The following is a 100829-nucleotide window of genomic DNA, read 5'->3' as shown; positions in this document are numbered from 1 at the left end:
ATCTATAATCATTATATGGATTGCGTATATTTTTTCCTCTTGATGAGCTAATTTTTAATTTATAGCGCTTAAACTCTATATAATAAAACTATTTTATAATTAATAATAATAGTTCATCGAATGCGATAGCAATTCAATATAACATTTGATTTTAATTTCGGATGCTCCATGAAATCGAAATTTTATAAATTAAATTCGATAATCGTAAGTCAAATTTAAAGAGTTTAAATATTGGTTTTTTGAATCGAGCAGGAATAAAAAACTACTAAGATTTTGCTGTTAGTATCATTATTTAGGTCGCCTCTTATAAATTTATTTAAGTGCGCATAATGTATATTATGTTAAATATAATATATTATTACTAACTACTCTATATTCTTCTAATAATTCAAATTTTTATAGCCTATTACCAATAATTGTTTACTAAATCTTAATTCAATTTATATTTTCTATCTTATTCTATTTTGAATGGATAACAAAAATAAAATAGTCAATTTTTATTTTATATAAAAATATGATAATCTTATTCACTTAAATCTATTATGGTTCTATTTAGGATAATATGCACAGTATCTACAAAACATTGCGTTGCAATAGTTATTCCGTTCCATGCGAGTTATGCAGTATCGGTAGACTCTGTATTCCAATGTTGCTCAATAACACGTTAGAAAATGTTTTAGAACGAAAAAAGTTATATTTAAAAAATGAGATAGTTGTAAAATCTCAAACGCCATTAAAAAAATTTTATATTGTCCATTCAGGTGCACTTAAAACATTTGTGACAACACATGAAAATAGTGAACAAATTACTGGCTTTTTTTTACCGGGAGATATTGTTGGTTTAGATTCTATATCAACAAGAGTTTACAATAATAACATTCAAGCTTTAAGCAACACATTGATCTGTGAACTTTATTATGATGAATTGATAAAAGTCATCAATTCAAATAGTGATGTTAGAGATTTAATATTTAAACTCTTAAGTACTGATATTTATAATTATCAGAAATTGGTTCTTTGCTATTCTCAGAAAAAATCGGATGAACGTCTAGCTACTTTTATTTATTCTCTTTATCTTCGATATCAACAAAGAGGACATTCTTCATTAAATATAAAATTAGCTATGAGTCGTGCCGAAATTGCTAATTATTTAGGATTAACTATTGAAACTATTAGTCGTAATTTATCAAAATTACAAGAGCTAAATATTTTAACAGCTAAAGGTAAATATATATATATTAATAATTTAGAAGCCCTAGTAGATTTAGGAAATTAAATTTATTTGTGCTAAAATAATTACAAATTTATTGCAGGTTTTTTATATGATAACTTTAAAGAAAACAATTATAGCCACGTCTGTTGCACTTATGCCTTTTTGTTCTTTTGCGGCTCAGCAATTAACAGAAGAACAAGCTAATAGTTTGCAATCTTTTAAAAATATTACTATACGTGGTGCATTTTATACTGATAGCGATTACGTTATGGCTATGTCAAAAGCTGCTGATAATGAAGGTGCGGCTTCTTTCTATATTACTACTACCAATATCAGTCCATCTAATGATACTTTACGAATTGTTTATGCTAAATTATATAAATCAGACGCTCCTAAAGCTGTAGAACAAACGGAAAGTTTACGTAAGTTTGAAGGTGTTTATGAGTATCCAAAATCAAAAGCAATTCGTTTAGAACCATTTAATATTGTCCGTATTCGTGGTTATTTCCCAACAGATTATGATATTAATCAAGCAATTGCTAAAGAAGCATCAGCTCAAGGGGCTTATGGATTCTATATTGATTCACGTTCAGAAATAGGTAGTAATTTACAAATTGCAGCTTATATATTCAAAAAAGATGCACCAGAACGTAAATTACAACCAGAAGATGCTATTCCTTATGATTCTGAAGCAGGACAATTAGCTTTAGCTAAAGGTGGTGATGCTGCAATGCAGGTTGAAAAACCGGGTTATTATTCTCCTTCAGCGTTCAATGAAAAATATTATGCCGATAAGTTTAATAATAAAGTTATAGATAAAACGACTACCACTACAGCAACTGCTACTACAGCTAAAGTTGCAACATCATCAAATACTGAAACAACCACTCCTGTTGTTACAGAACCTCAAAGAGTAACTCGTTACACTGTAACATTACCTGATGGAAGAAAAATTCAAGAACTTAATGATGCTACAGCAGCCAAAATGGTTGCATTTGATACATTGAAATTTAGAGGTTATTATGTCACTGACCAAGAAATTTCTTATCAAGCAGGTAAACGCGCGATTGAAGCAGGCGCAAAATATTATCATATTGCTCGTGTAGCACATGATTCTAAAGGTCCAAATATTACGGTATTTATTGATCTTTATCGATAATCAAAAATGGGCGCCTAAGCGCCCTTCTTTTTACTATCATAACTTTTCAGATTATAGATTCTAAAATTATAACCCTTCCGATACAGTCCCTATTTGTTGTCTTATGCGTTTTGCTGAAATTGGATAAGGTGTTCCTAATTGTTGGGCAAAAAGGTTAACTCTTAGTTCTTCAATCATCCATTTAATGTTAGTCACTTTGCTTGATGATTTTTGATTTTCTGGCAAACTATTTAACCAAGTTTGATATTCATTCTTAACTTCTTCTATTATATTCATTGCTTGTCTATCTTTAGCCATATTCGAACCAAGCTTCTCCAAGCGTTTTTCAATCGCAGATAAATAGCGATAAACATCAGGAAGTTTGTCATAACCGGTTTGTGCAACAAATCCTTTATAGACTAATTCACTGACTTGCTGTTTTATATCTGATAAAGCAAAAGCAAGGGATAGATCTACTCGACCTTTTAATTTTTTATTAATATTAAAGTGTAACGTTAATATTGATTCTGCTTGTTTAGCAATATCAACAACAGTTTCATTGATATGGCTTTTAGTGTAAGTAAGAAGTTGTTGATATTGTTGTTTATTATCAATAGGTTGGTTGTTTTTTTCTATTAAATGATCAACTCCACAAGCAATGCAATCATCAATAAGATTAAGTACAGTGCCAAACGAATTAAAATATAAACCTAACTTAGATTTGTTTGGCAGCTTTTCATGTAAATATTTTATGGGTGATGGAATATTGAGGATTAATAATCGTCGAATACCTAACTTGCTTAATCGCTTTTGTTCTTCCAAAGAATCAACAAGTTTGATACTAACTGAATGTTGATTATCAATAATCGCTGGATAAGCTTTAATTGTGTAATTATTTTGTTTTTCTTCATAGATTGCAGGTAAAGAACCAAAATCCCAATCAGTAATGTTATTCTTCTCTATTTTAATCGATTTTTTCTGAGTTAAGGATGATAACGCTTGTTGAACTTCGGTTTTAAGCTGTTCTTGAAGCTTAACTAAATCTTTGCCGAAAGCTATTTCACGATTATGATCAACAATACTGAAATTCATCTTTAAGTAACTAGGTACTTGATCAAGTTGCCAATCCGTTAGCTCAATCCTAGTACCGGTCATTTTTCTAAATTCATTTTGCAATGTTTCAAGTAACGGCGATGCTGTTGAATTGACTCTACTCAAAAAAGCTTCAGCATAGTTAGGTGCAGGTACCAAACTTTTACGTAATGATTTAGGTAATGACTTGATTAATGAAATAATTAAATCATAGCGAAAACCAGGAACTTGCCAATCAAAACCACTATTTTTTATCTGATTAAGGATGTTTAGTGGAATAGTAATTGTGACGCCGTCACGCGCGTTACCAAGATCAAACTGATAACTCAAAGGTAACTTTAAGTTGTCTTGATACCAAAAATCTGGATAATCATTCACTTTCACCGGTTGTGCTGACTGTTTAATCAACATATTTTTTTCGACATTAAGAAATTCTGGATCAATTTTTTGTTTTGTTTTCCACCATGTATCAAAATGCTTTGCAGAAATGACTGATTTATCTATTCGTTTATCATAAAAATTATATAGGTCATCATCATCAATCAGAATATCTTGACGTCGAGACTTATGTTCAAGATCCTCAACTTCATTGATTAATTTTTGATTTTGCTTATAAAAACTGTGGTTAGTTTGCCAATCACCTTCCACTAACGCATGGCGAATAAATAAAGAACGACTTAATATTGGATCAATTTTACTGTAATTAACCGTGCGACTAGCAACAATAGGTAATCCATATAAAGTGACTTTTTCATTAGCAATGGTTGTTCCTTGTTTTTTAGACCATCTCGGTTCACTGTAACTGTATTTAACTAAATGTTTAGCTATTGGCTCGATCCATTCAGCTTCAATTTTGGCAGCCGTTCTGCCCCACAATCGACTGGTTTCAACCAATTCACTAGCTATACACCATTTTGGTTGATTTTTAAAAATCGCTGAATTAGGGAAAATTGCAAATTTGATATTACGAGCACCAATATATTCATGCTTTTCAATTTCTTTCATCCCAACATGCGATAATAAACCACTTAATAGTGCAATGTGTAATGAACGATAATCCGCTAATTTGCTATTAATCGGAAATGCTAGTTGTTTAATTGTTTGCCTAATTTGCGTATAAACATCTTGCCATTCACGAATACGCAGATAATTGAGGTATTCTTTTTGACATAAACGTCTAAATTGGTTACCCGATAATTCTGTTTGTTGGTTGGCAATATAATTCCATAAATTAATGAAAGAAATAAAGTCTGATTCTTTATCGGCAAACCGTCGATGTTTTTCATCAGAAGCTTGCTGTTTATCAAATGGACGCTCTCTAGGATCTTGTATTGATAGTGCTGCAGTAATAATCATCACTTCTTTTATACAACCTAATTGTCTTGCTTCAACTAACATTCTCGCTAATCGAGGATCTATAGGCAACTGAGATAAAATTCGACCTATATCCGTTAAGTGATAATGATGATGTTTAGTATAAATAGCTCCAAGTTCTTCTAATAACCGTATACCATCACGGATATACCTAGAATCAGGTGATTCCACAAACGGAAAAGCAGCAATATCACCTAATCCTAATGATGTCATTTGTAATATAACTGAAGCTAAATTTGTTCGTAATATTTCTGGTTCAGTAAATTCAGGTCTTGATAAAAAATCTTGCTCATCATAAAGCCGAATACAAATACCGTCCGATGTTCTACCACAACGCCCTTTTCTTTGATTTGCCGATGCTTGAGAAATTGGTTCAATTGGTAATCGTTGTACTTTAGTACGATAGCTATAACGACTAATTCTGGCTAAGCCGGGGTCAATAACATATTTAATGCCTGGAACAGTTAGCGACGTTTCAGCAACATTAGTTGCTAATACAATCCTTCGTCCATTATGTGATTGAAAAATGCGATTTTGTTCTGAAGCCGATAGTCTTGCGTACAGAGGTAGAATTTCAGTATGTTTCAATTCTAATTTTCTTAATGTATCGGCAAGATCACGTATTTCACGTTCTCCGGTTAGAAAAATGAGTATATCACCAGTACTTTCCAATGAAAGCTCATCGATAGCATTAATGATTGGTTGAAAATCATTGTTTTTATCACTTTCATAATCCTCACTAAAAATCACTGGCCTATACCTAACTTCAACCGGATAGGTTCTGCCTGATACTTCAATTATCGGAGCATGATTAAAATGATTAGAGAAACGTTCAACATCTATTGTTGCCGAAGTGATAATAACTTTTAAATCAGGGCGTTTAGGTAATAGTTGTTTTAAATATCCTAAAATAAAATCAATATTTAAACTACGTTCATGAGCTTCATCTATAATGATAGTATCATATTGCAGTAATAGCTTATCTTGTTGAATTTCTGCTAATAAAATGCCATCAGTCATCAATTTAACCAATGTACTATCACTAACATGATCTGAAAATCTAACTTTGTAGCCGACTAATTGCCCTATTTCCGTTTTCAATTCTTCAGCAATACGGTTGGCTACCGAACGAGCGGCTAATCTTCTAGGTTGAGTATGACCAATATAGCCTTTAACTCCTAGCCCTAATTCTAGACATATTTTGGGAATTTGTGTGGTTTTACCTGAGCCTGTTTCGCCAGCAATGATGACTACTTGATGATGTTTAATGGCTTCATAAATAGCCTGTTTTTTTTCAACTACCGGTAAATTACTAGGAAAATCAATATGATTAGGTAAAGATTGTAATCGAACATTATAATGTTCGACAGCTAAATTTATTGCTGATTCGATTTCAGCAATATTTTGTTTTTTATTAATGAGCTTTCTTATTTTCAGTTGATCTAAGAAAGTCATTGACGACAATTTGTTTAATTGTTGTTGAGATACCATAAGGCGTTAAGTATATTATTTACAATTATAATTATTATAAATTATAGCAAATATTCTTTATTTATAGGAGATTAAATGAAAAAATCACTATTACTATTATCAGTTTCGGTAATATTTAGCTTAAGTGGGTGTACTTCTTCTAATAGCATCAAAGAACAGGATCTTATGCATCATCATTATGTCCTGATGGAAAATAATGGTTTGAGTTTGCCTGTTTTCAAAAATGCTGATTTAGAATTTGGCGAAAATATGATTATGATTGGAAAAATGTGTAATGAATTTTCAGCTCAAACCAGACTTAAAAATAATATGATCAAAGGCCAGATAATCAATATGACCAACAATAAATGTCAGAATAAACAATTAGATTTACTCGATAATGTGATTAAAAAACTGATTATTGATGGGGCAAATATTCAATTAATTGACACTAAATTAGTGTTAAAAAATAACCAAGACACACTTATCTTTCAATTAAAGGATTATATGTAACTAAAAATCCCTTTCCTCAAAAAATTTATAAAATCTATTGTTATTATCCAATCTGTTATCTTTACTAATTGTATAAACTTAAAACAGATTTGATGATAAAAAAACTTTATTTAAAATAGAGTTAAGTCTATAATGAAGCCAGTTTTTTGAGGGTCTATATTTTAATGAAAATAGTCAATTTTTCAGATACTGAAATAAAATTAAGTAACTATTTTTCAGTTGCTCGATCCTTCTTATATCCCTTTCAATCCAATAAGAATATTTTGCATTTAGACATATACCCAGTTTATATGAAATTTAAACATTAACCTTAACAAGTAGTGATAATATTATGAAAAAGACAAAAATCGTTTGTACTATAGGACCAAAATCAGAATCAAAAGAGATGTTAACCAAATTATTAAATGCAGGCATGAATGTAATGCGTTTAAACTTCTCTCATGGTGATTATGAAGAACACGGTAATCGAATCAAAAATTTACGTGAAGTAATGCAAGAAACAGGCTTAAAAGCGGCAATTATGTTGGATACTAAAGGTCCAGAAATCCGTACTATTAAGTTAGAAGGTGGTAATGATGTATCACTTGTTGCTGGTCAAACTTTCACTTTTACTACTGATGAGACCGTTGTTGGTAATTCAGAACGTGTTGCGGTTACTTATAAAGGTTTTGCTCAAGATCTTAAACCAGGCAATCGTGTATTAGTTGATGATGGTTTAATCGCTATGGACGTTGTCGAAATTAACGGTAACGAAGTTGTTTGTAAAGTACTAAATAATGGTGATTTAGGTGAAAATAAAGGTATTAACTTACCAGGTGTTTCTATTAAATTACCTGCACTTGCTGAAAAAGATAAAAATGATTTAATTTTTGGTTGTGAGCAAGGCGTTGACTTTATTGCTGCTTCTTTTATTCGTAAACGTTCTGACGTTGAAGATATCCGAGCTCATCTTAAAGCTCACGGTGGTGAAGAAATCAAAATTATTTCTAAAATTGAAAACCAAGAAGGTTTAGATAATTTTGATGAAATTTTAGAAGCTTCTGATGGTATCATGGTTGCTCGTGGTGACTTAGGTGTGGAAATCGCTGTTGAAGAAGTTATTTTTGCTCAAAAAATGATGATCAAAAAATGTAATAAAGCTTCAAAACCAGTTATTACTGCAACACAAATGTTAGACTCAATGATTAAAAACCCTCGCCCTACTCGTGCTGAAGCAGGTGACGTTGCTAATGCAATCATTGATGGAACTGACGCAGTTATGTTATCAGGTGAAAGTGCTAAAGGTAAATATCCATTTGAAGCAGTAAATGTGATGGCTACTATCTGTAAACGTACTGATGGTACTATTCCAGCCAAACTTGAGTTAACAACCAAAGAAGAAACTTTACGTATTACTGCTGCAGTATGTTGTGGTGCAGTTGAAATTGCTGAACGTTTAAATGTTCCATTAATTGTTGTTGCTACTCGTAGTGGTAAATCTGCTCGTGAACTTCGTCATTATTTCCCGACAGCTCGTATTTTAGCGCTATCTTCAAGTCAAAAAACAGTTAATCAATTAGCATTATCTAAAGGTGTTGAACCAATTTTAATTGATGCGATTAATTCAACTGATGATTTCTACCGTTTAGGTAAAGAAATGGCTGTTAAAGTTTGTAACGCTAAACAAGGCGATACTATTGTTATGGTATCAGGTGCATTGGTTCCAAGTGGTACTACTAATACAACTTCGGTACACCGCATCTAATCATTTTAAATTTGTTTAAATGAATGATAAAAAGCTAGCGATATGCTAGCTTTTTTTTTAACTTCCGTTATGCTGTTAGATATTCAATTTGTGGAATGGACCAAATAAGACATGATTATAGAAAAAGTATATTTACCCAAAGAACTCAGTTGGTTATCCTTTAATCAACGTGTACTACAAGAGGCGGCTGACGAAAGTAATCCTCTTATAGAACGAATCCGTTTTTTAGGTATTTACTCCAGTAATCTAGATGAATTTTATAAAGTTCAATTTGCAAACTTAAAAAAATATGTTCTTATTGAGCAAGAACAATCTCAATCTACCTCCAATGCAAAACATTTATTAAGACAAGTTAACCAAAAAGTTATTCAACTTGAGTTACAATTTGATCAGCTCTATAACGAACTGTTATTAGAAATGGCCAGAAACCAGATTTTTCTAATAAATGAAAGGCAACTTACCAGTTATCAAGAAAATTGGATAAAAAATTACTATAAACAAAATCTAAGACAATATATCACCCCTATTCTTCTTGATAGTCATACCGAATTAATTCAATTTCTCAAAGATGATCATGCTTATTTAGCTGTTGAAATTATTTGTAAAGATAATATTAGTTATGCCTTATTGGAGCTGCCTACCGACAATGCTCCTCGTTTTGTATTACTACCATCGGAAGTCTCAACCAAAAACAAATCAATTATATTTTTAGATAATATTTTACGTTACTGTTTAGACGATATTTTTAAAGTCTTTTTTGATGCTGTTGAATTAAATGCTTATTCAATCAACATTAATCGTGATGCTGAATATGAATTAAATAGTGAACTCGATAGTTTACTAGAATTAATGTCACAAGGTTTGAAACAACGTTTAACCGCACAACCAGTACGCTTTACCTATCAAAAAGATATGCCTAAAGCATTATTTGAATTATTGATTAATAAATTAAGATTAACAGAACAAGATGCAATGCCAGGCGGACGTTATCCTAATTTTAAAGATTTAGCTAATTTTCCTGATTTAGGCGTTAAAAATTTACTTAATAAACGTTTACCTAGTCTTGCTTATAATCGATTTAAAAAATTTAGGAATGCTTTTGCGACAATTAAGGATCGAGATGTATTGCTCTACTATCCTTATTATTCATTTGGTCATGTACTTGAGATCATGCGTCAAGCCTCTTTCGATCCAGCTGTGACCCATATTCGCATGAATATTTATCGGGTTGCGAAAGATTCACGATTTATACACGCAGCAATTAATGCCGCCAATAATGGTAAAAAAGTTACAGTAGTGGTTGAACTTCAGGCTCGCTTTGATGAAGAAGCAAATATAAAATGGGCTAAAAGATTAATTCGTAGTGGTATTAAAGTTATCTATTCACAACCAAAACTCAAGATCCATGCTAAATTATTTTTAATTGATCGACGAGAAGAAGATAGAATTGTTCGCTATGCACATATTGGCTCAGGTAACTTTAATGAAAAAACAGCACGAGTATATACTGATTTTTCTCTATTAACTTCTGATCCAGCCATTACTGATGAAGTTATTAAAGTATTTAATTTCATTGAAAATCCATTTAAACCTGTTTCATTTAATCACTTACTGGTATCTCCACAAAATACTCGCCAACGTTTTTATGAGTTTATTGAACGTGAAATTAATAATGCCAAAGCAGGAAAACCTTCTGGTATTTATTTAAAATTAAATGCGATCACCGATAAAGAGATGATTGACCAACTTTATCGAGCTTCCTGTGCAGGTGTAAATATTAGAATGATTGTTAGGGGGACTTGTGTGTTAGTTCCTCAAATCCCTAATTTAAGTGAAAACATCTATGTAACTAGTATTGTCGATCAATATTTAGAGCACGCTCGCGTATATATTTTTGAAAACGATGGTAAAAAAGACACTTATATTTCATCAGCAGACTGGATGCCTCGTAACTTAGATAATCGAATTGAAGTTGGCGTTAAAATTTTTGATCCAGTATTAAAATCTACTATACATGATATCTTTAACTTGCAATGTAATGATAATGTCAAAGCAAGAATCATCGATAAAGATAATATGAATAATTATGTCCAACGAGGCAATAAGAAAAAAATAAGAGCACAACATGCCATTTATGACTATTTAAAGCACATGGAATCATCGATATAAGGGTTTTAACGTGAATAAATTTAATGAATATGCTGTAATCGATTTAGGCTCTAATAGTTTTCATATGATCATCTCTCGCAATATCGATGGAGCTAGACAAATCATATATAAACATAAAAAGAATGTTCATCTTGCTACTGGATTAAATGAATATAATGAATTAAGTCAATCAAGTATTAATCGCGGTATTGAATGTTTAGCTTTATTTGCTGAACGATTAAATGGATTTCCAGCCGAAAATGTAAGAATTGTCGCTACTTATACTTTACGAATTGCGATAAATAGACTTAAATTTTTAAACGAAGCAGCTAAAGTATTACCTTATCCTATTGAAATCATTTCTGGTCAAGAAGAAGCTAGACTTATTTATCTAGGTACAATGACTGCAGAGTCAACCAATGAAAATGATAGCAAATTCGTGGTTGATATTGGTGGTGGCTCTACTGAAATTGCTATTGGTAAAGGTAATGATTTAAAACCAATACTAGTAGCTAGCAGACCAATGGGGTGTGTCACTTATACTAAACAATTCTTTCCGCAAAAGAAAATCGATTACCATTCATTTCAACAAGCAAAACTAGCTGCAGAACAACAAATTGAAAATTTAATTAACTTAATAAAAAAACAGAATATTAGTGCTGCTTTCGGTACCTCCGGTACCATTAAAAGCATTTATAAAATTTTACTCGATATTGGAGTTAGTGACGGAATTATCACCCCTAAACGTTTGGATGATTTAATCAGTTACGTATTAGAATTTAATGATTTTCATGAAATTGATTTCCCATCTCTATCCGAGGAAAGAAAAAATGTTTTTGTTAGTGGGCTAGCCATCTTCAGTGGCGTCTTTAATGCATTAGGTTTAGAAGAATTACAATTTAGTCCAAGTGCTTTACGTGAAGGTGTTCTTTACGAACTTATAGATGGGCCGAACTATCGAGATATCAGACAAACAACAGCTGAATCGCTATCGCAACACTATAATATTGATGAGCGCCATGCTAAACAAATTGTAAAAACGGCAAAATACCTTTTTTCTCAATGGAAAGCACAATCATCCATGATCATACCCCAAAGTGTTGAATCCATATTATATTGGGCAGCGCAATTGCATGAAGTAGGTTTAAAAATTAACTTCTCTTCTATCCATAAACATTCTAGTTATATTTTAAAGAATAGTAATTTACCTGGATTTAATGAAGAACAACAATTATTGTTATCAACGTTGGTTCGATACCATCGTAAATCAATTAATATTGAAGAATTCCCTTACTTTAGCTTGTTTGAATTCAAACATATTATGGCAATATTACAAGTTTTAAGATTATCAATCCTGATTAATAACCAACGCAATACCGATCTAGATTTAAATGCTTTTCAGTTAATTTTATCCAAAGAAAAATCAACTAAAGTGACGTTAACCATTAATAAACAATTTGTTGAAAATAATCGTTTGATTTTGTTAGATTTAGAGCAAGAAAAAAAATATTGGAAAGCGGTTAATGATTGGAAGTTATCAATTGACATCTTCTAATTTGACTCATTATTCAAACAAATAATTAAAAAACCGCCATTACTTTGGCGGTTTCGGTTATCAAATATATTAACCTAATCCAATAATTTTCCACCATAATATACCGATGGTAAAGACAATAATTAGGTTTACAACACTACAAATAAATCCAACTTTCCACCAGGTTTTTACTGGTACAAAACCTTCGGCAAAAAGTAATGGGTTTCGTGCATTAGCAAATTGCGTAATTGATCCGAAATAGTTAGTACAAATTACCAAAGCAAATATAGCTATCATTTGTGGAACACCTAATGCAATTGCAACAGATAAAAACACTGGAAACAAAGCGGCAATATGCGCGTTACCACTTGCGAAGAAGTAATGTAAATAAACATAAGCAATGCATAAAATCACAATAACTAAAACCCAGCTACTATCACCTAAATGCCCTTTTACTGCATTTCCGATGGTATCACCTAGCCACTTAGTTACGCCAAGTTTATTTACTTGACCAGCCATCATCAATAGTGCGGCGAACCAAATTAAAGTATCCCATGCAGCTTTTTCACCTTTGATATCATCCCAGCTCAATACACCAGTTAAGATTAAAATTGTTAAACCGATAAATGCTGTCGTGGTTGAATCAATACCGACATTTTTACCAAAAATCCAAAGCGCTAATAATAAAATGACTGTAGAACCCATAATTATTTCTTTTAAGGTAATTGAACCCATTTTCTTAAGTTCTTCAGCAGCTAATTTTGGTGCTTCAGGTGTTTTTTTCAATTCTGGATTAGTTAAGAAATAAATAACTAAAGGAATCACAACAAATGACACTAAACAAGGAACAATTGCAGCAATAAACCATTGTCCCCAACCCAAAGTGATCCCAAGTGATGAAGTCACTAATTTTGCTGCTAATAAATTACCAGTAAAAGCTGTTAAAAACATTGCCGAAGTAATGTCGTTAACGTGACTTATGGTTAGCATTAAAAAAGTACCAATACGATTTCTTGATTCATCTTTAGGGTTTGAATTAAAGTTTATTGCTAAAGCTTCTGCTATAGGATAAATAACACCACCAGCTCGAGCTGTAGTGCTTGGAATAGCTGGTGCTAAAGCAATATCGGTTACCGATAGCCCATAAGCTAAGCCTAATGTGTTCTTTCCTAAAATTTTAACTAAAAAATAAGCAATACGTTTGCTCAAACCAGTTTTGATAAATCCTCTAGCAATCATAAATGCGATAACAATAAGCCAAATTAAACTACTATTTAATTCGCTTAAAGAAATTTTGATTGCATCTGTAGCTGTTTCAGCACCTGATGGTCTTAATACAGCAAAAACCGTAATGGCTAATAAACCAATAGCGCCAATAGGCATAATTTCGGCCACAATACAGGCAATGGTTGCAACAAATATAATACTGGTTTGCCAACCTTGTAAACTAATCCCCTCTGGAGGAGATATAAAAAACCACAATATTGCAGATATTCCCGCAATAATGAGAAGTGGGAGCCATTTTACTGGCGGTTTCTTTGCTATATTCATAGTATTTTCCTTTTAATTAAAAATTAATTTGATCAAATTCATAATAAAACTCTATAGATATTATAAACAATATCTTATTGAAAATATTTATTTTATTTGATATGTCTCATTAAGAAGTTGAAAAGCAAAATTGTCTGGGTTTACCAATTTTATTGTTTTGTTTTTCAATAAAAAAATACCAGACAGATTGCGATGTTTTTTTAAATACTCACATCCTTTAATTGAACCAAAACCATATAAAAGCGTTGAATAAATATCACCCTCAAGAGAGGTATCAGAAATCACCGTCACACTTTCTAATTCGTTATCTAAAGGATAACCGGTTTTAGAATCGAGAATGTGATGATAAAGATGATGATTTTGAATAAAGTAACGCTCATAAATTCCAGAAGTAACAATAGATTTATTTTTAACTTTAATTAAACCAACTAGTTCATTTTGAATTGAGGAAAAAGGTTTTTTAAGTCCAATATGCCAATAACCTTGGCTATCAATCGGCGATTCACCTACTGTTAATACATTACCACCCAAATTAATTATTGCTTGATGGATATCATTTTGTCGTAAAACTTCTTTAATAACATCAGCAATATAACCTTTAGCTATCGCACCTAGATCTATTTCCATTCCCTCTTTTTTCAAAAAGACCGAACATGATTTAGCATCCAGTTGAATATCATTAGGATCAATTAACGATCTTTTATTTATTATTTGATCAGTATTGGGGACCTGATGACCATTAAAACCTATCTTCCATAGTTTAACTAATGGACCAATAGCAACATTAAAACAACTGTTTGGCATTAAACTTATTTTACAAGCTTGCTCAATAAGTGAATAAACAGCATAGCTAATCCTTACCGGATGCTTTCCAGCAGCATTATTAATTAACATCACTTCGGATATTGGCCGATTAACAGTCAATCTATCTTCAAGCTGATTAATGGTTTTAAACACAAGTTGAACAACGAAATCATTCGGCTCAAAAAGCATTAATGATACCGTTGTTCCCATCATCGCTTGAGAATATTCATAACGTGAATTAACCATTTTAAATAAACTCAAGAAATATATGGCAATTTATTGATGGATATAATCTGTAGCTTGCCTTCCAGCCTGCATACCAAAAATGATGATATCCGCTACTGCGTTACCGCCTATACGATTAGCTCCATGTACCCCACCGACAACCTCACCTGCAGCAAATACACCTTGGATAATGTTTTTAGCAGTATCCAGTACTTGCGTATGAGTATTGATAGTCACACCACCCATGGTATGATGAACCCCCGGAGCAATCTTAATTGCATAGTAAGGGGCTTTATTTATTGGATGACGCATTCCCGTTGTTCTTCCATAATCTTCATCTTGTTTGGTATTAACAAATTGATTATAGCGTTCAATGGTGTTCGATAGCGTATTTGCATCAATTGAGAGTTTTTGTGCTAACTCATTGATCGAATCAGCTTGTACCACGAGATCGTGGGAAACATATTCTTCAACAGCCTTGTTTTCATCCCGAACTTGTTGGTCAAATAAAATATAAGAATAGTGTTCTGGTAATTTGATAATTTCGGCCGACACTTTGTCTCGAGTATCTAATTCATTAACAAAACGTTTGCCTATTTGTGATACCAAAATAGCACCACCGCCACGAATTGATTCAGAGATTAAATAAGAAGTCGTTTGTTCCACTGTTGGGTGAATTTGTATTTCTTTCATATCCACCGTGCCTGCACCTAATTTTTCCAAGATCATGATCCCCGAACCAGTAGCGCCTTTATGATTAGTTGTAACAAATCCTTTGAGGTCAGGACGGTATTTTTCAACCATTTCACGGTTAGCACTAAATCCGCCGGTTGCAATAATCACAGCTTTAGCCTTAATGGTTTGAATCGAACCATCTTCTTCGGTAACTTTAACGCCAACAACTTTATGATTTTCAGTAATAATTTCAGTCACATTGCTATCAAGCATGACTTCGATACCTCGACGATTGATATTTTTAACTAAACCACTAATTAAATAACCGCCAACTGCAGCGCCACTGGCTGGGCGATGCGTACGATCGACACTCATACCACCCGTTGTCGTGATCCCACTAAGTTCAATCCCATTATTGTCTAACCAATCGATGGCATCTGGGGCATTTTCAACGAAATATCGTAATAATTCAGGATTATTTTTATTTTTACCACCGGTCATGGTTTCATTATAAAATAGATCTTTACTATCCACGATTCCTTTGAGTTTTTGGAATTTTGTTTCAGCGGCATTCATACCTGCTGAAGCTTTATTAGTATTTCCACCAATAACCGACATCTTTTCAACCACAACTACACTTACACCAAGATCGTGAGCTTGAATAGCCGCAGCCAAACCTGCACCACCACTACCGACAACCACAACATCATAGGCTTTAGTATTAGGATCACCACCTTCAGCAATAATAGCTTCTTTGTTTGATTGAGCCATAGCCTTGGTTACGGCCTTTTTGAAAGCTTCACATTGTGATGTTGCCCCTGAAATGGCATCCACATGAGGACTGTTTGAATCAATGATGCGATGTTTGATTTCAGAAAAGTTATTTAAAACTTCACTGTCATAATTACTCGGGTTGACCAATTCCATATCTTTGATGAAATCTTTACCAAGTTCAACATTAATAACATAATCATAAGATTCATCATTGACAGTCTCTTGATAATTACCCGGTTTGAATTTTTTAACATTTAAATTTACATCTCGAATTAAGCTTTCAACCAATGAGAAATGCCATAAAGGTTCAGGAATATTAAGTTCTTCACGTTTATCACTGTTGATATAGAGTTCAAGTTGTTCGCCTTTTTTAATACGATCTGTCCAATCAGGATAAGCAATACAAGCTCGCCCAACTGCCACTAAATCAAAACCATTATCTAACGCTGCTTCTACATCTTTCTCATTTACCACATTACCAACACCAACAACCGGTATTTTAGCTAAGGTTTCTGAACGCATTGCCACATATTTATTAATTAATGGTGTCGGATCTTGGGTCTCAACGATTGATGGTCTTAAGATTGCCCCCATTGAAAAGTGGATGTAATCTAAGCCTTTTTCAGCTAACTTTTCAAGCAAATACATAGAATCGTCAAAACGAATACCAGGAACTTCTAACTCTTCTGGTGAAAAACGATAGCCGACAATAAATTCAGGATTTGCGTAACGTTTTACCATCTCATGAGTAATATCTAAGATTGCTAGTGGAAACAGTGCTCGGTTGTCGCGACTCCCTCCCCACTTATCATTTCGTTGGTTTGAATTAGGTGAATAAAATTGTTGGATGAGATAAGTGTTAGCGCCATGAATTTCGACCCCGTCAAATCCAGCTTGAATAGCACGACGAACCGCTTGTCCAAACTTATCTATCATCTGATCCACTTCTTCAGCGGTTAATTCTATAGGGGTGGCGGCACCAGGTCTTGGTGCCGCTATCGCACTTGGTCCTACAGGACTTTGGCCGCCAATGAGTTTAGGCTCAACCATTCGACCGCCGTGATAGACTTGAATTACAGCTTTTGAGCCCTTCTCTTTAATAGCTTGGGCTACCTTAGCCAAGCCTTCAATCTTATCGTCATTATCTAAACCAATAGCACCTGGAAAAGCTAATCCCTTATTATCAACAAAACCACATTCAACAATTATTGTGCCAATTTCGCCAGCTCTTGCTCGATAATATTCGATTAAGTCATGAGTAACCGAACCTTCATAAAATCCCGAACAAGTGGTCATTGGCGCCATCATAATGCGATTTTTAAGAGTAATACCATTGGGTAACAGTACTGGGTTAAAGATATTTTTGTTTTTCATATTTCAATACCTAATCATTAATATTTGAATGTTAACATGGATCATAGCATCCGAAATTCTTCTTCTCCACTTACATAAGTTTCATTAGTCGCTAAATATCATTTTTTCGACAAAAAATTCCTTATATTTATTAATAATTTATAAAGTAACTTACTAATACAGCAATCAATAATTGTCAAATTTTTATTACTTTGAATCGTTAGCCTACTACGGAGGGGGTATGCTAGTCTAAAAAAAAACACTGTAACTATTTCATTTACTTACAATTTTTTTGATACCAATCACTTGTACTTTATTTTTATTCAGCTAGAATGTTTATCAATTTTAGAAAAGAGAATTTGATTATGCTTGTGGTTCTAACAGAAAAGCCAATAACAAAAGTAAAATTAAATTGTCTTTTTATTTTGAATATAGATCCTCCTTTATGGAGGATTTTTTATATCTATAAATTTACCCGCTCAATTTTATATCAAATTATTAATCAATACCACATCAAGTACAGCCATAGACAGGAGACAGCATGAAACCATTGATCCCTTTTTATAATCCAACTATTAGTTATGAAGATAATTATGCCAATGGCCCTTTTGGACTTTTTGCCGACTTAGACAAGGCAGAACAAGTTTCCACTAAACCAAGCAAATTCTTAAATGTTGAAGTTAATCTTCCATTTGGTCAGCCTGCTGGGCCTCTATTAAATGCAAATTATATTAAAGCTGCTTTTGCGTATGGATTCGATTTATGCGTATATAAAACAGTTAGAACTAAATTACATAAATGCCATCCTTTACCTAATGTCTTATCCGTTCACCCTAAAGGTAAACTTACATGCAATTTAGACACCGTATTAGCTGATACCAATTATGGTCAACCTTTATCCATAACCAATTCATTTGGTGTTCCATCATTTGCTCCGGATATTTGGCAACCTGATATGGCAGATGCAGTCAAAGCAGCCGGTGCTGGGCAATGTGTTATTGGAAGCTTCCAAGGAACTCAAGGTAATGGAGCAATTGAGCAGGATTATGCACTAGCCGCTAAATTAGTCAGAGAAATCAATGCTCCAATTTTAGAAGCCAATTTAAGTTGCCCGAATGAAGGCGCAAGTAAACTACTTTGTTTTGATGTAGATAGAGTTGAACGCATTGTGAATGAAATCAAAAATGCGGTACCTGATCGCCCTCTTATCTTAAAATTAGCTTACTTCCCTGATGATGAAAGAATTGTTTCATTATTAACTCGAGTAGGTAAAATAATTGATGGTTTAAGTGCAATCAATACCCTATCAGCAAAACCTGTAGATGCCAATGGACATCCAGCATTGGGGGAAAACCGCAAAGAAGGTGGAATCTGTGGTGACGCAATTCGTTGGGCTGGTTTAGATATGGTTAGTCGACTTAATAAATATCGTAAACAAATGGATTTAAAATTTGCTATTATCGGTGTGGGTGGCGTGAGTAACAGTGAACATTATCACCAATTTATCAATAATGGGGCTGATGCTGTTATGAGTGCAACAGGCGCTATGTGGAATCCGTTATTGGCGATCGAAATCAAAAAAAGTCTTTAATATAATAGAGTAATTTTATTTATCATTTTTATGTTGTTACAGGGTAACTTTGTTGCCCTGTAATTTTTTATACCTTATTTCTTCCTTAAAAAATAATAAGAACCAAATATCAGATGAGCAAGAAAAACGATTAACAAAATAATCCTAACATGCAAAGAATCAAATAAAATAAATGGAATTAATAAAATGATAAATACCATGGTTAACATTTTTATTAATCCTGTTTTTGAAATCTTTTTTTCGATAATCATTTTCTGTACATAAGTTTGATAATAACGCGTTTGGGTAAAATAGTTATAAAGGCGATCAGAACTATTTAACCATAGATATGCAGTAAGCAAATAAAAAGGCACTGTAGGTAAAAGAGGAACAAAAATTCCCACCGTACCTAAAGCAAAAGAGATCCCACCAAGAAAAATAAATAGTGATTTTTTTAACATATCTAATCAATTAAAATAACTTCAAATTGTGCAAATAATTGTTGAAGATAACATAAATAGATTGAAAAGTTACAATTAAATATCAAATAAAAGAACAATGAGGCTCGAATCCCATTTTTAGAGAAATTAAATATAAGTTGATATAGTAAATTTAAATCGAAATATCACAACTAAGTTAGTTTCATGTCGTGATATCACCTATATTTAAAATTGGAACGAAAAAAGGATACAAAAATTAATTTATTGTAACAAAAGTTATTTTGTATTTTTTAACAAAAAAATAGCATTGAAGTATAGTTAAAATTAATTCAGAAATATTATAAGTTTTATATAGATTAGATGGCTTTATATAAGTGTTTTTGAATTATACTCAAATTGAGTAAAACTTTTAAGAATTGGCGGAACGGACGGGGCTCGAACCCGCGACCCCCTGCGTGACAGGCAGGTATTCTAACCAACTGAACTACCGCTCCGCTTTTTAGACTACTTTAATGCAGAAGATTAAAGTAGGCGTGATATTAAAGATTATTATTATTTTCGTCAATATAAATTTCAAAAATTATGTTCAATTGAATAGAAAACAATCATTAATGCACTTTCCAAAGCGCTCCGCCACTTTTTTTATTAATTTTTTCTAAAATTGAATCATGCGCAGATAATTCTGCTTCATTAGCTTTAATTACTGTTAGCGGTATTCCACTACGTTCAATTTTTTTCACGGCATTATTCGTCATTGATGAAGATAAATTATCGTCCGAACTAAATGCCAAAGTGGTTTGTCCTCCGGTCATTGCTAAATAAACTTCAGCAAGTATTTCAGCATCCAGTAAGGCTCCATGTAAGGTACGATGTGAATTATCAATTTGATAACGCTCGCATAATGCATCCAAATTATTACGTTTACCGGGGAAAAGACGGCGAGCCATAGCTAATGTATCGGTAACAATACAGTGATCAGCTGTTTTATAGTCTAACCCACAAAGACGAAACTCATAGTCCATAAAACCAACGTCAAACGAGGCATTATGAATAACTAATTCAGCACCATCTATAAATTTAATAAAATCATGCGCAATATTTTTAAAAATCGGTTTGTCTTTAACAAATTCATCACTGATACCATGAACTTTAAAGGCTTCTTCATCAATTAAACGTTCTGGATTGATGTAAACATGGAAATGATTTCCTGTTAATCGTCGATTTAATACCTCAACTGCACCAATCTCAATAATTTTATGACCTTCATAATGATTATTACCGTCTTGATTCATACCTGTAGTTTCTGTATCTAATACAATTTGGCGGGTTGAATGTGTTATCACAATATACTCTTCTTTATCTATAATTGGGAATTTAACAAATTAGTGGTATAGTCTAACACTAAAACGCTCTGATGTTGATACCTACACTGTTTTAGTCAATGATTGATACAACATTAATAATGGTTTATTAATATTTATATTAAACCAAAATTTCTTGAAAAATAATCACGATAAAAGTTTATAAATTAGGCCACATATGCAAAAAAGTATTGATATATTCACTGATGGATCTTGTTTGGGTAATCCAGGACCTGGTGGGTATGCAGCTATTTTAAAATACAAACAAAATGAAAAAATATTAGCTCAAGGTTATTTCAACACCACTAATAATCGTATGGAGTTACTTGCTGCCATTGTTGCGTTAGAATTACTGAAAGAACCCTGTCAAATTAAGCTTTATTCTGACAGCCAATATTTACGCAATGGTATTTCGAATTGGATTCATGGTTGGAAAAAAAACGGCTGGAGAACCGCTAAAAAACAACCCGTGAAAAACGTAGATTTATGGCAACGTTTAGATGAATTAGCCAAGCTACATACTATCGAATGGGTTTGGGTAAAAGGCCATGCTGGCCATATTGATAACGAACGTTGTGATGTTATCGCTAAAACACAAGCTGAATCACCTACCTTACATGATAATATTTTTGAAGCATCATTAACTGATTAATCCGATAAAATAAAGGTATAATAACAATGTATCAGCTACATATTATCCCTGCTCTAAAAGATAATTATATTTGGTTACTTGAAAATGCTAATAAACAGGTAGTTATTATAGATCCGGGTGAATCAGCACCAGTACTAAGTTTTCTAAAAAAATCTCACTTATCCCCCCTTGCAATTTTACTCACTCATCACCATATCGATCACACCGGTGGGGTAACTGAGCTAAAAGCAGCTTATCCCGATATTGAAACTTATGGGCCAAGTGAAATTAATTTGCAGATTAATCATCTCGAAAACATCAATGAATTATTGATTGGTGATTTTCGATATAAGGTTATTTCAGTACCGGGACATACATTGGGACATTTAGCTTATTATTGTCAGCCATATTTATTTTGTGGAGATACATTGTTTTCCGCTGGTTGTGGTAGAATTTTTGAAGGTGATTATAAGCAAATGCTAAGTTCGCTGAATAAATTAAAGCAGTTACCTGATGAGACCCTTATTTGTGCAGGACATGAATATACCTTAACTAATTTAGATTTTGCTCAAATGCTGGTTCCTGAGGATCAAGTAATCCATGAGAATCATGATTTTATTTGCAAAAAGAAAATAACTTTGCCTTCTATGTTAAACAAAGAAAAACAAATCAACTTATTTTTACGTTGTCAGGAAAAAAAATTACAAAATAAATTTAATTGTAACAATGAGTTAGATTTGTTTATTTTTTTTAGGAGCCAAAAGGACATTTTTTAGGTATAATACTCAACTTAAATTAATGTCCTAACTTATAATCTAATGAAAAAATTATTAATATTTACAGTGTTATGTGCTTTTTTAGTCGGGTGTCAGAATCATAGTTCACGATACACCGCTGGCTCAAAAAAATACAATGCTAAATCGATAGTTAATTCTAACGTTAAAAGTGGTGGTGTTAATTACGCTTCAGTTACGCAAAATCCTTGGCATTATATGCTAACCCAAATTAACGTTAATGTACCTAATAATAGCCGAGTTGTTGCCGAACGCGAACGTTTACTACGAAATCCACAAGGATTTGAAAATATTGCATTGCGATCTGAACCTTATGTATATTACATCATTAATCAATTACGAAAAAACAAATTACCTGTTGAACTCGCTTTAATTCCATTAATTGAAAGTGCTTACGATCCTTTAGCTACCTCTCCGGCACAAGCAGCTGGTTTATGGCAATTTGTACCTATTACTGCTAAAGAATATGGTTTAAAACGTAGTAGCAGTTTTGATGGTCGTCGAGATCTAATTGCATCAACTGGTTCAGCTATTTCTTTGTTACAAAACCTTAATAATCGATTTAATGGCGATTGGTTGTTAACATTAGCTGCATATAATGCTGGTGAAGGTCGAATTCAAAGAGCTATTGATAAAAATAAAGCTAAAGGTTTGTCAACTGATTATTGGTCGTTAGATTTACCTAATGAAACAATGCATTATGTACCCAAAATATTAGCCATTATTGATATTGTTAAAAACAATAAACGTTATGGTATTAAATTACCTGACTGTAACTATGAAAATTCCTTAGTCAGAATTGATATGTCTCAGAATGTTTCATTGGCAAAAATAGCTCAATATACTGGATTATCATTAAATGATTTAATGACATACAATGCAGGTTATGTACAACAAACAGTAAATGGTCCTTTTCATTTATTGGTACCTTATTCTCATGCAGATAAATTATTTAAAAAGTTAAAAACTGAAAATTTAGCTGTTAATCAAGTAACTGAAATTTTAGAAGATGTACCACATAACAATATGCCGTTTGAAATTAAATCAACGTCAATTCAGTACAATACAGTAAATACTAAAGATACTAATTCTATCTTTATGAATAGTAACAAAAAAATTACTTACCAAGTTAAAGCTGGAGATAATCTTTATTCCATCGCAAGAAATTACCGAGTGAAAATAACAGATCTTTTGCAATGGAATAATTTAAAAAATGGACGTGTGAAAGAAGGAGATGTTTTAACAATTAATTTAGTCAATTCTAATTCATTTTAAAATTGACAAATAAAGGATTATGATCCGATGCGGCTGTATTTATTATTTTAGCCGCATCAAGTTTCAACCCGCGATAAAAAACAAAATCTAATGGTCTTCCTAAAAAAGTCTTTCTAATATCTAAAGCAAAATTAACAGGTTTAAGATTTATCGAACGCGTCAAATTATAAAGTAAATTCAACCTTTTTCGGCTCCAAGCATTAAAATCTCCCGCTAAAATGACAGGGCCATCGTGAAGCTTAATATAATTTAATAACATATGCATCTGTTGACGATAAATTTTTAAACCAATACTAAAATTAATAGCATGGATATTGGCAACTAACAGCTTCTGCATTGAATTTTTAATTGGATAGACAGTAATTAAAGCTGACTTTGGTACACGAATAAAAGGCTCTTTTTCTCTAAATGATAGAATCTGTGTTGGCGCCGAATCAGTAATAGTCATAACCCCTGCAAAAACATCATTAAAACAATAAGCAGGAACATGATCGGCAATTTTGTTATGCCGAGCAATAAAATTTAATAATTGGGACGTGGTTTGAGATTCTTGTAATAATATCAACTTAGTTTGATCTGCATATTGCTCAAGGATATTAATACAATCTGCCCTTTTTTGTTTAAAAATATTCCAAACCAAAACCGAAAAAGACTGTTGGTCGATTAACGGTTCATTATGCATAACTTTATGGTTTGGTAATATTAATTCAACATCACTTTTTCCTTGATATCGTAATGTATAATCGCGATGTTTAAACATTTTAGCTGTTCATTTTTTCTTTTAGATATTCATCAAATGACATAGTATCATTTTGTTCTATTTTCTTTTGTTTTTCAATTGATAACATTCGTTGTTGATTAAAATCATCTTCAGTTAGAACTGATAAAGGTTCTGAACTTAGTTGTTTTTTATATTGAGTAGCTAAAGCTAAACCAAATTTAGCTGTTCCCAAATCACTAATAGCGGCTAAAGTTCTCGCCGATAATGTCAATTCCGGTTGATCAAACATAAGATCAAGCCGTTCACAAACTTTTCGATATTGTTGTTTGTCGTCTTGATGATCAAGTACATCGGCGACTCGAAGTAAATCTTTGAAAAGTTCATGCCCTACTTTAGCTAACGGTTGTCGATAGCTATCACAGCCTAATCCAATTTCTAATCCTGGTTTACGGCCTTCAATAATCACTCTATTCCAATTTAATTTTGCACATTCTAGCTCTGCACTACTCATTTCAGGAGCAGGCGCTAAAGCACACCAAATTAAAAATAGGTCGATAAATCGAATTTGTTCCTCGGTAATACCAATTGGTGAAAATGGATTAACATCAAGTGCTCGAACTTCTATATATTCTATGCCACCACGTAGTAAAGCATCAGATGGTGATTCCCCAGATCTTGGAACTCGTTTCGGTCGAATTGGTGCATAAAATTCATTCTCAATTTGTAATACATTATCATTCAATTGTCGATAATGGCCATCAACCTTAATGCCTAATTTGCCAAAATCGGCTGATTTTGTCTTGGTAGCCCGCTTTAAACCTTCAACATAAGTATCTAGATGATTAAAGGTGATCCCTAATTGTTTCTGGGCATTATTAGTATAACCAATATCACTCAATCGTAATGATGTGGCATAAGGTAAATAGCAGTTACCATTAGTTTGTTCGATGAAAGCTTTTGCTTTTTCTGGATCTTGAATAAATGACGAGCACATTGATGGCGATGCACCAAATAGATAAGGGATAACCCAACCAAAACGGTAGTAATTGCGAATTAGAGTGAAATAACCTTCCGAAATAACAGCCTTACCCTCTTCACTGTTTTTAACACCATCTCTTGCTTGCCAAAATGCCATGGGTAATGAAAAGTTATAATGAACCCCTGAAATAGTTTGCATCATGGCACCATAACGATTTTTTAAACCTTCACGATAAACCGTTTTAAAACGTCCTTCATTAGATTTTCCATATTGAGCTAAGATAATGTCATCTTCTTTGGCAACAAAACAAGGCATGCTCAGTGGCCACATTAACTCATCACCAATATTTACACTGGCATAACGGTGTAAATCTCGTAAAAAAGTTAACATATAATCGATATTGGTATTAACTGGAGTAATAAACTCTAATAAAGATTCTGCAAAGTCAGTCGTGATCCATGGATGAGTTAATGCAGCACCAATTTTTTCAGGAAACGGTGTTTTTGACAGCGAACCATCAGGTAAAATCCGTAATGTCTCACGTTCAAGGCCTCTCTGAATGCCTTGTAAAATAGTATAATGTTTTTCTAACCAACTGAGAGCTTTCGAAACATCAGGAACCATAATATTAACTATCCTAAATTCAGTTTATGTTGGTTTAATTTTAACATAGTTTACTGCTTTAGATAGGCAGTTTTCTTGATTGAGTGAAGCTATTTTAAGAATATGAATCCTCAATCGAAAATAAAAAAACTATTATTTAAAACATTCAAGCAAAAAGTGGAGTGATGAAAAAAGCCATTACTGAGTTAATAAGTAATGGCAATAATATAGATAATGCTTAGATAATGATATTAATTAGTAGATTGTTGTTTTTGCTTAGCGACATAATCTTCATCTACTGGTATTACCGTTTTATTTTGTGGATCGATAATATAGGTTTTACCAAAACCAACAACTAATCTACCCTCTTTTGGGGTTAATTTAAATAAATTAAAATCATTCATTTCAGCTAACATATAAACCATTTTGCTCACTTTTTTAGCTAGCAGATCGACAACAGAATCAAATTGTTCAGATCCTCTTTCAACAATAGTTGCCGAAGCATGGAAAGACAATCTTCTACGAGCATAAATATTCTTAGTATTAGATTCATCATCAATAATTAAAAAAGATATGTTTGAATTGGCTTTGATATTTTTACTATGTGGTGCTAAGTCTGAAATTAAAATGTAATAGTCATTACCGTCAAAGAAATAAGGTGAATAGCTAGTATCAACCACTCTTTTTTCGGTGATTGTTGAAAGTATGATAGTTTGCATTGTTTCGTGTAAATCATCTATTGTTTTTTGTACAATATCATTTTTGGACTCAGCCATAAATTACCCCTTGATTTGTTTTAATATTTAGTTAAATAATCTGTTTTTAAAAATCATGATAAATTTAATTGATAACACTTATTAAAGTAATTTGATATATCACTATGAGAAATTATAATAAAACTACTTGTAGGTAAGTTAGTCTGTAACAATTTTAGCAATTGTTTTTCGGCTACTTTATCTAATGCATTGGTGGTTTCATCCATAAAAATCCAATCCGGTTTATGCATTAAAATTCTCGCAACTACTAAACGTTGTTTTTCTCCACCAGAAAGTGTATTTAAATTATCATTAAGTAAATATTTATCGATATCTTCAGAAGAAAAACCCACATCAAACAGTAATTGTTTAATAACAGTAAGATCTTTCTCAAACAATGGTTCTGGATAACTTACTGCATGAGCCAATCCTCCCATAGGAAAGTAAGCATTTTGTGATAAAAAAAGTTTCTTAAATTTAGGAACCTTGACCACTCCATCATAATATGGATAAAGACCAGAGATTATTTTAAAAAGTGTTGATTTACCTATATCTGATGCGCCAGATAAAACAACTGATTCCCCTTTGTTAATATGGAGATCGGGTAATTTTAGTAAAATCTTTCCATCAGGTTTCTTTATAATTAAATTTTCCAACGATAAACGTTCATTTCCATTTTCAGCTTGATTAAGTTGTTTAAACTGATAAGAGACTTGTTCAGACTGTTGAATAAATTGGCCCAAACGATAACTACATGCTATCAGTTCGGCCAGTTTGTTATAATTGAAAATAAACCAAGATAAATTAGTTACTACATTACTAAATGATTTACTAATTTGCATCAATGATCCCAAACTAACTTTACCGATTAAATAGATTGGTAGAGAAAAAAGGTCGGAATACTTAATACGGTTAAATAGTAAGGGCGAGTAAAACAACCTAAAATAAATTGCCGTTTAATCAGCTTATACCAATTTTTTACAATACTATTAAAATGTTGATCAAATTGTTGTTGTTCAACCTTTTCTCCCTCTAATAATGCAACAGACTCTTTCGCTTCTCTAAATCGAGTTAAAACAAAACGGTAATTTGCTTCTAAATGTTGTTGCTGAATGAGTAAATTTTTTAATGGGTTTCCTAAAATTATTAGAAATTTATAACCGCACTTATGGCAAATGTTCTTCCTTGCGCTGTTTGTAACTCGACAGGATTCGTTACTTTTACATTAGTTTGCGGATTTTTATAATAACTACTAAACATAGGACATTTAAAATAACGATGATTGAAGATATTTAATACTGAAACTCTCCACCATTAACTCTAACTACATATGATCTGCCTTTAAGTAAATCACTAGGATCTAATGTTTTAAATGCCACAACACCACCAACTGAATCGGCTCCCCATAAAACTGATCCTGGTCCACGAATAACTTCCACGGTTTTGATATTTGATAAATCAATAAAATTTCTGTTTCCGTCTTGTATACTTTCAATAATCCTTGAGCCATCTACTTGTAACTGAACACGGTTACCCGACATGCCACGTATTCTAATTCCACCGAGATTCCCAAAAGGATCGGTACCAGAAGTTTGTCGATTTACCGATATACCTGGCATATATCTAACTAAATCTTCCATTGTTGACATTTGATGATCATCTATATTTTTCTTAGTCACAACATCAACCGTTTCAGGGATAGCCAATTTAGCTTTCTTTTGTCTGCTCGCCGTAACCGTAATTGTTTCTATATCATCATTGTCAGCAAATACAGGGAAAGGTATTGAAGCCGCCAACATCATTAGAAATATCTTATTTATTTTCATTTTTCACCACAAAATTAGATTAATGAACTGCTTTAACCAATGCCCCAATATTTGATAATTATCATTTTTGGCTCATTAATCTAGCAAAAATTATAAACATGATCAATGTTAATAATAATTATTAACATTTGCGAATGATTATCATTTAATGTTTTTTGCTGTAATTATAAAAATTGAATAGAATCAGGATAAGAAATCTTTATATGATGAAAATAAAAGGTAAGAACAAAAGAATTCACAAAATTGGTTAGGCTAGATTTATTAATATTCATTATAAAAACTAGCCTATCTTAGTAATGATTTATCTGATTTTTTCTAACAAAACTAACACTTCCATATGAGATGTATGAGGGAACATATCAAACAATTGTACTTTGGTCATTTGGTAATGAGTCAACAATTGTAGATCTTGTGCTAATGATGACAAATTACAACTTGAATATAAAATATAATTAGGTTGTATATTTTCCAGATATTCGACCAGTACTCTACCTGCCCCTCGTCTTGGTGGATTAAGTAAAACTAAATCAGGCGTCTGCTTTTGATGGGTTGCATATTTAGTAGCATCTAATGATTCAAAATTAAGTTTGTCATAACCTAGCTGTTTAGCAGATTTTGATGCGCATTCAATAGCTTCAGAACTAATTTCAATTCCTGTTAATTGAATATTATCGTTATTGGCATGACGAACACAATGCAAACCAAATCCTCCCACACCACAAAAGAGATCCCATATAGAATTTACATCTAAATTTGCCACCCAATCACTAGCCGTTTTATATAATTTTTCAGCAATATAGCTATTTGTTTGAAAGAAGCTTTTTGATTTTATATAAAGTGGTATGTGATTTAACCTAAATTCTAAAAAAGGATTATCCGTTAAAATTAACTCTTCGTTACCCTCTAATATGGCGGCATGATTAGGTTGAATATTAATTGATACGACTTGTAGATTATTTATCTTATCGATTAAATTGTGCAAACTATTGCTTATCTTCTCGACAAATTTATGTGATTTTAATACAAACCGTAGCATAAAGTGGCTTTTATCATCGATAACACTTTCGGTAATAATGACAAATTTTAACTCCCCTTTCCGCTTATTAATATTATAAGGAACCAATCCCTGTTTACGGATATAGGTACGAACCATTTTTAGGATACTTTGCATATTAACGCTATAAAGCGGACAATCACACAGATCAATGATCTGATTATCATTTTGTATACCTAATATGGGTTTTTCAACCGTGCCTAGCACCGCCATTTTAGCTTTATTGCGAAAACCTTGCTCAGGGCTAGCAAATGGATCTTTAACTTCTTTAGGATTAAACTTTGCTAAAGTTTCAATTAATTGGTTTTGCTTTTCATTTAGTTGAGATTTATATGGTTGATTTATTTTATGACAAGACAAACATTTATTTTCTTGATAATAACTACATTGCATTTTATGAAAACCTTTTTTTATAATGCATTATTATATAATTAAATGGTTTTAAGCTGTATTAGTTTTCTTTTTTTATGTCCAAAAACCCCTTTCCTCAAAATTTTTTAACAAAAATCTAAAATTTAATCATTATACTTGATTTATCAATAGCTATGATTTGACGAAATAGCGGTATATGATAGGATATTGCCATACAAATTATAGGAACCCATTAATGTCTATTAAGTTAAAAACCCCCGCTGAAATCGAAAAAATGCGTATTGCTGGTAAATTAGCCGCAGAAGTTTTAGAAATGATTGAACCTTATGTAAAACCAGGTATTAGCACTGGTGAACTGGATCAGATCTGTTATGAACACATTGTTAATGTGCAAAAAGCTATTCCTGCCAACATTGGTTATCATGGTTTTCAGCATACCAGCTGCATTTCAATTAACGATGTAGTATGTCATGGTATTCCAAGTTTTGATAAAAAGTTAAAAGATGGTGATATTCTTAATATTGATGTGACCGTAATTAAAGATGGTTTTCATGGTGATACCTCAAAAATGTACATTGCAGGAAAACCAACTGTTGCCGGAGAAAAACTATGTCAAGTCACACAAGAGAGTTTATACGAAGCCATTAAAATCATTAAACCGGGGATCAGATTAAAAGAAATCGGTAAAGCAATTCAAAAATATGTTGATAAATTTGGCTTTTCTTCTGTTCGTGAATATTGCGGTCATGGTATAGGTGAAGTATATCATGATGAGCCACAAGTTTTACATTATGATGCTGATGATGGTGGTGTGATCCTGAAATCAGGTATGACTTTTACTATTGAACCGATGGTAAATACTGGAGATTGGCGTACTCGTACCATGAAAGATGGTTGGACAGTTAAAACCAAAGATCATGGATTGTCAGCCCAATATGAACACACGATCTTAGTTACAGATAATGGTGTGGAAGTTCTAACCCTTCGTAGTAATGAAAACTTTCCTCGCGTTATCGAACACTAAATAAAAAAGATTCAACAATGCTCTATTGTTGAATCTCTTCATTTTATATAACTTAATCTAACTATCTAGAATTCAATTTTCCGCGATTTTTTTATTCATTAACTTTACTGCGAAATATATTTCTAGGTTGTGATATTCGTCCCTAATATCCAGTTAATCATAAAAAAGCGTCCAAAATCCTTCAAGCTTTGGTTTTAGCAATTTTAATATAATAGCGTATAAAGCTTACGGCGATAGCTACTAGCAAGTGCGTTATTGGTTCCTAAAGCTGCTAATAGATCTAGTAAAGTTTTCTTCACCTGCCCTTCACCAGCATTCAGATCTTTTGTTAAAGGTTTAAACAACAGTTCTAATGCTTCTTCGTGCCGACCAACTTGCATTAGTTGCGATGAAAGTTGAATCATTAACTCAACATTATCTGGCTGTTTAGCTAATTCAGCTTGTAATTGCTGTAATTCAGGTGAATTTGCAGCTTGTTCGAGTAACTCAATTTCGGCTTGTAAACCGTGGTAAGCTGAATCCTGATCTTGTAATGGAATAGTTTCCAAAACATCCTTAGCTTCTGCTAGTTGTTTTTGTTCAATTTGGCTTTTCGCTAACATTAACGCAATATCTGATCTTGGTTTACCTAAATGATCTTTAAGTACAGTCCAAGCTTGTTTTAATAAAGGTAATGCTTGCGCATATTGGCCTTCATTAAAAAATTGTTGCGCTTCAATAAGTTTCAATTCATCTTCATTAGGTAAAATTTTATCTAAAAAGGTTTTGATGGTTTCTTCATTTTGTGGGCCTTGAAAACCATCAACAGGTTGACCATTTTGAAACATATAAACGGTTGGAATTGCTCTAAGCCCAAACTGTGCTGCTAACATTTGTTGTTCATCACAATTTACGCTAGCAAGAATGAATTGTCCTTGATGTTGTGTTGCTAATTTGGTTAACGTATCTGTCATTTCTTGATAGTTAGGACTTCTTGGTGACCAAAAATAGAATAACACAGGACTACTAGTTGATTTTTCAATAATTTCTTGAATATTCTGTTCATTAACATCAAAAATAAATTGATTTGACATAATCTATCCTATAAATAAGTTTAACTGATTATTTATTTTGTAAAATTTTATCCATTAATCTATCTGGAAGCAAACGTTTAGCTATTGCCGCCAATTTAGTTACTTTTGTTACCCTGTAACGTATTTTCGGTTTGTTATGCTCTAATGCGTGGTACAGATATGGCAATACCGCTTCAGGGGCTAATGTAAAGCGCTTAGCAATAGGTGGATTTTTTACTATTTTTTCTTTTTCGGTCTGATTTACATTATTTGAAAAATAGGTTTTTAATGGACCAGGTTCGATTAAACAAACTTTAATATTGGTGTTAGCTAACTCTAAACGGAGTACATCAGACCATGCTTCTAATGCATATTTGCTGGCAGAATATGCTCCTCTACCCGGTGTTGCGACTATGCCAACAATTGAGCTAGTTTGAATTATTCTACCTTCATTTTGTTCAATCATTGCCGGTAATAATAATTGGGTTAATTGATGAACACCAAAAAAGTTAGTAGAAAACTGTGATTCTAATTGTGATCGACTGATGGTGTTTAAACGGCCATAGACGCCAAATCCAGCATTATTAAATAATGCATATAATTTACCCTCACACAAGGTTAATACTTGTTGTGCTGCTTGATTAATTGAATCGGCATCGTCTAAGTCTAATAAAACGGTTTCAAAACCTTGCTCAATTAATTTTTGTTGGTCTGCTATTTTCCGGCATGATGCAATGACACGATAACCTCGTTTTTTCAGAGCGATAGCTGAAATCAATCCTATACCGCTTGAACACCCCGTTATAAAAATCGTACGCAAATTTTATCTCCGTTATATTCATTTATTGTCAAGTTAACTTACAGCAATTATGATAGCACATTTAAAATAAATATACGGCCAATAAGCCAAGAGGACCATATGAAAATTGCTATTATCGCTGCTATGGAAGAAGAAGTAGCCATACTAAAGAGTAAAATTACCGATTATCAATTAGAGCGTCATTTAGGATGTGATTTTCATATTGGTAAAATAGCAAATTGTGAAATTGTATTATTACAATCAGGCATAGGTAAAGTTGCTGCAGCCTCAGGAACAACATTATTATTAAATAATTATCAAGTTGATGCAGTCATTAATACCGGTTCAGCGGGTGGGCTGTCAACGGAACTGAATATCGGTGATATTATTGTATCAAAAGATGTATTTTATCATGATGTTGATTTAACCGCCTTTGGATATAAACCTGGTCAAATGTCCGGTTGCCCTGTTTCATTTGCTGCTGATGTTAATTATCAATCATTAGCTAAACAATGTATAAAGAAACATGGGGTCAATGCTGTTGATGGCTCAATTGGCAGTGGTGATGCCTTTATCAATGGTAAAAGCAATTTAGAACGGATCAAGCAAACTTTTCCTGATGCAATCGCCGTTGAAATGGAAGCTGCCGCTATTGGCCATGTTTGTTGGTTATTTAAAGTACCTTTTGTGGTGGTGAGAGCAATTTCTGATAATGGAGATAATGAATCGGCAGTTGATTTTCAATCATTTTTAAAACTTGCTGCAGCCCAATCATCAAAAATTGTTGAATCGATGCTAAGTGAACTAGCTTAATATAGAGATTGGTGTCAATGTAATTTGACACCATTTAACTAAAATTTTGTCATTCTTCCATTATGATTTAATCAATTAGGCAGGTCATATTGTTCAAATAATGGTTTTCGCCATCCTGACAGAATTTCTGGAATTTCACCTTTCCTATCATTTTGCCATTTTACATACTGATTGATTAATCGTCTTGAAAGTATTAATTCGCTATTAAGTCCTGTTTGTAATGCTATTTTTTCAGCGATTTGTTTCAATAAATCAGCAATATTTTTATAATTTGGATAACTATTAATACGTTGAATTGCCGGAATAATAGGTATAGGTTGAAGCAATATATCCAAAATTGTTTGACCATATGAACGGATATCTTTACCTCTCATACCCAATTTATCAAGTTCTGCTAATGAGGTTGGTTGATAACGCGCAATTTTCCATAAAATCTCTTCGTGCACCACAAAATTCAACGCTATGTCGTGATTTTTAGCAAATTGATAGCGCCAGCAAGCAAGTTTAGCTAATTGCCCTAAACTATCACCTTTCAATTGCCAGCTATTTTTAATATTTAAGTAAGCCTTTTGTGGATCAAATGTTTCACATTTACGCGCAATTGCATTTCGACATTCTTGATAAGCAGCCGCTAAATAATCAATCGATGTAAGCTGAGATTTTAAATTATCCATTAATGGAAACAGATATAAAACATCATTAATAGCATAATCACACTGTTTTTCAGTCAAAGGACGTTTTAACCAATCAGTCCGTGTTTCACTTTTATCTAACTCAACGCCAAGATATTTATTGACTAAACTTGCATAACCACTACTGATGGGGTTATCCAAAAAAGAAGCTAAAATTTGGCTATCTATTACTGGAGAAGGAACACAATTAAATGCATGAAGAAATACTTCAATATCTTCGCTACAGGAGTGAAAATATTTTTCAATATTAGGATTGGTTAAAATCGCTAAGAATTCCTGCCAATCGTTAATATTAAGTGGATCAATTAGCGCAGCATGTTGGCCATCAAAAACCTGTAAAAGTCCTAAATGAGGATAAAATGTCCTAGTTCGTACAAATTCAGTATCCAATGCTATAGCACTACTATTCTTGATCTTTTGACAATAATTGGATAATTCATCATTACTAATAATAAATTGATAATTCAAAATACGCTTCCTATTTAAGATAATCTATTGAATGGTAGTTTTGTTGACAAAAGATACATCGATTACAACAATTTCAGAGCGAGTCATTAATCGAATTGGTGGGCCACCAAATCCGTAACCGCTATTGACTATACTGGTGAAATGATGATCAGCATCGTGATAAATACCATTGGCATTTTTGTACATCATCGCCACCAATATATTGATAGGAAAGATTTGACCACCATGAGTATGCCCAGATAACATCAAATCTACTTGTTGTTCAGCAACATCTTTAATATCTAGTGGTTGGTGATCTAACAAAATTATTGGTCTATCCGTATCAGAAAACATGATTAAATCGGATAGTGAGGCACGCTTAACATCGTACTTATATGATGAAAAGTCATCACGCCCTATCAACGTGATGCCAACCTCATCAAGATAAACAATATCATCTTTCAATACTTTTAAATTCGCTCGTTTAAATGCATTAATAATATCTTCTTCGCGATTATTATTATCATGGGTACCTAAATATTCATGATTGCCAAAAATAATATAATTACCGTATTTGGACTTTAATTGCTGGAACTGTTCAATAAATCCATTTTCAACGAAAGGTTTTAATCGTTTATCTAATGTATCACCAGTTATTACGATAAAATCAGGCTTTAAGCTATTTACCTTGTCAATCATGTTTTGAATCATTCTTGCAGAGGTATGTTCATTAATATGAATGTCAGAAAGTTGCACAATTCTTAGATGATCAACATTGGCTGATTTATTAATCACAACCTGATAATCTACTATTTTAGGATTTATCGCCATTTCATGGCCAAAACAAAATAAAGCTACAACTGCAATAATAAAACTGATTTTATGCCAAAGATTGGGCTTAATTTGCTTTTTGCTAACCCGATAAACAATTTCAAAAATGAGTGTTATAAAAACGCTACAGATCATCAAACCTGCAATCGTTAACAGGAACAAATGTAATTCCGAGGTTAAAATACCATTTAATACTCTAGCAAGGATTAACGATGCACCGGCTAAACCAATAATCAGCCAATAAATAATTCGACCATAAACGGTTAAGTGAAGGTTAAACCAAAACTGCCAGCGTTTTCCTAATAAAAAAGTGACCGAAATACTGATAATAATCGTTGCGAAAATGGCTGTAAAATCAACAAAAGTCATAATTACTCGAACAATCGAACGCGAAAAATGGTATGATAACAGAATTAGATTCTATAGTACCAATAACTTTTATGGATACCAAAAAAGACCAGCTATTTGCAACTCCGATCAATAAATTAGGTGATTGGACTTTTGACGAAAAAGTTGCCGAAGTTTTCCCAGATATGGTGCAGCGTTCGGTACCCGGCTATTCTAATATAATATCAATGATTGGTATGCTAGCTGACCGATTTGTACAACCTAATTCTATGATTTATGATTTAGGCTGCTCGTTAGGCGCTGCCACGCTCGCTATTCGTCGTAATATCAAACACGAAAATTGTCACATTATCGCTATTGATAACTCATTACCTATGGTAGAACGATGTAAAAAGCATATTGATGCCTATAAATCAAATACACCTGTCGATGTAATTTGTGAAGATATTTGTAATATAAATATGCAAAATGCATCAATGGTAGTTCTTAATTTTACCTTGCAATTTTTAACCCCAGAAAATCGACAACAGGTTTTAAGTAATATTTATCAAGCTTTGCGACCAAATGGCATATTAGTTTTATCGGAAAAGTTTAGTTTTAGTGATGAGACTGTCGACGAATTATTATTTAATATGCATCATGATTTCAAAAGAGCCAATGGTTATAGTGAACTAGAAATAAGCCAAAAACGTAATATGCTAGAAAATGTTATGCTTACAGACACAGTTGCGACCCATAAACAACGTTTGATAACAGCAGGATTTGAGCATGTTGATACTTGGTTTCAATGTTTTAATTTTGGCTCGATTATTGCTATCAAATAACCTCTAGATTTAATTTAATTATAAAGGAAAACAGAATGATTGATTTTGGTGATTTTTACCAAATTATCGCAAAAAATAAGCTTAAAAATTGGCTTGAAGTTTTACCAGCGCAATTGGCTAATTGGCAAAAACAAAATTTAGATAACCGTTTTAGTCAATGGATAAATAGTATAAAACACTTGCCTGCAATTACCCCTTTTCAAGTTGATCTATTACATAGCGTAACCGCAAAAACAGAGCAACCATTATCTTCTGGCGAACAGCAACGTATCACACAATTATTAAAAACTATGATGCCATGGCGTAAAGGCCCTTTTCATCTTTATGGTATTGATATTGATACTGAATGGCGTTCCGACTGGAAATGGCAAAGATTGATTAATCATATCGATAATTTAGAAGGTAAAACAGTTCTCGATGTTGGCTGCAATAGCGGTTATCATTTATGGCGTATGATTGGTGCAGGAGCTAAACTTGCTGTTGGTATTGACCCTATGGCGCTTTATCTATGCCAATTTGAAGCAATAAGAAAACTATTGGGCAATGACCAGCGAGCTCACTTACTTCCATTAGGCATTGAAGAATTACCAAAATTAAACGCATTTGATACGGTTTTTTCAATGGGAGTGTTATATCATCGTCGCTCACCGCTTGATCATCTTTATCAATTGAAAGATCAATTAGTTGATGGTGGCGAATTAGTACTAGAAACACTGGTTATTGAGGGAACCGAACATCAAGCATTAATGCCTGGTGAACGTTATGCTCAAATGCGAAATGTCTATTTTATTCCATCAGTACCAACCATGATAAATTGGTTACATAAATGTGGTTTTAAAGATATAAAAATGGTTGATATATCCAAAACCAGATTGGATGAACAACGCAAAACAGAATGGATGGAATCCGATTCATTAGCGGAATTTTTAGATCCTAACGATTTATCCAAAACAGTAGAAGGTTATCCTGCGCCAATGCGAGCAGTATTTGTTGCAAGAAAATAATTTTTTAATCTCGTTTGGATTAAAAGTAACGGTTATTTTTCTCGGCTTTTAAAATAGATAAACACAATAAAAAAAACGGGCTTTTGCCCGTTTAATCTATCAATATCTTTTATATAAATAAGTTCGATTAATATTAATCATTTTTTATGATCATCTGGACAGGATAATGATCGGAATATTTATCCGTAAAATCATCTTTTATTACTTGAACATCAATGACATTATTTTTAAGTGGTGGTGAAACATAGATATAATCATAGCGTAATGGAACTGATGCTTGATCATAAAATACTTTAGTTGGTGCAGTTGCCACAAATTCTTTATGTTTAATTTTTAATGCATCAATAAAACCAGCATCCAGAAGATTTTGTTGTACAGTATAACTTAGTTTACCATCAACCAGATTTTCTAAAATTGGTCTTTTCTTTTGCTTTTCTTTAATATCCTCTAAAAGGGTACTTTTATCATAGTCAGATTTATCTGCTGGCGAAAATGAGTTCAAATCTCCGGCAATTATCCATTTCCCTTTAGGATCACGACTATATTTGATTGAATCGATAATTAAATTAATCTCATCAATTCGTTTAGCAGTCCAAAATGGATTCATATGTGTAACGACAAAATGATAATTTCCGATATCTGCATAGAGTGCCCCATGCCACAAATTATCAACGACTTTATTAACATTAACTATTGGATATTTAGAGGTAATAGCTACAGGGAAAAAAGCAGCATCTTCTGGTGATTCTTTTAAAAGTACCGCATATTTATGTCCATAACTGGCTGCAAATTTTTCAAGTTTTTCACGAGTAAAAAAATTCATCTCTTGCCAAGCAATAATATCGGCATCTTGTGCTTTGGCCCAATCAATATATTTTTGTTTCCCTTCACTCTCATCTAACTTCATACCATTATAAACATTATAACTAATAATTTTTAGTTGTTTGGCATCATCAAGTGAGGCAAAAGCGCTAGAGGTACTAAGGATAATCCCACTAATCAATGCGACAATTTTCAACTTAGTTTTATTCATAAGATATTCCTTTCTATTATTAATATCAGATTAATACTATATCGATTTAAACTTAACCAAAAGTTTTTTTGTAATTTATGTGAGTTATATCAATAAAATCATTTACAAATTGTGCCAATTAACAACTTTCAATACTGAAAATATTTATCTAAAAAATTCTTTACTTACCAAGAAAAAAGCACCTAATTGTTCAATTAGGTGCATCATATAATATATTATCAATCAATAATGAAATAATCATTCAATAATAATAAGATTTAATTCATCACTATCCTCTAATGCCGATTCAATTTCTCTAGTAGCATACATATATGTGTGTTCTGGATCTATATCTCCAACACATCTTCTCATGATATCGTGTTTTGTTCTGAAAGTTTTATCGGATTTTATTTGATTATATAATTTAGTCAAATCATCTCCTTTTAAGGTGAAAAGGTTATTCCAATCAGCTAAATGTTGTTTTACAAATTCTCGCCCCTCATCACATTTAATTTTATCTAAATTAATATTGGGAACAATATATTTAGTTAAATCAGCATATTTCTTTGGTTGGTTTGGAAATTGTATTGTCTTAAGATCTTCCTCAGATTCAGCTAGATAATCAATAAAATCAGCCTCACGAAACAATTTATCCTTTTTAGTAATACCTTTACTTCTTATTTCATCTGGTAATTTATCATCTATGCCATAATCCCATGTATCCTCATATCTATCGTCATTTCTTTCAATAAATACATCATTAATAATTTTAATTGGAAGTTCTATCTCATGAGGTTCACCATTGATAGTCACTTGGAACGTTTTAAGATATTCTTTAATTCTACTTTCGTAATTTTCTTGGCTATTCGTATAATATGTTCGATACATATAATAATTGGATTGAGTTGGATTGATAAATCCAGTGTTATTAAATGTTGAGGGCTTAGCTAAAAAGTTTAATGATTGGCCATTATAAGTCAACTGATGTTTACCATATTCAAATTCATATTTAACGCTTGATTTGGCGGGAATAGCTAACTCATTACCATCAATTGCTACTTTTATTTCCTTGTCTGTTGGATTATCAATCAGACGTTTTACAGATTTCCCTGTAGTGCTTGATTCAAAGCAACCAACCGAAGAAAGGCTACATAACAAAAGCAGAGAATATTTAAATATTTTCATAACATCCATTTATTTAGTTTATATTACAAGAATACAAATCTTAACATAAAAAAAGTGATGTTGTTAAAAGAAAAATTAAAAGGCACTATATCTAATTGTAAGATTTAGTGCCTTTGATTGTTATAATTTGATCTTTAAAAAAAGAAATTTTCAAATTTTATTTTATTATAAAAAAGTACATATCACGTCCATTAGTTAAAGCATCGTCTAAAGGCCTAATGGCTTTGGAATAAGTTTGTTCAGGATCTTTATCTTCAGGACAAAGTTTTTTAGAATCAAGTAAGGCATACATACCATCATATCCTCCTAATCCTTCATATTTACTTGCAAAGTCACTACCCGTTAAAGTGAAAAGTTGTTGCCATTTATCTAATGTGTCAAGCAAATATTTTTTACCTTCATCACATCTTATGCTTTCTAAATCAAGTTTCGGAAATACATACTGATTAATTTCAGATAGTTTTTTAGGTTTATTAAGAAAACTAATTTCATCTTCGTATCCATCATCTTTCAAAAACTTCAAATATTCGCTTTCACGATACATTTTAATTTTACGAGATTGATAAGATTGATTTTTATTAATATTTTCAGTAATTTCGTCGGGAATGTTTTCATCAATAAAGTAATCCCATCTATTATCTCGGTCCTCAATAAAGAAATCATTGACCACTTTTATAGGTAGCTCTACTTCTACTTGCTGACCGTTTAAATTAACTTCAATTTTGTTAAGTGTTTTCTCATACAATTTGTCATAAGTTTCATCACTGGTATTGTCAGTAGCATAAATAAAAGTATGTAGAATATAATTACTTTGGGTTGGATTAATAAAACCATGACCATTAAATTTTACAGGTTTCACAACAATCTCAAATGACTCATTATTATAAGCTATATTATGCTTACCATATTCAAAAGTATGGTTAATTCTAGTGTTAGCAGGAATGGCAATTTCTTTACCATCAATGACTAATTTAATTTCATTATTAGTAGGATTATCAATTGGACGAACTTCTGAAGTTGGACCATTAAAACAGCTACAGAGTGTTATACTACAAGCTAATATAAGAGAATACTTTAAACTTTTCATCACATTCATTTATTCAATTTTATTAAAAGAGTGTAAATTTTAACATAAAAAAATAAATCTGGTTAACACAAAAAGTAAAATTCAATAAACTTAATTATACGATTTAATTACTTTTACTTTTTAAAATTTGATCTTTTAAAATTTTTTAGAATCAAGTAAGGCATGCATGCTATCATATCCCTTAATCTTTCATAATTAATTGTAAAATCAATACCAGTTAAAGTGAAAAGTTGTTATCATTTATCTAATGTTTCTAGCAAATCCTTTTGGCCTTCATCACATCTTATGCCTTCTAAATCAGGTTTCGGAAATACATCTTGATTAATTTCAGATAATTTTTTAGTTCTATTAGGAGCATAACTAATTTTATCTTCTATTCACTCATCTTTTGAATACTTCAAATATTCACTTTCACTATAACTATTTGATAAAATTCATTTGAACCAATGTTTTCAGTAATATCTTTTGAACTTTTTTACCAATAGCTTGATTCCATTTGTGATCTTTAGCTTCAATAAATAAATCATTATTGACTTTTACTGGAAGTTCACTTTCCGTTTGCTCATCATTTAAGATAACTTAAACTTTATTAAATGTTTCCTTACATTCAACAACTTTTATATAATTGTTACATCAAAGTAGGGCATCTTAACACAAAAAATTTGAGAATTAATTATTAAAATTCAATACTATTTATGAAAAATACACTAACCAAATGGAGTCATTGATTTTATGACAACATAAAAAAAAATTTATTTTAATTATTTGTAAATATACAATGTTATACACAACAAAATAAACTATCCTAATTTGTTACTAAGATAGTTTATAAATGATTGTTTTATTATTGTTGTGGCCAAATAAAGCGACCTTTCGCATCAGGATCTTCACTAATGAATTTTTTAAGCACATCTGATTGGTAAAGTTGTTTCACCTCTTGAGCCCATTTGCTGTTCAAATTTTCTTTTTTTACTACGACCATTAATTCTAGATTAGGTGTTAACTTCTCTTGCACTAAAACATTATCCGCCGGAACTTTACTTAACCATGCTACGCCACCTGGCATTATCGCATAATCAACTTCTCCAAGAGTTCTAGGAATTAATTCTGATAATATGGATTTAAATTTCAAATTATATTTATTGTCAGCAATGTCATTTAAATCTAATGTCCCTGATTTACTTTCAGGTTTTAACGTAATCCAATTTAAACTTTGCAAGAATAATAATGATCTTGCCTTATTTGAAGGATCATTTGGAATGACAATTGTTTGGTCATTAGCTATTTCATCAATGGAATGATGTCGTTGAGAAAAAAGCGCAGCAGAAATAGAAGGAATATGAACTAAAGAAACAAGATCACTTTTAGTTTCTTTATTATATACATCAAGATAAGCTTGATGTTGTGCAGCATTAAGATCAATACTTCCTTCGACTAAAGCAGTATTTGAGTCTCTAAGAGAGCTGAAATTTACCAATTTAACTTTATAACCCTTTTGTTCTAAAGCTGGCTTAACAACTTTTTCCATCATGATATTATGCATACTAGGAGGTAAACCAACTACGATCTCTTTTTTGTCTTGCTGACTTTCTTTGGCTGATTCTGACTTATTGTCACAACCAATTAAAGCAAACCCCAACAACATAATCAGGTAAATATATTTTTTCATTATCACTCCCTATCAAGACAAATTAGTCTATCAAGTAAATAAACTAATTTTAATATTAAGTTATAACATTATAAATGTTGTTAAAATATTGGGATAATATTAAAAAATTATATCTATATTCTAATTGGAAATATCAGATTTATTTCCTCAACCACCCTTTTACCACACCAGCACCTGCATCAATTAAAATATTCATTCCTTGTTTTTGAACTAAAATGTATTGATATGCACGGCATTTAGTTTTTTTTGATAAGCATTTCGCTGGATTCTTTCACATTCTGCAATATCAATATTTGCCAGTAAATCAAAATTAACATTCAAATAACCATCACTAATTGCTGTAACTAAAATATTTCCTAGTTCTTTTCTTTGAAAATTCGTTATTCATAGTTAGTAACCTTTAATTTTTAGCAAATATATAGTCGACGTCATACAAAAAACAACGAATTCTAGCTCTAATACCTATCTTTTTCTCTAATTAATAAATCAACTTGATGTAGATATACCTTCATGACCTCTTGATTACGAAAAACTTTTTTTCTTAATTTGTCTTCAAAATAGATCGGTCTTCCATAACCGATATCACTTGTTAAATAAGTGATGTGTATATTATCATCTTTGGGTTTCAACAATTTGGGGGGTAACTGTTTTAAACAAATTGAAAATTCAGAAAAAGCTTCATTTTCAATCTTATGGTTTTCTGAAGTATAAATTGTAATACTTGGTATTTAATTCTATCCATTATCAACTTAACTGAATTTATTAACCTAACCAGATAAGTACTATCATCTTTTAACGCGTAGCAATATTATTAAAAGATTATATATTTTATGCTAATGGATAATTTCGATATCCTCATCGAAATCGTTAATAGACAAATTAGTTTAGGGTAAGATTTCTATTTATAAATAGGCATAGGACCGGATGTTAATAATTTTAGTTTGGCATTAAACATTATTTTTTATACTAAAGTATCTCGTTAATGAAAATGGTCGCTTCACCAATAATGTTGGAAATAAATACCTTAGCGATCTTTTCGGTTTATCAAATAACTCTAATGTCCAACCACCTTCGATCAGAAAATCAAAAGAAAGCTTATTTTCTGAAAGAATCACTAAATCACTAAAAAAATCTGTATAATACATTTGATATATTTTCGCTTTATCAATTATTCGATTTTGTTGTAAATCAAATAAATAAATAGCTAAAATTTCTTCAAATGGACAATCAAAAGTAACAAATAACAAAATATAATTGTCATCCACTAATAGAGCAGCCTCTAAGCAAGTTCCATCAACATGCACCTTACTTTCATGGCCATCAATGATGATTGTATTGTTATAAATTTGTATATTGGTTAATTTTTTAATCATAACGTATTCACATTTATTAGCTTCTAACTAATGTTAGCTCACCATTTATACAAAATAAAGCTGATAATAAAGCTAAATATATATTTAATCTTTCAATTTAGTAATAATAAAAATGAAATAATTTGCTTTATATTATTTTTATGTATGCATCATTATAATTAACTAATTCATTATACTGATATTAATAAGGATTATTTCTGATTTAGTAACGTGCAACATATCTCAACTTTAAGTTTTATTTGCACAAGTATTTAATAATCTGTTTTGTATAGTTCATTAACACATAATTTTTAAAAAGGTAAATAAAATTGGCTAAAGGAAATACTTCACTGTTAAAAAGACAATTAGATATTACCGAAATAGTTAGAAAGCAAGGTGAAGTTAAAGTTGATGAATTATCTGAATTATTAATGTATCTGATGTAATTATACGACAAGATTTAAATTATTTAGAACAACAAGGTTATCTTAAACGATCCTTTGGTGGGGCCATATATTTACAACCTAAAGATAGTTTTGATAAATCTCATCAAAAATCAAACTATGAAGCCAAAAACTTTTTCTCTGATATTAGTTTTATTATGCGATGTTTATCATTCATAAATGATGGAGATACGGTATGTCTGTTAAATGGTAAAATAACCAGAAAACTCATACCAAATTTATATAATAAAAAAATCTCACTTTGATCGTAAATGATTTAAGCTTCGCTATGTTATCAAAAGATTATATTCAGGGTGAAATCGTGTTAATTGGTGCAGTATTTAATCAAAAATATGCTAATTCTGATAAAAATGATGTGCAAACTCAATTCGAAACAGACAAATCAATCTATCTAAACCTAATTAAAACGATTCAATCGTCAAATCTTAGCTTATCAAACTTAAAAAATGATAAGTAAAATTACTTTCATTTTTAAAGATAAATAATGTTATGATTAATTTGTAAAAATGAAAGATAAAAAATAAGGATGTTTACATGGAAACAAACATGACGCAATTTGATATTAAAATTCATCTTCCCAGAATGCAGCAAATTGTATTTACCGATCTTAATCAACAACTACATGACATATTAAATATTTATCAATACTGTATAGATAACAATGCCCATTGGTACCCAGATCGAAGTACAGCCAAAGGTAAGCCCAAAGCTTTAATTTATAGTCCTGAAGGATTTACCGAATATGGATTAAAAAAACTATCGCGAGCTTGTAAACAAATCGAAACAAGAGACAGTGTTTTATTTTTTTTTGCCGATAGTCAAAAATTATCTAATTGTAATCTGATGTCCTATTCCGGATACAAAGCTATCGAAGGTTTTCAGGCGGGTGAATCTTCCGTTAGTTTCTATTTTAATTTACCTGAAAGTAAACAAATTATTGATAAAATGGCATCGTTTATAACTGGATTAGCGCAAAAATTTAGCCATAACTTTATTACAATGAATAGTAGAGAAATTCCTAGTTCAATTTATATTTTTCCTCCACGCATAAACTTATCTTTAATGGCTTACATACCTAGTCCACTACAACATAAGGATTATCCAGAAGTTTATCAATTAATACCAATTATAAAAGAGAATACCCATGTTGGTACTGTCATTGTTTTATTCGATCATTTTCCTAATAGACAAAATATTAATGATATTAAAACTATGTATAGTGTGGAATTGAAATTGCGAGAAGCAGATCTTTTACCAATGAAACACGATTTATAATCTATGACATTAATATAAAAATTTGAGAATTAAAATGGTTAAAATTATAAACAATAAATCTACTTTGTTAGATGCAACTAAAATTCTAGTTAATACTGCGGCAATTATTGCTGTAATAAAATATGATCCTGATCTCAACCCTTCACGCAGTGATATTGAAGCGAGGAAAGCGATCGAAGACGGACAGAAAACAATTAATAGCAACTCAAGATTAACGGTAGAACAAAAAGCTAAAATAACTCAAGACTTTGCTGAAAAATTAGCCGAAGAAATACTTTTAAACAGAACAATTTATCATGTTGATGAAAATAGTTATATCAATGAATTAATTACCAATATGCAACGTGAACATATTTCATTACCTAATGAAAAATCAGCGCAATTATTTCAGCGATTATTGGCTGCTTATCATTATTTAGTCGATTTAAAATTTACTGAAATTAAAATCATTGAAACTTATTTATACGCCTATGCTTCTGATCCAACTTTTAAAGATAACCCTATTATTAAAGCGTGGATTGAAAAAACGGATCAATCAGCCCAACAACAATTTCAAGATATGATTTATGTAGCTCGTAAATTCAATTTTATTAAAAATTATCTTAACCAATAATAAAATATATAAAACAAAGCCCTTCTTTATAAGGGCTTTTATGAGTCTTGAATAAAAAACAATTAATCAATATCGCAAAAAACGATATCTTAATTATCAGAATCGATAAGAAAAACTGGCTTTAAAGTTACGTGCCATACCATAAGTATTTTCACCAAGATAGAGTCTGTAATCCTTGTTAAATAAATTATCTACAGATAGTTTAACTTCTGCTTTTGGTAAAAAGGTTGGTTGCCAACTAGCAAATAAGTTATGTAATGAATACCCTGATGAAGGTCCTAATGAATAAGCACCAAGATCAGGTAAACCATCATGATTTCTATCTTCATGCCCGGTTCGATCCTGTTTTCTGACAAATTGAGCATTCCATCCGGCTCTTATATTCCATTCTGGTATTTTAAATCCGGCAGTTAACGTGGCTGTACGAGGAGCAATAGTCGCTACATAGGTTTTGTTATGCATCCAAGGTGCTTGAGGTGCGGTATCTCGTTCCCCTTTCTGTATAGAATATGTCGCACTTGAAAACCAATATTTACTATCATAATATGCTTCAAGTTCAAAGCCTTTCACAATTAATTTACCCGGAAGATTTCGATAATTAGATTGGCCTAAAGGACATGAATTATTGGGCCCACAAATCGATCCATTAAAGCCACGAGTAACAAATATTTCATTAGTGACACGTTGCCTAAATAGCGTACTACGAACCTGTATTTTATCGTTTTCCAATATTAAATTATTAAAATCTAAAATATTACCAATTCGAATTGATAAATCGCGTTCTTTATCTAAATTACGGCGTCGCAGTAATCTTACCACTTCCGCCATTTTTAGGCGTAAATTGCACTTCATAAGTTTGATCTATGGTTGGCGCTTGCCATGCGTAACTGATGTCACCAAAAAAGCCAATATTATTGGTTGCTTGCCAATAAGTACCAAATCGTGGCGTCCAACCACTATATGTCACCGGAGAATAATCATGTCCAAAACGTGGATCAGGATCATTATAAGCGGAGGCATAATTTTTTGTGCCATGATTTCTTACATAATCATATCGTAGGCTAGGCGTTAAAACAAAATTGCTAACAGAAATTTCATCTTGTACATAAAAACTGTAAGTTTGCTGTTTACCAGATGGCATATATGCTGGTTGAAAATAACCCTGATGATAGTTTGGTTTTTTTTCATAACCCTTATAATACATTAATGTATTACGATCATGTAAATGAGCTTGTGAGCCAATTTTTAATGCATTCTTCACATCACCAATATTAATTAAACTTACATTTTCCAATTCAATCGTTTTATCGGTATAACTGACCCAACTTTCATTACCCATGGTTCCTAACGAAGAAACCGGATTATATTTAGCTGGACGCTTATCATGTTGTTTAGTTTTAGAGTATGTAGTATGTAGTGTTAAATCAATGAGCGGATTATAAATTGGTTGGTAATTCCATTTAAATTGGGCTGAATCATCTGTTTGGTATCTTTTTACCAATTTCCTTAACCATGCAGCTTTATAACCATATTTTTTTATCTGTGCTGCTGTAGGAGGAGTCATTTTTTCGACATATTTTGCCGCCCACGGTTGCCAAGAATCACGTTTAGAGTGAATACCAGATAACGTAAAAGTGTGCTCTTCATTAGGTCTAATATTCAACTTACTCATGTAGCTATCCATATCATCCTCAGAAAAAACAAACCTTGATCCATCTGGCCGTTTAAAATTACCGCTATTTCGTTTGGTATAGTATACTAAACCATCAAAAAAATTATTCTTAGTACGACCATAGACAGGCCTGTTTCCATATTTTGATGATTATTGGAATGAAAACTATATTTAAGCAATCCTCCCACATATTTATCTGGATCAAGTAAATCAATGGCATCTTTAGTTTCCATTTTAACCACACCACCAAATCCACCATTGCCAAATTTGACATCATGTGGACCTTTATTAACTTCAACTTGTTTCAATAATTCTGGTTCCACAAAAACCGAACCTTGTTGATATTTTTGGAAACCTTTTTGAGCACCGTCAACAATTATTTTGACATCTTCAACTTTACCAAATCCCCAAATATTTAATGTTTGTCCTCCCGGCCTTACCGAACCAGCAGAACTTACACCAGGTAAGGTATTAAGTAATTCGGCGACATTATCTGCTTGCTTTTGTTCAATTAAACCAGAAGAAAGTGTAGAACGACCAGCAATCACACTATTGATTTTTTTTAATTCATCTTGCGATGACGAACGAGCAATAACTGTCATGACATCATCAATATCTTCATTAACTGTTTTGCTTTTATTATTTTTTTGTTGTTCTGTTATATTGTTAGACAATTTATTCTCTTCAGGCTGTGGTGCAGCTTGAAGAGAAAAACTCATAAAGAGCATTATGGTACTCACCTTCTTATAATTCATATTTCATTCCTTCATAAAATGCATTTTTAAATTAAATTAACCACACAAATAATAATGATAATGATTATCATTACCATGTGAGAGAGATGGCAAGTATATTGGGTTTAACAAAAAATAAACAGCAAAATATAAAATTTATTTAATTTCCAATATTATTTTTAATAAAAAAAGCCATCATGATAGATGGCTTTATTTTTCGTTAAATAAAAGGAACGATTAATATCGATTAACTGATCCAAATAATTTCATTCGTTCTGTTATTTTTTCTGCTACCGGACTTAATCCATGATTAATCACTTTACGAGGGTCATTAATGTCATGATCTTTTTGTTCAGCAAATAATTTTCCAACAGCAACACACCACGTATACATATTTTCGGTATTAACATTAATTTTTGCTGTCCCTAAAGAAATCGCATGTAACATATCTTCATCACAAATTCCTGTTCCACCATGAAGCACTAATGGTATTTTTATTAAATTAGAAATATGCTGCATTTCATTAAATCCTAATTTAGCTTTTCCTTTATATAGACCGTGAGTAGAACCCAATGCTGCAGCTAAACAATCAACATTAGTTTCTTTTACCATGGTTAAACATTGATGTGGATCTGCATAAATTACTTGAGAATTAACTATTCCATCTTCACTTCCTGCAATAGTCCCTAATTCAGCTTCTACCGAAACTCCTCTTTTGTGCGCGTAATCTACTATACGTTTGGTAATTTCGAGATTTTCTTCAAATGGTAAATGCGAACCATCAAACATTACTGAACTGAATCCTGCATTAATTGCGGCAAAACAAGATTCATAACTTTGACCATGATCCAAATGTAAAGCAATAGGTACATCAATATCTAAATAATCCATTGCATTTTTGACAATAGCATGGATAGTATTAAAGCCCAACATATGCTTTATTGTACCGCCTGATACACCAAGAATTGCTGGCGATCGATTCTCTTTTGCTGTTTTTAAAACTGTAGCAACCCATTCCAAATTATTGATATTAAATTGTCCTACAGCATAATGTTCATGATAAGCATTATTTAACATATCTTTCATTGAAACTAACATAATCTACCTCTTAATCCTTTATTTATTAATTAGTTATTTAAAATATTCAGTCAAATTTCTTTCAAATCTACGTTGCGCTTTATTGACTTCAGATAAATTAGGCATTGCTTTACGAACACCTTTACGTTCAATCGAAATTGCTGCGGTTAAACTTGCAAATGAAATAATCTCTTCAATGTTCCAACCATAACTTACCCCATAGGAAAATGCCCCATGAAATATGTCTCCAGCACCTGTCGTATCAATTGATTGACAAAGAAAGCTTGGGCTAACTTTAACTTTTTTATCTTCCATATAAGCACATCCCTTTTCGCCTAATGTTATAAAAGCCGAACCTCTAGCTATTGATGTTAGTTTTTTCAATGCACTTTCTAATGACTTTTTATTTGTAAATTCATCTAAATGGGCATAAGCAAGTGCAAAATTTTCACTTGCAACTAGATAATCCGTATATTTGGCTAAATAGAGATTACTATCTCGTAACGATCCAGCATCCATGACAACTTTGACATTAGGTAATTGTTTAATGACATATTCACTTAATTCTGGTTCATGACCATCGATGAGAATAACTAAATCACGCTTATTTTCTTGTAAATATCGAATAAACTGATTCAATTTATTTTTTTCGGTAGTCGTTATTGATGGTGGAGTATTTAATTTTCGCGTAATAATAGTTCGCGAGCCATTTTCTTTATTGACGGTAATAGCAGCAAGTGGCGTAATCATCTCATCTGAAAAAATAATTTGGTCAGTTTTCACGCCAATTTGTTTAAATTCAGAGACAATTTTGTTACCGTATATATCATCATGCAAATGTCCTAAGTGGTAAATATCTTCTCCCCATAGCCCCAATAAATAAGCCGCATTTGCACAAGGGCCACCACCGCTTTCAATAAAATCATAAGCAAATGATTTACTGTTCTCTTTTGGATAACTAGTTGTAAAATAGAACTGATCATAACAAGCTAGTCCAATTGTCAGTATTGCCATAATTAATCCTTAATTATTCATTTAACTATAAAAATTGTTTTTACTAAGATTCATTAATTGCAAATAATGAGTAACTCATGGTTGAGAATAAAATTACTCGACCATGAAGTCGCAAATTATGATTGGTCTATATTTCTTGAATCACCAACAACTTTGATAGATTTAAAGAAGAATGGCACACAAAGAACAATGATTAAAATTAAACAGATAAAATAGATAGCAGTTTGACCGAAAATATTAAATAGTTTACCAATGATGATCCCCCAAACTGCAAAATCAAAATCAGCAAAAGTTGAGTTTTGGAAACCTAAATCGCCTAATGTAGGTAATAATAATGCTGGCAAGAACGCTAATAATATTCCACCAATAAAAGATGCGATAATACAACCTCGTTTGCCACCTAATTTATCCGCAAATACACCTGAGGTACCGCCACAGAAGAAATGAGGCACCATACCTGGAATAATTAATGCCATCCCCATTCCACCTAAAATAAACATACCAATTAATCCACCGATAAATGAACAAATAAAACCAACGACAACAGCGGTAGGACTAAAGGTAAAAAATACAGCACAATCGACTGCCGGTATTGAATTAGGAATAAGTTTTTGACTTATACCTTGGAAGGCTGGAACAAGATCACCTAGAATTAATCTAACACCGTTATAAACAATAGCCACACCAACCGCAAATTGTAAACCACTCAGAATGGAAAAGATGATTGGGCTTTGTTCGGTAATAGTAGCCATATATTCACTTCCGGCAACTAAGCTACAAAAAATATATATGATTACCATTACGATACCAGTTGTTACAGTTGTATCTCGTAAAAACCCCCATTTTTCAGATATTTCGGTATCGGCAAAGGAATTATTTTTATCCCCGACTCTTTTAGCAATAAACGCAGATAAATAATAACCAATCGAACCAAAATGCCCCATGGCAATCCCGCCATCATCTGTAACTTGCTTTGTGTAATTTTGACCAATTGCAGGTGAAATCGCTGACCATGAACCTAATAAAAAACCACCAATAATAATGAGTTCCCAACCATCAAATTTAGCCGCGCGTAGAACAGCTGAAAATAAACAGGCAAGAAAGAATGAATGGTGACCAGTTAAAAATATATATTTATATTTAGTAAACCGAGCAATAATTAAATTTATAATAAAGCCCAGCAACAAAATACTCATGGTTTCAACACCTAAAACTTTTTGTGCTACCGATACTATTGCTTCATTATTAGGAATAACACCACGAATACCAAATCCAGCTTCAATAATGCTACCCAATGGATTTAAGTTGCTAATAATTACACCAGCACCAGCACTTAACATTAAGTAACCTAAAATTGGTTTTAAAGTTCCTGTCAAAAGTTTATTTAATGGAGAACGCAAACAAACTAATCCTACAAAAGCAATAATTCCCATTAAAAAAGCTGGTTGACTAAAAATCTCCGTTAAAAATGAAAGTAACAATTGCATAAGAATATCTCCTTTGAAAAAACATCAAATTTCAGCTAATTGCTGTAATTTTTCACTAATGTCTTCCTCAATTTGCTTTTTATTGACATAACTACGAATAATGACAACTTTTGATTGATCAGAAAATTGTTTAGCTAAATCTTTAATGGTCACATATAGATCTGCTTTTTCACCTTCGGCATTAGCAAAATCTATTGACGCCACATCAGCCTTGATATTCAAAGTAGCACAGATATTCTTTACGTGATTAGCCGCCATTAATGAACTACCAATACCATTTCCACATACTGTCCGAATTTTTAACATTGCTAATCTCCTTTTTTCGATTTTTGCCTAACATTGAGTTTTTACTAAAAAACTAAAATATAAATTTCTTACAAATTTCTTATTTATTAAGCTATTTGCTGATTTTTATATTAAATAATGAAAATTTACCGATTCGTGATACATATCACACTGTTTGATACGGCGAGTGATTCAAGTCACAAAATAATAATAAAATCGAAGCTAAAATAAGTTACTGAAAGGACAATATAAAAAATTAACATCATGATTATTTTGAATAAAATAAAAATTCATTTAAACTAATAGAAAAGTGATAATTTGAATTATTCAATGTTAAAACGCTTATTTTTGTGATCTAGTTCAAAAAAGACACCATCAAAAGCACAAAAAAACAGCGATTTTTATATAAAATACAAATAGCTGGATCGTAAATAGAAATGACAAATAAATTTTTACTTAATATTTAAAGTTAAAAAAATTAAAAAGAACGAAAAAAGCGCCATTAAGGCGCTTATAAGTTATCGAATCAATCATTAAAACATCGTATTATTATTTTCTGCCTGCTCTGGTACATTTTGGATCACATCCCAATGTTCCACTATTTTTCCATCTTTAACTCGGAATATATCAACTACCGCTTTACCAAGATCATCATTATTGATTTTAGAATGGACATGTAACCATACAATATCGCCTTCTACTGATGAACGAATTATAGTAGCACTTGACTGCGGATTTTGCTTAAAGAAGCCTTCGAAATACGTAATCGCAGGTGTTCTACCATTAGCGACATAGGGATTATGTTGTTTATAATCTTCAGCCAACGTTTTAGTTGCCTCAGCCACTTGATGCTTATTAAAGAAGTTATTATAAAAATTGATAACCAGTGTACGATTTTCTTCCTCTTGAACGAGATTTCTTTGCTTTAGATCTTTTGCAACGGCAATACCAGTAAAACTCAACAAACAAATACCAATAACAAAGCTTTTTTTAATTATATTCATACCAACTCCAATTTCTATTTTAATTTAGATAAACTCTATCTATAATGCGTTATTAGTCTATAATGTAGACTGCTTGAATGGTAACAATAAAAACCAAATAAAACAATAAGTAACATAAACATGACTAGGTCAGCTCAATGTGACTTAATCTGTTTAGGGAAACTAGATAACGAAAATTATGACAATGACTAAAACGACAAGAAGTGAACTATTTGAATTTGACCATCCATGTCCTATTCGTGATGTTCTCGATAGAATTGGCGATCAATGGAGTCTGTTAATTCTAAAATCATTAGAACATAATGCTATGCGATTCAATTCTTTACATAGAGAAATTGGCGATATATCACGACAAATGCTGTCACGGACATTAAAAAGACTAGAAAAAGATGGTTATATCACTCGAACCGTTTATGCACAAGTCCCAGCTCGTGTAGAGTACGCTCTAGCTGAACTTGGTATATCATTTCTTAAACCAATGAATACATTAATACAGTGGGCCGATGAAAATCATCAAGCGATTTGTCGAGCGAGAAAACGACAAAATTAGTAATTATTTGAACAGTTATTTTTGAAAGGATAAAAAAGCTAACCAAATATATTGGTTAGCTAATGATTTAATTACTGACAAACAAAGTTTTCAGGATTATTAGTATCCCCTTTACCTTGATAAATCGTTTTTTGTGGATATTGGCATAAAGGACGTTGTAGAGTGACCTGACCATTTTCAATTTTTTGGGCAATTAATCTGTTTGGCGCTTGTTTTTTCTCAACCCAATTAACGAGCGACTCAAAACCATTAATTTTATCTGGGCCATCGCCTCCATTACAATGGTCAACACCAGGAGCGAGGTAGAATTTTGCAAAATCATCTACTGAATCTTTACCGCCCATAATCTTCAATACATTATTATAATATTGAATTGTTCCTTTTGGTGCGATCAGGCGATCATTCAAGCCATGCCAAATAATCATTTTACCACCCAATTTTTTAAATTGACTCAAATCGGCATTATCAGTTCCCATTATTGGACGGAATAACTCTACTGATTCATTAAAATAGTTATCAAAACCGCTGTAACCTAAGGTTTTCCAGTCAAAATTAGGATCTTGTTTAATCCAATACTTTAAATAATCTTCTGGAATAGGAAAAGGTCCTTTATTACTAGCTAAAACATCAAGTGGTGCAGTCGGTTCAATGCTAAACCATAAAGATTTGCCATTTTGATCTGTTGGTCCTTGCCAAATTTTTCTTAATGTGCGAACTTCGTCCTTATCAAGTCCTGTTTTATATAGTAATTCATCACTGATATCTACTGCTGCAGGATCACTAACTAAACCATCTTTAATACCATCTTTTTCATCAGCCAGTTCAATAATCGCTTTTCTAACTTTTTCCAGTTTATCACTATCGATCGGTTTACCTAGCTCTTGTTGCATAACAATTTGAGGCCATATTTCTGCTGGTATAAATTTATCCCAATGGATCGCTGGTGCTGCAATATACAAACCATCATAATCCGCCGGATACCTTTGTGCTTCCATTAGCCCTTGTCTTCCACCCGTTGAACAACCATTCCAATATGCATAATTAGCAGCTTGACCATAATATGACACTATGACTTGTTTGGTTTTTACTGTCATCTCGTGTACACTGCGATAAGCAAAATCAGTTACCGAATCGGCCTGTAATTTGCCATCTTTAAAGACAAATTTACCTTCAACTAAATTACCGGTATGTCCAGTATCTGTAGCAGCTGCAACATAACCATTTTTAGCAGCTACGGCTAATTTATCAAATGGTATAAATCCTGCATATCCACCGCCACCTATTGCTTGTAATCGTTGATTCCAATTAGTCGGCAACCAAACTTCGACATTAATAGCCGGTTCAATGGATAATTCGACACGACAAATCTGCGGTAAATCGACAATTTCTTTAGCTTTAGCGCCTCTTAAAGTATCAGCTAATTTAGAACTTGGTGAAAAACGATCGGCAATTAATTCGCTACTTACTACTTTAGCATTCTCTAATTTCAAATTTGACAATGCGTGACAACGCTCTTCGACATTAGCTTTCGCGGAAGTCGCATAAGCAGAAGATGCTAAACAACTTAACACCGATAAAAACAATAAACTGTATTTCATCATATCCTCATTCCTATCCTCAAAAAATATAATTTATAAAACTAGTTATCATTAATATTAGTCATTAGCCGTATAAATAACAACATTAATCATGATTATTTTTATCAGTGAATATCACTTATCGATAGTAATTTAATACCTAAGATTATTTATAGAGATTAACTTAAATTAAAACAATAATTAAACAAAATTATCCGCCGTTATAGAACCGACGGATTTATTTTTTCAGTCTTTTCTCTGCTGAAACTTTTCACCGTAAAAGACCAATTGGCTGTTGCCTCTCAATATAGAATAGTGAAATTGTTGACGGATATTTTTTTGCTGCTGGGTTTGTTCAGCTGCATATTCAGCTAATTTATGTGCCAATAACAATTTAGCTAACCGTTTATTTGCATGTTGACTACGTTCGGTTTGTACTTTAACACTAATTCCTGTTGCTAAATGTGTCGCTCGTACCGCTGATTCAGTTTTATTAACATGTTGACCACCTGCTCCAGATGATTTCGTAGTGGTAAATTCAATGGTATTGTCATTTAACTCCATAGGGTTTGCTAAACAAGTTACTCCAAAAAACCAATTTTTTCGCTTATGGTTTGGGCGATAAGGACTTTGACAGATCCATTGTATTGTACCTAACCAACGTTGAATTAATTGGTCACATTCAACACCTTCGATCGATAGTAATACTGATCGAAAAGTATTGGGTTTATCACCCAATACGCTTTCGATAATTTCAGTGGTTAGTGACTGTTGTTCAGCCTCTTTTAAAAATTGCGTTACCGCTTTAGCAACTGCTAAAGTACACTCATCGGGCCCTCTAGCAGAAGAAAAAAACAACAAAGCCATCAGTGACCTCCCTGTGTTTTATAGTTCAATATTGGTGTCAATTGTGCAATGACAGTAACAATATTAGCTTGCTGCATTGATTCAATTACACTATCAATTGATTTATAAGCTTGCGGCGCTTCTTCAAAAATAAGGCTACTATCTTCACAAATAACACGACTACCTAGTTTAGTCCGTTTGAGTTCTTGCATTGAATAGCGATTATCCAACTTACCTTTACAGTTAGCTCGACGCCATTTACGCCCAGCACCATGTGCTAATGACATAAGTAGATCATCTCGTTGAATCGGTTTGACAAGATAGCTGTAATCACCTCGTGAACCAGGCACAATCACCAGTTCATCCATTGCCGACGATGCACCTTTTCGATGTAACCAATAGCTCTGTTTATCTATAGTGACTTTTTGTAAAAAATTGTGACAAACATTAAGTACTTCATGGCCTTGAGTATTCAAATTGGTCATTAATCTTTCCGCCACAACTTGACGATTTAATCTTGCAAAAGCAACTGCATTATCATGTTTTTCAATATAATTTAATGCATCATCACTATCATCTGCTAAGCCTTGATAACCAAAGCGTGATAATTGATTTTGCAAAATAGCATGTCCTAAACCTCTTGAGCCACTATGCACTAATAAAAACAGTTTTTTGGCATTAAGTTGGTATTGATTAAATAATGTTGCATCAAAAATCTTACTGACTTTTTGAATTTCAGCAAAATGATTACCGCCACCAATAGTACCTAAATTATATTTGTGACGAGTATCAGGCAAATCAATATTCCCTATTTGCTTTTCTAACTTATCAATACTCAATTTGGCAAGGTTAATGTCAGTTTGCCAAAATCCCATGCCACAGCCGATATCGCTACCAATTAATGCCGGATAAATTATTTCACGACTTAAATATGCTGCGCCTATTGGATAGCCTTTGCCTGGATGAAGATCGGGCATCCCCATTACTTTAACCATATTAGGTAAATTAGCTGTTGTCAGTAATTGTTGTATTGCTAAACCTTCGATCCAGGTATTTTTAGATGCTATTAACCACGTTTTATCTGATAGCACCTGTATAGAATTGTCCATATATCAATCCATTTAAATAAATATTATTGTTATTTTTTTCAATACTGTTTAAAGACAAATTTTTAAATGAACCCATCAAATAAAACGCATACGCAACTTAACATTAATCGTTAAGAAATGTTTAATTTTATCCAGTGACAATACGATCACTCTCAATACGATTTATCAATAATTGGTTTTACTTGAACGATATCAAGTTATCTTTAAACAATGGGTATAAATTAATTGGCAGGCAAAGATCAGCTAAGTGAATTGAAGTAAGAATAGAAAAAGTTACTTAATTATTGGCGGATCAACCTGCAAAGGTTTGTTAAACAAATCATAATAAAAATCTCCTTTGCTACTTATAATAGCGCGCTATGCTAATTAAATTTTAGTCAGTTGTAAAGTAACAAATTATCTTTTTTTAATAATCTATTTTTATTTTTTTACACTCGTTTTTATTGAATTAAGTATTTTATACTGTATATTTATACATATAATTATTTTTAATACGAATAATCCGGCACTATTCGTTTTTATTAATTTTTCGGAGTCTTTTCTTGAATAAATATTGTGTTGTCCTTGGGCAAGCTAATAGTTCGCTCACTGCTTATTTACCTTTAGTTGATACACCAGTAAGAGCTGGATTTCCATCTCCTGCTGATGATTATTTAGAAACAAAACTAGATCTAACAAGTCATTTAGTGAAGCATCCTAGTGCAACTTACTATATTAAAGCGATTGGTGACTCAATGATTGATTATGGCATTTATAGTGGTGATCTCCTTGTTGTCGACCGATCTTTACAACCGAAAATAGATGATATTGTTGTTGCTGCTGTGGATGGTGAATTAACCTGTAAATGTTTAAGTTTTATTAATGGCGAACATCATTTATTGTCTGGCAATAAACTTTACCCTCCAATTTCATTAGTTGGCAAAGACGTACATATTTGGGGAGTGGTAATACATACCATTCATTCCCTACGTAAACGGGGACACTCATGATTGGCTTAATTGATTGTAATAATTTTTACGCATCTTGTGAACGGGTATTTAATCCCAAATTAGAAGGAAAACCAATTGGTATTCTTTCAAATAATGATGGTTGTGTAATAGCTCGCTCTAATGAACTCAAACCGTTAGTCGCGATGGGCATGCCTGCCTATCAAATCCCCTCCCATATTCAAAAAAAAATTACCTTACTAAGCTCTAATTATGAACTTTATGGTGATATGAGTCAGCGAGTATTTGATACCGTTCGCCATTATACTGCGGATATCGAGCTCTATTCGATCGATGAGGCTTTCATTCATCTAAACGGGTTTAGCCATGTTTTAAGTCATTGTCAAAATTTAAAAGCAATAGTAAAACGAGATACGGGTATCCCTGTCAGTATCGGGATTGCTACAACTCGCACGCTAGCAAAATTAGCTAATCATATCGCCAAAAAACACCCTATTCATCAAGGTGTTTATTGTTTTCCGACGGATCAGGAAGAAAAAATAACTATCTTAAAGCAATTCTCAGTTGCAGATATATGGGGCGTTGGTTGGCGAATTACGCAAAGATTAAAAGAACTAGGTATTCATACCGCTTGGGATTTACATCAAGCAAATTTAAAACAAATTAGACTGTCATTTTCTGTTGTCCTTGAGCGTACCATACTTGAGTTACGTGGTATGAATTGTATTGAATTAGATGATCTGCATACAGCTAAAAAAAATATTATGACATCACGTAGTTTTGGTCATTTAACCAATGATCTATTTGATATACAAGAAGCAATTCGTGTGCATGCAAGCCGTGGCGCAGAAAAATTGAGAAAGCAAAAATCAGTTGCTAATGCCGTACTGGTATTTTTAAAAACTAATCGATTTCGACCTGAATTAGTGCAATATAATCCGTCAATTGTGGTGCCATTATTATCGGCGACCGATGATTCAAGACTTATTATTCATGCAGCCCAAAAAGGATTACAATCCATTTATAAACCAGGTTTTTTATTTATGAAATCAGGTGTGATGTTACTTGATTTAAAAACTAAAGATAATTATTGCCAATCGGATTTATTTACAGCTGAAACATCAGCAACTGAAAAACACAAAAGTGAACAATTAATGAAAACCATGGATTACATTAATCAGAAAATGGGAAAAAACACTATTCATTTAGGCGGTATCAGACAAACTGCAGCATGGCAAATCAAGCGAGAGCGACTTAGCCAACGATATACGACTCGTTGGGACGAGTTACCTTTTGTAAAATAGATAACGGATTAACCGCTAAGATAATAATTTAATCAATTGATTGAATTGAATTACCTTGTTCATTGCGAACATGCACATCAATATCCCATTTTTTTCTATATCTATCATCCTTCGATTTTTCACAAGAAATAGAAATAACATATCGAAAAGGAATTTTACCGCCATGAACTTCAGCTTTCTTCCAACCAGCTTTTAATGGTACAAGACAACGAGGTAAATAATCTTTTCCATTTACTTCGACATTATGTAAATTAGTATGATGCGCTTTATTATAAGCGGTAATAAATTCAGTTGCCTTGTTATTGATATCTAAAAATTCTTCCTTCACATTATAGACGGGAATAGCTTCAGTTGTGTTATTATCAACATTATCTGAAGACTCGGCCATTGCAAAAGGAATAGTAATAACAGTTAAAATTGCAATAATATATTTTTGTAAATGAATCTTTTTCATAAAAAACTTTAATAATCTAAATTGTTAAGTACAAATAAAGTTAATTTTTGCACATTATTATTAATAAAATTAAGAGCCCATATTAACAATTGAACTACGAAAACGTTTAAGCGCAATAAGGAAAAATACACTACCAATTCCTAATAACCACGCATACGAGGTCCAAACCACACTTAAACCAGCCCCTCGATATAAAATTGCCTGCCCTAATTCGACAAAATGAGTTGTTGGTGCAAATAACATAATATTTTGCACCACTTCCGGCATACTTTCTCTTGGCGTACTACCACCTGAAAGCATCTGTAACGGTAGAAGAATCAAAATAAATAGCATCGCAAATTGTGCGGTTGATTTAGCCACCGTCGCCATAAAGATACCTAGTGACGTTGTCACGAATAAATGCAAAGCAGCACCAATTAAAAATAAGGTAATCGAGCCCTCAATTGGTACATTTAACCAACCATGGACAACGACTAACAGTGCCCCCCAAGTCGAAACTAATACCACCAGCCCCATAGACCAAACTTTAGAAATCATGATTTGAAATGGTGTCACAGGCATTGACAACAAGTGATCGATAGTACCATGCTCGCGCTCTTTCATTAACGCCGCACCAGTTAAAATAATCGACAATGTGGTAACAATATTAATAATCTCCATGACAGAACCAAACCAAGAACGGGTTAAATTAGGATTAAAGGCCGCATGAACCTCAATGTTAACCGGCAAACTGGTTGGTTTATCAATTTGATTAAAGTATTTAGTTATTTCGCTGGTGACAATTTGCGTAATATAACCATTACCTACAAAAGCCTGTCCCATTCGGGTTGCATCAATATTAAGTTGAATTTCTGGACTTTGGTTATTTAACACATCACGTTGAAAATTAGGTGGTATATTTAATGCAAAAGTATAACTATCGGTATCCATTCCACGATCAACTTCATCCATTGAATTTAATTTAACTGGCTTATTAAACATTGGTGGATAAAGCGCTGCGATAATTTGCCTAGATAACGGTGAATCATCTTCATCAACCACAGCAATTGAAGCATGATGAAGCGAGTCTGAAGTTGCGGTAGCTGCGGTATAAATATCCAGTGTAAAGCAATAGGCGATTAACAGTAACATGATTGGATCACGAATCAATCCCCATAACTCTTTAATACCTAAGCGATAAATATTAATAAAACTTTGCATAATATCTATCCTTCTTGTTTCTTGAGGAGGAATATACTTGCACCAAGTATAATAGGAATAGTAATCAGTAAGGTAAATATCGAGTTATGTAAATCAAAAAATCCTAATGCCTTATTGAAAACACCCCGAGCAATAATAAGCATATGGGTAGTTGGATAGACTTCACCAATATATCGCCCACTCCCTTCTAGTGATGCTACTGGATTGAGTAACCCCGAAAATTGTATCGCCGGTAACATAGTACCAACACAGGTTAAAAATATAACTGCAATTTGACTACGTGTGACAGTTGAGGCAAGTAAACCAAAACCAGTAGCAATAATACAATAAGCTAATCCAGCTAAACATAAAGTTAGCAAACTGCCTTTTATCGGTACGCCAAATATAGTAACCGCCATAAGCAACAATAATAAGAAACTAAGCATCGAAATAACAATATAAGGAACTTGTTTACCTAATAAAAACTCAGTTCGAGTAACAGGCGTTACATATAAGTTAATTATTGATCCCATCTCTTTTTCACGCACTACGGATAATGCCGCTAACATTGACGGAATCATTAAGAGTAAAATAGGAATGACCGCAGGCACCATCGCTTGCAAACTTTTAATATCCGGATTATAACGATAACGGGTCTCAATATTTGCCAATGAGCTAGATTCGGTGCCGGTAGTGGTTTTTATTTTGTCACTTAACCACGCAAGGTGCATACCTTGTACATATCCTTTAATCGTGTCGGCACGTAACGGCATGGCTCCATCAATCCAGATACCGATATTAACTGGATCACCGCGTTGAATATCACGGCCAAAATTAGGTGGAATTTCAATCGCCAACGCTATCTCATTACTTCTCATTCTATGGTCCATATCATCATAATCAATGATTGGAGGTTTCTCAATAAAATAACGCTTAGAGCCAGATAAATTAGTAATATAGTTTTGACTGGTAATCGTTTGATCACGATCTAATACTGCAAAATTTAAGTCCTCAACATCCATCGTGATACCATAGCCCATCACCAACATTAATATCGCTGAACCTAACAGTGCCAATAAAGCGCGCAATGGATCACGAGATAACTCAAGTGTTTCACGCCACAAACAACCAATCAAACGAGTTAAACTGAATCCTTGTAAATGATGCGCATTGACTTTAACTTGCTCATTATCATTAGTTACGGCTTTAGGCATTTCGCTAGCTTTTTCATCATTGTTTGTATCATCAGCACCAGCATCAACTAAATATCGAATAAAGGCCTCTTCAAGGGTTTTCGCATTTTTGGAATGAATGATATTATCTGGCGTATCGCTGGCTAAAACCTTCCCAGCATGCATTAATGAGATCCGATCACAACGAGCCGCTTCATTCATAAAGTGGGTAGTGATAAATACGGTGACTTTATCTTTTCGAGAAAGTTCAATAATTAAACGCCAAAAGTCATCACGAGCAATCGGATCAACGCCAGAAGTAGGTTCATCAAGAATAAGTATTTCAGGGTTGTGAACCACAGCGACCGATAAAGAAAGTCTTTGCTTAACGCCTAACGGTAGACTATCTGGTAAACTTTTTAATTCATTTTCCAGACCAAAACGCTTAACCAACTCCTCGACTCGTGCTGGTATTTTACTTTCTTCAATACCAAATAGACGAGCATGTAAAACGAGGTTTTGTTCAACCGTCAACTCACTATAAAGTGAGAACGCCTGCGACATATAACCTAAATGGCGTCTTACATTAATATCACTGGCATCAACCGGTTTCCCAAATAACCACGCTTCACCTGACGAAATTGGTAATAGACCAGTTAACATCTTCATGGTGGTTGATTTACCGCAACCATTTGATCCTAAAAAACCAAAAATCTCACCTTGTTTTATGGAAAAATTAACATGATCAACCGCAATAAAATCGCCAAATTGCTTAGTTAATCCTTTTGCTTCGATTGCTACTTTTAAATCTTGATTTAAATCTAATGGTGGAATTTCAACGGCCTGATAACCTTCTCTAGCATCTTCAGGCATTAATTGAATAAAAGCATCATCTAAATTATCTTTTGCTGTTTTGGCTAACAACGCTTGTGGTGTACCTGTTTCGAGGATCTTACCGCCATACATTGCCACTAACCAATCAAAGTTTTGTGCCTCATCCATATACGCGGTAGCAACAATGACACTCATTTGTGGACGTTGCTCACGGATTTTATTAATGAGTTGCCAAAATTGTGCACGAGAAAGTGGATCGACACCGGTTGTTGGTTCATCAAGAATCAGTAAATCGGGGTCATGAATTAAAGCCGAACATAAACTTACCTTTTGTTTCATCCCACCAGAAAGACGACCTGCAGGCCGAGATAAGAAAGGATATAAGCCGGTACTTTTGGTTAACTCATCGATACGTCGCCGTCTTTCGGCTGCATCATTACCAAATAAACGGGCAAAAAATTGTAAATTTTCTTCGACTGACAGTGTTGGATAAAGATTTTTGCCTAATCCTTGTGGCATATAAGCAATACGGGTACATACGTTTTGACGATGAATTTTATCTTTCATATCCCCATCTAAAACGTAAACTAATCCTTCTTGGATGACATGCGCGCCAGCTATCAAAGACAATAGACTCGATTTACCCACTCCATCGGGACCAATCAATCCCACCATGCATCTTGGTGGGATGGCAATACTGACATCATTCAATGCACAAGTTTTTTTATAATGTAATGTTACATTACTGACATTGACAACTGCATCTTCAGTAGTTTTACCTTCAGCAAGTAACGTCAAATCCTTTTTATCCGATTCTGACATATGCTATCTCCAATTATTTTGTTTGGCATTTAGCAACATCAGATAAACCAGCAGGCCACTCCGTATTAGGATCAAGTCTAACCCATGCAGCACCAGGAAGACCGGTTTTAACATGTGTAATATAACATCTTAACAATTCTGGGCTTAATTGTGCTTTAACTCTAAACATCAATTTTTGACGTTCATCTTTGGTTTCAACAGTTTTAGGCGTAAATTGTGCAACGCTAGATACAAATGAAATTTTGGCTGAAATAGCTTTACCAGGTAAGGCATCCAACACTAATCTTACTTCATCACCAATTCCTACTTTTCCAGCAATCATTTCTGGTAAAAAGAAAGTCAAATAAACATCAGACAGATTGACTAGATTTAATACTTTTCCGCCTGAAGGTAAAACTTCACCAGGTTGGGCAATACGATACTGAATACGTCCATCAACTGGAGCAGTTAAGGTACTGTCATCAATATCCGCTTGTATTTGATTGATATTGGCTTGTGCAACTTTAATTGCTGATTGAGCACTTTCTACACCAGCTTGAGCAGCTTCAATAGCTGCATCAGCGGCAGAAACTTGTGATTTAGCCGAATCTAACGCGGCTTTAGCACTATTAACTTTAGCTGTATCATCATCAAATTGTTGAACTGAAATAGCTCCTTTTTTATAAAGCGCTGCGGTACGTTCTAAATGTTTGTTTGCATTATCTAAGTCACTTTCTTTTTGAGTAACACCAGCTAAAGCAGCAACTTTATCACTCATTTTTAAGGCCACTTGTGCTTTTGATGTTGATTCATTACTCATTGCTTGTCGATACTGAGCTTGGGCTTCATTTAGTTGCGCTTGTAAAGTATCAGTTTGCATAATGACTAGCGGTTGGCCAGCAGTGACAAAATCACCTTCATCAACATTAATTTTCTCAATTCTACCAGCTAATTTAGTAGAGATGTTAATTTCAGTCGCTTCAATACGCCCATTACCACTAGTAAAATCTGAACCATAGCCATCAGGTTTAAACTGTTGCCACAAGATAAATCCGATAACAACAACCACAACTGCAATAATAATCCATTTTTTGTTTATTTGTTTCATGAATAACACCCATTCTAAAGTGACAAACTTATAATAAATTTAACTAAAAATTTAACTGTTATAAGCGATTTATTTTCAATACGATGATTATCATAACAAATGTCTTTTATAAATAACATCAACTCTCAAAACAAACGCAATAAAAGCTAAAAAAGGTCATTTATAATTTTAAATATAGATCACAATAAATGTAGATGATGATTTATCAAGACAAGCAAAAAAGGAATATCTGATTTATTTAATTGAAAATATTTTAATGTATTATTTATTTAGTCAATGGAATGAAGTTAATAAAAAACTAAACTCCAAATCAATATAAAATTAATTTGGAGTTATCTTATAAATGTTAAACGATTATCTTGAGAAAGATCATAAATCTGGTCTAAACCGTTTTAATTCTTTCAATGGAATATCACCTTGAACTGTACATTGAATCATGACTTTGCCACTAAACCTATCATATTCAAGAAACAATAAATTTTCAGCAGTGCCTCTTACTGGAGAGTCATTGGTTAATACATGTTTATTGTCAGACCAAACACCATTTTTATAAAATAACGCATTGGCAACATCAAGCGTACCATCAGCCGATATTTGCCAATCAACCCATGGTAACGCACTTTTAATCTCTTCAAAGGTATTATCGGTGTTAAACCCCCAATAATAGTACTTTAGATGCTCATCGTTAATATATTGGGACTGATCAAAACTTTCAATTTTTAAACCATTAAAGATAATCGGTGGATCAAATGTAAGTCTATTTTTTTGGGGATGATTAATAGATTTAGTGGCAAATTTGCTATAGCCATTTGGTAAATTGACGATTGGAAAATAATTACGATATTTTTTTTGATTTAAATCCGAAAAAAAAGTCTTATCACATTGGGTAAAGCTTTTTAATAAATGACTAAAATCATCATCAAATGATGGATTTTGTGCATTTGCGAAAAATGGTATGAGTAAACCAATAAACCATAATGATTTAATCTTCACTGTCTATTTCCTTATTAGTGATTGATAATAAATTTTTACTTTGAGTAGCTTTAAAATAAGTTATTATAACAATAATGACAAATAATATTTAGTCTATCTTTAACTATAATAGTAGCGAAATATTCAATGATAAAACAATTAGTTGCTAATCAATAACCGTTTAACAGAATAGCAACAAACTATTGCTAGCAGTGCTGTAAGGAAATATAGTAATTAAATATATTTCTTTACAGCGGACTTATTTAATAAAGGTGATTTTATGGCTCTTCCTTCTTTTTTGACAATTTATAATGAATTAATATCCACGCCAACTATCAGTAATGTAACCAATGAAAAATTAGATTATTCTAATAAACCACTAATTGACAAATTAGCCCAATGGTTTGCTGATTTAGGCTTTACAATTGACATTCAACCTGTACCAAATACTCGTAATAAATTTAATATGTTAGCCACCTATTCCAATAGTGACAATAAAACTCAAGGTGGTCTATTATTAAGTGGTCATAGTGATACTGTGCCATTTGATGATGGGCAATGGACAAAAGACCCATTTAAGTTAACTGAAGAAAATAATAAGCTTTATGGGCTAGGCACTGCAGATATGAAAGGATTTTTTGCATTTATATTAGATGCATTGCGTGATATCGATCTTAAAACATTAACCAAACCAATTTATGTATTGGCTACCGCGGACGAAGAGACATCAATGGCTGGCGCTTCATTTTTTGCCCAACAAACGCAACTACAACCAGACTGCACAATTATCGGCGAACCTACATCATTAATTCCTATTCGTGCTCATAAAGGATTTATATCTAATTCAATTAGAGTTATTGGTAAGTCAGGCCATTCAAGTGATCCAGACAAAGGTATTAATGCTATCGAAATCATGCATTTAGTGATTGAAAGATTACTTATTTTGAAACAAAAATTCAAAGAACAATATCACAATGATGGCTTTAGCGTACCTTATCCAACCATGAATCTTGGCGTTATTCATGGCGGTGATGCAGCTAATCGTATCTGTGGCTGTTGTGAATTGATTATTGATATTCGGGTATTACCAGATAACGATATTGACTCACTTTATAATGCCCTTTGTGAAGCATTACAACCCGTTATGGACCAATATCCTAATCGAGTTTCCATCGAATATGAGGTATCACCAATACCGGGCTATGAATGTAAAAAAGATCATCCAGCATTAAATCATATCGAAAAACTGGTTGGTCACACCGCGCAAACTGTTAACTACAGTACTGAAGCGCCATATTTAAATCAAATCGCCCCAACCATTGTATTAGGGCCAGGCTCAATTGAGCAAGCTCATCAACCAGATGAATTTATTTCAATGGATTTCTTAAAACCGACCAAATTAACCATTGAAAATTTAATTAATGATTTTTGTTTATAAATCAATATATTCGCCGGTAAAGCCGGCGAATCAGTTTAAGGCTATTAGAGTATAATAGTTCATTATTTTTATATTAAGATGGTATAGACTCCTCAATATTTTTTACAAAAACTTACTTTTTCATCCTACATTTATCACTTAATAAAATTTATTTATAAAGTTATCTAACCACTACAATCATCAATAAAATTTTTCTGTAAATAGTGAAACTAAATGATATTAATAAATCATTTTCATCTTAAGACGGTATACACTTCTCAATATTTTTTACAAAAACTAGCTTCTAATTTAATCCAAGCTATCATCTTTATGTATATTTCCCCATTGGCAAAGCATATCTAATACAGGCACTAGTGTTTTACCCCGCTCTAATAGTCCATATTCAACTTTTGGTGGAATTTGAGGGTATTCTTTTCTAAAAATTAATTTATCTCTCTCCATTTCTTTTAAAGTATTACTCAATGTTTTAAAGGAAATTTCTTTAATGCTACGTTTTAGTTCATTAAAGCGCATAGATGGTTGATTTTCATTTAACCAATAAAGAATAATAATCTTATATTTTCCTCTGATCATCGAGAGCGTGTAATTAAATCCACTATTCTCGAAATTATCTTCTGCACAATGATGCTTTTCCATATTTACACTCTCCTTAAAGATAGTACATAACAACAATTACCGTACTTCAAAAATAATTGTATCAATATTACTATGACAAGATGATTTATCACAACAAAAAGGAATATTGAGAATGAAACGAACTTTAGTGATTGTAGCCCATCCAAATTTATCATCATCAAGTGTTAATCGATGCTGGCTTAATAAATTAAATCAATACTATGAACAACTAACCATACATGATATATATTCATGCTATCCAACCCAACAAATAGACGTTAAATTTGAACAAAATTTAATTGAAAACCATCAGAATTTAGTCATTCAGTTCCCAATATATTGGTTTAATTGTCCACCACTGTTAAAACAATGGTTTGACGACGTTTTTACTTATGGTTGGGCTTTCGGTTCTTTAGGCGATAAATTAAATAACAAAAAAGTGGCTTTAGCGGTTTCAGCTGGTATTAAGAAAGCAGATTATTCCTGCACAGGACAATATCAATATACGCTTGAGGAAATATTAAAACCTTTCGAATTAACAATGAATTACGTTCATGCTGATTATCAGTCTATGTTTGCACTTTATGGCGCAAACAATGAACCAGACTACCCAGATAAAATTACTTTGAATGAGGTAAATAAAAGTGCAGATGATTATGTTAATTGGATGAAAAAATTAGGAATATTAATCTAAATGACATAATTATTATCAAAATCACAAATAAAATAATTTTATTAAGGCCGTTCAATAACCAAATCAGTCCTAAGGAATTAAGTTCAGATAAGTAAAAATAAGATGGTATAGACTTCTCAATATTTTTTACAAATATGGTCATCTCGATATAGTAAAAATATATAAGAAAGGTCATGTTTTAATTATTGTTATAGTTATAGTTATAGTTTTAATTTTGATTAGTTTGATTAGTAATAGCCGACAATGTCGGCGTAATTGATTAAACTTGAAAAGAGGCAAAATCAGTGGCAATTTCAGTATTAGCGAAGACGCTCCTTGCTTCATTAACCAGTTTTTGATTATCTTGTATACTATATCTAGGGCTAATATGCGTTATGATTAGCCTTTTAGCCTTAGCTTGCTTAGCAATGTTGGCGGCGTGTATTGTCGTTGAGTGCCCTCGTTCAATGGCTTTTGCCTCAAAAGCTTGCTCTTGAGTGGCCTCATGCACTAATAAATCAACGTTTTCAGCTAAATCAATGGATGCTTGACAAGGAATGGTATCACCCAATATAGCTACTTTTTTGCCTCGTTTAATATCGCCTTGATAATCCTTACCATTAATCGTTCTACCATCTTCTAAAGTAACAGTTAACCCTTCTTTTAAAACAGCGTAGTGTACACCAGGATTAATATTATCTTGCTGCAATTTGTCAATATCTAAGCTTGGAGGTAAATCCTTTTCAACAATACGATAACCAAAACAAGGGACTCGATGTTGTAATAATTTGGCTTCGACGCGAAATTTATTATCTTCAAATACTAAGCTATCTTGTTCAAGTTCAATAATATTTAAAGGGTAAGTAAGCCATGAAGAACTAATTTCAATCACTGTTTGAATAAATTGTTTAATACCTTTAGGTCCAACTAACGTTAATGCCGATTGCTTTTGCATTAATGAACGAGTGGTTAACACACCAGGTAAACCAAATAGATGATCACCATGCAAATGAGTCAAAAATACCATCTCCAATTTAGCTAAACTAAAATTGGCCTTTTGCATTTGCATCTGCGTTGCTTCACCACTATCAAACAGCCATAATCGCCCTCGTTCTTGTCGAAGATCAAGCATAACACTACTTACATTACGTTCTGCGGTTGGTGAACCGGCACTTGTCCCTAAAAAAGTTAATTTCATATCAAGATCAAATTGTCATTTAAAATTTTATTATATACTGAGAATAACTATTGATAATTTTATTTTGCTATAAGAAATAGAAAAATTATTATAATAGTAACTATAATAATTAATTCATTTATAACAGAACGTTAAAACCAAAATGGTTATATCACACAAATCAGTACAATAATTTAAATAAAGATTTAATCTTGTACTTTATTTAAGATAAAGATCTAGCTGTTTTGCTCGTTGAAAATTTAGTTCAGCAAGGCAAGAAAATTTCATCATATCTAGCGCATTATCAATTGCTCCACCACCTAACGAACGTGCAAAATCACACTGCAGAGTGCGATATTTAATAAATTCTTGGTTAGATTTTTCCAATCTAGTTTTAGCAATTACGATGTATTCTTTATCTTCCCACCAATTATCAAGTTTATTGAAAAATTTCTTTTGCGATTTATCTAACTCAGCTTGACTAATATAAAAAATTTTTTCTAAACATTCAGTCAGGGCTGCTTCTGAAGGCTCGCGACCACAGTAGATGCGCAATTCGTACTGATTTAAATCAGCATATTTTGAATTAGCAAAAACCACTAGTGGCATAAAAATAATAAATATAGTCATTAATTTCATTATTTTCATAAAATTTTAAAATCCTTTTGATCACTTAAAATAAATCTAACCAATTGATTTATAATATATATTATACGTTTTCACGTTCAATGGTCTGTTCGCCCCAAAAGAGCTTATTAGCTTTAGTTTTAGCGAAAGCGCGTTGTAACACTTCATCGCTACCTTCTTCCCAAATTTGTTCTGCTAATTTTTCATCATCATTAGCTAGTTCAAAAATAGCCTCGGCAATTTCAATAGAAGTTTCACGGATATTTGCCCAAGATCGAATATCATGTATTTCTTTTTTGGTACTATTCATATTTATTCTCCTTATTTGCTAAGATTACAGGTAAAATAAACCCAATTCGCACAAAACACAATAGGTAACACTTTTTATGCTAACTATTATCTCTCCAGCCAAAACCCTTGACTATCAAAGTCCATTAATCACTACAACCCATACCCTACCTGACTGTTTAGAGGCAACAAAACAACTTATTACTGTTTGTAAAAAGCTAACTAGCGATGATTTAGCTAAATTAATGTCTATCAGCCCCAAACTTGCGGCAGTTAATTATGAAAGATTCCAGAATTGGCATCCTGATTTTAATTTACAAAATGCCAGACAAGCGATCCTAGCGTTTAAAGGCGATGTATATGAAGGTCTACATGTTGAAGATTTTACTCCTAGTGACCTGCAATTTGCGCAATCGCATTTACGTATTCTATCTGGATTATATGGTTTATTAAAACCACTTGATTTAATTCAACCTTACCGTTTAGAAATGGGTATCCGGTTAAAAAATGGTAACAATACTAATCTTTATCAATTTTGGGGAGAAAGCTTAACCGATAAACTCAATGAAGAGTTAGCAAAATCACCTCAACCAACCTTAATTAATTTAGCCTCTAATGAATATTTTAAAGCGATACAAGTTAAACACCTAAATAGCAAAATTATTCAACCGATATTTTTAGATAAAACCAAAGATGATTATAAAGTGATCAGCTTTTACGCCAAAAAAGCACGCGGATTAATGAGCCGATTTATTATAAAAAATAACATTAATAATTGTAATGATATTAAAAGTTTTAATTTAGATGGTTACCAATTTGATTCTCATCGCTCAACTGAATTAGAATGGTACTTCACCAGAAAACATGCATAGAAAGATATATTAAGATGGAATTTCTAATCACATTATGGCAGCAGTTTTTAACCACCTTACCTTTATTTATGCTAATTTTGTTAGGTTATATTGCTGTGAAAATGGGCCGTTGGCAAAAAACGGTAACAGATAGTGTAACTAAATTCACTTTCTATATTGCTTTCCCAATTATGCTCTTTCAAATTATGAGCCACTTTTCTGAACATTCAGAAATCGATATTAATCTTTTATTAGTATTTTTTGGTGGCTCATTTATTGTTTTTGCATTGAGTTGCTTTATTGCGGTTAAATTTTTTAAACTTAATGGTTCTGAAAGTACCATGTTTGCTATGGGTGGAATTTACACAAATACGGTATTTGTTGGTATTCCAATTATCAATATGTTATTGGGTGAAAAAGCGATTCCCATAGTCGCCATTATCGTAATATTTAATGCTTTAATTTTATGGACTTTAGCAACAGTATCCATTGAATTTGTGCAAATGGGTAAACTCTCAAGCAAAGGTTTTATTAAAGCCTTTAAAAATGTATCCAAAAATCCAATCATCATCGGCATATTTGTCGGTATAACCGTTAATTACATCGGTATACCTTTACCTATATTTATCGAAAAATCAACCAAAATGGTTAGTGACATGACCGCTCCGCTATCATTAATCGTATTAGGTATGGGACTGGCTGAATATAAAATTCGTAATGATCTACATATCACTATAGCAATCTGTATTATCAAATTGTTTATGTTACCAATTGTCACCTATATACTAGGTAAATTGTTAGGATTACCTGTTTTAGAGCTACAAGTTATCGTATTATTAAGTTCAGTATCAATAGCCATAAATTGCTATATGATGGCAAGGCAGTTTGAGGTTTTACAAGGTCCTATTGCTTCTAGCTTATTGATATCAACGGCGTTGTCATCGATAACAACACCGTTAATTCTATCAATAATGTTACAGTTACCTTTTGCCTAAGATAGGCTTATTTCACAGCAAAATTTTTGAACTTATGGTGTAAAATCAAAGCAAAAACAATAATCGCACTACCAACAGTGAATCGACCCCAATCTATTGATTGGTGCCAAATAACAACATTTACTAAAATACCAGCCGGAATAACCAAATTATTCATAATGGCCAATGTTCCAGAATCGACTTTAGTCGCACCTAAATTCCATAAGAAATAACATAATCCCGAAGCCACAATACCTAACCAAATAATAATCCCCCACTGTAATTGAGTGGTAGGCAGTTTGTCAGCATTACCAAATAATAACCAACCAATAGTTGCTACAACTATTGCCCCAAAATAGACCCAGGCAAAAGCTTGATGTTGCGGTAATGGATAGAGTTCCATAATACGTTTATAACCGACTTGTCCTAAAGCAAAGACGATATTGGCACCCTGAATTAATAAAAAGCCAATGATAAAATCACGACTGATGTGGTCATAACGGATAATTGCCGCACCAATTACCGCTATAATGGCCGTTAATAAATAATTAAGTCTTAATCGATGCCCTTGTAGTAAATCATAAATAATAGTGACATAAATTGGTGTTGAAATGGTAAATAATAAAACCTCTGGCACCGAAATACATTGGAATGAGTTGTAATAAAAGAAGTACATAATTCCTAATTGGCATGCACCTACTCCCATCAAAAGCAACATCTGCTTTACAGAAACATTTTTGAAACGTAAAAAAGGAATAAAGGTAATAAAAGCCAGCAAAACGCGCATGACTACCGCAAACCAAGTATCAACTTGACCACTTAAATAAACTGCAATAAAACTAAATGAAAACGACCAAACAATAGTGACAAAAATAAGGTAATACATAGCAACTTTGTACCGAAAATAAAAAGTCAGGCATGGTAACAATTCATATATCGGTTGTAAACCTTTTGATGTAATAATTGATTACAACCATTACAATAATTATTTCTTACTCCAACTATTCATTGATTGTTCTTTCAATATAGATATATTTATTTTCATCCGTTATTGGAATATCGTCAGGATTCCACATATAACTTCTAGCAATTTTAAATAAAAACTTATTATTTTTTCTATAAATTGAAATAAAATATTTTGGATTGATATAAATTTCATCAAAATTTTCAGCGCTATAGATATTCAATTTTGGTAACTCTTCATTATCTGTAGCATTATCTAGTAATAATTTTTTAGCTTGGTCAAACGAATAGATACCAGCTCTGCCATAATCAAGGTAGAAATGATTAACCAATTTAGTTTTATCAAAGATTAAAACATAGTAACCAACTGTACCTCGCTCAGACTCACCCTCAATAAGAAACACGTTAAATAAATTATTTGCAGAACTTTTGTACAAATATCCATTGAATGAAGTATTGTCAATGAAACTATCAAGTGGTAAAGAAAAATCAAATTTTTTATTTGATTTTAAAAAAAGTAAATTACAATTAAATTCTTCTATATCTTCGAACCAATCACATTTAATTCGATTATCATCAAATACCCACAACTCTCCCTCTGTTGATTGTATCGGAATTTCCTGATCGTAATACTGCCAAGACGTTAAATCTTTGAAATTTGTTGCTTCACAACAACTAATCCAGCCAAGATTAAAAAACATCATCGTTAACCAAAAATATTTCATATATTGTCCCTATTATTCGAAATCCTTTTTATTCATATTGATATCCTACAAGGCTTGATTTATAAGCGATAACGAAACAAGCCTTTTATTACAATTCCGCAAATTCTACAATTAAAACGTATTAATGATACTATTATTCTAATTGAAACAACAAGATAGGCTTTAATTATAATTTACCAATGTTTGAGTTTTGATTAGAAAATGGTCGTAGTATTTTTACTTTTATCGATACCTTGCTCATTTACTTTGACAAATATATTTACCAAATTAAATAATAATCGAACAATGATTACTTCGACGCCGAAATACAACTGCCAGCATCAAATGATATGATATGAATTACTCTATAAAACATAAAGTTAATCGCATGTTTTTCTATTAAATTTGGGTTAAGTATTAACAATACTTATCACTTAATTTTTAAACATTTTCACTAATAAAATCGAAAATATTAATTGTTATGATGATTTCTAAGTTATAGATGTATATTTGGAATATTTTTAATATTCTTTGCGTTGGATATGCAGCTATTATTATCTCTCACTTTCACTGCTTAAAACTAACATAATATTTTCTAAACCACTTTTTCTCATTAAAGTTTTTATATATTGCTTTTAACAAAATTTTTGTTTGTTAAAAAATAACAAACATGAAAATCATTAGTAAATTCATAGATATAAAACTGAATTATTCAAAAAGTGTTAAATATGCCATAATATAAAGAAATTTATTTTAATGGTGTTATATGTATTTTTGTTATATATAACTGCCTCCTTTTGTCAATTCGAGAGTAATTATCAGTGTTAACAACAAGCAATATCACAATGCAATTCGGCAGTAAGCCACTATTTGAAAATATTTCCGTCAAATTTGGTAATGGTAATCGTTATGGATTAATTGGTGCCAATGGGAGTGGTAAATCCACCTTTATGAAAATTATTGGTGGCGATTTAGTGCCAACTTCAGGCAATGTATCGCTTGATCCTCATGAAAGATTGGGTAAATTACGCCAAGATCAATTTGCTTTTGAGGAGTTTACTGTTCTCGATACCGTAATTATGGGACATACAGAATTATGGCAAATCAAGCAAGAACGTGATCGCATTTACTCTTTAGCAGAAATGAGTGAGGAAGACGGTTTTAAAGTCGCTGATTTAGAGACCCAATATGCCGAAATGGATGGTTATAGTGCAGAGGCGAGAGCTGGTGAATTATTGCTTGGAGTTGGTATTCCTATCGAACAACATTATGGTCTAATGAGTGAAATTGCTCCAGGTTGGAAACTACGGGTATTATTAGCCCAAGCGCTATTTTCAAATCCTGATATTTTATTACTCGACGAACCAACCAATAACTTAGATATTGATACTATCCGTTGGTTGGAAGATACCTTAAATGAACGTGAAAGCACGATGATCATCATATCCCATGATCGCCATTTTCTTAACATGGTCTGTACCCATATGGCCGATATGGATTATGGTGAACTTCGTATTTACCCTGGCAATTATGATGATTATATGACTGCCGCTACTCAAGCAAGAGAACGTTTATTAGCTGATAATGCGAAAAAGAAAGCACAAATAAGTGAATTACAATCCTTCGTCAGTCGCTTTAGTGCTAATGCAGCTAAATCAAAACAAGCAACATCTCGAGCTAGACAAATTGAAAAAATAAAACTGGAAGAAGTCAAGGCATCTAGCCGACAAAACCCATTTATTCGCTTTGAGCAAGATAAAAAACTATTTCGTAATGCACTAGTGGTAGAAAACCTCACTAAAGGTTTCGACAATGGTCCTTTATTTAAAAATCTTAATCTCATGGTCGAAGTTGGCGAAAAAGTAGCAATTTTAGGGACTAACGGTATCGGTAAAACTACCCTACTCAAAACCTTGATGAATGAATTAACACCAGAACAAGGTGATATTAAATGGTCAGAAAATGCCAATATTGGTTATTATGCGCAAGATCATGAATATGAGTTTGAACAAGACTTAACTGTATTTGAATGGATGAGTCAATGGAAACAACCTAATGATGATGAACAAGCGGTACGAAGTATTTTAGGTCGATTATTGTTCTCCCAAGATGATATTAAAAAGCAAGTTAAAGTTCTATCTGGTGGTGAAAAAGGCCGTATGCTGTTTGGTAAATTGATGATGCAACGACCAAATATCATTGTCATGGATGAACCGACTAATCACCTTGATATGGAATCGATCGAATCATTAAATATGGCATTAGAGCTTTATCAAGGAACGTTATTTTTTGTATCGCATGACCGCGAATTTGTCAGCTCACTGGCTAGCCGTATTATTGAAATCACGCCAGAAAAAGTGATTGATTATACAGGTAATTATGAAGATTACTTGCGAAGTCAAGGTATCGAATAAAGCTGCATAAAAATCAATAAAAATAGCCACATAAGTGGCTATTTTTTTATTGGCTGGTTATATAAAGAATTAAAAATCTAATTCATCCCACCAAATATCGATTAAAGCGCTGGTTTTAACATTTTTTAAACCATGACTCTCAAGCCATTTAGTGACATTGTCACGATCTTCTTCAGTACAGTTACCTAATTTCTGGGTACAAATAATCCCCTTCCAAGTCAAATAACCACTTCCTTCGTAAGCCAAACCATTAGCTTGTATTGCTTCAACGATAAATTGATCGACAACGTTATCGATGGTTTCTTCATTAGTACCTTCGTCAAATGACCAGCTTACAGTAAAACCTAACTCTTTAAATTCTTCAATATGTAATTTTTTTCTTAAACGACGACTGCGATTAACCTTAGCCATAATAATATCCTTCTGCTTTAAATAATTTAGTTAGTTTTAGAATGTGTATGATGGTTTGATTGCTTCATACTATTCTGATGATTTTTAGAAGTTCGAGACTTATCAGCACTTCTTCTTTTTGTTGGAGCTCGTTTTGTTGGCACTTTTTTGACTGGCTCCGCTTTAATTCTAGGATCGACTTCAAATCCTTGAGTAAAAATTTCTGGAATCGGTTTTCTAAGCAATTTCTCAATTGATTTTAATTGAGGAAGTTCATCAATACAAACTAGCGATATAGCTTGACCTTGATTTTGCGCTCGCCCAGTTCGGCCAATTCGATGAACATAATCTTCTGCTACTTGTGGCAGCTCATAATTAATAACATAAGGTAATAACTCAATATCTAATCCTCTGGCGGCAATATCTGTAGCGACTAATGCTCGTATTTGTCCCGACTTAAAATCAGCTAACGCTTTCGTTCTGGCGCCCTGACTCTTATTACCATGAATTGCTGAAGCTTTAATGCCATCTTTGGTTAACTGTTCCGCTAGATGATTAGCACCATACTTGGTTCGAGTAAAAATTAACACCTGTTGCCATTGATTTTTGCCAATTAAATAAGAGAGTAATTCACGCTTACGACGCTTATCTACCCGATGCACATATTGCGTAATTTGCTCAGATGCACTATTGGTTTTTGCCACAGCAATCGATTCAGGCGAATTTAAGATGGTATTCGCTAATCCTTTTATCTCGTCAGAAAAGGTGGCGGAAAAAAGTAAATTTTGGCGTTTTTTCGGTAATTTAGCGATCACACGACGGATATCATGGATAAAGCCCATATCTAACATACGATCAGCCTCATCCAGAACCAAAATTTTTACAGGCGAAAGATCGACAGCATTTTGCTGCACTAAATCTAATAATCGTCCTGGTGTGGCAATTAAAATATCCACCCCACCGCGAAGTTTCATCATTTGTGGATTGATACTAACACCACCAAATACCACTAGTGAACGAATAGATAAATAACGGCTATAATCACGAATATTTTCACCAATTTGCGCTGCTAGCTCACGTGTTGGTGCTAAAATTAATGCATATAAAGGACGTTTACCTTTTCTCGGTTCAGATTTAGTTAAATTTCTTAATTGCATTTGATGCAATTTTTGTAAAATGGGTAAACCAAAACCTGCGGTTTTACCGGTACCGGTTTGGGCACTAGCCATTAAATCTTTACCTGACAGTATTACGGGAATAGCTTGTTGTTGGATGGGAGTGGGATCGGTATAGTGTTGTTCTTCAATAGCTTTTAATATCTTGGCATCTAAGCCAAGAGAGTCAAATGACATGTAATGATTCCTAAATAATCGAAAAAAATAAATAATCAGCAACATTATAAAGCAATTTAATAATAATTGTCTGATTATTTTATCTTTTCATTGCTAGTTATTTAATATATGTTACCATTTTAGGGAATAACCTTATAAAGTATAGAGTTATTCATCATTTAACATTTGTTCTTAATTTATCATATATTTTTTAAGCAAACCGTCATGATGATATTGATTATCATTATCATTTATTGTATTGTTGCAAACCCAAAACATAATTATTTCATGGAATAGGTATGTCTTTTAACTTCCCTCATTTAAAAAAATTATTTATCTTCTTAATGTTAAGTTGCTTTAGTTTTAATTGTTTAGCCAAAGACGATATTACTTTCGCAAACTTTCGTGATATTCGTGATTTAAATCCACATTTATATTCAGGTGAAATGTGGGCGCAAAATATGTTGTATGAATCATTAGTTCACTATAATGAAGATGGAACTTTTTCTCCATGGTTGGCAGAAAGCTGGACTATTACTAACGAAGGTAAAACTTACACATTCAAATTAAGAAAAGACGTCACATTCAGTGATGGAGCAAAATTTGATGCACACAGTGCCAAACTGAATTGGGATGCCGTATTATCCAACAAAGTTCGCCATACTTGGTTAGAAATGGTGCGTTTAATCACCGAGGTCAAAGCAGTAGATGATTATACTCTTGAGGTTAATCTTTCTGAGCCTTACTACCCTTTCATGATTGAAATTGCCGTCACTCGCCCTATGCGATTTATTTCCCCAAATTCTATGATTGATGGTGAAACTAAAAATGGCGTGAAATCTTATATTGGTACCGGCCCATATGTTTTAGGTGATCATAAGAAAGATCAGTATGCAGTGTTTAATGCCAATCCAACTTATTGGGGTACTAAGCCATTACTGAAAAAAGTGACTATGAAAGTAATCGCAGATAATCAAAGTCGACTAATGGCTCTTGAAAAAGGTGAAATAGATCTGATTTATGGTAAAAATATGGTTGATGCGGATTCATTTGAGCGTTTTTCTAGCATGGATAAGTTTCAAACCTTAATGTCGAAACCAGTTTCCAGTCGAATTGTTTTAATGAACACTACGAGAAATCAATTGAGTGATGTTAATGTCCGCCAAGCTATCGAACATATTATCAGTAAGAAAGATATCTCAGAAGGTATTTTTAATAATAGCGAAGCACCAGCGGATACGTTAATGGCAACCAATATTCCTTATGCCAACATTGGTTTAAAACCTTATGTATACGATACAAAATTAGCTGAAACACTACTTGATAAAGCTGGTTGGCTAAAAGTTAAAGGTGAAGATTATCGCCAAAAAGATGGTAAACCGTTTGAGATCACTCTTTATTATGATAGTAATACTGCCTCTCAAAAAACCATTGCACAATATATGCAAGACGAATTTGAGCAAGTGGGATTAAAGCTTAATATCCATGGTGAAGAAGAGCAAGGTTATCGTGATCGCCAAAAAGCGGGTGATTTTGATATGGTATTCGATATTTCATGGGGAACACCATATGATCCGCAATCATTTTTATCGGGGATGAAATTACCGGTATATGGTGATTATATGGCGCAACAAGGCTTGAAAGAAAAACCACAAATTGATGCGAGTATTAGTAAAGCATTAATTTCAACTGATGAAAAAGAGCGGCAAGATCTATTCCGTTATGTACTAGAAACACTGCACAATCAGGCCGTTTATATCCCATTAACTTATGAACGTAATCGTGCTATTGCAGTTAAATCATTAAAAGGAATTGAATTCGCTCCTTCTCAATTTGATATTCCATTTGAGAAAATGCATTTTTAATAAACTAATATTATTGACGAATAATGTTAAATTATATTATTAAACGTTTAACCATGATGATACCGATATTATTCGGTATCTCTTTTATCGCTTTTTTTCTTATAAATTTAGCCCCTTCCGATCCTGCTGAAGTTGCATTACGTTTAAACGAAATTATGCCAACACCAGATGCTATTGAAAGTATGCGTCAAGAATTGGGGTTAAATAAGCCTTTTTTAGAACGCTATTTTATTTGGCTGTATGATGTTTTACATCTCGATTTTGGTCGTTCATTTATTCATCGAGATAGACTAGTTTGGGATGAGATGATCCGCAGTTTAATTCCGACATTAATTTTAGCGATGTCGGCATTTGCATTTACACTTATCATCAGTTTAATTTTAGGTGTTTTATGTGCCATATTTGCCAATTCAGCATTCGATCATATTGTTCGTATCATTATCTTTCTCGGTACTGCAATGCCTAGTTATTGGTTAGGTTTACTATTTATTTGGCTGTTTGCCAATTATTTAGATTTACTGCCTACAAACGGTTACGGAACATGGCAAAATCTCATTTTACCCACCTTAACCTTATCGTTTGTCTATATCTCAACTTATATTCGTTTTATCCGTAATAATATGTTGGAAAATAAGCATAATTATTCAGTATTTTATGCTCGTAGCCGTGGTTTAAAAGAAAGAACGATAATTGTTAAACATGTGTTAGTTAATTCTCTGCATACTACTATCACGGCTTTAGGCATGACTATTCCACAATTAATAGCTGGATCTTTTGTCGTCGAATATATCTTTTCGTGGCCGGGACTTGGTCGTTTATGTATAGCAGCTATCATGAACCGTGATTATCCAGTCATTCAAGCTTATATTCTTATCATGGCTATTCTATTTGTAGTTTGTAATTTTATTGTTGATATCATTCATCAATGGTTAGATCCACGATTACGAGATAATGGTGGTGCCGTATGAATATAACTAAAAAACTAATTAACAATAAAACAGCTTTAATCTGTTTAATCATCATCACCACAATCGTTATATTAGGTATTTTAGCACCTTATATTGCACCGTATGATCCCAATAAAGTTCGTATTGTGCGTAAATATGCTGCCATGTCTAGTCAACATTGGCTTGGTTGTGATCATCTTGGTCGCGATATTTTATCGCGTTTGCTTTATGGTATCCGATCTACCCTGTTTTTATCCTTACTTACCATGATCATTACTATCGTGGTTGGTAGTCTGATCGGCCTTATCTCAGGTTATCAACGAGGCAAACTTGATGAATGCATTATGCGCCTTTGTGACATTATGCTGTCGTTTCCTAGTCAAGTAATGATTTTAGCGATTGTTGGTGTGTTAGGCGTAGGTATTGAAAACGTCATTATCGCCAATATTGTGGTTAAATGGGCATGGTATAGCCGTATGATTCGTAGTTCAGTCATAAAATATAGCCGAAAAAATTATATCCTTTTTTCACGGGCTATTGGCGCACCACATTCGTTTATTATTTGCCGTCATTTATTACCTAATGTTATGTCTGAGCTGGTAATATTAGCAACCTTAGATACCGGTTGGGTAATTTTAAATATCTCAGCACTATCCTTTATTGGATTAGGTGTTCAAGCACCTACTGCCGAGTGGGGGTTAATGTTAAGTGAAGCGAAAAATGTCATGACCCAACATCCGAAGCAGATGGTCTTTCCTGGTATTGCAATTTTAATTGTCGTTGCCGCATTTAATATGTTAGGTGATTGTTTAAGAGATATTTTAGATCCTAAGGACCAAAAGCATGAGTAGCTCGCTATTAGAAGTGAATAAACTTACGGTTACCCTCGACAATGGTAACAAGCTATTAGATGATGTCTCATTTACAATTAATCGTCATTCATGTTTAGGTATCGTTGGTGAAAGTGGCAGTGGCAAAAGTTTAACATGTAAAGCCATTATCGGATTGTTAGAGCCCTATTTTAATGTGTCAGGTCAAATATTATTTAAGCCACAACAAGCTAAACTAACCTTAGCTAATAATGGTGATCTATTACAACAGAATAAACAAACCTTAAAGCAGATACGTGGTAATGTAATTTCGATAATATTACAACATCCTATGAGTGCCTTCGATCCGCTATATTGTATTGGCAAGCAAGTAGTTGAAACACTGCAAGCACATCAAGATATTAACAAAAAGCAAGCCATGACAAAAGCGTTAGAAATGATTGAAAATATTGGCCTTAATAATCCACAAGAGATCTATAAAAAATATCCTCATCAATTAAGTGGTGGCATGTTACAGAGAATAATGATTGGTTTGGCATTAATGCTTGAACCAGAACTCATCATTGCTGATGAACCCACTACAGCACTAGATTCAATTAGCCAATTTCATATTTTAAAAATGTTTACCGAGATAAAACAGAACTTGAAAACAACCGTGATTTTTATCTCTCATGATTTAGGTGTGATTCATCATATTGCTGATGATATTATTGTGATGAATAAAGGGAAGATTGTGGAATCAGGTAGTCGTGAACAAATTTTTTACCATCCTCAACATGACTATACTCGTTACTTGATAGATACACGCAAACAGTTATTAAATAAGTTCAATGCTATCATTGGTTTCAATAATCCAAATTTGATCACGGAGACAACTTAATGCCACCGTTATTACAAGTTGAAAATATAAAAAAGTCTTTTTTACAGCCGAATCAGAATCTGTTTAGCCGAAAAAAGAATACCGTTATCAATGGCGTTTCATTCGAGTTAAAACAAGGTGAATGTCTTGGCATTATTGGTGAAAGTGGTAGTGGTAAAAGCACATTAGGTAAACTGATTTTAGGTTTAGAAAAACCTGATAGTGGTAATATCTATTTTAATGGCCAAGATATAGCTAAACGGGCGTGGAAAAAGTCAGCTATGCGTAAAGATATCAGTGCGGTATTTCAAGATTATAATGCTTCAGTCAATCCGTATTTCACTGCCGCCCAAATCATTGCTGAACCGATTGACATCTACGAAAAACTAGCCAAAGATGACCGTAAGCTGCGTATTAACGCTTTATTAGAACAAGTCGGTTTAGACAGCTCTTTTTATAATCGTTTTGCTCACCAAATGAGTGGTGGTCAATTACAGCGTGTTTGCATTGCCAGAGCAATTGCCTGCTCTCCGCAATTTATCTTATTTGATGAAGCTGTGAGTTCATTAGATATCTCAGTACAAACCCAAATATTGTCACTACTTGCCGATTTACAAAAGCAACTAAATCTTACCAGTATTTTTATCACCCATGACCTAACCACCATTACTTATCTTTGTAACAAAGTGGCATTTTTTTATAAAGGTGAGATCATTGAATATATTGATAGTATAGACAAACTTAATCAAGTCAAAAACCCTTACTCTATCCAACTTCTCGAATCAGTTTTAGGTTTCTAAAAAATGGCAAACTCATCAACATCAAATCAACAATATCAGTTTAGCGATTATCTTAAATTGGTGGTCCCCTTTGTACTGTCAACTATTACCACCCCCTTGCTTGGCGTAGTTGATACCGCTTTAGTTGGTCATTTACCTAATCCAGCTTTTATTGCTGGCATTGCCATTGGAACAGTAATATTCAATACCATTTACTGGTTATTTGGCTTTTTAAGAGTCAGTACCACCGGTTTCGCAGCTCAAGCCTTGGATAACGCATTGTTACTAAAATCTTCGCTTATTCGCCCCCTATTTATTGCGATTTTTTTAGGTTTGGTATTTATTATTTTTCAAAAACTCATTTTTTCTGCTTCAATGCAGATCATTAATCCTAATCAAGAAGTTCAACACTATGCTGATAGCTATTTTTCCGTGTTAATTTGGGGGGCACCTTTTGTGCTTATCAATTATGTGTTAGTTGGTTGGTTAATGGGTATCTCTAAAGTGAAAGCAGTATTATTTCTACAAGTTTTCATCAATGTACTTAATATTATAATGGCGATGCTTTTTGTCTGGTGGTTTCATTTGGACATCAAAGGAGTCGCATTCGCAACGTTAATCGCCCAAATAAGTTGTTCTTTAATCGGGATTTGGTTTATCTATCGATATCTACCGAAAACCTATCAAAAAACCGACTTAAAAGCTATTTTGTCATGGCAATCATTAAAAGGGGTCATTTTAGTCAATACCAATCTAATGATAAGGACTATCTGTTTATTAATCGTCACAAATCATTTTATTTCGATTGGCTCAACATTTGATACCGAAGTATTGGCCGCTAATGCCGTCTTATTCCAGATCCATTATATGATGGCATATCTGTTTGATGGTTTTGCTAATGCATCAAGTGTATTTAGTGGCCGCGCGAAGGGCAATAAAAATATGGGTCTCTATAACCAAACTCTACGTTGGTCATTGCAAGCCTGTTTTATTTGCCCAATTATAATAATTGCTATTTGGTTAGCGTTTGACACCTCAATTATCAAGCTACTTACTAATCAAACGGAAATTATAAATCTTTCTCTGCAATATCAATCATGGTTAATTATATTCCCTATCGTTGCCGCGGGAGGATTGATCTATTATGGTGTTTTTTCTGGTATTACTTACACTTCATCAATCCGTGATTCAATGTTATTAGCGTTATTGCTTTGGTTGATAGCACAATATTTTGCAGTGCCAGTTTGGGGAAATCATGGATTATGGCTGGCTTACAGTTTATTTAGTTTTGGACGAACAATATTTTTAATTATTTGGATTAAAAAATCGCGCAGCTATATTACTGCTTAATGGCGAATTATCGCAGATTTTTAATCAGATAATCGTCCTAGTATCAAGTATTTTAGTGAAAATTTGAAACTATCTTTTTCGATTAAACAGGCGTAAAATTTGCCTTCATTGTTCTAATTACAGTCAATATTGTGCCTAGTTATTCTGCTATCAAAAAAAGAATTCAACTTTATCATAAAATACGTAGTTTTCAGGATAAAGCCCCTCTAATCGTACTAATAATTGCCGGCGTTATCGGCACAATCACTGGTATTGTTGGCGTATTATTTCAATATGCGGTGAATTGGGTAATCTCACTGCGTAAAACATTATTATTTAATCTGGTCGACAATCTAGTAATTAATTATCTATTAATCTTTGCTATCACAGGGACAATGGGCGGGTTAGCTTACTACTTGGTCAAACGTTTTGCACCAGAATCTGGCGGTTCAGGTATACCAGAAATTGAAGGTGCATTACTTGATTTACGTCCAGTACGTTGGCGATCTGTCCTACCAGTTAAATTTATTGGTGGCATCGGTGCTTTGGGCTCTGGTATGGTGTTAGGTCGTGAAGGCCCTACTGTTCAACTTGGTGGTAATATTGGTGCAATGGTCTCCGATCTGCTTAAAGTTAAAAATAAAGCTTATCGACATACTTTTTTAGCAACCGGAGCCGCCGCTGGCATTACTGCAGCTTTTAACGCGCCATTAGCTGGAATACTGTTTATTATAGAAGAGATGCGCCCACAATTTCGCTATAATTTGACCTCAATAAAAGCTATTTTTGTTGGCGTGATTATGGCCAGCATTATGTATCAATTTTTATATAATCAGGAATCAGTCTTTCAGATCGGCCACTTTAATGCTGTTCCTATTGAATCTTTATGGCTCTATCTCTTGTTAGGGACTTTTTTTGGTGTTATTGGTGTTTTATCAAATAAGTGCATATTGACCTTACAAGAGCGATTCAAACAATTTTATCAATTTAATCAATACTACTTTGTTATCACTGGATTTTGTTTGGCAGGGTTATTTGGAGTTATAAGCTTCATCCTACCTGAAATAACCGGTAGCGGTTTTGATTTTATTCCTAATGCAGTTGCAGGTAATTATACAATTAATAGTTTGATAATGATTTTATGTTTGCGCTTTGTCACTACCGTTTTATGCTTTAGTTCCGGCGCTCCAGGGGGCATTTTTGCCCCAACTTTAGCCCTAGGGACAACTGTTGGGATCGCTTTTGGGGTGATTGCGCAACAAATTTACCCAAATTATCATATTGAACTTGGTGCTTGCGCTATCATTGGTATGGGAGGATTATTTGCGGCAACCGTACGAGCACCACTCACAGGGATTGTCTTAGTAATGGAAATGTCAGATAACTATCAGCTTATTTTACCGATGATTATTACTTGCTTAGGTGCAACACTCATCGCGCAAGCGCTGGGTGGAATGCCATTATATACATCTATTTTGGAAAAAATATTATTAAGAAACAAACTTCAATTAGATAACGCTACTCAACTAACAGCAAGTAATTCTTGATAAATTATAACCTAAGCAAACTAGCAGTTTTGGATGGAAAAAATAAGAAGAAAATTTTAATTAAGTCGTTAACTTAGTAATGAATCAAAATTAATACCTCAATGTTTCGATTCATTACTAAAATTCACCTAATAGCGAATAATCTAATATTTACCTAATCTAACTCACAGATTTCTTTGATTGATAAAGTGGTAGGAATATTACGATCATCAGAAAATTGAAAACGGAAAATAAAACGAATGTCATAAGTTTTTAAGACATTTACGACATCAGGTTTATCACAAAATTGACTATTAAGCCCTAATCTAACATTCTCCATAAAATCATTCAAAGGAGTATTTTGGCTATCTGAAGGCATTTTATATTCGAAAACCACATTATTAATGTTCGCGGTAATATTGGTAACTTCATAACCAGCCTCTACTTGAATAGGAAATTTACCTTTTTCTCCTAACAATGAGCGTTTTGCACTATCTGCTAATGCTTTAGTCACAGTTACCGCATTGTTTTTATCTGTATTTTTAGGTGCAGCATTGGCAGTTGAAAATACTAAAAGACCTGAAATTAACACTGCTAATTTAACAACTTTTTTCATTATTTATTCCTTTACTAATACTTATAAATTTATCTATTAATTATAATTAAAAAATAAAAAATCAATATATTAAAATTAGTTAACCTAACTGCAATTTTTAATAATCTAATATCATCGTCTTAACAATAATCTAATAGATATCTTACACAAAAATTTTCATAAAAAAAGAGTTATGAATCATTTATCGTAAAATTTAAGACTGATTTAAATGCTATTAATCTTAATTGAAAACCATTAAGCTAAATTAATTTCTTTGTAATTTTAATAAAAAATATTCTTATATTAGTATAAAGGTAACAAAAAAGGTAACACTAAGTGTTACCTTTCAAAGTTACAACATAGAACGAGTGCTACTTTTTAGTATGATGAGGATCTTTTACTGAATCACCTTGACCACTCACCACATACCAACCATTCTTACTATGTGGTTTTTTATTATGATCAGGACAAGGGGGTAACGATTTTTTACTTTGGTTTGAATATACATAGCCACAATCAGCACATTTATAAGTGCCAGCTGAAACATCACTACCGTATGCAGCAAATTTTTGTACCATTATAAGCTCCTCCAGTAAAATGTTATAAATAATAAGCCGATTTGCTTATTACAGTTATATATAAACGCTGATTGAAACAAAAATCAAGTCGAGATTGAATAAATCTCTCAATATCTTCGCTAAAAAAGCTTTAAAATATAAAAAAATTTAGATTTTTAAGTTTAAATACTCGATAAAATAAGCAACGTAATTCTGTCTTATCTCAAATTGATAATAATGGCATATTAAAAGAAATTAAAAAATAACAAATGAGAAAAGGTACTCAATCATTTTAAAATAACTGACAAATACCTAATAAAATTCAACTAATTTTTTTAAAAGACTTTTTTAAAATATTCTTTTTTACTGATAAGAGCTATTGGATTGTTTAACAAGAAAAAAATAATATAAACATCTTAATATTTTAATCAAAACTAAAATAATGTAACCGAAAAAACAACCGAGTGCAGGAATGAACATCGCAATGATGAATCCTATATCATCATAACCATTACTAACATGCTCAAAATAAAAATATAAAATACCCAACCAGCAAAAAGAAAAAACTAATCCACAAAATAATCCTAAGAAAGAAGTTAATACATGAGTCTGAGGGATAATAAATAATTTTATTAATTGTATTAGGAAGAAAACAATTTCAGAGATTATTATTATACAAAATAGTATAAAACGGATATGTGGAGCTGCATGACTAATATAAAATTCGCTTCTTAATGAAAAAATATTAAAAGTAACTATAAATGTCAAATAAGTAACCCCAAAAAGACAAATCCATAATTTATCTTTAGATAAATATTTAATAATTTTTGGCATAATTAATCCCTATAAACTTAAGTTAACTTCACTGTTAGCCTAAAAAATCTCATCCAAATAAATATGGTTACACTCAGATAAAATTAATATTTAACTGTTTAATAATCAGTTATTCATTCTACTTTTGATGGCTAAATAATTTTCTCATGCAATATCAAAAAAATAACAGTTAATCAAAAAATTTTATTTAGATCTTTCAAGAAATAAAACACAATATAAAAAATATAACATTCTGATAAGTATTAAAACAATATAACTCATAAAACAGCCAATCGCAGGCAAAAACGCCCAACCAAGAAATCCAAAACCATTCCATCCCCAACTATGAAATCGGACGAAACAAATATATAAAATAAATAGCCAAATAAAAGAAAATGCTAGCCCTAAAATTAATCCTAAATAAGAGGTTAACAAATGTGTACTATTAGCAACAAATAGTTTTATCAACATTGAAAGAAAGAAAATAATTTTAACTACAACCGCTATAGCAAATAAAATATCAACAGTTGGCTTACCTATTTTCCTAATAAACGAATGAGGATTTTCTAAAACAACATAATAAGTTATGTCCATACTAAAGTAGAATATGAAAAAGAGACCGATCAATACAGAATCTTTAAATAAATATTTCATAATGCTTAACACCTCTAATCCTTGAAAATATCATTAAACTTCCCTATTAATCCGTTGGAAAATTATTTAATAATTTTTTTTTGAGGGGTTTAGATTAGTTTAATATTATTAAAAATGCAATTTAGATATGGTGAAATTGATATCTATATTTCAAAATTAATAGTGATAAAATACTTGATAGATTTTACGACTTAACTTGAACCAGTGACCAATCGATTATGAGTTTTTTGGAGTGGGGTTTTAAATCAATAACTTAGTTATTAATCAATTAGTTAACTATACATATAAAAACATATTAAGCACTATAAAATCATATTCGATCGCCAATTTACCGCCATTTTTTGTTTATTAATAGTAGTGAATTCTTATAACTATTTGATAGGATAACTAACAATACAGGTTGCATCATTTCCCATATACATTTTGTTGCCTTTAAGAGATATAAATGGGAAGTTAGCGTATTTAATATTTTGTAAAGATAAATCCATGATAATATGAGAATCATTAAAAGTTAGTTTTGTAGCTTGAGCTGGATATATTCCTTTATTCTTTTCGGTTAATAAAAATGCGATAGGAAAAAATGATAGAATACTGATTACGCAAAAGTTACCATCATCATAAAAACCTATTATTTTACCACTAAAATGCATTTTATTAGGATAAAACCAGTAATAAATATCATGAGTATCATTTAGCGCATTATCGTTTCCTAAGACAAAATCTTGTAAAGGAGAAAAATAAGGTGAGTTAACTGGTTCTCTTATACAATCATTGACTGTTGTTGCGGATAATATATGTCCAATCATTGCACGACAAAAACGTATAGGGTCGAATCGGACAGAGACCGAATTATTAATCGAAGGAAAACCAGAGAAGTGTTTTTTTATTTTTGTATTTAATTCTTTAATGACAGAAGATACCTCCTGATCATTCTTGCCAATTATTTCATTATTACACTTTGCACATATCGTTCTAAATCTGCTACCATTATGCGACTGAACTCCTTTTAATTTTATGTTATCAGCACCTATAATTTCAAAAATATGTTTTTGTTCTATTTTTGATACGGTTATAGCACCTTTGGGAGGAACATGATCCATAGTGAGTTCGCCATATGAACCACAAATTAAACAATATCCTTTTTTATTCTTACATGCCTTATTCGCTCTGAAATGCCTTTGCTATAATTTCCCATATAAACTCATTTATCTAATTTAGATTCAATCACAAACTTAGTTAATGAAAGCATTCTCTCATATTTAGCTACAGTATCATAAAAAAATAAACTAAAAATAATAAGCCCAATATAAGCATAAGAAAAAATTGATACCCAATAATTTATCCCAAACGCATCTATTGTATTGGGTAATACACCTATAGTAGCTATAAGTCCAGGTAATATACCTAGCTTATCTATTGGTCCAATAAATAGGTTTATCCTTTTTTTAAAATATTCATATTCACTATTTAACTCTAAACATCCAAATTTTAATTCTGATACATCAAGTAATATTAGTTGTTTTAAATATTTTTTATCTGAACAATAAACTGATTTTACATTTAAATTGATAGCTCTATTAAAGGGTAGACGGAATAATTTTTTTTCTTGTTTTATACTTTTATATGTAATTGAGGCATAGTATCCTATCAATAAATAGGTAAAAATTAATGATATACATGCCCATAAATAATTTTTTGAGAAAATAAAAAAAACAAGAGAAAAAGAATATATAGCAACCACAAAAATTAACCACCAATGTCTAATTATCCATTCTTTGGACATAAATTTAATTTTTGATTTCTTTTTCTTTCTAACACCATCAATTTCAATTTTTTTAATTATATTTAAATATTTCATCTTATTTTTTCCCATCATTTAAAGGATTCAATCTTACTGCATCTTCAAAGTGATCGGGGGCAAAGTGGGCGTAGCGCATAGTCATTTTGATGTCGGTGTGGCCTAAGATTTTTTGTAGAACTAATATGTTGCCACCATTCATCATAAAGTGGCTGGCAAAGGTGTGGCGTAATACATGGGTTAGTTGGCGCTCAGGTAGTTCGATGCCAGTTCTATCTAATGCAGATCGAAAAGCCGAGTAACAACCAGTAAAAAGCTGGCCATGTTTATTGGGAATTTGTTTAAATAGTTCCTCACTGATAGGTATGGTGCGGTTCCGTTTACCTTTAGTATTGATGTAGGTGATTTTTCCATCCTTGACTTGTGCGCTTTTTAAGCTTTCAGCTTCGCTCCATCTAGCGCCAGTTGCTAAACAAATTTTAACAATAATGGTTAAATCGGACGCACTACTTTGCTGACAAGAGTTGAGTAAAGCTTGAATTTGTTCTTTGGATAAATAAGCCATCTCTTGTTCATCCGTTTTAAATGAACGAACCAGTTCCAAAGGATTTTTATGTTGCCACTCCCCTAACCGAATTAATTCGTTAAACATCGCCTTAAAATAGGTTAGTTCAAGGTTCATTGTCCTAGGAGCAACAGTTTTAATGCGATCGGTTCGATATATCTCTCCATCAATTCGTTTTTGGCGATAGTTGGTAAATTGTTTTGCAGTAAAGTTTGTTGCTAAAGGGTTATCCATACATTCACTGGCAAATAGCATTGCTTTCAAACGCGTTTGGCCATCTTTTAAGGTTTGACCATGCAACGCGTACCAGCTTTGGATCAATTCCGATAAACGGCGTTTATCTATTTTTTCATTGATCCATGGTTTTTGGTTAGTTTGTTCTTCAAGATAATTTTCATATGCCAGTGCCTCTCCTTTGGTGGCAAAGTTTTTTCGTATTCGACGGCCACCAGGGAGATATTTTTCAAATAACCATTTTCCATTAGGTTGTTTTCTTACTGACATACCTGCAATTAATCCTATACTATCCTAAATCAACTGTGCTTTTAATTCGCTAAACTCTTGTTCGGTAATGGCGCCTTTATCTTTTAGGCTGGCTAATCGCTCAAGTTTGACTAAAGTTTCATCTGAAATCACTGTCTCTTTAGATTGTTCAGCGGGGTTAAATTGCCCTTCACCAGTTGCTAACCATTGTAATGATGCGCCTGTTTCATCCATACATTTAACAACCAGATCGGAAGGAAAGAGATCGCGTCGATAACGGATTGATAAACTCGCTGCAGAGGTACCTAAATAGTTGCTGTATTCTACTTTGGATTTAAACCCATAAGCCTCAATGATTCTGTCCAATACTTTGGCACCGCCAGAATTAAAATTAATACTCATTTCAAATTAAGCCTAAGTTAATTAAAAAATAAAAATATGATTGACATTAAGCTTAGCTTAATGTTAAATTATATTTAACTTAAATTTACATATAAATACACATAATTACACATAAGCATATTTATGTTAGGAATAATGCACCATGATGACAACAATTTCAATCACTATTTCTGCTCCTTATGTCACTGTTGATGAATTTGCTCGAGTTTCGGGTATGAATCCACGTACCGTAAAAAAGTATGTGCACGAAGGATTGCTGCCAACAAGAAAGAAAAAAATCACCGGTAAGCATGACCGTTCGACAACACTAATTAATATGACCGCCCTGACGCTTGAAGGTGCTAAGGCGTTTAATCCTGAAATAAATTTAAAGGAGCAATAATATGAGTCAGGCTATCTATTTAAGTCAAAAATCGACGACGCAACCTTTAGTCATTTTTATTCAAACGAATAAACATAATCCAAATGGTTGGATCGAAAAAAGTAATGGTAAAACTGTTAAATTATGGCCAATTAAACATCGTTAAACCGAACTTAAATCAGTTAATAACACCGTTGCCTTTTTCGCAAGAAATGGCTCTTTTTTGATTCAAACTCAGTCATAGAAGGAAGATCGATGAATAATATCGAACGAGCTCATCAACTTGAACATATAAGAAATTTATATCAATTGATACATGGACATCGCAGCTTAGTTCGCAGCAATTTTAATCGGTTAAAGCCTGGACAAAAAAGACTGTTATTAGCAGCAGCAGGCATAACGCCATTAAAGACAAGATTGCCATATTCAGAACGTAATCTGAACTTTGATCAGCTCAATGATAATGAAATAGATAATTTAGAGATAGGACTTCGTCGGTTGCAAGCAATCGTTGATGTTTTTGCCCACTGTGAAGCACAAGATTTTACCAAACAATAATGAATAACAAGATGAGGAAAAGCATATGAACTCAAGCAGCATTACCCAATTGAAATTACAAGATATATCGGGACAAATTAAACAAGAAACCGAACAACGACTTTGTGATCTATATATTAATCGCTTAATGGAAATAGGTGGTCATATTTTAGATCAGGATTTAACCGCTAGTGAAGTAAATGAACTGCTTAATCAAGAAGCTGAAAAACTCCGCCATCAAAGCTATGAGACGAATGCCTAATGCGAGATATTGTAGACCAAGCAAATGATTTGGCTCAACTTGAACTGGATAATCTATTGGCTAATCGGCAAACCTTTGCCGGTGAATCAGCAAAAGATTGTCTGGAATGTGGTGAGCCAATCCCAGAAAAACGCCGACAATTGTTAAAAGGTTGTCAACTTTGTGTCGATTGTCAAAGTCTAAAAGAGCTATTTGCCAAACGATAATTGCTACCGAGAATTTATGATCAGCCAACCATTCTCCTTGCCCGTTATTCCTGCTAAAAATAAACATTCTTTATTATTAGCTATGCGTGATTACTATGAAAATATAGGGCAATATTCACCTAATAAAAAAATAGTAAGAACGCCAATAGCCCAGTTTGATTGTGGCAAAAAAATGCCACAATCTATCAGCTATAATGAAATCAAATTGTGGCAAGTTGACCAAGAAGATCATCCCTTCCGTGCACAATATTTTGCTGATTTACCTGATTTTTTAGCTGGCTATTTTGCAGATAAATATATTAATCTTTTTCAAGTTGAAGGACGAAAAGCCGCCAATAGTTTTTTACGGCAAACTTTGGGTGGTAATATTCAATCACGGTTATCACAAGTCAAAGCTCGTTATCAAGCAGCTAACCCTAGTGCCTTAGCGATTAATTTTGCTGATGAATTTGCTCAATTATCGACTTTAGGCACTAAAAAGTTAGTCAATTTAAGTGTTGAAATCGCCAATTATCTCAATAAACACATCCAAACCTGCCTTGCGGATCAGGACTTTTGCTTGACCGCTAATCATATTGAAAGCGATAGTTTGGAGCAGAAACTTTATCGTAGCGTTTTAAAAGAACTAAACGGTATTAACATTCCCCCACCCTATTTGAACGATTTTAACCATAATAAATTAACCAACGAAAATTGCATTAAGGCATTGGCTAAAATAACCAATCATGAATGGTGGCAGCGTAAATTAAAAACGCGTCGAGATTTCGAACATGAACATTTAGCCATTGCAGTCGGTCAAGTACAAAAAAAGGCATCGCCTTATGCGAGTCGTAGCTGTCAAATGGAATGGCAAGAGCAAAAACGTCGCAATCAAAAATATTTGGAGAAAATGGCGATAGAAAATCCAGAAACGGGTGAACAAATACCATTGGATTTACAAGTTTATAAATCAATAGCTAACCCCGCAATAAGGCGTGTAGAGCTTATGACTCGTATGCGTGGCTTTGAAGATTTAGCTGATCAGCTAGGTTATCAAGGCGCTTTTATTACCTTGACTGCACCAGCAAAATATCACAGTGCGCATGCCAAAGGCGGTTTTGTTGAAAACTGGCAAGGCAATACTCCACGAGAAACACAAGCCTATTTATGCAAAGTTTGGTCACGAATTCGAGCTAAATTAAATCGGGAAAATATTCAATTTTTTGGTTTTCGAGTTGCTGAACCTCACCATGACGGTACCCCTCACTGGCATATTTTAGTCTTTATGCGCCCAGGAGATATCCAAAAAGCTTTTTATAGCATGTGGATATATGCCATGGATGAAGATGGTGATGAAAAAGGAGCCGCCATCAATCGCTTTGAATTTAAAGATATTGATAAGAAAAAAGGGTCAGCAACTGGCTACATTGCCAAATATATTGCCAAAAATATTGATGGATATGCACTCGAAAACGAAATTGATACACAAACAGGTGAAAAATTAAAACAGTCATCTAAAGCCATCACGGCTTGGGCTAGTCGCTGGAAGATTCGTCAATTTCAACAATTGGGTGGCGCCCCAGTCAGTGTATGGCGAGAACTACGGCGTTTGAAAAGTAAAAAAGTAACCGATGCTATTATCGATCCGGTGTTAGCTTCAGCCGATATTGGTGATTGGGCGGCTTATACCGCTCATCAAGGTGGCCCCTTAGTCAAACGTAAAGATATTAAAGTCCGCCTTGCTTATGAGGACAAAATTAATCAATATGAAGAGATCATCAAAAAAATAAAAGGAGTTTATGCGCCAATCCATGGACTGGCATCTTTTATATGTACTAGATTAATTAAATGGAAGTTAGTAGCTAAAAGTAACCACAATATCGTAAAAACTAGAGATGTATCATTATTGCGGGCGGAACGCACGCCTTGGAGTTCTGTCAATAACTGTACTCCCATTGATAATTCTGAACAGCAACGACAAATCATTAAACAACAACTGAAAATTATCGGTTTACCGGATAATGATATAAATGTGAATCGTCTCTATTTAAGGCAAAGTATCAAACTCAATACTCATCAGCATCTTATATTATCTGACACGTTAAATGGGCTTAATTTAATAATTACTGACCACTGTATAGAAACGAAAAAAAGGCCTCCTAAAGAATCATATCATGATTACTTTAAACTGTAGAAAAAAAGCCATAAGTTTTGGTTTTAACTAGGTGAAAAGCATAAAAATTAAGCAAAAAAATAAAAAATATCAATGCACTAAATATTAGTGTCTAGTTGGCTCAAAGTTTTTAAAAAATATACTTGATCGAAAAGTTAATTATTATATACTGTACATAAATACAGTGTTGAAGGGTAAATAAAAATGAACGAGTTGGAAAAAATAAAAACAATTGAACGCGCCGAATTACTTTCACGAATCATTACTGAATATATTCATTTACGTGAAAATGATAAAGACATAATACTTTTTTGGTTTCGAGATTTACTCGAACCACTAAAAGAACAACTGGCTGCTAAGCAAACTGATAATTCAAATAATTCATAAACACGTTAGGATAGTTGAAAATAGTTCATACCCACTTAACAACCATCATCAACTATCCTTCTTTTCTGCCATTTCATTTCATAGTAATTTCAAAAATTTTGAGGAACGGGGTTTTTAAAGCCTTACCGTTCCAGTTAATTTCATATTTACTAATAATTATCTTCAAAATCATGTTTATTTCTATTCATTAATATCTTGATAGCAAAGTTTTCAATTAATCTATTAAACCTGTCAAATACCTATTTATTTTAGCCAAAATAAAGGATTTTAATTGTCAAATTATCTATTACAAACCTCCATTAAAACAAACATGCAACTCATTAATTAATAACAATTTTTAATGATAACTTTTCAATCAATTTGTCCTTATAAATTAGGTTGAAATTACAAAAAACTGTATAATTAAACAGTGTTAAGTGGCCACTTATTTTGTCTCATATACTTATCAAGATTGAAAAAGACATATAAAAAAGATAATCAATTTACTATTTTTATAATATAGGTCTGAAAACTTACTTAGCGGCCATTTAAATATTGAGAGTCAATAATGCTGATTAACGATCCTGAAAATTTAGGTTGGCAGGTGGTTATTTATTTGTTCATCATCAGTTCGTTTGCATCATTAGCAAGTTACTTTTATAAACCATTAAACAGTAACAAATTAGCTATTAATACATAAATTGCTCAAATAGTTATTTCGATTTTTGTGGCAATCTTAATCTTTTTAACTATTGGTTATATTGATTTGTCATTTGTACTTGCTGAAATTATTGCTTACCTAGCAGATTGCTCAGGAACAACCTTAATTAAAACTCTGGAAGAAAGATTCATAATATAGATCAAAGGAGATGAAAAGTCATGAGATTAACAGAACACTTCAAATTAGAAGAATTTACTCGCTCAACAACCGCTACTCGGCTAAACATCGATAATCATGTGCCAGATGAATTAATGGCCAATATTCAGCTAACAGCAAACAAATTAGAATTAGTTAGGAAGGCTTTGGCGCATCCAATAATCATCACATCAGGATATCGCTGCCCTACTCTAAATAGTCAAGTTGGAGGCTCTCAAACTAGCGCTCATACCAAAGGTTTAGCCGTTGATTTCCACTGTGCCTATGGCAATCCCAAACAAATTTGCCAACGTTTAATCACGGTTGGCGTCGAATTTGACAAAATCATTCAAGAATATAATCAATGGGTTCACATTGAATTTAGTCATATAAACCAACGCAGACGTGTTATTACTGCGGTAAAACAAAACGGCAAAACAATTTATTTACCAGGATTAGTATGAACAAAACCAACTTCACTATTGCTTTCACATTTCTATTACTCATTTTTATCATTACTGATTTACTGCATGCAAAACAATTGGCAAAAAATGAAGTCAGTCAATTGACACAAAAGTTAGGCCAGTTACAACAAACAATTATCAGGAATAATCAGATTATCGCTGATAACGAAAAAAATAAACAATCTTTGGAACAGCAATCGCTACAAAATCAGGAGCAGATCAATGGTCAACTCAAAGAGAATTATTGCGCTAACCAGCTGGTGCCTATGCCCATTTCTGGTAGCTTGTACAACCGAGCGAAAAATCTTCGTCAATCAACCAATACCAGCGAATCTACTCATTAGTTGTCAGCCAAATTTACCCCCGCAACCAATGACCTTTGGTGATAGCTTAAAATACAATGAACATTTATTGCATGTCATCGAAAAATGCAATGTTGATAAACAAGCGATCTGGGAGATTACTAACAGTAATAGTCACTGATTTTTACTTAACAGATCGCCCCTCTCTTTTGGTATTGTATTTCAATTTGTCACAATTTTAGTTAATTGCTTAAAAATCAGTTAACAACGACCATAATATCAATAACTATTTATAACGAGTGACCCTCACACCTCGGCGGTGCAATGGTTTTAAGCGATTCGACACCTTTGTTTTCCGCCGAGCCCTATTTATTGAAACACCATCAATGTTGCTGTTAAAAATAAATCCAAATTAACTATGGAGTAATTAAAGAATGATTGTTTATACCATGCAAAATGAAAGTATTGATGCATTAGCTTATCGAGTTTTTGGTAAAACAGCCGGAATTGTCGAAATAATTTATCAAAACAACCCAAAACTTTGTGAATTACCAGCAATATTACCTATGGGTATTGAAGTAAACGTGCCTGAATCGGTACCTGAAAAAAATTCTAATTCTATTAATTTATGGGACTAATTTAATGACAGAGCCCACCAGTCTAACTTTTACCGCAGTTATTAGCGCTTTTTCACTATCAATGATTTATCCTAACATTGAAAATGGCATTATTTTAGGCGCACTTTGTGGTTCGATTTTACTTGTGATTAGTGAACAATATATTTCTGTTTTGCGCCGCATCGTCCTATTTTTTATCTCATTTGCTATGGGATTACTGTTAGCAGAAATGACGCTGTATTTACTCATCCCTATTTTTCCAGCCAATATTCAAACAAAAATGCCACTAGGTTTAGGTGCATTAGTTGCATCGGCTATTAGTGTCAAATTGTTATTATGGTTAATTAAAAAATTCGATGATCCAACAGATTTATTCAATAACTTTAGAGGCAAAAAATCATGATAATGACGCTCAATGCTATTTTTTGTTTAATGATTGCGGTGAGATTATTTACCTTCGATCGCAACAATTGTCGCTACAAAGTTAAATACAGTTGGTTAGCATGGTTGATGATAGTTTCAAGTGCTGCTGTTTGCTTATTTTCATTTTTCAATCTACCACATCGCGCTTACCTAGCCCAAGTTGTAATGAACATCACATTATTACTCTGTTTATTAAAAAGCAAAGGCAACATAGCTATCTTTTGTCGTTCAGTAAAATCAACTAACAACAGTAATTCACAATGATAGCAACAAAATAAATGATGTTAGTTGAAAATCAGCATTTAAGCATACGAATAACTAAGTTTAATATTCAGGACAATACATTTGGATCGAGGATTGATAATTAACAGTTATTTTATTTCAACCTCAACTCTATTTTATTGCATTGGAAATCACTGTTTTACTGCCATCAAGATTATTTATAAAGATTAAAAGGATCCATATGAAAAAAATTAACCAATTAAAACACTATTTGTTTGAGAAGAATCTGTTAAATTCTAATTTAACGGCGGAAAATCAATTTATCATCAAAGATGGCATTGTTGAGCCTTTCTCAGTGGACAATTCTGGATTTCAATACCATTTCACGTTAACGATAAATCTAATAGGTTATTGCTACCCTTTTAATGATTTAACCGCCAACATAGTCAGTTGGATGCAGGACAATCAACCAGATGCATTGATTAGCGCTCAGAACCGCCAACAAGCAATTAAGTTTCATGTTAACAATATCACTGACAACCAATGTGATTTAACCATTGAATTAAGATTATCGGAACGAATCAAACCAACACAAAAACAAGAAAAAACAGAATTTGACTCATTAACCGACCGAATAATATTACAGGAACCATTAGAAAAGTATGGCTATTAATAGCTGTTACTTTGTATAGCCAATAAAATACTAATACTAACATTAATCTTTTAAAATATATTAGCTAAAAGCTGATTTTAGGGGCTTAAAAAGCCCCTTTCCTCAAAAATTTTTATTATAAAAGTCTAATTTACTTCCATTAATATATAATGTGCATAAACAAAAATCACTTTTCAAACCTATCGTTATTGTGTATCTTGCGTATTAAAGATAAATGCCATAATACATATTCTTTACATCAAAGATGATAAAAACAATACCGCTTTATCTTTATTTACTAATAACAATAATTGACCAAACTATATAAATAATAATTATTAATTAATTTTATAAAT

99 protein-coding genes, 1 tRNA gene and 1 pseudogene are annotated in these 100829 nt (G+C 32.6%); 46 read left to right on the top strand and 55 right to left on the bottom strand.

Translation table 11 applies throughout. The features are described 5' to 3' along the window. Positions 1-646 precede the first annotated feature (646 nt). Entirely contained in the window at positions 647-1276 is a 630-nt protein-coding gene (locus tag B6C99_RS05700) for a helix-turn-helix domain-containing protein (protein WP_158092442.1), read from the top strand. 46 nt (positions 1277-1322) lie between these two features. Next, positions 1323-2372 (top strand): YdgH/BhsA/McbA-like domain containing protein, encoded by a 1050-nt coding sequence (locus B6C99_RS05695; RefSeq protein ID WP_086358950.1) that lies wholly within the window; start codon positions 1323-1325, stop codon positions 2370-2372. Positions 2373-2438: 66 nt separating this feature from the next. On the opposite strand, the gene hrpA is transcribed toward B6C99_RS05695, so the two are convergent. Then, positions 2439-6308, bottom strand: a complete 3870-nt coding sequence (gene hrpA, locus B6C99_RS05690; RefSeq protein WP_086358949.1) for an ATP-dependent RNA helicase HrpA — start codon at positions 6306-6308, stop codon at positions 2439-2441. A 75-nt stretch (positions 6309-6383) separates the two neighbouring features. Between hrpA and B6C99_RS05685 the strand changes: the two genes are divergently transcribed. From B6C99_RS05685 to B6C99_RS05670, 4 genes are all read left to right on the top strand, one after another. Continuing rightward, on the top strand, positions 6384-6800 hold the full coding sequence (locus B6C99_RS05685) for an META domain-containing protein (RefSeq protein ID WP_086358948.1): 417 nt from the start codon (positions 6384-6386) through the stop codon (positions 6798-6800). 331 nt (positions 6801-7131) lie between these two features. Continuing rightward, positions 7132-8544 carry a pyruvate kinase PykF gene (gene pykF / locus B6C99_RS05680; RefSeq protein ID WP_086358947.1) on the top strand — a complete coding sequence of 471 codons (1413 nt, stop codon included), beginning with the start codon at positions 7132-7134 and terminating at the stop codon, positions 8542-8544. A 111-nt stretch (positions 8545-8655) separates the two neighbouring features. Continuing rightward, on the top strand, positions 8656-10713 hold the full coding sequence (gene ppk1 / locus B6C99_RS05675) for a polyphosphate kinase 1 (protein WP_086358946.1): 2058 nt from the start codon (positions 8656-8658) through the stop codon (positions 10711-10713). Between the two features lie 10 nt (positions 10714-10723). Then, the gene (locus B6C99_RS05670; RefSeq protein ID WP_216819390.1) at positions 10724-12247 is read left to right on the top strand and encodes an exopolyphosphatase; all 1524 of its coding nucleotides are present in this window, start codon (positions 10724-10726) and stop codon (positions 12245-12247) included. A 69-nt stretch (positions 12248-12316) separates the two neighbouring features. Here the strand turns inward: B6C99_RS05670 and B6C99_RS05665 are convergent, their stop codons facing one another. From B6C99_RS05665 to B6C99_RS05655, 3 genes are all read right to left on the bottom strand, one after another. Continuing rightward, positions 12317-13777 (bottom strand): DASS family sodium-coupled anion symporter, encoded by a 1461-nt coding sequence (locus B6C99_RS05665; RefSeq protein ID WP_086358945.1) that lies wholly within the window; start codon positions 13775-13777, stop codon positions 12317-12319. 87 nt (positions 13778-13864) lie between these two features. Further along, a complete protein-coding gene (locus B6C99_RS05660) occupies positions 13865-14827 on the bottom strand; it encodes an FAD:protein FMN transferase (RefSeq protein ID WP_086358944.1) in 963 nt (320 codons plus the stop codon). Between the two features lie 30 nt (positions 14828-14857). After that, the gene (locus B6C99_RS05655) at positions 14858-17629 is read right to left on the bottom strand and encodes a flavocytochrome c (protein WP_086358943.1); all 2772 of its coding nucleotides are present in this window, start codon (positions 17627-17629) and stop codon (positions 14858-14860) included. 520 nt (positions 17630-18149) lie between these two features. Between B6C99_RS05655 and B6C99_RS05650 the strand changes: the two genes are divergently transcribed. Beyond that, complete coding sequence (locus B6C99_RS05650) at positions 18150-19199, top strand: dihydroorotate oxidase (RefSeq protein ID WP_086358942.1); 1050 nt, start codon at positions 18150-18152, stop codon at positions 19197-19199. Between the two features lie 74 nt (positions 19200-19273). On the opposite strand, the gene B6C99_RS05645 is transcribed toward B6C99_RS05650, so the two are convergent. The 3 genes from B6C99_RS05645 to dnaQ all read right to left on the bottom strand — a co-directional run bounded on the left by B6C99_RS05645 (position 19274) and on the right by dnaQ (position 20961). Then, positions 19274-19639: a YbaN family protein gene (locus B6C99_RS05645; protein ID WP_086358941.1), complete on the bottom strand. Its 366-nt coding sequence runs from the start codon at positions 19637-19639 to the stop codon at positions 19274-19276. Positions 19640-20035: 396 nt separating this feature from the next. Further along, positions 20036-20112 (bottom strand) — tRNA-Asp (locus tag B6C99_RS05640). 114 nt (positions 20113-20226) lie between these two features. Next, positions 20227-20961, bottom strand: a complete 735-nt coding sequence (gene dnaQ, locus B6C99_RS05635; RefSeq protein WP_086358940.1) for a DNA polymerase III subunit epsilon — start codon at positions 20959-20961, stop codon at positions 20227-20229. Between the two features lie 196 nt (positions 20962-21157). On the opposite strand from dnaQ, the gene rnhA reads away from it, so the two are divergent. Genes rnhA through B6C99_RS05620 form a run of 3 tightly spaced genes read left to right on the top strand, consistent with a single transcriptional unit; the run spans position 21158 to position 23679 of the window. After that, positions 21158-21631, top strand: a complete 474-nt coding sequence (gene rnhA, locus B6C99_RS05630; RefSeq protein WP_086358939.1) for a ribonuclease HI — start codon at positions 21158-21160, stop codon at positions 21629-21631. A 26-nt stretch (positions 21632-21657) separates the two neighbouring features. Further along, complete coding sequence (gene gloB / locus B6C99_RS05625; protein ID WP_086358938.1) at positions 21658-22386, top strand: hydroxyacylglutathione hydrolase; 729 nt, start codon at positions 21658-21660, stop codon at positions 22384-22386. Positions 22387-22428: 42 nt separating this feature from the next. Then, positions 22429-23679, top strand: coding sequence for a transglycosylase SLT domain-containing protein (locus B6C99_RS05620; protein ID WP_086358937.1), 1251 nt, complete (start codon positions 22429-22431; stop codon positions 23677-23679). Here the strand turns inward: B6C99_RS05620 and B6C99_RS05615 are convergent. From B6C99_RS05615 to rlmC, 7 genes are all read right to left on the bottom strand, one after another. Further along, on the bottom strand, positions 23666-24439 hold the full coding sequence (locus tag B6C99_RS05615; RefSeq protein ID WP_086358936.1) for an endonuclease/exonuclease/phosphatase family protein: 774 nt from the start codon (positions 24437-24439) through the stop codon (positions 23666-23668). The genes B6C99_RS05620 and B6C99_RS05615 overlap by 14 nt on opposite strands. 1 nt (position 24440) lies before the next feature. Next, positions 24441-26003, bottom strand: coding sequence for a glutamate--cysteine ligase (gene gshA / locus B6C99_RS05610; protein WP_086358935.1), 1563 nt, complete (start codon positions 26001-26003; stop codon positions 24441-24443). Positions 26004-26233: 230 nt separating this feature from the next. Further along, positions 26234-26758 carry a HugZ family protein gene (locus tag B6C99_RS05605; protein ID WP_086358933.1) on the bottom strand — a complete coding sequence of 175 codons (525 nt, stop codon included), beginning with the start codon at positions 26756-26758 and terminating at the stop codon, positions 26234-26236. A 53-nt stretch (positions 26759-26811) separates the two neighbouring features. Next, positions 26812-27579 carry an ATP-binding cassette domain-containing protein gene (locus B6C99_RS05600; RefSeq protein WP_086358932.1) on the bottom strand — a complete coding sequence of 256 codons (768 nt, stop codon included), beginning with the start codon at positions 27577-27579 and terminating at the stop codon, positions 26812-26814. Positions 27580-27605: 26 nt separating this feature from the next. Then, positions 27606-27881 (bottom strand): hypothetical protein, encoded by a 276-nt coding sequence (locus tag B6C99_RS13655; protein ID WP_371265824.1) that lies wholly within the window; start codon positions 27879-27881, stop codon positions 27606-27608. A 148-nt stretch (positions 27882-28029) separates the two neighbouring features. Continuing rightward, positions 28030-28563 (bottom strand): TonB-dependent siderophore receptor, encoded by a 534-nt coding sequence (locus tag B6C99_RS05590; protein WP_086358931.1) that lies wholly within the window; start codon positions 28561-28563, stop codon positions 28030-28032. Between the two features lie 301 nt (positions 28564-28864). Continuing rightward, on the bottom strand, positions 28865-30010 hold the full coding sequence (rlmC, locus tag B6C99_RS05585) for a 23S rRNA (uracil(747)-C(5))-methyltransferase RlmC (RefSeq protein WP_086358930.1): 1146 nt from the start codon (positions 30008-30010) through the stop codon (positions 28865-28867). Positions 30011-30224: 214 nt separating this feature from the next. On the opposite strand from rlmC, the gene map reads away from it, so the two are divergent. Beyond that, on the top strand, positions 30225-31013 hold the full coding sequence (gene map, locus B6C99_RS05580; RefSeq protein WP_086358929.1) for a type I methionyl aminopeptidase: 789 nt from the start codon (positions 30225-30227) through the stop codon (positions 31011-31013). Between the two features lie 203 nt (positions 31014-31216). On the opposite strand, the gene B6C99_RS05575 is transcribed toward map, so the two are convergent. Continuing rightward, positions 31217-32086 carry a co-chaperone YbbN gene (locus B6C99_RS05575; RefSeq protein ID WP_086358928.1) on the bottom strand — a complete coding sequence of 290 codons (870 nt, stop codon included), beginning with the start codon at positions 32084-32086 and terminating at the stop codon, positions 31217-31219. A gap of 28 nt (positions 32087-32114) precedes the next feature. Continuing rightward, entirely contained in the window at positions 32115-32885 is a 771-nt protein-coding gene (locus B6C99_RS05570; RefSeq protein WP_065578732.1) for an SDR family oxidoreductase, read from the bottom strand. 99 nt (positions 32886-32984) lie between these two features. Here B6C99_RS05570 and B6C99_RS05565 point away from each other — a divergent pair, with 99 nt between their 5' ends. Next, on the top strand, positions 32985-33677 hold the full coding sequence (locus tag B6C99_RS05565) for a 5'-methylthioadenosine/adenosylhomocysteine nucleosidase (protein WP_065578731.1): 693 nt from the start codon (positions 32985-32987) through the stop codon (positions 33675-33677). 71 nt (positions 33678-33748) lie between these two features. Here the strand turns inward: B6C99_RS05565 and rnd are convergent, their stop codons facing one another. Together rnd and B6C99_RS05555 are read right to left on the bottom strand one after the other, a co-directional pair. Next, positions 33749-34837, bottom strand: a complete 1089-nt coding sequence (rnd, locus tag B6C99_RS05560) for a ribonuclease D (protein ID WP_086358927.1) — start codon at positions 34835-34837, stop codon at positions 33749-33751. A gap of 24 nt (positions 34838-34861) precedes the next feature. Next, positions 34862-36016 carry a metallophosphoesterase gene (locus B6C99_RS05555; RefSeq protein WP_086358926.1) on the bottom strand — a complete coding sequence of 385 codons (1155 nt, stop codon included), beginning with the start codon at positions 36014-36016 and terminating at the stop codon, positions 34862-34864. Positions 36017-36102: 86 nt separating this feature from the next. Between B6C99_RS05555 and cmoA the strand changes: the two are divergent. Together cmoA and cmoB are read left to right on the top strand one after the other, a co-directional pair. Then, positions 36103-36819, top strand: a pseudogene (cmoA, locus tag B6C99_RS05550) (carboxy-S-adenosyl-L-methionine synthase CmoA); the annotation flags it as partial. 35 nt (positions 36820-36854) lie between these two features. Continuing rightward, positions 36855-37823 (top strand): tRNA 5-methoxyuridine(34)/uridine 5-oxyacetic acid(34) synthase CmoB, encoded by a 969-nt coding sequence (gene cmoB / locus B6C99_RS05545; protein ID WP_086358924.1) that lies wholly within the window; start codon positions 36855-36857, stop codon positions 37821-37823. Positions 37824-37956: 133 nt separating this feature from the next. Here cmoB and B6C99_RS05540 read toward each other — a convergent pair whose 3' ends face one another. From B6C99_RS05540 to B6C99_RS05515, 5 genes are all read right to left on the bottom strand, one after another. Next, positions 37957-38856 (bottom strand): endonuclease/exonuclease/phosphatase family protein, encoded by a 900-nt coding sequence (locus tag B6C99_RS05540; protein ID WP_086358923.1) that lies wholly within the window; start codon positions 38854-38856, stop codon positions 37957-37959. A gap of 237 nt (positions 38857-39093) precedes the next feature. Beyond that, positions 39094-40020, bottom strand: a complete 927-nt coding sequence (locus B6C99_RS05535; RefSeq protein ID WP_086358922.1) for a hypothetical protein — start codon at positions 40018-40020, stop codon at positions 39094-39096. A gap of 157 nt (positions 40021-40177) precedes the next feature. Continuing rightward, on the bottom strand, positions 40178-41107 hold the full coding sequence (locus tag B6C99_RS05530; protein ID WP_086358921.1) for a hypothetical protein: 930 nt from the start codon (positions 41105-41107) through the stop codon (positions 40178-40180). An 844-nt stretch (positions 41108-41951) separates the two neighbouring features. Continuing rightward, positions 41952-42776: a MetQ/NlpA family ABC transporter substrate-binding protein gene (locus B6C99_RS05525; protein WP_086358920.1), complete on the bottom strand. Its 825-nt coding sequence runs from the start codon at positions 42774-42776 to the stop codon at positions 41952-41954. Positions 42777-43723: 947 nt separating this feature from the next. Next, positions 43724-44149, bottom strand: a complete 426-nt coding sequence (locus B6C99_RS05515) for a hypothetical protein (protein WP_086358919.1) — start codon at positions 44147-44149, stop codon at positions 43724-43726. Between the two features lie 403 nt (positions 44150-44552). Here B6C99_RS05515 and B6C99_RS13650 point away from each other — a divergent pair, with 403 nt between their 5' ends. From B6C99_RS13650 to B6C99_RS05495, 4 genes are all read left to right on the top strand, one after another. After that, the gene (locus tag B6C99_RS13650) at positions 44553-44837 is read left to right on the top strand and encodes a DeoR family transcriptional regulator (RefSeq protein ID WP_086358953.1); all 285 of its coding nucleotides are present in this window, start codon (positions 44553-44555) and stop codon (positions 44835-44837) included. Between the two features lie 23 nt (positions 44838-44860). After that, complete coding sequence (locus tag B6C99_RS05505; protein ID WP_086358918.1) at positions 44861-45049, top strand: hypothetical protein; 189 nt, start codon at positions 44861-44863, stop codon at positions 45047-45049. A gap of 77 nt (positions 45050-45126) precedes the next feature. After that, positions 45127-45867 (top strand): Imm52 family immunity protein, encoded by a 741-nt coding sequence (locus tag B6C99_RS05500; RefSeq protein ID WP_086358917.1) that lies wholly within the window; start codon positions 45127-45129, stop codon positions 45865-45867. A gap of 34 nt (positions 45868-45901) precedes the next feature. Then, entirely contained in the window at positions 45902-46480 is a 579-nt protein-coding gene (locus tag B6C99_RS05495) for a hypothetical protein (RefSeq protein ID WP_086358916.1), read from the top strand. Positions 46481-46576: 96 nt separating this feature from the next. Here the strand turns inward: B6C99_RS05495 and B6C99_RS05490 are convergent, their stop codons facing one another. The 8 genes from B6C99_RS05490 to B6C99_RS05455 form a co-directional block, all read right to left on the bottom strand. Then, positions 46577-47332 carry a TonB-dependent receptor domain-containing protein gene (locus B6C99_RS05490; protein ID WP_086358915.1) on the bottom strand — a complete coding sequence of 252 codons (756 nt, stop codon included), beginning with the start codon at positions 47330-47332 and terminating at the stop codon, positions 46577-46579. Continuing rightward, the gene (locus B6C99_RS05485) at positions 47274-48152 is read right to left on the bottom strand and encodes a TonB-dependent receptor domain-containing protein (RefSeq protein WP_158092441.1); all 879 of its coding nucleotides are present in this window, start codon (positions 48150-48152) and stop codon (positions 47274-47276) included. Before B6C99_RS05485 ends, B6C99_RS05490 begins: the two co-directional genes overlap by 59 nt. An 86-nt stretch (positions 48153-48238) precedes the next feature. Next, positions 48239-48907, bottom strand: a complete 669-nt coding sequence (locus B6C99_RS05480; protein ID WP_086358913.1) for a TonB-dependent receptor plug domain-containing protein — start codon at positions 48905-48907, stop codon at positions 48239-48241. A 216-nt stretch (positions 48908-49123) separates the two neighbouring features. After that, positions 49124-49984 (bottom strand): class II fructose-1,6-bisphosphate aldolase, encoded by an 861-nt coding sequence (fba, locus tag B6C99_RS05475; RefSeq protein ID WP_086358912.1) that lies wholly within the window; start codon positions 49982-49984, stop codon positions 49124-49126. Positions 49985-50017: 33 nt separating this feature from the next. Further along, on the bottom strand, positions 50018-50977 hold the full coding sequence (locus tag B6C99_RS05470) for a carbohydrate kinase family protein (protein WP_086358911.1): 960 nt from the start codon (positions 50975-50977) through the stop codon (positions 50018-50020). A 116-nt stretch (positions 50978-51093) separates the two neighbouring features. Next, positions 51094-52464: a PTS ascorbate transporter subunit IIC gene (locus B6C99_RS05465; protein ID WP_086358910.1), complete on the bottom strand. Its 1371-nt coding sequence runs from the start codon at positions 52462-52464 to the stop codon at positions 51094-51096. 24 nt (positions 52465-52488) lie between these two features. After that, complete coding sequence (locus B6C99_RS05460) at positions 52489-52770, bottom strand: PTS sugar transporter subunit IIB (protein ID WP_086358909.1); 282 nt, start codon at positions 52768-52770, stop codon at positions 52489-52491. A 512-nt stretch (positions 52771-53282) separates the two neighbouring features. Further along, positions 53283-53753: an ester cyclase gene (locus B6C99_RS05455; RefSeq protein WP_086358908.1), complete on the bottom strand. Its 471-nt coding sequence runs from the start codon at positions 53751-53753 to the stop codon at positions 53283-53285. Between the two features lie 184 nt (positions 53754-53937). On the opposite strand from B6C99_RS05455, the gene B6C99_RS05450 reads away from it, so the two are divergent. Beyond that, positions 53938-54303 (top strand): helix-turn-helix domain-containing protein, encoded by a 366-nt coding sequence (locus B6C99_RS05450; protein ID WP_086358907.1) that lies wholly within the window; start codon positions 53938-53940, stop codon positions 54301-54303. Between the two features lie 71 nt (positions 54304-54374). On the opposite strand, the gene B6C99_RS05445 is transcribed toward B6C99_RS05450, so the two are convergent. From B6C99_RS05445 to B6C99_RS05435, 3 genes are all read right to left on the bottom strand, one after another. After that, positions 54375-55904 carry a tannase/feruloyl esterase family alpha/beta hydrolase gene (locus tag B6C99_RS05445; RefSeq protein WP_086358906.1) on the bottom strand — a complete coding sequence of 510 codons (1530 nt, stop codon included), beginning with the start codon at positions 55902-55904 and terminating at the stop codon, positions 54375-54377. A 222-nt stretch (positions 55905-56126) separates the two neighbouring features. After that, a complete protein-coding gene (prfH, locus tag B6C99_RS05440) occupies positions 56127-56747 on the bottom strand; it encodes a peptide chain release factor H (protein ID WP_086358905.1) in 621 nt (206 codons plus the stop codon). After that, positions 56747-57835, bottom strand: coding sequence for an RNA ligase RtcB family protein (locus B6C99_RS05435; RefSeq protein WP_086358904.1), 1089 nt, complete (start codon positions 57833-57835; stop codon positions 56747-56749). Before B6C99_RS05435 ends, prfH begins: the two co-directional genes overlap by 1 nt. A 542-nt stretch (positions 57836-58377) precedes the next feature. Here B6C99_RS05435 and B6C99_RS05430 point away from each other — a divergent pair. Both B6C99_RS05430 and B6C99_RS05425 read left to right on the top strand, forming a co-directional pair. Next, on the top strand, positions 58378-58824 hold the full coding sequence (locus B6C99_RS05430; RefSeq protein WP_173795332.1) for a LexA family transcriptional regulator: 447 nt from the start codon (positions 58378-58380) through the stop codon (positions 58822-58824). Then, entirely contained in the window at positions 58821-60086 is a 1266-nt protein-coding gene (locus tag B6C99_RS05425) for a Y-family DNA polymerase (RefSeq protein WP_086358902.1), read from the top strand. Before B6C99_RS05430 ends, B6C99_RS05425 begins: the two co-directional genes overlap by 4 nt. 28 nt (positions 60087-60114) lie before the next feature. Here the strand turns inward: B6C99_RS05425 and B6C99_RS05420 are convergent, their stop codons facing one another. From B6C99_RS05420 to B6C99_RS05400, 5 genes are all read right to left on the bottom strand, one after another. Next, entirely contained in the window at positions 60115-60540 is a 426-nt protein-coding gene (locus B6C99_RS05420) for a hypothetical protein (RefSeq protein ID WP_086358901.1), read from the bottom strand. A 69-nt stretch (positions 60541-60609) separates the two neighbouring features. Further along, positions 60610-61740, bottom strand: coding sequence for an ABC transporter permease (locus B6C99_RS05415; RefSeq protein WP_065651165.1), 1131 nt, complete (start codon positions 61738-61740; stop codon positions 60610-60612). Between the two features lie 5 nt (positions 61741-61745). Beyond that, complete coding sequence (rbbA, locus tag B6C99_RS05410) at positions 61746-64547, bottom strand: ribosome-associated ATPase/putative transporter RbbA (protein WP_086358900.1); 2802 nt, start codon at positions 64545-64547, stop codon at positions 61746-61748. A gap of 13 nt (positions 64548-64560) precedes the next feature. Next, entirely contained in the window at positions 64561-65634 is a 1074-nt protein-coding gene (locus tag B6C99_RS05405) for an HlyD family secretion protein (RefSeq protein WP_086358899.1), read from the bottom strand. Between the two features lie 369 nt (positions 65635-66003). After that, a complete protein-coding gene (locus B6C99_RS05400; protein ID WP_086358898.1) occupies positions 66004-66627 on the bottom strand; it encodes a hypothetical protein in 624 nt (207 codons plus the stop codon). Positions 66628-66886: 259 nt separating this feature from the next. Here B6C99_RS05400 and argE point away from each other — a divergent pair, with 259 nt between their 5' ends. Further along, a complete protein-coding gene (gene argE / locus B6C99_RS05395; protein WP_086358897.1) occupies positions 66887-68044 on the top strand; it encodes an acetylornithine deacetylase in 1158 nt (385 codons plus the stop codon). Positions 68045-68332: 288 nt separating this feature from the next. Here argE and B6C99_RS05390 read toward each other — a convergent pair whose 3' ends face one another. Continuing rightward, positions 68333-68680 (bottom strand): helix-turn-helix domain-containing protein, encoded by a 348-nt coding sequence (locus tag B6C99_RS05390; protein ID WP_086358896.1) that lies wholly within the window; start codon positions 68678-68680, stop codon positions 68333-68335. Positions 68681-68792: 112 nt separating this feature from the next. Here B6C99_RS05390 and B6C99_RS05385 point away from each other — a divergent pair, with 112 nt between their 5' ends. Continuing rightward, the gene (locus B6C99_RS05385; protein ID WP_086358895.1) at positions 68793-69353 is read left to right on the top strand and encodes an NAD(P)H-dependent oxidoreductase; all 561 of its coding nucleotides are present in this window, start codon (positions 68793-68795) and stop codon (positions 69351-69353) included. Between the two features lie 259 nt (positions 69354-69612). On the opposite strand, the gene rnz is transcribed toward B6C99_RS05385, so the two are convergent. From rnz to B6C99_RS05370, 3 genes are all read right to left on the bottom strand, one after another. Next, positions 69613-70530, bottom strand: coding sequence for a ribonuclease Z (rnz, locus tag B6C99_RS05380; RefSeq protein WP_086358894.1), 918 nt, complete (start codon positions 70528-70530; stop codon positions 69613-69615). Between the two features lie 198 nt (positions 70531-70728). Beyond that, complete coding sequence (locus B6C99_RS05375; RefSeq protein WP_086358893.1) at positions 70729-71157, bottom strand: lysozyme inhibitor LprI family protein; 429 nt, start codon at positions 71155-71157, stop codon at positions 70729-70731. 61 nt (positions 71158-71218) lie between these two features. Continuing rightward, positions 71219-71446 carry a YccJ family protein gene (locus B6C99_RS05370; RefSeq protein WP_086358892.1) on the bottom strand — a complete coding sequence of 76 codons (228 nt, stop codon included), beginning with the start codon at positions 71444-71446 and terminating at the stop codon, positions 71219-71221. A 76-nt stretch (positions 71447-71522) separates the two neighbouring features. Here B6C99_RS05370 and yaaA point away from each other — a divergent pair, with 76 nt between their 5' ends. Together yaaA and B6C99_RS05360 are read left to right on the top strand one after the other, a co-directional pair. Further along, on the top strand, positions 71523-72296 hold the full coding sequence (gene yaaA / locus B6C99_RS05365; RefSeq protein WP_086358891.1) for a peroxide stress protein YaaA: 774 nt from the start codon (positions 71523-71525) through the stop codon (positions 72294-72296). Positions 72297-72310: 14 nt separating this feature from the next. Further along, positions 72311-73270, top strand: coding sequence for an AEC family transporter (locus B6C99_RS05360; protein WP_158092440.1), 960 nt, complete (start codon positions 72311-72313; stop codon positions 73268-73270). Positions 73271-73277: 7 nt separating this feature from the next. Here B6C99_RS05360 and B6C99_RS05355 read toward each other — a convergent pair whose 3' ends face one another. After that, positions 73278-74135 (bottom strand): carboxylate/amino acid/amine transporter, encoded by an 858-nt coding sequence (locus B6C99_RS05355; RefSeq protein WP_086358889.1) that lies wholly within the window; start codon positions 74133-74135, stop codon positions 73278-73280. A 115-nt stretch (positions 74136-74250) separates the two neighbouring features. Further along, on the bottom strand, positions 74251-74937 hold the full coding sequence (locus B6C99_RS05350) for a hypothetical protein (RefSeq protein ID WP_086358888.1): 687 nt from the start codon (positions 74935-74937) through the stop codon (positions 74251-74253). Positions 74938-75737: 800 nt separating this feature from the next. Between B6C99_RS05350 and B6C99_RS05345 the strand changes: the two genes are divergently transcribed. Further along, positions 75738-77330, top strand: coding sequence for an ABC-F family ATPase (locus B6C99_RS05345; RefSeq protein ID WP_065651174.1), 1593 nt, complete (start codon positions 75738-75740; stop codon positions 77328-77330). A 69-nt stretch (positions 77331-77399) separates the two neighbouring features. Here the strand turns inward: B6C99_RS05345 and B6C99_RS05340 are convergent, their stop codons facing one another. After that, positions 77400-77741 carry a YggL family protein gene (locus tag B6C99_RS05340; protein WP_065651175.1) on the bottom strand — a complete coding sequence of 114 codons (342 nt, stop codon included), beginning with the start codon at positions 77739-77741 and terminating at the stop codon, positions 77400-77402. Between the two features lie 26 nt (positions 77742-77767). After that, the gene (gene rhlE, locus B6C99_RS05335) at positions 77768-79072 is read right to left on the bottom strand and encodes an ATP-dependent RNA helicase RhlE (protein WP_086358887.1); all 1305 of its coding nucleotides are present in this window, start codon (positions 79070-79072) and stop codon (positions 77768-77770) included. 278 nt (positions 79073-79350) lie between these two features. Between rhlE and nikA the strand changes: the two genes are divergently transcribed. From nikA to clcA, 7 genes are all read left to right on the top strand, one after another. Beyond that, on the top strand, positions 79351-80916 hold the full coding sequence (gene nikA / locus B6C99_RS05330) for a nickel ABC transporter substrate-binding protein (protein ID WP_086358886.1): 1566 nt from the start codon (positions 79351-79353) through the stop codon (positions 80914-80916). A gap of 23 nt (positions 80917-80939) precedes the next feature. Beyond that, positions 80940-81884 carry a nickel/cobalt ABC transporter permease gene (gene opp1B, locus B6C99_RS05325; RefSeq protein WP_086358885.1) on the top strand — a complete coding sequence of 315 codons (945 nt, stop codon included), beginning with the start codon at positions 80940-80942 and terminating at the stop codon, positions 81882-81884. A 2-nt stretch (positions 81885-81886) separates the two neighbouring features. Continuing rightward, complete coding sequence (opp1C, locus tag B6C99_RS05320; protein ID WP_086358952.1) at positions 81887-82714, top strand: nickel/cobalt ABC transporter permease; 828 nt, start codon at positions 81887-81889, stop codon at positions 82712-82714. Continuing rightward, positions 82707-83573, top strand: coding sequence for an ABC transporter ATP-binding protein (locus B6C99_RS05315; RefSeq protein ID WP_086358884.1), 867 nt, complete (start codon positions 82707-82709; stop codon positions 83571-83573). Before opp1C ends, B6C99_RS05315 begins: the two co-directional genes overlap by 8 nt. Continuing rightward, entirely contained in the window at positions 83573-84352 is a 780-nt protein-coding gene (locus B6C99_RS05310; RefSeq protein ID WP_086358883.1) for an ABC transporter ATP-binding protein, read from the top strand. Before B6C99_RS05315 ends, B6C99_RS05310 begins: the two co-directional genes overlap by 1 nt. 3 nt (positions 84353-84355) lie before the next feature. Further along, entirely contained in the window at positions 84356-85681 is a 1326-nt protein-coding gene (locus B6C99_RS05305; protein WP_086358882.1) for an MATE family efflux transporter, read from the top strand. A 149-nt stretch (positions 85682-85830) separates the two neighbouring features. Beyond that, positions 85831-87207: a H(+)/Cl(-) exchange transporter ClcA gene (gene clcA / locus B6C99_RS05300; RefSeq protein WP_371265823.1), complete on the top strand. Its 1377-nt coding sequence runs from the start codon at positions 85831-85833 to the stop codon at positions 87205-87207. A gap of 154 nt (positions 87208-87361) precedes the next feature. Here clcA and B6C99_RS05295 read toward each other — a convergent pair whose 3' ends face one another. The 8 genes from B6C99_RS05295 to B6C99_RS05260 form a co-directional block, all read right to left on the bottom strand. Beyond that, the gene (locus B6C99_RS05295) at positions 87362-87802 is read right to left on the bottom strand and encodes a hypothetical protein (protein ID WP_086358880.1); all 441 of its coding nucleotides are present in this window, start codon (positions 87800-87802) and stop codon (positions 87362-87364) included. A 350-nt stretch (positions 87803-88152) separates the two neighbouring features. After that, on the bottom strand, positions 88153-88359 hold the full coding sequence (locus tag B6C99_RS05290; RefSeq protein ID WP_065578823.1) for a hypothetical protein: 207 nt from the start codon (positions 88357-88359) through the stop codon (positions 88153-88155). Positions 88360-88701: 342 nt separating this feature from the next. After that, a complete protein-coding gene (locus B6C99_RS05285) occupies positions 88702-89172 on the bottom strand; it encodes a hypothetical protein (RefSeq protein WP_086358879.1) in 471 nt (156 codons plus the stop codon). 183 nt (positions 89173-89355) lie between these two features. Further along, complete coding sequence (locus tag B6C99_RS05280) at positions 89356-89805, bottom strand: hypothetical protein (protein WP_086358878.1); 450 nt, start codon at positions 89803-89805, stop codon at positions 89356-89358. A 371-nt stretch (positions 89806-90176) separates the two neighbouring features. Continuing rightward, entirely contained in the window at positions 90177-90905 is a 729-nt protein-coding gene (locus B6C99_RS05275; protein ID WP_216819386.1) for a hypothetical protein, read from the bottom strand. 101 nt (positions 90906-91006) lie between these two features. Continuing rightward, on the bottom strand, positions 91007-91663 hold the full coding sequence (locus B6C99_RS05270; RefSeq protein WP_143413963.1) for a hypothetical protein: 657 nt from the start codon (positions 91661-91663) through the stop codon (positions 91007-91009). A 1-nt stretch (position 91664) separates the two neighbouring features. Next, complete coding sequence (locus B6C99_RS05265) at positions 91665-92672, bottom strand: tyrosine-type recombinase/integrase (protein WP_086358876.1); 1008 nt, start codon at positions 92670-92672, stop codon at positions 91665-91667. 24 nt (positions 92673-92696) lie between these two features. After that, entirely contained in the window at positions 92697-93053 is a 357-nt protein-coding gene (locus tag B6C99_RS05260; protein ID WP_086358875.1) for a helix-turn-helix domain-containing protein, read from the bottom strand. 142 nt (positions 93054-93195) lie between these two features. Between B6C99_RS05260 and B6C99_RS05255 the strand changes: the two genes are divergently transcribed. The 13 genes from B6C99_RS05255 to B6C99_RS05200 all read left to right on the top strand — a co-directional run bounded on the left by B6C99_RS05255 (position 93196) and on the right by B6C99_RS05200 (position 100494). Beyond that, on the top strand, positions 93196-93435 hold the full coding sequence (locus tag B6C99_RS05255; RefSeq protein WP_086358874.1) for a MerR family transcriptional regulator: 240 nt from the start codon (positions 93196-93198) through the stop codon (positions 93433-93435). A gap of 1 nt (position 93436) precedes the next feature. Beyond that, positions 93437-93580 (top strand): hypothetical protein, encoded by a 144-nt coding sequence (locus tag B6C99_RS13170; RefSeq protein ID WP_158092439.1) that lies wholly within the window; start codon positions 93437-93439, stop codon positions 93578-93580. An 89-nt stretch (positions 93581-93669) separates the two neighbouring features. Continuing rightward, positions 93670-93972: a hypothetical protein gene (locus tag B6C99_RS05250; RefSeq protein WP_086358873.1), complete on the top strand. Its 303-nt coding sequence runs from the start codon at positions 93670-93672 to the stop codon at positions 93970-93972. Between the two features lie 25 nt (positions 93973-93997). After that, positions 93998-94213, top strand: coding sequence for a DUF2732 family protein (locus B6C99_RS05245; protein WP_086358872.1), 216 nt, complete (start codon positions 93998-94000; stop codon positions 94211-94213). Further along, positions 94213-94419 carry a TraR/DksA family transcriptional regulator gene (locus B6C99_RS05240; protein WP_086358871.1) on the top strand — a complete coding sequence of 69 codons (207 nt, stop codon included), beginning with the start codon at positions 94213-94215 and terminating at the stop codon, positions 94417-94419. The genes B6C99_RS05245 and B6C99_RS05240 overlap by 1 nt, the downstream gene beginning before the upstream one ends. A gap of 16 nt (positions 94420-94435) precedes the next feature. Beyond that, the gene (locus tag B6C99_RS05235; protein ID WP_086358870.1) at positions 94436-96592 is read left to right on the top strand and encodes a replication endonuclease; all 2157 of its coding nucleotides are present in this window, start codon (positions 94436-94438) and stop codon (positions 96590-96592) included. A 183-nt stretch (positions 96593-96775) separates the two neighbouring features. Beyond that, a complete protein-coding gene (locus B6C99_RS05230; protein ID WP_086358869.1) occupies positions 96776-96958 on the top strand; it encodes a hypothetical protein in 183 nt (60 codons plus the stop codon). An 858-nt stretch (positions 96959-97816) separates the two neighbouring features. Continuing rightward, positions 97817-98257: a D-Ala-D-Ala carboxypeptidase family metallohydrolase gene (locus B6C99_RS05225; RefSeq protein ID WP_086358868.1), complete on the top strand. Its 441-nt coding sequence runs from the start codon at positions 97817-97819 to the stop codon at positions 98255-98257. After that, positions 98254-98601 carry a hypothetical protein gene (locus B6C99_RS05220; protein WP_086358867.1) on the top strand — a complete coding sequence of 116 codons (348 nt, stop codon included), beginning with the start codon at positions 98254-98256 and terminating at the stop codon, positions 98599-98601. Before B6C99_RS05225 ends, B6C99_RS05220 begins: the two co-directional genes overlap by 4 nt. Positions 98602-98993: 392 nt before the next feature. Beyond that, on the top strand, positions 98994-99197 hold the full coding sequence (locus tag B6C99_RS05215; RefSeq protein WP_086358866.1) for a tail protein X: 204 nt from the start codon (positions 98994-98996) through the stop codon (positions 99195-99197). Positions 99198-99201: 4 nt separating this feature from the next. Further along, positions 99202-99579 carry a putative holin gene (locus B6C99_RS05210; protein WP_065651199.1) on the top strand — a complete coding sequence of 126 codons (378 nt, stop codon included), beginning with the start codon at positions 99202-99204 and terminating at the stop codon, positions 99577-99579. Next, positions 99576-99863: a phage holin family protein gene (locus B6C99_RS05205; protein ID WP_086358865.1), complete on the top strand. Its 288-nt coding sequence runs from the start codon at positions 99576-99578 to the stop codon at positions 99861-99863. The genes B6C99_RS05210 and B6C99_RS05205 overlap by 4 nt, the downstream gene beginning before the upstream one ends. Positions 99864-100062: 199 nt before the next feature. Then, positions 100063-100494 (top strand): phage tail protein, encoded by a 432-nt coding sequence (locus tag B6C99_RS05200; RefSeq protein WP_086358864.1) that lies wholly within the window; start codon positions 100063-100065, stop codon positions 100492-100494. Positions 100495-100829 lie beyond the last annotated feature (335 nt).

Source organism: Gilliamella sp. N-G2 (assembly GCF_002142215.1).
GTDB lineage: Bacteria > Pseudomonadota > Gammaproteobacteria > Enterobacterales > Orbaceae > Gilliamella.
The sequence above is the reverse complement of the archived record's forward strand: the minus strand, read 5'-3'. Positions and strand labels throughout refer to the sequence as shown.

Excerpts from the sequence above, each read along its gene's own strand:
- B6C99_RS05700 (WP_158092442.1), top strand. The coding sequence starts at position 647 with ATGTTGCTCAATAACACGTTAGAAAATGTTTTAGAACGAAAAAAGTTA.
- B6C99_RS05695 (WP_086358950.1), top strand. The coding sequence starts at position 1,323 with ATGATAACTTTAAAGAAAACAATTATAGCCACGTCTGTTGCACTTATG.
- hrpA (WP_086358949.1), bottom strand. The coding sequence starts at position 6,308 with ATGGTATCTCAACAACAATTAAACAAATTGTCGTCAATGACTTTCTTA.
- B6C99_RS05685 (WP_086358948.1), top strand. The coding sequence starts at position 6,384 with ATGAAAAAATCACTATTACTATTATCAGTTTCGGTAATATTTAGCTTA.
- pykF (WP_086358947.1), top strand. The coding sequence starts at position 7,132 with ATGAAAAAGACAAAAATCGTTTGTACTATAGGACCAAAATCAGAATCA.
- ppk1 (WP_086358946.1), top strand. The coding sequence starts at position 8,656 with ATGATTATAGAAAAAGTATATTTACCCAAAGAACTCAGTTGGTTATCC.
- B6C99_RS05665 (WP_086358945.1), bottom strand. The coding sequence starts at position 13,777 with ATGAATATAGCAAAGAAACCGCCAGTAAAATGGCTCCCACTTCTCATT.
- B6C99_RS05660 (WP_086358944.1), bottom strand. The coding sequence starts at position 14,827 with ATGGTTAATTCACGTTATGAATATTCTCAAGCGATGATGGGAACAACG.
- B6C99_RS05655 (WP_086358943.1), bottom strand. The coding sequence starts at position 17,629 with ATGAAAAACAAAAATATCTTTAACCCAGTACTGTTACCCAATGGTATT.
- B6C99_RS05650 (WP_086358942.1), top strand. The coding sequence starts at position 18,150 with ATGAAACCATTGATCCCTTTTTATAATCCAACTATTAGTTATGAAGAT.
- B6C99_RS05645 (WP_086358941.1), bottom strand. The coding sequence starts at position 19,639 with ATGTTAAAAAAATCACTATTTATTTTTCTTGGTGGGATCTCTTTTGCT.
- rnhA (WP_086358939.1), top strand. The coding sequence starts at position 21,158 with ATGCAAAAAAGTATTGATATATTCACTGATGGATCTTGTTTGGGTAAT.
- gloB (WP_086358938.1), top strand. The coding sequence starts at position 21,658 with ATGTATCAGCTACATATTATCCCTGCTCTAAAAGATAATTATATTTGG.
- B6C99_RS05620 (WP_086358937.1), top strand. The coding sequence starts at position 22,429 with ATGAAAAAATTATTAATATTTACAGTGTTATGTGCTTTTTTAGTCGGG.
- B6C99_RS05615 (WP_086358936.1), bottom strand. The coding sequence starts at position 24,439 with ATGTTTAAACATCGCGATTATACATTACGATATCAAGGAAAAAGTGAT.
- gshA (WP_086358935.1), bottom strand. The coding sequence starts at position 26,003 with ATGGTTCCTGATGTTTCGAAAGCTCTCAGTTGGTTAGAAAAACATTAT.
- B6C99_RS05605 (WP_086358933.1), bottom strand. The coding sequence starts at position 26,758 with ATGGCTGAGTCCAAAAATGATATTGTACAAAAAACAATAGATGATTTA.
- B6C99_RS05600 (WP_086358932.1), bottom strand. The coding sequence starts at position 27,579 with ATGCAAATTAGTAAATCATTTAGTAATGTAGTAACTAATTTATCTTGG.
- B6C99_RS05590 (WP_086358931.1), bottom strand. The coding sequence starts at position 28,563 with ATGAAAATAAATAAGATATTTCTAATGATGTTGGCGGCTTCAATACCT.
- rlmC (WP_086358930.1), bottom strand. The coding sequence starts at position 30,010 with ATGCAATGTAGTTATTATCAAGAAAATAAATGTTTGTCTTGTCATAAA.
- map (WP_086358929.1), top strand. The coding sequence starts at position 30,225 with ATGTCTATTAAGTTAAAAACCCCCGCTGAAATCGAAAAAATGCGTATT.
- B6C99_RS05575 (WP_086358928.1), bottom strand. The coding sequence starts at position 32,086 with ATGTCAAATCAATTTATTTTTGATGTTAATGAACAGAATATTCAAGAA.
- B6C99_RS05565 (WP_065578731.1), top strand. The coding sequence starts at position 32,985 with ATGAAAATTGCTATTATCGCTGCTATGGAAGAAGAAGTAGCCATACTA.
- B6C99_RS05555 (WP_086358926.1), bottom strand. The coding sequence starts at position 36,016 with ATGACTTTTGTTGATTTTACAGCCATTTTCGCAACGATTATTATCAGT.
- cmoB (WP_086358924.1), top strand. The coding sequence starts at position 36,855 with ATGATTGATTTTGGTGATTTTTACCAAATTATCGCAAAAAATAAGCTT.
- B6C99_RS05540 (WP_086358923.1), bottom strand. The coding sequence starts at position 38,856 with ATGAATAAAACTAAGTTGAAAATTGTCGCATTGATTAGTGGGATTATC.
- B6C99_RS05535 (WP_086358922.1), bottom strand. The coding sequence starts at position 40,020 with ATGAAAATATTTAAATATTCTCTGCTTTTGTTATGTAGCCTTTCTTCG.
- B6C99_RS05530 (WP_086358921.1), bottom strand. The coding sequence starts at position 41,107 with ATGAAAAGTTTAAAGTATTCTCTTATATTAGCTTGTAGTATAACACTC.
- B6C99_RS05525 (WP_086358920.1), bottom strand. The coding sequence starts at position 42,776 with ATGAAAAAATATATTTACCTGATTATGTTGTTGGGGTTTGCTTTAATT.
- B6C99_RS05515 (WP_086358919.1), bottom strand. The coding sequence starts at position 44,149 with ATGATTAAAAAATTAACCAATATACAAATTTATAACAATACAATCATC.
- B6C99_RS05505 (WP_086358918.1), top strand. The coding sequence starts at position 44,861 with ATGTTATCAAAAGATTATATTCAGGGTGAAATCGTGTTAATTGGTGCA.
- B6C99_RS05500 (WP_086358917.1), top strand. The coding sequence starts at position 45,127 with ATGGAAACAAACATGACGCAATTTGATATTAAAATTCATCTTCCCAGA.
- B6C99_RS05495 (WP_086358916.1), top strand. The coding sequence starts at position 45,902 with ATGGTTAAAATTATAAACAATAAATCTACTTTGTTAGATGCAACTAAA.
- B6C99_RS05490 (WP_086358915.1), bottom strand. The coding sequence starts at position 47,332 with ATGAAGTGCAATTTACGCCTAAAAATGGCGGAAGTGGTAAGATTACTG.
- B6C99_RS05485 (WP_158092441.1), bottom strand. The coding sequence starts at position 48,152 with ATGAGTAAGTTGAATATTAGACCTAATGAAGAGCACACTTTTACGTTA.
- B6C99_RS05480 (WP_086358913.1), bottom strand. The coding sequence starts at position 48,907 with ATGAATTATAAGAAGGTGAGTACCATAATGCTCTTTATGAGTTTTTCT.
- fba (WP_086358912.1), bottom strand. The coding sequence starts at position 49,984 with ATGTTAGTTTCAATGAAAGATATGTTAAATAATGCTTATCATGAACAT.
- B6C99_RS05470 (WP_086358911.1), bottom strand. The coding sequence starts at position 50,977 with ATGGCAATACTGACAATTGGACTAGCTTGTTATGATCAGTTCTATTTT.
- B6C99_RS05465 (WP_086358910.1), bottom strand. The coding sequence starts at position 52,464 with ATGCAATTGTTACTTTCATTTTTAACGGAGATTTTTAGTCAACCAGCT.
- B6C99_RS05460 (WP_086358909.1), bottom strand. The coding sequence starts at position 52,770 with ATGTTAAAAATTCGGACAGTATGTGGAAATGGTATTGGTAGTTCATTA.
- B6C99_RS05455 (WP_086358908.1), bottom strand. The coding sequence starts at position 53,753 with ATGAATATAATTAAAAAAAGCTTTGTTATTGGTATTTGTTTGTTGAGT.
- B6C99_RS05450 (WP_086358907.1), top strand. The coding sequence starts at position 53,938 with ATGACTAAAACGACAAGAAGTGAACTATTTGAATTTGACCATCCATGT.
- B6C99_RS05445 (WP_086358906.1), bottom strand. The coding sequence starts at position 55,904 with ATGATGAAATACAGTTTATTGTTTTTATCGGTGTTAAGTTGTTTAGCA.
- prfH (WP_086358905.1), bottom strand. The coding sequence starts at position 56,747 with ATGGCTTTGTTGTTTTTTTCTTCTGCTAGAGGGCCCGATGAGTGTACT.
- B6C99_RS05435 (WP_086358904.1), bottom strand. The coding sequence starts at position 57,835 with ATGGACAATTCTATACAGGTGCTATCAGATAAAACGTGGTTAATAGCA.
- B6C99_RS05425 (WP_086358902.1), top strand. The coding sequence starts at position 58,821 with ATGATTGGCTTAATTGATTGTAATAATTTTTACGCATCTTGTGAACGG.
- B6C99_RS05420 (WP_086358901.1), bottom strand. The coding sequence starts at position 60,540 with ATGAAAAAGATTCATTTACAAAAATATATTATTGCAATTTTAACTGTT.
- B6C99_RS05415 (WP_065651165.1), bottom strand. The coding sequence starts at position 61,740 with ATGCAAAGTTTTATTAATATTTATCGCTTAGGTATTAAAGAGTTATGG.
- rbbA (WP_086358900.1), bottom strand. The coding sequence starts at position 64,547 with ATGTCAGAATCGGATAAAAAGGATTTGACGTTACTTGCTGAAGGTAAA.
- B6C99_RS05405 (WP_086358899.1), bottom strand. The coding sequence starts at position 65,634 with ATGAAACAAATAAACAAAAAATGGATTATTATTGCAGTTGTGGTTGTT.
- argE (WP_086358897.1), top strand. The coding sequence starts at position 66,887 with ATGGCTCTTCCTTCTTTTTTGACAATTTATAATGAATTAATATCCACG.
- B6C99_RS05390 (WP_086358896.1), bottom strand. The coding sequence starts at position 68,680 with ATGGAAAAGCATCATTGTGCAGAAGATAATTTCGAGAATAGTGGATTT.
- B6C99_RS05385 (WP_086358895.1), top strand. The coding sequence starts at position 68,793 with ATGAAACGAACTTTAGTGATTGTAGCCCATCCAAATTTATCATCATCA.
- rnz (WP_086358894.1), bottom strand. The coding sequence starts at position 70,530 with ATGAAATTAACTTTTTTAGGGACAAGTGCCGGTTCACCAACCGCAGAA.
- B6C99_RS05375 (WP_086358893.1), bottom strand. The coding sequence starts at position 71,157 with ATGAAAATAATGAAATTAATGACTATATTTATTATTTTTATGCCACTA.
- B6C99_RS05370 (WP_086358892.1), bottom strand. The coding sequence starts at position 71,446 with ATGAATAGTACCAAAAAAGAAATACATGATATTCGATCTTGGGCAAAT.
- yaaA (WP_086358891.1), top strand. The coding sequence starts at position 71,523 with ATGCTAACTATTATCTCTCCAGCCAAAACCCTTGACTATCAAAGTCCA.
- B6C99_RS05360 (WP_158092440.1), top strand. The coding sequence starts at position 72,311 with ATGGAATTTCTAATCACATTATGGCAGCAGTTTTTAACCACCTTACCT.
- B6C99_RS05355 (WP_086358889.1), bottom strand. The coding sequence starts at position 74,135 with ATGTATTACCTTATTTTTGTCACTATTGTTTGGTCGTTTTCATTTAGT.
- B6C99_RS05350 (WP_086358888.1), bottom strand. The coding sequence starts at position 74,937 with ATGAAATATTTTTGGTTAACGATGATGTTTTTTAATCTTGGCTGGATT.
- B6C99_RS05340 (WP_065651175.1), bottom strand. The coding sequence starts at position 77,741 with ATGGCTAAGGTTAATCGCAGTCGTCGTTTAAGAAAAAAATTACATATT.
- rhlE (WP_086358887.1), bottom strand. The coding sequence starts at position 79,072 with ATGTCATTTGACTCTCTTGGCTTAGATGCCAAGATATTAAAAGCTATT.
- nikA (WP_086358886.1), top strand. The coding sequence starts at position 79,351 with ATGTCTTTTAACTTCCCTCATTTAAAAAAATTATTTATCTTCTTAATG.
- opp1B (WP_086358885.1), top strand. The coding sequence starts at position 80,940 with ATGTTAAATTATATTATTAAACGTTTAACCATGATGATACCGATATTA.
- B6C99_RS05315 (WP_086358884.1), top strand. The coding sequence starts at position 82,707 with ATGAGTAGCTCGCTATTAGAAGTGAATAAACTTACGGTTACCCTCGAC.
- B6C99_RS05310 (WP_086358883.1), top strand. The coding sequence starts at position 83,573 with ATGCCACCGTTATTACAAGTTGAAAATATAAAAAAGTCTTTTTTACAG.
- B6C99_RS05305 (WP_086358882.1), top strand. The coding sequence starts at position 84,356 with ATGGCAAACTCATCAACATCAAATCAACAATATCAGTTTAGCGATTAT.
- B6C99_RS05295 (WP_086358880.1), bottom strand. The coding sequence starts at position 87,802 with ATGAAAAAAGTTGTTAAATTAGCAGTGTTAATTTCAGGTCTTTTAGTA.
- B6C99_RS05290 (WP_065578823.1), bottom strand. The coding sequence starts at position 88,359 with ATGGTACAAAAATTTGCTGCATACGGTAGTGATGTTTCAGCTGGCACT.
- B6C99_RS05285 (WP_086358879.1), bottom strand. The coding sequence starts at position 89,172 with ATGCCAAAAATTATTAAATATTTATCTAAAGATAAATTATGGATTTGT.
- B6C99_RS05280 (WP_086358878.1), bottom strand. The coding sequence starts at position 89,805 with ATGAAATATTTATTTAAAGATTCTGTATTGATCGGTCTCTTTTTCATA.
- B6C99_RS05275 (WP_216819386.1), bottom strand. The coding sequence starts at position 90,905 with ATGGATCATGTTCCTCCCAAAGGTGCTATAACCGTATCAAAAATAGAA.
- B6C99_RS05270 (WP_143413963.1), bottom strand. The coding sequence starts at position 91,663 with ATGAAATATTTAAATATAATTAAAAAAATTGAAATTGATGGTGTTAGA.
- B6C99_RS05265 (WP_086358876.1), bottom strand. The coding sequence starts at position 92,672 with ATGTCAGTAAGAAAACAACCTAATGGAAAATGGTTATTTGAAAAATAT.
- B6C99_RS05260 (WP_086358875.1), bottom strand. The coding sequence starts at position 93,053 with ATGAGTATTAATTTTAATTCTGGCGGTGCCAAAGTATTGGACAGAATC.
- B6C99_RS05255 (WP_086358874.1), top strand. The coding sequence starts at position 93,196 with ATGATGACAACAATTTCAATCACTATTTCTGCTCCTTATGTCACTGTT.
- B6C99_RS13170 (WP_158092439.1), top strand. The coding sequence starts at position 93,437 with ATGAGTCAGGCTATCTATTTAAGTCAAAAATCGACGACGCAACCTTTA.
- B6C99_RS05250 (WP_086358873.1), top strand. The coding sequence starts at position 93,670 with ATGAATAATATCGAACGAGCTCATCAACTTGAACATATAAGAAATTTA.
- B6C99_RS05245 (WP_086358872.1), top strand. The coding sequence starts at position 93,998 with ATGAACTCAAGCAGCATTACCCAATTGAAATTACAAGATATATCGGGA.
- B6C99_RS05240 (WP_086358871.1), top strand. The coding sequence starts at position 94,213 with ATGCGAGATATTGTAGACCAAGCAAATGATTTGGCTCAACTTGAACTG.
- B6C99_RS05235 (WP_086358870.1), top strand. The coding sequence starts at position 94,436 with ATGATCAGCCAACCATTCTCCTTGCCCGTTATTCCTGCTAAAAATAAA.
- B6C99_RS05230 (WP_086358869.1), top strand. The coding sequence starts at position 96,776 with ATGAACGAGTTGGAAAAAATAAAAACAATTGAACGCGCCGAATTACTT.
- B6C99_RS05225 (WP_086358868.1), top strand. The coding sequence starts at position 97,817 with ATGAGATTAACAGAACACTTCAAATTAGAAGAATTTACTCGCTCAACA.
- B6C99_RS05220 (WP_086358867.1), top strand. The coding sequence starts at position 98,254 with ATGAACAAAACCAACTTCACTATTGCTTTCACATTTCTATTACTCATT.
- B6C99_RS05215 (WP_086358866.1), top strand. The coding sequence starts at position 98,994 with ATGATTGTTTATACCATGCAAAATGAAAGTATTGATGCATTAGCTTAT.
- B6C99_RS05210 (WP_065651199.1), top strand. The coding sequence starts at position 99,202 with ATGACAGAGCCCACCAGTCTAACTTTTACCGCAGTTATTAGCGCTTTT.
- B6C99_RS05205 (WP_086358865.1), top strand. The coding sequence starts at position 99,576 with ATGATAATGACGCTCAATGCTATTTTTTGTTTAATGATTGCGGTGAGA.
- B6C99_RS05200 (WP_086358864.1), top strand. The coding sequence starts at position 100,063 with ATGAAAAAAATTAACCAATTAAAACACTATTTGTTTGAGAAGAATCTG.